Annotated in this window: 78 protein-coding genes, 2 tRNA genes, 1 other RNA gene and 1 pseudogene (1 of these 82 running past the window's edge); 31 read left to right on the top strand and 51 right to left on the bottom strand. The window is 68.2% G+C overall.

All coding sequences use genetic code 11. From position 1 onward, the window contains the following. The 3 genes from ACJH6I_RS09570 to ACJH6I_RS09560 form a co-directional block, all read left to right on the top strand. Window positions 1–144, top strand: the end of a protein-coding gene (locus tag ACJH6I_RS09570; protein ID WP_226519958.1) for a Mur ligase family protein. It extends 1083 nt beyond the left edge of the window; only the last 144 of its 1227 coding nucleotides appear in the window; its start codon lies off the left edge, out of view; it ends in the stop codon at window positions 142–144. Beyond that, complete coding sequence (locus tag ACJH6I_RS09565; protein WP_138250978.1) at window positions 141–848, top strand: type 1 glutamine amidotransferase; 708 nt, start codon at window positions 141–143, stop codon at window positions 846–848. Before ACJH6I_RS09570 ends, ACJH6I_RS09565 begins: the two co-directional genes overlap by 4 nt. A gap of 131 nt (window positions 849–979) precedes the next feature. Continuing rightward, window positions 980–1867: a hypothetical protein gene (locus ACJH6I_RS09560; RefSeq protein WP_318985346.1), complete on the top strand. Its 888-nt coding sequence runs from the start codon at window positions 980–982 to the stop codon at window positions 1865–1867. 29 nt (window positions 1868–1896) lie between these two features. Here ACJH6I_RS09560 and ACJH6I_RS09555 read toward each other — a convergent pair whose 3' ends face one another. The 4 genes from ACJH6I_RS09555 to ACJH6I_RS09540 all read right to left on the bottom strand — a co-directional run bounded on the left by ACJH6I_RS09555 (window position 1897) and on the right by ACJH6I_RS09540 (window position 7528). After that, complete coding sequence (locus tag ACJH6I_RS09555) at window positions 1897–2634, bottom strand: GAP family protein (protein WP_406784016.1); 738 nt, start codon at window positions 2632–2634, stop codon at window positions 1897–1899. Between the two features lie 30 nt (window positions 2635–2664). Continuing rightward, on the bottom strand, window positions 2665–4548 hold the full coding sequence (locus ACJH6I_RS09550; RefSeq protein ID WP_406784015.1) for a propionyl-CoA synthetase: 1884 nt from the start codon (window positions 4546–4548) through the stop codon (window positions 2665–2667). Next, window positions 4545–5870, bottom strand: a complete 1326-nt coding sequence (locus ACJH6I_RS09545; RefSeq protein ID WP_406784014.1) for an aspartate aminotransferase family protein — start codon at window positions 5868–5870, stop codon at window positions 4545–4547. Before ACJH6I_RS09545 ends, ACJH6I_RS09550 begins: the two co-directional genes overlap by 4 nt. A 77-nt stretch (window positions 5871–5947) precedes the next feature. Then, complete coding sequence (locus ACJH6I_RS09540) at window positions 5948–7528, bottom strand: APC family permease (RefSeq protein WP_406784013.1); 1581 nt, start codon at window positions 7526–7528, stop codon at window positions 5948–5950. A gap of 343 nt (window positions 7529–7871) precedes the next feature. Between ACJH6I_RS09540 and ACJH6I_RS09535 the strand changes: the two genes are divergently transcribed. From ACJH6I_RS09535 to ACJH6I_RS09525, 3 genes are read left to right on the top strand one after another with little or no spacing between them, the layout of a single operon-like run. Continuing rightward, complete coding sequence (locus tag ACJH6I_RS09535; RefSeq protein ID WP_406784012.1) at window positions 7872–8888, top strand: phosphotransferase enzyme family protein; 1017 nt, start codon at window positions 7872–7874, stop codon at window positions 8886–8888. A gap of 16 nt (window positions 8889–8904) precedes the next feature. Beyond that, the gene (gene fabG, locus ACJH6I_RS09530) at window positions 8905–9681 is read left to right on the top strand and encodes a 3-oxoacyl-ACP reductase FabG (protein ID WP_406774034.1); all 777 of its coding nucleotides are present in this window, start codon (window positions 8905–8907) and stop codon (window positions 9679–9681) included. Between the two features lie 24 nt (window positions 9682–9705). Then, on the top strand, window positions 9706–10491 hold the full coding sequence (locus ACJH6I_RS09525; RefSeq protein ID WP_212807384.1) for a GntR family transcriptional regulator: 786 nt from the start codon (window positions 9706–9708) through the stop codon (window positions 10489–10491). A gap of 1 nt (window position 10492) precedes the next feature. Here the strand turns inward: ACJH6I_RS09525 and ACJH6I_RS09520 are convergent, their stop codons facing one another. From ACJH6I_RS09520 to ACJH6I_RS09490, 7 genes are all read right to left on the bottom strand, one after another. After that, a complete protein-coding gene (locus ACJH6I_RS09520; RefSeq protein WP_406784011.1) occupies window positions 10493–11203 on the bottom strand; it encodes an MBL fold metallo-hydrolase in 711 nt (236 codons plus the stop codon). Window positions 11204–11212: 9 nt separating this feature from the next. After that, window positions 11213–14182, bottom strand: coding sequence for an RND family transporter (locus ACJH6I_RS09515; RefSeq protein ID WP_234789564.1), 2970 nt, complete (start codon window positions 14180–14182; stop codon window positions 11213–11215). Continuing rightward, on the bottom strand, window positions 14179–45123 hold the full coding sequence (locus tag ACJH6I_RS09510) for a non-ribosomal peptide synthase/polyketide synthase (protein ID WP_406784010.1): 30945 nt from the start codon (window positions 45121–45123) through the stop codon (window positions 14179–14181). The genes ACJH6I_RS09515 and ACJH6I_RS09510 overlap by 4 nt, the downstream gene beginning before the upstream one ends. 43 nt (window positions 45124–45166) lie before the next feature. Then, on the bottom strand, window positions 45167–45391 hold the full coding sequence (locus tag ACJH6I_RS09505) for an MbtH family protein (RefSeq protein ID WP_318983915.1): 225 nt from the start codon (window positions 45389–45391) through the stop codon (window positions 45167–45169). A gap of 426 nt (window positions 45392–45817) precedes the next feature. Further along, window positions 45818–46429: a recombination mediator RecR gene (gene recR / locus ACJH6I_RS09500; protein ID WP_029105128.1), complete on the bottom strand. Its 612-nt coding sequence runs from the start codon at window positions 46427–46429 to the stop codon at window positions 45818–45820. Between the two features lies 1 nt (window position 46430). Further along, window positions 46431–46763 carry a YbaB/EbfC family nucleoid-associated protein gene (locus tag ACJH6I_RS09495; RefSeq protein WP_029105129.1) on the bottom strand — a complete coding sequence of 111 codons (333 nt, stop codon included), beginning with the start codon at window positions 46761–46763 and terminating at the stop codon, window positions 46431–46433. A gap of 107 nt (window positions 46764–46870) precedes the next feature. Continuing rightward, window positions 46871–47308 (bottom strand): SRPBCC family protein, encoded by a 438-nt coding sequence (locus ACJH6I_RS09490; protein ID WP_020101051.1) that lies wholly within the window; start codon window positions 47306–47308, stop codon window positions 46871–46873. A 71-nt stretch (window positions 47309–47379) separates the two neighbouring features. Here ACJH6I_RS09490 and ACJH6I_RS09485 point away from each other — a divergent pair, with 71 nt between their 5' ends. Both ACJH6I_RS09485 and ACJH6I_RS09480 read left to right on the top strand, forming a co-directional pair. Next, entirely contained in the window at window positions 47380–48771 is a 1392-nt protein-coding gene (locus ACJH6I_RS09485; RefSeq protein WP_346415853.1) for an FAD-binding oxidoreductase, read from the top strand. Continuing rightward, on the top strand, window positions 48768–50072 hold the full coding sequence (locus ACJH6I_RS09480) for a class I SAM-dependent methyltransferase (RefSeq protein ID WP_406784009.1): 1305 nt from the start codon (window positions 48768–48770) through the stop codon (window positions 50070–50072). The genes ACJH6I_RS09485 and ACJH6I_RS09480 overlap by 4 nt, the downstream gene beginning before the upstream one ends. Here the strand turns inward: ACJH6I_RS09480 and ACJH6I_RS09475 are convergent, their stop codons facing one another. The 3 genes from ACJH6I_RS09475 to ffs all read right to left on the bottom strand — a co-directional run bounded on the left by ACJH6I_RS09475 (window position 50073) and on the right by ffs (window position 53774). Further along, entirely contained in the window at window positions 50073–52067 is a 1995-nt protein-coding gene (locus ACJH6I_RS09475) for a DNA polymerase III subunits gamma/tau (RefSeq protein ID WP_406784008.1), read from the bottom strand. A gap of 298 nt (window positions 52068–52365) precedes the next feature. Further along, entirely contained in the window at window positions 52366–53649 is a 1284-nt protein-coding gene (locus ACJH6I_RS09470) for an aminotransferase class I/II-fold pyridoxal phosphate-dependent enzyme (RefSeq protein ID WP_406784007.1), read from the bottom strand. Between the two features lie 28 nt (window positions 53650–53677). Continuing rightward, window positions 53678–53774: signal recognition particle sRNA small type (gene ffs / locus ACJH6I_RS09465), an RNA gene on the bottom strand. Between the two features lie 68 nt (window positions 53775–53842). Here ffs and ACJH6I_RS09460 point away from each other — a divergent pair. The 4 genes from ACJH6I_RS09460 (at window position 53843) to ACJH6I_RS09445 (ending at window position 56381) form a co-directional block, all read left to right on the top strand. Further along, window positions 53843–53928 (top strand) — tRNA-Ser (locus ACJH6I_RS09460). 81 nt (window positions 53929–54009) lie between these two features. Further along, window positions 54010–54813, top strand: coding sequence for a hypothetical protein (locus ACJH6I_RS09455; RefSeq protein ID WP_406784006.1), 804 nt, complete (start codon window positions 54010–54012; stop codon window positions 54811–54813). Window positions 54814–54858: 45 nt separating this feature from the next. Further along, window positions 54859–55872, top strand: coding sequence for a S1C family serine protease (locus ACJH6I_RS09450; RefSeq protein WP_212807395.1), 1014 nt, complete (start codon window positions 54859–54861; stop codon window positions 55870–55872). Between the two features lie 245 nt (window positions 55873–56117). After that, window positions 56118–56381, top strand: coding sequence for a hypothetical protein (locus ACJH6I_RS09445; protein ID WP_212807396.1), 264 nt, complete (start codon window positions 56118–56120; stop codon window positions 56379–56381). A 17-nt stretch (window positions 56382–56398) separates the two neighbouring features. Here the strand turns inward: ACJH6I_RS09445 and ACJH6I_RS09440 are convergent, their stop codons facing one another. Further along, window positions 56399–57619, bottom strand: coding sequence for an oxygenase MpaB family protein (locus tag ACJH6I_RS09440; protein WP_406784005.1), 1221 nt, complete (start codon window positions 57617–57619; stop codon window positions 56399–56401). Window positions 57620–57723: 104 nt separating this feature from the next. Between ACJH6I_RS09440 and ACJH6I_RS09435 the strand changes: the two genes are divergently transcribed. Further along, a complete protein-coding gene (locus ACJH6I_RS09435; protein WP_406784004.1) occupies window positions 57724–58155 on the top strand; it encodes a DUF3887 domain-containing protein in 432 nt (143 codons plus the stop codon). Window positions 58156–58158: 3 nt separating this feature from the next. Here ACJH6I_RS09435 and ACJH6I_RS09430 read toward each other — a convergent pair whose 3' ends face one another. The 5 genes from ACJH6I_RS09430 to ACJH6I_RS09410 are packed head-to-tail and all read right to left on the bottom strand — an operon-like array spanning window position 58159 to window position 64085. After that, window positions 58159–59202, bottom strand: a complete 1044-nt coding sequence (locus ACJH6I_RS09430; protein WP_406784003.1) for a zinc-binding dehydrogenase — start codon at window positions 59200–59202, stop codon at window positions 58159–58161. Then, entirely contained in the window at window positions 59202–60788 is a 1587-nt protein-coding gene (locus ACJH6I_RS09425; RefSeq protein WP_406784002.1) for a dipeptide ABC transporter ATP-binding protein, read from the bottom strand. Before ACJH6I_RS09425 ends, ACJH6I_RS09430 begins: the two co-directional genes overlap by 1 nt. Continuing rightward, window positions 60785–61624 carry an ABC transporter permease gene (locus ACJH6I_RS09420; protein ID WP_212807401.1) on the bottom strand — a complete coding sequence of 280 codons (840 nt, stop codon included), beginning with the start codon at window positions 61622–61624 and terminating at the stop codon, window positions 60785–60787. The genes ACJH6I_RS09425 and ACJH6I_RS09420 overlap by 4 nt, the downstream gene beginning before the upstream one ends. Continuing rightward, the gene (locus ACJH6I_RS09415) at window positions 61621–62571 is read right to left on the bottom strand and encodes an ABC transporter permease (RefSeq protein WP_212807402.1); all 951 of its coding nucleotides are present in this window, start codon (window positions 62569–62571) and stop codon (window positions 61621–61623) included. The genes ACJH6I_RS09420 and ACJH6I_RS09415 overlap by 4 nt, the downstream gene beginning before the upstream one ends. After that, window positions 62568–64085 (bottom strand): ABC transporter substrate-binding protein, encoded by a 1518-nt coding sequence (locus tag ACJH6I_RS09410; RefSeq protein WP_212807403.1) that lies wholly within the window; start codon window positions 64083–64085, stop codon window positions 62568–62570. Before ACJH6I_RS09410 ends, ACJH6I_RS09415 begins: the two co-directional genes overlap by 4 nt. Before the next feature lie 197 nt (window positions 64086–64282). On the opposite strand from ACJH6I_RS09410, the gene ACJH6I_RS09405 reads away from it, so the two are divergent. Further along, on the top strand, window positions 64283–64486 hold the full coding sequence (locus ACJH6I_RS09405) for a cold-shock protein (RefSeq protein ID WP_020101067.1): 204 nt from the start codon (window positions 64283–64285) through the stop codon (window positions 64484–64486). A 159-nt stretch (window positions 64487–64645) separates the two neighbouring features. Here ACJH6I_RS09405 and ACJH6I_RS09400 read toward each other — a convergent pair whose 3' ends face one another. After that, window positions 64646–65335, bottom strand: coding sequence for a GAP family protein (locus ACJH6I_RS09400; protein WP_212807404.1), 690 nt, complete (start codon window positions 65333–65335; stop codon window positions 64646–64648). A gap of 216 nt (window positions 65336–65551) precedes the next feature. Here ACJH6I_RS09400 and ACJH6I_RS09395 point away from each other — a divergent pair, with 216 nt between their 5' ends. Further along, the gene (locus ACJH6I_RS09395) at window positions 65552–65698 is read left to right on the top strand and encodes a hypothetical protein (protein WP_212807405.1); all 147 of its coding nucleotides are present in this window, start codon (window positions 65552–65554) and stop codon (window positions 65696–65698) included. A gap of 10 nt (window positions 65699–65708) precedes the next feature. Here ACJH6I_RS09395 and ligD read toward each other — a convergent pair whose 3' ends face one another. Together ligD and ACJH6I_RS09385 are read right to left on the bottom strand one after the other, a co-directional pair. After that, a complete protein-coding gene (ligD, locus tag ACJH6I_RS09390) occupies window positions 65709–66734 on the bottom strand; it encodes a non-homologous end-joining DNA ligase (RefSeq protein ID WP_406784001.1) in 1026 nt (341 codons plus the stop codon). Beyond that, window positions 66734–67786 carry an ATP-dependent DNA ligase gene (locus tag ACJH6I_RS09385; protein ID WP_212814531.1) on the bottom strand — a complete coding sequence of 351 codons (1053 nt, stop codon included), beginning with the start codon at window positions 67784–67786 and terminating at the stop codon, window positions 66734–66736. Before ACJH6I_RS09385 ends, ligD begins: the two co-directional genes overlap by 1 nt. 58 nt (window positions 67787–67844) lie before the next feature. On the opposite strand from ACJH6I_RS09385, the gene gluQRS reads away from it, so the two are divergent. Beyond that, a complete protein-coding gene (gene gluQRS, locus ACJH6I_RS09380) occupies window positions 67845–68732 on the top strand; it encodes a tRNA glutamyl-Q(34) synthetase GluQRS (protein WP_212807407.1) in 888 nt (295 codons plus the stop codon). Between the two features lie 56 nt (window positions 68733–68788). Here the strand turns inward: gluQRS and ACJH6I_RS09375 are convergent, their stop codons facing one another. The 3 genes from ACJH6I_RS09375 to tgt are packed head-to-tail and all read right to left on the bottom strand — an operon-like array spanning window position 68789 to window position 72150. Continuing rightward, on the bottom strand, window positions 68789–69628 hold the full coding sequence (locus ACJH6I_RS09375; RefSeq protein ID WP_212807408.1) for an SDR family NAD(P)-dependent oxidoreductase: 840 nt from the start codon (window positions 69626–69628) through the stop codon (window positions 68789–68791). Between the two features lie 23 nt (window positions 69629–69651). Then, on the bottom strand, window positions 69652–70881 hold the full coding sequence (locus tag ACJH6I_RS09370; RefSeq protein ID WP_212807409.1) for a cytochrome P450: 1230 nt from the start codon (window positions 70879–70881) through the stop codon (window positions 69652–69654). Window positions 70882–70923: 42 nt separating this feature from the next. Continuing rightward, the gene (gene tgt / locus ACJH6I_RS09365) at window positions 70924–72150 is read right to left on the bottom strand and encodes a tRNA guanosine(34) transglycosylase Tgt (RefSeq protein WP_212807410.1); all 1227 of its coding nucleotides are present in this window, start codon (window positions 72148–72150) and stop codon (window positions 70924–70926) included. Window positions 72151–72330: 180 nt separating this feature from the next. On the opposite strand from tgt, the gene ACJH6I_RS09360 reads away from it, so the two are divergent. Together ACJH6I_RS09360 and ACJH6I_RS09355 are read left to right on the top strand one after the other, a co-directional pair. After that, complete coding sequence (locus tag ACJH6I_RS09360) at window positions 72331–72822, top strand: lipoprotein LpqH (RefSeq protein ID WP_212807411.1); 492 nt, start codon at window positions 72331–72333, stop codon at window positions 72820–72822. Window positions 72823–72964: 142 nt separating this feature from the next. After that, a pseudogene (locus tag ACJH6I_RS09355) lies at window positions 72965–73834 on the top strand (PE-PPE domain-containing protein); the annotation flags it as partial. A 419-nt stretch (window positions 73835–74253) separates the two neighbouring features. Here the strand turns inward: ACJH6I_RS09355 and ACJH6I_RS09350 are convergent. Both ACJH6I_RS09350 and ACJH6I_RS09345 read right to left on the bottom strand, forming a co-directional pair. Next, the gene (locus ACJH6I_RS09350; RefSeq protein WP_406784000.1) at window positions 74254–77283 is read right to left on the bottom strand and encodes an ATP-binding protein; all 3030 of its coding nucleotides are present in this window, start codon (window positions 77281–77283) and stop codon (window positions 74254–74256) included. A gap of 54 nt (window positions 77284–77337) precedes the next feature. After that, entirely contained in the window at window positions 77338–77619 is a 282-nt protein-coding gene (locus tag ACJH6I_RS09345; protein WP_212807413.1) for a hypothetical protein, read from the bottom strand. A gap of 367 nt (window positions 77620–77986) precedes the next feature. On the opposite strand from ACJH6I_RS09345, the gene ACJH6I_RS09340 reads away from it, so the two are divergent. Together ACJH6I_RS09340 and ACJH6I_RS09335 are read left to right on the top strand one after the other, a co-directional pair. Then, window positions 77987–79009 (top strand): helix-turn-helix transcriptional regulator, encoded by a 1023-nt coding sequence (locus ACJH6I_RS09340; RefSeq protein WP_212807414.1) that lies wholly within the window; start codon window positions 77987–77989, stop codon window positions 79007–79009. Between the two features lie 82 nt (window positions 79010–79091). Next, window positions 79092–80579: an FAD-dependent oxidoreductase gene (locus tag ACJH6I_RS09335; RefSeq protein ID WP_212807415.1), complete on the top strand. Its 1488-nt coding sequence runs from the start codon at window positions 79092–79094 to the stop codon at window positions 80577–80579. On the opposite strand, the gene ACJH6I_RS09330 is transcribed toward ACJH6I_RS09335, so the two are convergent. The 3 genes from ACJH6I_RS09330 to ACJH6I_RS09320 form a co-directional block, all read right to left on the bottom strand. Continuing rightward, window positions 80565–81911 (bottom strand): APC family permease, encoded by a 1347-nt coding sequence (locus tag ACJH6I_RS09330; RefSeq protein WP_212807416.1) that lies wholly within the window; start codon window positions 81909–81911, stop codon window positions 80565–80567. The two genes, ACJH6I_RS09335 and ACJH6I_RS09330, sit on opposite strands and share 15 nt — an antisense overlap. After that, window positions 81908–82798, bottom strand: coding sequence for a carbon-nitrogen hydrolase family protein (locus ACJH6I_RS09325; RefSeq protein WP_212807417.1), 891 nt, complete (start codon window positions 82796–82798; stop codon window positions 81908–81910). Before ACJH6I_RS09325 ends, ACJH6I_RS09330 begins: the two co-directional genes overlap by 4 nt. A 114-nt stretch (window positions 82799–82912) precedes the next feature. Next, window positions 82913–83836, bottom strand: a complete 924-nt coding sequence (locus ACJH6I_RS09320) for a PHB depolymerase family esterase (protein ID WP_212807418.1) — start codon at window positions 83834–83836, stop codon at window positions 82913–82915. Between the two features lie 49 nt (window positions 83837–83885). Here ACJH6I_RS09320 and ACJH6I_RS09315 point away from each other — a divergent pair, with 49 nt between their 5' ends. Next, window positions 83886–84632 (top strand): pirin family protein, encoded by a 747-nt coding sequence (locus ACJH6I_RS09315; protein WP_212807419.1) that lies wholly within the window; start codon window positions 83886–83888, stop codon window positions 84630–84632. Here ACJH6I_RS09315 and ACJH6I_RS09310 read toward each other — a convergent pair whose 3' ends face one another. Genes ACJH6I_RS09310 through ACJH6I_RS09300 form a run of 3 tightly spaced genes read right to left on the bottom strand, consistent with a single transcriptional unit; the run spans window position 84633 to window position 89337 of the window. Next, window positions 84633–86048: an NAD(P)/FAD-dependent oxidoreductase gene (locus ACJH6I_RS09310; protein ID WP_318983929.1), complete on the bottom strand. Its 1416-nt coding sequence runs from the start codon at window positions 86046–86048 to the stop codon at window positions 84633–84635. Between the two features lie 34 nt (window positions 86049–86082). Continuing rightward, a complete protein-coding gene (locus ACJH6I_RS09305; protein ID WP_212807421.1) occupies window positions 86083–87849 on the bottom strand; it encodes a DUF3556 domain-containing protein in 1767 nt (588 codons plus the stop codon). Window positions 87850–87876: 27 nt separating this feature from the next. Beyond that, window positions 87877–89337, bottom strand: a complete 1461-nt coding sequence (locus tag ACJH6I_RS09300; RefSeq protein WP_212807422.1) for a class I adenylate-forming enzyme family protein — start codon at window positions 89335–89337, stop codon at window positions 87877–87879. Window positions 89338–89442: 105 nt separating this feature from the next. Between ACJH6I_RS09300 and ACJH6I_RS09295 the strand changes: the two genes are divergently transcribed. Then, entirely contained in the window at window positions 89443–90708 is a 1266-nt protein-coding gene (locus tag ACJH6I_RS09295) for a helix-turn-helix domain-containing protein (RefSeq protein WP_318983930.1), read from the top strand. A gap of 227 nt (window positions 90709–90935) precedes the next feature. Next, the gene (locus tag ACJH6I_RS09290; protein WP_346415886.1) at window positions 90936–91661 is read left to right on the top strand and encodes a hypothetical protein; all 726 of its coding nucleotides are present in this window, start codon (window positions 90936–90938) and stop codon (window positions 91659–91661) included. 126 nt (window positions 91662–91787) lie between these two features. Here ACJH6I_RS09290 and ACJH6I_RS09285 read toward each other — a convergent pair. From ACJH6I_RS09285 to ACJH6I_RS09275, 3 genes are all read right to left on the bottom strand, one after another. After that, window positions 91788–91878 (bottom strand) — tRNA-Ser (locus ACJH6I_RS09285). Window positions 91879–92174: 296 nt separating this feature from the next. Next, entirely contained in the window at window positions 92175–92633 is a 459-nt protein-coding gene (locus ACJH6I_RS09280; RefSeq protein ID WP_293012475.1) for a nucleoside deaminase, read from the bottom strand. Window positions 92634–92653: 20 nt separating this feature from the next. Beyond that, on the bottom strand, window positions 92654–93172 hold the full coding sequence (locus ACJH6I_RS09275; protein ID WP_318983932.1) for a tRNA adenosine deaminase-associated protein: 519 nt from the start codon (window positions 93170–93172) through the stop codon (window positions 92654–92656). Window positions 93173–93266: 94 nt separating this feature from the next. Between ACJH6I_RS09275 and ACJH6I_RS09270 the strand changes: the two genes are divergently transcribed. Beyond that, complete coding sequence (locus ACJH6I_RS09270; protein WP_318984278.1) at window positions 93267–94211, top strand: prephenate dehydrogenase; 945 nt, start codon at window positions 93267–93269, stop codon at window positions 94209–94211. Here ACJH6I_RS09270 and ACJH6I_RS09265 read toward each other — a convergent pair. From ACJH6I_RS09265 to ACJH6I_RS09245, 5 genes are read right to left on the bottom strand one after another with little or no spacing between them, the layout of a single operon-like run. Then, window positions 94174–94776 (bottom strand): putative glycolipid-binding domain-containing protein, encoded by a 603-nt coding sequence (locus ACJH6I_RS09265; protein ID WP_212807425.1) that lies wholly within the window; start codon window positions 94774–94776, stop codon window positions 94174–94176. The genes ACJH6I_RS09270 and ACJH6I_RS09265 overlap by 38 nt on opposite strands. 4 nt (window positions 94777–94780) lie before the next feature. Continuing rightward, window positions 94781–95482, bottom strand: coding sequence for an ABC transporter permease (locus ACJH6I_RS09260; protein WP_406783999.1), 702 nt, complete (start codon window positions 95480–95482; stop codon window positions 94781–94783). After that, window positions 95479–96123, bottom strand: a complete 645-nt coding sequence (locus ACJH6I_RS09255) for an ABC transporter permease (RefSeq protein WP_318983934.1) — start codon at window positions 96121–96123, stop codon at window positions 95479–95481. Before ACJH6I_RS09255 ends, ACJH6I_RS09260 begins: the two co-directional genes overlap by 4 nt. Next, on the bottom strand, window positions 96120–97217 hold the full coding sequence (locus ACJH6I_RS09250) for an ABC transporter ATP-binding protein (protein ID WP_318983935.1): 1098 nt from the start codon (window positions 97215–97217) through the stop codon (window positions 96120–96122). The genes ACJH6I_RS09255 and ACJH6I_RS09250 overlap by 4 nt, the downstream gene beginning before the upstream one ends. Continuing rightward, window positions 97214–98143 (bottom strand): ABC transporter substrate-binding protein, encoded by a 930-nt coding sequence (locus ACJH6I_RS09245; RefSeq protein ID WP_318983936.1) that lies wholly within the window; start codon window positions 98141–98143, stop codon window positions 97214–97216. Before ACJH6I_RS09245 ends, ACJH6I_RS09250 begins: the two co-directional genes overlap by 4 nt. 106 nt (window positions 98144–98249) lie before the next feature. On the opposite strand from ACJH6I_RS09245, the gene ACJH6I_RS09240 reads away from it, so the two are divergent. After that, entirely contained in the window at window positions 98250–98645 is a 396-nt protein-coding gene (locus tag ACJH6I_RS09240; protein ID WP_318983937.1) for a lipopolysaccharide assembly protein LapA domain-containing protein, read from the top strand. Between the two features lie 163 nt (window positions 98646–98808). On the opposite strand, the gene ACJH6I_RS09235 is transcribed toward ACJH6I_RS09240, so the two are convergent. Together ACJH6I_RS09235 and ACJH6I_RS09230 are read right to left on the bottom strand one after the other, a co-directional pair. Next, a complete protein-coding gene (locus ACJH6I_RS09235; protein ID WP_406783998.1) occupies window positions 98809–99831 on the bottom strand; it encodes a phosphotransferase family protein in 1023 nt (340 codons plus the stop codon). A gap of 9 nt (window positions 99832–99840) precedes the next feature. Next, entirely contained in the window at window positions 99841–100449 is a 609-nt protein-coding gene (locus ACJH6I_RS09230; RefSeq protein ID WP_064857768.1) for a histidine phosphatase family protein, read from the bottom strand. Window positions 100450–100536: 87 nt separating this feature from the next. Between ACJH6I_RS09230 and ACJH6I_RS09225 the strand changes: the two genes are divergently transcribed. After that, the gene (locus ACJH6I_RS09225) at window positions 100537–101268 is read left to right on the top strand and encodes a GntR family transcriptional regulator (protein ID WP_318983939.1); all 732 of its coding nucleotides are present in this window, start codon (window positions 100537–100539) and stop codon (window positions 101266–101268) included. A 6-nt stretch (window positions 101269–101274) separates the two neighbouring features. On the opposite strand, the gene ACJH6I_RS09220 is transcribed toward ACJH6I_RS09225, so the two are convergent. The 3 genes from ACJH6I_RS09220 to ACJH6I_RS09210 form a co-directional block, all read right to left on the bottom strand. Then, window positions 101275–102609, bottom strand: coding sequence for an MFS transporter (locus ACJH6I_RS09220; RefSeq protein ID WP_318983940.1), 1335 nt, complete (start codon window positions 102607–102609; stop codon window positions 101275–101277). Window positions 102610–102804: 195 nt separating this feature from the next. Then, window positions 102805–103458 carry a phosphonatase-like hydrolase gene (locus ACJH6I_RS09215; protein ID WP_406784043.1) on the bottom strand — a complete coding sequence of 218 codons (654 nt, stop codon included), beginning with the start codon at window positions 103456–103458 and terminating at the stop codon, window positions 102805–102807. An 88-nt stretch (window positions 103459–103546) separates the two neighbouring features. Next, entirely contained in the window at window positions 103547–104692 is a 1146-nt protein-coding gene (locus tag ACJH6I_RS09210; protein WP_406783997.1) for a TIGR03364 family FAD-dependent oxidoreductase, read from the bottom strand. A gap of 189 nt (window positions 104693–104881) precedes the next feature. Here ACJH6I_RS09210 and ACJH6I_RS09205 point away from each other — a divergent pair, with 189 nt between their 5' ends. After that, window positions 104882–105640, top strand: coding sequence for an SDR family NAD(P)-dependent oxidoreductase (locus ACJH6I_RS09205; RefSeq protein WP_267325923.1), 759 nt, complete (start codon window positions 104882–104884; stop codon window positions 105638–105640). A gap of 1 nt (window position 105641) precedes the next feature. On the opposite strand, the gene ACJH6I_RS09200 is transcribed toward ACJH6I_RS09205, so the two are convergent. After that, on the bottom strand, window positions 105642–106304 hold the full coding sequence (locus ACJH6I_RS09200) for a TetR/AcrR family transcriptional regulator (RefSeq protein WP_267325924.1): 663 nt from the start codon (window positions 106302–106304) through the stop codon (window positions 105642–105644). A gap of 70 nt (window positions 106305–106374) precedes the next feature. Between ACJH6I_RS09200 and ACJH6I_RS09195 the strand changes: the two genes are divergently transcribed. Next, a complete protein-coding gene (locus tag ACJH6I_RS09195) occupies window positions 106375–107814 on the top strand; it encodes a carotenoid oxygenase family protein (protein ID WP_406783996.1) in 1440 nt (479 codons plus the stop codon). Window positions 107815–107830: 16 nt separating this feature from the next. Here ACJH6I_RS09195 and ACJH6I_RS09190 read toward each other — a convergent pair whose 3' ends face one another. From ACJH6I_RS09190 to ACJH6I_RS09180, 3 genes are read right to left on the bottom strand one after another with little or no spacing between them, the layout of a single operon-like run. Beyond that, on the bottom strand, window positions 107831–109708 hold the full coding sequence (locus ACJH6I_RS09190; RefSeq protein ID WP_406783995.1) for an alkyl/aryl-sulfatase: 1878 nt from the start codon (window positions 109706–109708) through the stop codon (window positions 107831–107833). Window positions 109709–109739: 31 nt separating this feature from the next. Next, a complete protein-coding gene (locus ACJH6I_RS09185) occupies window positions 109740–110231 on the bottom strand; it encodes a metallophosphoesterase family protein (protein WP_406784042.1) in 492 nt (163 codons plus the stop codon). 11 nt (window positions 110232–110242) lie between these two features. Beyond that, window positions 110243–111223: a phosphotriesterase gene (locus ACJH6I_RS09180; RefSeq protein WP_406783994.1), complete on the bottom strand. Its 981-nt coding sequence runs from the start codon at window positions 111221–111223 to the stop codon at window positions 110243–110245. 126 nt (window positions 111224–111349) lie between these two features. On the opposite strand from ACJH6I_RS09180, the gene ACJH6I_RS09175 reads away from it, so the two are divergent. The 3 genes from ACJH6I_RS09175 to ACJH6I_RS09165 all read left to right on the top strand — a co-directional run bounded on the left by ACJH6I_RS09175 (window position 111350) and on the right by ACJH6I_RS09165 (window position 115268). Next, window positions 111350–111814 carry a hypothetical protein gene (locus ACJH6I_RS09175; RefSeq protein ID WP_406783993.1) on the top strand — a complete coding sequence of 155 codons (465 nt, stop codon included), beginning with the start codon at window positions 111350–111352 and terminating at the stop codon, window positions 111812–111814. A 179-nt stretch (window positions 111815–111993) separates the two neighbouring features. Then, window positions 111994–112392 (top strand): MmpS family transport accessory protein, encoded by a 399-nt coding sequence (locus ACJH6I_RS09170; protein ID WP_061005004.1) that lies wholly within the window; start codon window positions 111994–111996, stop codon window positions 112390–112392. Between the two features lie 68 nt (window positions 112393–112460). Next, on the top strand, window positions 112461–115268 hold the full coding sequence (locus ACJH6I_RS09165) for an RND family transporter (RefSeq protein ID WP_406784041.1): 2808 nt from the start codon (window positions 112461–112463) through the stop codon (window positions 115266–115268). Window positions 115269–115343 lie beyond the last annotated feature (75 nt).

Below are 115343 nucleotides of genomic sequence, written 5' to 3'. Positions count from 1 at the left end.
CTCGCGGTGCGCCTCGGTTATGCGGGCGTCGAGCACACGCTGGTGCACGACACGTTGGCCGCCATCAAGTCCTGTCCGCCCGGGCACGTCGAGGTCATCGCGAACTACACGGCGTTCCTGCAGTTGAGCCGGGAGCTGGCATGACCGTCCAGATTGGCCTCGTCCTGCCCGACGTCATGGGCACCTACGGCGACGGCGGTAATGCCGTCGTTCTGCGACAGCGCTTGCGGCTGAGGGGAATTGACGCCGAGATCGTCGAGATCACCCTGGACGACCCGGTGCCGGATTCGATGGACCTCTACACCCTCGGCGGTGCCGAGGACTACGCGCAGCGGCTCGCGACGCGCCACCTGCTGCAGTACCCCGGTCTGCAGCGCGCCGCCGAACGTGGCGCCCCGGTGCTGGCCATCTGTGCCGCCATCCAGGTACTGGGGCACTGGTACGAAACGTCGTCGGGCGAGCGCGTCGACGGCGTCGGCCTGCTGGACGTCACGACCTCGCCGCAGCCTGAGCGCACCATCGGGGAAGTGACGTCGACGCCGGTGATCGAGGGCCTCACACAGAAGCTCACGGGCTTCGAAAACCACCGTGGTGGAACCGATCTCGGCCCACTTGCCAAGCCATTGGCGCGCGTCGAGAAGGGCGCCGGCAACCGCGCGGGCTCCGGCTACGACGGTGTCGTGCAGGGCAGCGTGGTCGCGACCTACCTGCACGGCCCGTGCCTGGCCCGGAACCCGGAGCTGGCCGACCATCTGCTGTCACAGGTCGTCGGCGACCTGCCGCCGCTGGAACTGCCCGAGGTCGACCTGCTCCGCACCGAGCGCCTCGCCGCACCACGCCGGGCCTAGAGCACCCCGCCGCCCCACAACCCCCGCCGAAACGGCATTCCAGCAGGCCGTTACTCGCACTTTCTCTGCGTAGACGCAGTTTCGACACGCGGCTAGCCGGTTTTGTCGGACCCTGGCGCCAGTATCTGGCCATGGGGGAAGTAATTATCGGGACAGAGGCGATCGCCAACGGCGTCGTCACCAGGCACACGCTGCAGCGGTGGTACCGGCGGCTCTATCCAGACGTCTACGTGCCGAAGGATCGCACGCTGTCACTGCAGGACAACGCAATTGCCGCATGGCTGTGGACGCGCCGAGCCGGTATCGTGACCGGGCTGGCGGCATCGGCGTTACACGGCGCGGAGTGGGTCGACGATGACGTCTGCGTCGAGTTGATCGCGCCGCACAACCGGGTGCCGCGCGGGTTCATCGTCCGCGATGAACGGCTCGGTGCTGACGAAATCACCTGCGTCGCCGGACTACCCGTCACGACGCCGGCGCGCACAGCCCTCGACCTCGGCCGGTTTCTGCCGCGCGGCCAGGCGCTGGAGCGGTTGGACGCGTTGATGCGGGCACGCCCGTTTCGGCTCGGCGAGGTGATGCACCTTGCCGAGCGGTACCGGGGCGCCCGCGGGGTGGCGAAGCTGAAGGAGATCTTGCCGCTGGTGGACGGTGGTGCAGCGTCACTGCCCGAAAGTCGGCTGCGGTTGCTCTACATCGATGCAGGTCTGCCGCGGCCGACGACGCAGATCCCGATCCTCGACGAGTGGGGGCGCGTGGTTCGCACCGTCGATATGGGTTGGGAGGCTTTCCAGGTGGTGGCGGAGTACGACGGCGGTCAGCACCAAACCGATCGCGCCCAGTACGTGAAAGACCTGCGCGTGCTGCCCAAGCTGGCTCGGCTGGGCTGGGACGTCATGCGAGTGATCAAGGAAGACCGCAAAGCCGATGTCGTTGCGCGTGCCATCCGAGCGATGCACGCCCGAGGTTGGGACGGGACGACCGCCGAAATTGCTGTTACGCAGCGAAAGTGCGGGTAGCGGCCTGCTGGAATGCCGTTTCGGCGGGACTAGAGCAGACCGACACCCTGCGCGACGAACGCCAGGCCGACCAGCGTCACGATCGCCACCACGATCTGCTGCCGGTAGCCGCCGACCCAGTCGTGCACTTTCCGCAGTGCCGCTTGGGTTTTCGCCGGTGCGACGACATTGCAGAGCAACACCACCTCGACGACGGCGAGGCTGACGACGATGAACACCAGCGCGACGGCGATCTGTGTGCCGATGGCGGCGCCCGACGCCAGGATCGTCGTCAGCGCGAACAGCACCAGCGACGGGTTCGGGCCGGCCCAGAAGCCGATCACCGCCGCGACCCACAGCGCCCCGCTCTCCCAGGCGCGTTGCGCGCGTCCCAGCAGGCCGCCCCGCGGCGGCGCGTCCGGGTCCCTGTGCAACAACTTCGAGACGGGTGAGACGTCGTCGTCCGGTGTGCGCCGGCGCGTCACCATCCGCACCGCCGTCACTGCCGCGATGACGAGCAGCAGCACGCCGACGGCCACCTGGAGGTGCCGCATCGTCGCGCTCGCGGTGGTGCGCGGGTTGGCCAGGTCGTGCACCCACGCCAGGTCGGTGAAGTGCAGCGCCAGCAGCGGAAGCAACAGCAGCATGACGCTCGCGGCCACGCAGCCGACCCAGTACACCAGCAGGTTCTGCGCCGGGCGCGGCCGGGAGATCAGCAACAGGTTGACGCCGAGGCGCACCGGATCGAACGCGATCGGCAGTGCCAGCACCGCCACAGAACCCCACATTGCCGCCAACTTACCGGGCGCGGCGGAGTGCTAGCTGGGGCGCAGCACCGGGATCAGCGCGTCGATCACCGAGCTGTCCTCGATGGTGGACGGGACGACGTAGTCGGTGCCTTCGGCGATCTGCCGCATGGTCTTTCGCAGGATCTTGCCCGAGCGGGTCTTGGGCAGCGCGCCCACGACGGTGACGTCACGGAAGGTGGCGACGGCACCGATCTGGTCCCGCACCATCGCCGCGAGTTCCTGTTGCAGCACCCCGCCGTCGATGTCCGCCCCGGCCTTGAGCACGACGTAGCCGCTGGGCCGCTGCCCCTTGAGGTCGTCGTGGACACCGATGACGGCGCACTCGGCGACGGCCCGGTGGCCGGCGATGACGGCTTCGATGCTCCCTGTCGAAAGCCGGTGCCCCGCAACGTTGATCACGTCGTCGGTGCGGCCCAGCACGGTGAGGTAGCCGTCGTCGTCGACGTAGCCGAAGTCACCGGTGAGGTAGTAGCCGGGGAACGCCGACAGGTACGACTGCACGTAGCCCTTGTCGTTCTGCCACAGTCCGGCCAGGGTTCCGGGCGGCAGCGGCAGCTTGATGACGATGTTGCCCTCGACGCCGGACCCGACCGGATTGCCCGACGCGTCGACGATGCTGACGCGGTAGCCGGGTACCGGCACGGTCGGGGATCCGGCTTTGATGGGCATGGGTTCGAGCCCGCGCAGGTTCGCGCAGATGGCCCAGCCGGTTTCGGTCTGCCACCAGTGGTCGACGACGGGGCAGTGCAACTTCTCCGAGGCCCATTCATAGGTGTCGGGGTCCAGCCGCTCCCCGGCGACGAAAAGCGTGTGCAGTGTCGAAATGTCATGGCCCGCAAGCAATGACGCGTCGGGGTCGGCTTTACGGATGGCACGCAGCGCGGTCGGCGCGGTGAACAGCGCCGCCACGCGATGTTGCTCGATGACCCGCCAGAACGCGCCGGCATCGGGGGTGCCGACGGGCTTGCCTTCGTAGAGCACGGTGGTGGCGCCGGCGATCAGCGGCCCGTACACGATGTACGAGCTGCCGACGACCCACCCGATGTCCGAGGCCGTCCACATCACCTGGCCGGCACCGATGTCGTAGACGTTCTTCATCGACCAGGCCAGCGCGACGGCGTGCCCACCGTTGTCGCGGACGACGCCCTTGGGCCGCCCGGTCGTGCCGGAGGTGTACAGGATGTAGAGCGGGTCGGTGGCGGCCACCGGCACCGGAGCGGCGGGCTCGGCACCTGCGGCCAACGTGTCCCAATCGAGGTAGCCCGGATAGTCGGCGGCCGCCCCCGCGATCTCGCCGCGGTTCTTGACGATCACCGTGGCCGGCGCGGCGCTGGTCAGCGTCAGCGCCTTGGCGACGACGGGCAGGTATTCGACGGTGCGACCCGGTTCCAGACCGCCGGAGGCGGTCAGCAGCGCCACCGGCTGTGCGTCGTCGATGCGGGCCGCGAGTTCGTTCGCCGCGAACCCACCGAACACCACCGAGTGGACGGCGCCGATGCGGGCGCAGGCCAGCATGGCGACAACCGCTTCGGGGATCATCGGCATGTAGATCACGACGCGGTCGCCCTTGGTGACGCCTTGTGCGGCAAGCACTCCGGCGAAGCGCGCCACCCGGTCGAGCAGTTCGGCGTACGTGAAGGACTGCTGCACGCCGACCATCGCGGAGTCGTAGATCAGCGCGGTGCGGTCGCCGTCACCGGCCTCGACGTGCCGGTCGAGGGCGTTGTAGCAGGTGTTGAGCCGACCGTCGGGAAACCAGCGGTAATGCGGCGCCGCGGAATCGTCGAGTGCGCGGGTCGGCGCGACGGTCCAGTCGATGGCCTGCGCGGCCGTCAGCCAGAATTCGTCGGGCCGCTCCGCTGCGGCCTCGAACGCCTCGCGATAGGCGCTCACGCGAGTTCCTTGGCGACAGCCGAGAACACCGTCATGAACCAGTCCAGGTCCGACATCGAGAAGACAAGAGGTGGGCGCACTTTGAGGATGTTGCCATGTCCGCCGCACACAGAGATCAGAACGCGGTTATCGCGCATCATGTCGACGATGCGCTGCGCCTGTCCGCGGTCGTGTTCCTTGCTGTCGGGGTCGGTGACGATCTCGACGCCGGTGTACAGGCCGGCGCCGCGGACGTCGCCGACGAAGGGGTAGTCCTTGGCCAGCGCGCGCAGTTCGGCGCGCAGTTGGTCACCGACCTCGGCGGCGTGCGCGGCCAGACCGTCGCCCTGGATGACGTCGAGGACGGCCTGCGCCGCGGCCATCGAGACGGGGTTGCCGCCAAAGGTGTTGAAGTAGGGCGTCTCCTGCGCGAAGGCGTCGAGAATCTCCGGGCGGGCGGCCATCGCCGCGACGGGAATGCCGTTGCCCATGGGCTTGCCCATCGTCACCAGGTCGGGCACCACGCCGTGCCGCTGGAAACCCCACATCGCCTCGCCGGTCCGCGAGAAGCCCGGCTGCACCTCGTCGGCGATGAACACGCCGCCGGCGCGGTGGACGACCTCGACAGCCGGCGCCAGCACCGATGGATCGACGTAGATACCGTCGGAGGAGAAGATCGAATCCAGCAGCAGCGCGCTGAACTTGTGGCCGTGCCGCTCCAGATCGGAGATCGCGGCGCTGACCTGGTCGGCGAACCACTGGCCCAGCACCGCCGGGTCGATGCGGTACGAGTCCGGCGCCGGCACGGTGCGGACATTGGCGCCCAGTGGTACACCGACGCCCAGCGACGGTGACATCGCCGAGATCAGCGCACTGTTGCCGTGGTACGCCTCTTCGGTGACGATGACCCCGGTGCCGCCGCTGTACTGTTCGGCGACCCGGACGGCCAGGTCGTTGGCCTCGGATCCCGTGCAGGTGTACATGATCGACGAGATCTCCGCCGGGAACGTGGCCAGCAGCTTCTCGGAGTACTCGAGGATGCCGCCGTGCAGGTATCGGGTGTGGGTGTTGAGCTCGGACATCTGCCGGGTGACGGCCTCGATGACCCGCGGGTTGCAGTGCCCGACGCTGGCCACGTTGTTGTAGGCGTCGAGGTACTTGTTGCCGTCGGCGTCATAGAGATGGGCGCCCGAGCCTTTGACCAGGTGGACGGGCCGGTTGTAGAAGAGCCGATAGGACGGACCCAGCGTCGATCGCCGCTTCTCGACCATGGCATCGGTGGTGGGGTCGAGATCTTCCCCTCCGGTGTAGCTGTTGGAGTCCATGATTGTGGAGAAAGCCATGTTCGTTGTCCTTGCGGTAGAAAGCGATCGGCGCGGTGTGACGAGGTGACGGCGGATGCTGGATGACGCCTACGGCGTCAACGTTCTTCGTCGAGCACGACGCGCCCCAATCGGTCGTAGCGCTGCGGGGACCGGGCCCGAAGTACCAGGGCGACAACGATTCCGGCGATGGCGGTGCCACCGACGACCCAGGGAATCGAATCGAAGACGATGTCGTCCTTGGCCGTACCCGCCGCGAACGAGGCGTTCTTGATCAGCAGGTAGATGACGTACAGCATGCCGATGCCGCCGAGCCCGGGGGCGACCAAGGTGCGGAACCAGTGCGTGGTCTCCGGATGTTGCTTGCGCACATGGAAGTACGAGACCACCGAGAACGCAGCCATCGCCTGCACGATGAGAATGGCGGATGTGCCCAGCAGCGCGGCAAGGCCGTAGAGCCCGCTGTAGGGATCGCGACCGGAGACCGCGAACCACAGCACGATCACCAGGGTGATGGCCGTCTGCACAAAGCCCGCGAAGTGCGGGGATCCGTGGATGTGGTGGGTACGGCCAATGGTTTTCGCGGTTCCGGGGAGGATGTCTTCCCGGCCGAGCGCGTAGATGTAGCGGGCAGCGCAGTTGTGGAAGGCCATGCCGCACGCGTACGAGCCGGTGGTGAGCAGGATCTGGAACATGGTCACGGCCCAGCCACCGAGGTGCTCGCGCACCGGGGTGAAGAAGATTTCCCCGGCGGTGTTCGTATCCTGCGCCAGCGCAATGGATTTGCTGGGGCCGGTGCCCACGATCGCCAGCCACGACACCACGATGTAGAACGCCCCGATGCCGAGCACCGACGACATGATCGCGACGGGGATGATCTTCTTGGGGTTCTTGGACTCTTCGCCGTACATGGCACTGGACTCGAATCCCACCCAGGACCAGAAGGCGAAGAACAAGCCGATCCCGGCGGAGCCGGCCACGGCCATGGTGCCCGCGCCGCTGACGTTCGGGACGACGGCGTCGAGCCCCTTCAGCCCGTTGATCGGGTTGAGAGATGACAGCGACCAGCCTTCCGGGCCACCGCCGCTGACGACCACCGAACCCGCCATCAGCGTCAACATCACGATCTCGGTGATCAGCAGTCCGCCAAGCACTTTCGCGGCCAAGTTGACATCGAAGTAGGTGAGTACCGCATTGGCGACGATCATCACCACGGCGAACAGCAGCCACGGCAGATGCACGTTGAACAGTGAGGCGAACAGATCCCGTGAGAAGAACGAGAAAATGCCGACCAGGGACGCCTCGAAAACCACGTACGCCAGGACCGTCAGGAAGCCGGCCGACAGACCGAGCACCCGCCCGAGTCCGTGCGAGATGTAGCCGTAGAACGCACCCGTGGCGGTGATGTGCTTCGACATCGCCGCATATCCGACAGCGAAGAGACCCAGCACGATGGTGGCGATGAGGTACCCGGCAGGAGCGGCGGCGCCGTTACCGGACCCGACGGCGATCGGGACGTTGCCGACCATCGCGGTGATCGGGGCGGCGGTGGCCACCGCCATGAACAGCACGCCGATCAAGCCGACGGCATTGGGTTTGAGGCGCTGCACGCCGGAGCCGCTGTCGGGCGGTGCCGGTGTCAGCGGGGCGGTTCGTGGGTGGTCGTCGATTTCACTCATGGGTGCTGACCGATCCGATCTGATGGGAGATGGGTCCGGGCCACGCTGGCCGGTTTTGGGTTTATTTGGTCTGCTCTATCGAGCGGCACTTCAGCTAATCCGATGGACCAATGGACCCCCACGCCATCGGCACAGGGCTATTGGTACCAGACCGCCCCGACGTGGTCAATACCCGAACTACCTGCACACTTCCTGTGCGTCATGCCGAAATCGCGCCATATTTCCGGCCCGTAAAGCCGTCGTTACCAATTTTCGGTTTTGGTTCACTTTCGAGCCAAAGTGCGCTACAACTGACCAGACCAAATAGTGACCGTGCCCACACCGCCAGTTCAGGAGAGCCACAATGAGCGACATGGCCGCCACCGACTACGAACGCTTCGCGCGCGCTGCGCTCCCGCACTATGGGCTCGATTCGGCAACCGTGACGCTGCTGAGCTACTCGGAGAACGGCACCTTCCTGGTGGAATCGGGGACCGAACGCCAGGTCCTGCGCGTGCACCGGCCCGGCTACCACTCGCTGGCCGCCATCGAATCCGAACTCGACTGGATGGAGAGCCTGCGCCGCGACTCCGCGATCACGACACCGCAGGTGATTCCCGCCCCCGACGGGCGCCGCGTGGTGGAGGCCCGCATCGGCGACCAGAGCTGTCTCGTCGACCTGTTCACGTTCGTGGAAGGCACCATCGCCGAGGACGACGCCTCGGACATCAGCTTCAGCGAGTTGGGCGCGATCACGGCGACGCTGCACGACCACGTCCAGCGCTGGCAGCGACCGGAGGCTTTCACACGCTTCCGGTGGGACCTCGACACCATGCTCGGCGCCGCCGGCCGGTGGGGTGACTGGCGGGACGCGCCGGCCCTGTCGGCCGGCGATGCCGCCGTCATCGAGGAGGCCGAGCGCAAGGTCATCGAACGCCTCACCGACTACGGCATGGGCCCCGACCGCTTCGGGCTGGTCCACGCCGACCTGCGGATGTCGAACCTGATGGTGCACAAGGGCAAGATCACCGTCATCGACTTCGACGACTGCGGCTGGTCGTGGTACCTCGCCGACCTGGGCGCGGTGGTGTCGTTCGTCGAGGACACCCCGGACGCCGCCCGCATCATCGACGAATGGCTCGCCGGCTACCGCACCGTCCGCGACATCCCCGCTGCCGACCTCGCGGAGATCCCCACCTTCGTCATGCTGCGCCGCCTGATGCTCACAGCCTGGATCGGCAGCCATCCCGAATCCGGACCGGCACAGACCCTCGGGCACCGATACGCCTCCGGCACAGCACAATTGGCGCAGGCCTACCTCACCGACCCATCGTGGTTCCGGGTTGATGTGCCCGCGACCGCTCCCACTCTCTCCCACTGACAGGACACCGCGCACCATGTTCGATCTCACCAACAAGAACGTCATCGTCACCGGCGCCACCAAGGGCATCGGTTACGGCATCGCCGCGGTCTTCGCCACCGCGGGCGCCAATGTCGCCGTGGCGGCCCGCTCACTGCACGACCTCGACACCGCCGTCTCCGGCCTGGACGGGCTCGGGTCCGGCAAGATCATCGGGGTCGCGGTCGACGTGGCCGATCCCCGGTCCTGCCAGGCGATGGCCGAGGCTGCCGTCGACGCCTTCGGCGGCATCGACGTTCTGTGCGCCAATGCCGGCATCTTCCCCGAGGCACCGCTGGCCACCATGACACCCGACGATCTCGCCACCGTGCTCGACGTCAACGTCAAGGGCACCGTCTACAGCGTGCAGGCCTGTCTCGAGGCGCTCACCCGCAGCGGCGCCGGCCGTGTCATCCTCACCTCGTCGATCACCGGTCCGGTGACGGGCTTCCCCGGCTGGTCGCACTACGGCGCATCCAAGGCCGCACAGCTGGGCTTCATGCGCACCGCGGCAATCGAACTCGCGCCCAAGCGCATCACCGTCAACGCCATCCTGCCCGGCAACATCCTCACCGAGGGGCTGCAGGAGATGGGCGAGGACTACATCGCCGGCATGGCCCGCTCCATCCCCGCCGGAACGCTGGGCACTCCCGAAGACATCGGCCACGTCGCCGCGTTCCTCGCCAGCGACGAGGCCCGCTACCTCACCGGCCAGTCCATCGTCGTCGACGGCGGGCAAATCCTGCCGGAATCCCTGGACGCCGTCGCCGGGTGACACCAGGTCGGTACGGTGAACGACATGGACGAGTCCGAGGGTGGCCCGGTAGCCGAGGATGTGCGGCGCCGCATCGTCAGCATGCTCGACGCCGGAACGCTCCGTCCCGGTGACCGTCTCGGTTCCGAACGCGAGATGGCCGAGCAGTTCTCCGTCTCGCGGGCGACGCTGCGCAGCGCCCTGGTTCCGCTGAGCCGCGCCGGCATCCTGGAGCGGCGCAGCGGCCGTGCGGGCGGCACGTTCATCAAGACCGTGCTCGTGGAACGCAACGTCGCCGAGCTGTCGGGCCTGCCGAATCGGCTGAAGCAGGGCGGTCATTCCACGACCCGCAGCCGGGTGCTGTCGACGGCCCTGCGCGGCGCCACGGCCATCGAGGCGCAACGCCTGGGCATCGAGCCCGACACCGAACTCGTCGTCATCCAGCGCCTGCGCTACGCCGACGGCTTCCCGCTGTCGGTCGACTGCGCGCACTTCCCCGCCGACCTCGTGCCGGACCTGCTCGAGCAACCTCTCGGCGGGTCGCTCTACGACATCCTGGCCGTCCGCTACGACCTGCGGCCGGTCACCTCGGTCGAGAGCATCGAGGTCGTCAGCGCCAATCCCCGTGAAGCGTCCTGGCTCGAAATCCCGACGCGCACTCCCCTGCTGGCGATGACGCGTGTCGCCTCGGATGCGGGCGGGCGGCCGTTCGAATACTCCGAGGATCTGTTCCGCGCCGACCGGGTCCGGCTCGTCGCCAAGACCTCCGCACTGGCCGAACGCGAGACCCTCGGCACCGACGGCCGCGTCGAGCTCACCGTCACGGCCTGACTCAGGCGAACAGGTCGACGGCGGCGGCGATGCGGGCCGCGGCGTCGCCGACGATCGCCTCACCGTGGCCGAACCCGGCGATGCGGGCGCCGGTCGCCGCGATGATGCCGGCGGCCCGGACCGCGGCGGGCCGGTCGGTGTTGAAGACACCCACGGCCACTTGACCGTTCACCTCCGCGACGGCGTCGCCGGTGAGCACGGCATCGTCGTCCGGCAGGTACAGCGCGATACTGCCCGGCGTGTGACCCGGGACGGCGATGACGCGGGCGCCGCCACCGAAGTCGAGGACGTCGCCGTCGGTCACGGTGCGGTCGACGCGACAGGCCGGACCGTGCGGTGCGGCGTCGAAATCCGGCCGCAGCGTTCGCTCGGCGTCGGTCAGCACCGGTATCGGACCGGCGTCGTCACCCGTGATGTACGACGAATCAGGCTCTCCGGCAATGACTTCAGCGCCTGACCAGCCGGCGATCTCGGCGGCGGCTCCGCAGTGGTCCTCGTGAAAGTGCGTCAGCACAATACGTTTCACGTCGGCGGGCCGGCGCTGCAGCGCGGCGAGGGCGTCGGCGATCAGCGCGGCACTGTCGGGCCAGCCGGTGTCGATGAGCGTCACGCCGTCGGCGTCGAGGCGCAGGTAGCAGTTGAGCAGATGTGCCCGCTCGCCTGGGATCCGCAGTCGGTACAACGTGGGCGTCAGCGCGAGCAGATCGGCCATGCCCCCACGCTAGCTCAGGGCGGGCGCCGGGTTCCGCTTGGCTCGCGACGGCCACCAGTTGTACTTGCCGACCAGTACGGCCAGCGCCGGCACGGTGACGGTGCGGACGATCAGGGTGTCGATCAGCAGGCCTACGCCGATGATGAAGCCGCCCTGCACCATCGAGCCGATGCTGCTGAACAGCATGGCGAACATCGGTGCGGCGAAGATCATTCCGGCCGAGGTGATCACACTGCCGGTGCTCCGCACGGTGCGGATGACGCCCGAGCGGATGCCGTTCGGGGATTCGTCGCGGATCCGGGAGATCAGCAGCATGTTGTAGTCGGCGCCGACTGCCACCAGCACGATGAAGGCCATGCCCGGGGTGCTCGCCGCCATCGGCTGACCGCCGAGGATCTGCAGCACGATGACGCCGATGCCGAGCGACGACAGGCACGAGAGGATCACGGTGCCAACGAGATACAGCGGCGCGACGACGGCCCGCAGCAACAGCACCAGGATCAGGAAGACCACGATGACGGTCATCAGCACGATGTACCGCAGGTCCTTGTTGAAGTAGTCGCGCAGTTCCGCGTAGTACGGCGTCATGCCCGACATCGCGATCTTGGCGTCGGCCAGCGACGTATTGGCTTGTGCGCCTTGCGCGGCGGCGAGGATCGCCTTGACTTGGTCCATGGCCTTGGTGTCGTACGGGTTGAGCTTGGACTCGACGAGGTACCGCGCCGAATGCCCGTCGGGCGACATGAAAACCCGCGCCAGGTCCTTGAATTTGTCGTTGCCCAGGATTTCCGGCGAGATGTAGAAGCCCGCGGCGCCCGGCTCGGACGCGTGCAGCTTCATCGCCAGCAGGAATGCCGACGCGTGCGAGAGGCCTTCGCCGAGTTGCTTGGTCTGGTCGTCGAGGACACGCAGTCCCTCCGCGATCTTGCGGCTGCCCTCGGCCAGGGCGTTGGCGCCCTCCTGCAGGGCGGCCATGTTCTGCTTCATGCCGCCCGAACCACCGGCCGCACCACTGCCGCCGGCCCCGCCAAGGGAGCGAAGGGCTTTGGCCGCCGAGTCCAGCGAGGGCTGCATCTTGTGCAGCCCGTCCGAGAGCCGCTGCAGCTGGTCACGCTGTCCTGTGCAATCCGGGTCCGCATCACAGCCGGGGTTGTCCTTGCGCTGCTGCAGCAGCGCATCGGCCATGGCGACCATGTCCTGGAAGTTCTGGGTGCCCGACCGCGGCGGGATGTTCGGCACGTCGCCGGAATTGCGTACGGCATCCATCTGCCGCTGTGCGTCCTGGAACTCCTGCGAGCTTTCCAGCTGGTCCTTGATGCTGGCCATGCTCTTGTTCAGGTTGTCGAGCACGCCCATGGTCTTGGTCAGCTGGGTACGTACGGTCGCCAGGCTGTCGGCGAGCTTGCCGGCCCCGCCGACCAGCGCCTGCCGCTGGTCGACGCTGCCATTGATCTTGTTGGTGGCCTCGGCGAGTTTGTTGCCGATCTCGCCGGCCTGGAAACTCAGCGTCGCCTGCTCCAGCGGGGCACCGGTGGGCCGGGTGACGCCGCGGACGGCGGCGATGTCGGGCAGCTGCGCGACCCGTTGCGCCATCTGCTCGAGGTCGGCGAGCCCCTTGGTCGTCCGCAGGTCGTGCGGCGACTGGACGAAAAGGTATTGCGGCGCCGTCACACTCGCCGGGAAATGCCGCTCGATGGCGGCCATGCCGATGTTGCTCTCGGCGGACGCCGGCAGTGCGGTGCGGGCGTCGTAGCTGGTGTGCAGCCAGGCCACCCCCGCGGCCAGCGCGATCAGCACCACCAGGCTGCCGACCAGATGAACCACCGGCCGCCGCACGATGTTGATGCCCGACCGGTGCCAGAAGCGGCTCGTCAGTTCCTTGCGGGGCCGGGCCCAACCACGCCGTCCGACGAGCGTCAGGATCGCCGGCAACAGCGTGATCGACGACAGGAACGCCACCGCGATGGTGACCGCCAGCGCCGGACCGGTGGTCGAGAAGACTTTCAGGCTGGTGAAACTCATGCCCAGGAACGTCACCGCGACGGTGGCCGCCGACGCCGCGATCACCTTGCCGATGGCCGTCAGCGCCCGGGCGACGGCCTCGTCGGAATCGAGTCCCTGCCTGAGGTATTCGTGGTAGCGGCTGATCAGGAAGACGGCGTAGTCCACGCCGGCGCCGATCATCATGGCGCTCATGAAGACTACGGTCTGCTGCGAGATGGGCAGGCCCCACGTCGCCAGTGCCGCGACGCCCTGCGTCGCGGCGGCCTGCGACACCGTGATGGTCGCCAGCGGCACCAGGATGGTGACGATATTGCGGTACACCACAAAGAGAATCAGCAGCACCATGGCGACCGTGGCGGTCTCGATGACCCGCAGGTCACGCAACCCGAGCTGTTCGCGTTCGGCGACGGTGGCCGTCAGGCCCGTCATGTGATAGTTGAGCGACGAGCCGGCAGTGCCTTGATTCAAGGTGTGGTCGACGATGCCGACAACACGTTTATAGGCCTCGCTGGATTCCGGTGAGCCGAGCTCGCCCCGGATACCGACCGGGATGAACCACGCCTTGTTGTCCTTGCTGGCCAACACCTCTCGCATCGGCGGCTGCGAGATGAAGTCCTGCACCATCACCACGTCGGCGGTGTCGCGGTGCAAGCTGTCGACGAGAGTGCGGTAGACGTCCTCGTCGGCCTTGGTCAGGCCCTTCTCGTCGGTGAGGACCACCAGCGCGATGTTCTGGATCCCGGGTTCGTGGAACGCCGTCGTCATGTCCCGCGTCGCCGCCATCACCGCGGAGTTGGCGGGCAGCAGCTCCTGGTTCCGGTCGCTCGCCAGCTTCATCAGCGGCGGCACGGCCACCGACAGCGCCACGACGAGCAGCAGCCAGGCGCCGATCACCGCCCATGGCCGGCGTAGCACCAATCGCGCCAGCAGCTCGAAAGCCCCGGCGAACACACCCTTGCCCGACCGAGCCTTCACGTTGCCTCACCGCCCAGATACCTGCCGTACTCGGCAAGCGCTTCGACGGCCAGCATCTCATGGTGCCCGCGCCGCACCTCGTGCACCGTGACAGTGCCGGCGACGTGCGGGCGCCAGCTCTGCGCGAGGAACGCGCCGCGACCGTCGTCATCCGCGGCCGCCGCGACCACTACGACGTCACCGTCGAACCGGCCGGCTTCGTGTTCCCGGTACAGCGCGACGTTGGTGTCGAAGTTGCGGACCAGCAGGTCCAGCAGGCCGTCGTCGACGATGCCGGCCAGCTGGTCCCGGTCGACCGCCTGGTTCGTGACGCGCAGGCTCGGCTCGGCGTCGAGCAGCACCAGCCGGGCGACGGCAGCGCCGCGCCGCTGCAGCTCGACCGCGACGGCATGCGCGACGACACCGCCGAACGACCAGCCCAGCAGGTGGTACGGGCCCGACGGCTGCTCGGCCTGAATCCGGCCGGCGTACGTCGCCGCCATCTCGCGCAGCGATCCCGGTGCGTCCGTGGCCGGTTGCTGGATGCCGATGATCGGACCGTCGACGTAGCCGCCGAGCACCTGGTACGGCCAGCTGATACCGCTGACGGCGGGCAGGCAGAACAGTGGGACGCCCGTACCGGTCTTGAGCACCTGGACCGGCGCGATGTCCGGTGTGGCCGCGCCCTCCGCCGTCAGCCGCTCGCCGAGCGCCTGCACCGTCGGCGCCTCGAACACGGTGGCCACCGACAGCTCGATGCCGAGGTCGGCACGAACAGCCGCGACGAGGCGCATCGCCGAGATGCTGTCGCCGCCGAGATCGAAGAACGACTCGTCCACGCCGACGCGTTCGACGCCGAGGACGCGGCCGTAGACGGCGGCCAGCGCCGCCTCGGTGGCGTTACGCGGAGCCAGGTAGGCGCCCGCGCGGTATTCGGGTGCCGGCAGCGCGCGGACGTCGAGCTTGCCGTTGACCGTGACCGGCAGTGCCGGCAGCACGATGATGGCGGCCGGGACCGCGTGGGCCGGCAGCAGGTCGGCGAGCTGTGTACGCACTGTCGCGGGATCGGCGGTGCCGGTGAGGTAGCCGACCAGACGCTTGTCGCCGGTGCGGTCCTCGCGGGCGACCACGGCCGCCTGGTCCACACCGTCGAGGCGCGCCAAAACCGTTTGCACTTCGCCCAGTTCGATGCGGAAGCCACGAATCTTGACCTGCTCGTCGGCCCGGCCGACGTAGTGCAGCCGCCCATCGGCATCCCAGCGCACCAGGTCCCCGGTGCGGTACATACGTTGTCCGGGTGCGCCGAAGGGGCAGGCCACGAACCGGCCGGCGGTCAGCCCCGGGCGACCGGCGTAGCCGACGCTCACGCCGTCACCTGCGACGTACAGCTCACCGACGACACCCGCGGGAACGGGACGCAACCAGCCGTCCAGCACGAACAACGCCGTGCCGGGCACCGGTGTGCCGATCGGCACCGGACCCGTTGCCGCCGTGAGCGGTTCGGTCATGGCGGCGTACACCGTGGTCTCGGTGGGGCCGTAGGCGTTGATCATGGTGTGCCCGCACGACGTCCAGCGGTCGACCAGCTCGGCGGGGCACGCCTCGCCGCCGACCAGCAGGGCCAGCGGCGCCAGCGCGCCTGGCACCAAAGCGCCTGCCGCGGAAGGGGTCTGGGTGAGGACGTTGACGTGCTCGGCGGCGAGCAGTCGCTGGAACTCGTCGGGGCTCGCGGTCACCGACTCGGGCACGATCACCAGACGGCCGCCGTGCAGCAGCGCGGCCCACAGCTCCCACACCGAGAAGTCGAACGCGTACGAATGGCACTGCGTCCACACCGGATCGGCGGGCAGACCCGCGAGCGGTGTCGCGAATTGCCGCGCCACGTTGCGGTGCGTCACCGCCACACCCTTGGGCAAGCCGGTGGTACCGGAGGTGTAGATCAGGTAGGCGACGCTGTCGGGGTCGGGGTCCGGAAGCCTTGTGGCAGGAGAGTTTTCGGTGGCAGCGTCGACGATGACCGGGCCGTCGAACGCGCCGAGCCGGCCGGCCAGGTCTGCGGTCGTGACCGCGACGCTCGGCGTCGCATCGGACAGCAGGAACGCGAGCCGCTCCGCCGGCAGAGCCGGATCGATCGGCAGGTACGCCGCCCCGGCCTTGAGGACCGCGAGGATCCCCACCACGGCGTCGACCGACCGGGGGAACAGCAGTGCCACGGTCCGCCCTGGGCCGGCGCCTGCGTCGATCAGTTGGTGCGCCAACCGATTCGCAGCCTCGTCGAGATCGCGGTAGGTCAGCGCGCGGTCCGGTCCGGTGAGCGCGACAGCCTCCGGGGTGCGGTCGGCCTGCGCGGCGAAGAGTTCCGGAATCGATGCCGGCGCCCCGGCTGTGGCGGCACGGTTGCCGATGCGGTCCAGCTGCGAACGCTCTTCGGCAGCAAGCAGATTCACCGACGCGAGCCGCCCGGTGGGCGCGGTGGTCATCGCGAGCAGCACGCGTTCGAACCGCTCCACGAGCCGGTCGATGCCGGCCGCCTCGAACACCGCGGTGTCGTACTCGAGGCGCAGGCCGAGTTCGTCACCCGGCATGGCCTGCACCGTCAACGGATAGTGGTTCTGCTCATGACTGCTGAACTCGGTGATGGTCAGGTCCCCGACGCCGCCTGACGCGGCGGCGCCCAGCGGGTAGTTCTCATACGCGAACAGCGTGTCGAAAAGCCGGTCCTGGCCGGCGATCCGGTGCATCTCGGCGAGTGACAGGTGCTGGTGATCGAGCGTCCGGTTGTGCGCATCCTGCATCTGGTCGAGCAGTTCGGCCGCGGTGGTGGACGCGGTCGCGGTGGCCCGCACCGGGACGGTGTTGATCATCAGGCCGACCATCTCGTCCGCGCCGGCCACGTCGGTCGGGCGGCCCGACACCGCGGTTCCGAACACCACGTCGTGCCGGCCCGTCAGCTGCATGAGCAGCTGCGCGTAGGCAGCCTGCAGGACGACGTTCACGGTGGTGTGACGGGCCCGCGCCAGCTCTGCGACGGCACGTGTGGTTTCTGCTGACAGCGCAGCGGATCTCATGCCACGGCCACCCGACGCGGTCTGTGCGGCAACCAGTGTCGGGGTGTCGACACCGACCAGCACCTCCGCCCAGGCGGTGCGCGCGGCATCGAGGTCCCGGTCGGCGAGCCAGGTGACGAAGCGGCGGTAGGGCACCGCGGCGGGCAGCCGGTAGCCGTGATAGCCCGCGAAGATCTCGCGCAGCAGGACCGGCAGTGACCAGCCGTCCATCACGACGTGGTGGTTGGTGAGCACCAGCCGGTGCCGGTGTTCGCCGGTGCGGATCAACGCAACCCGGAAGGGCGGCTGGTCGCCGAGGTCGCATACCGCGGCGCGTTCGGCGGCGCAGATGTGCGTGACCTCGTCGTCGGTTGCGTCCAGCACCCGCCACGCGACGTCGGGTGCCGCCGGGATGACCTGTACCTCGAGGCCGGCGTAGAAGCGGGCCGCGATGTTCGGGTGCCGCTGCACCACCGTCTGCACGGCGTCGCGGAGCCGCTGCGCGTCGAGCGGTCCGGCCAGCGTCAGATCCAGTTGCACCGCATACAGATCGGCGTCGGCGCCGGTCTGTGCGGCGTGGAAGAGCAGGCCCTGCTGTAGCGGCGTCACCGGCAGGATGTCGGCGATCGCGTGTTCACGCTCCAGCTCGTCGATCTGCTGCTGGCTCAGTGCGGCCGGTGCGATGTCCGACGGGGTCAGCCCACCGCCGCCGGCACGCACGAGGGCGCAGATGCCGGTCAGCGCGTCGAACCACAACCGGCTGAGCCGCTCGACCTGGTCGCCGTCGAGCGCCGACGGTGCCCACGTCCAGTTGGCGTGCAGCTGCGGGCCGGCCTCGGTGTCCACGGTGCCGGCGTTGAGCTCGAGGGTGTGCATCAGCGGCATCGGTACCGCGGTCGCCAGACCGGTGACCTCGGCCGCCGCCGCGCCGTCCCTGCCGACCTGCCACAGTTCGTCGGACAGCTCGGACCCACCACCGAGTCGGCCCAGATAGTTGAATCCGATTGCCGGGTCGGCGGTTTCGAGGTCGATGTCGTCGTTGAGGTAGCGCAGCAGGCCATAGGTCAGGCCGTCCGGCAGTGCGCGCAGCTGCTCCTTGGCGTCCTTGAGCACCGCGCCCAGGGCGGCCTCGCCGGACGTCACCTGGCTCCAGGACAGCTCCCCGACCGTGACGGCCACCGGGTACTTGGTGGTGAACCAGCCGACGGTGCGCGACAGATCGACGTTCTCGGTGATCTCGTCGTGCCGGCCGTGGCCTTCCACGTCGATGCCGATGGTGCGGCTGCTACCGGCGAATTCGGCTATCGCCAGGGCGAACCCGATCAGCAGGACGTCGTTGATGCCGGCATGGAACGCCGCCGGCGCCTCCCGCAGCAGCGTCTGCACGGTGTCGACGTCATCCAGCGTCACCGAGAGCTGCCCGGCCGTGGCGAAGGTGTCCCGCTCCGGCTGCACGGCGGGCAACAGTGCCGGCGTCGCCGCCGCCTCCCGCCACGCCCCGGCCTGCGCAACAACCTCGGGCGCCGCCGCGTGTTCGACGAGGACCTGCGCCCAGCGCTGGAACGACGTGCCGCTCGCCGGCAGTTCGACGGGCTGCCCCGCGCGGGACTGCAGCCACGCGACGTTCAAGTCCTCCAACAGGATTCGCCATGACACGCCGTCCACCGCGAGGTGGTGGATGATCAGCACGAGCTGACGCGCCGGTGCCACCCACAGCGCGCTGAGCATCACGCCGGCCGCCGGATTCAGCCGCGACCGTGCCGCGATGACCGCGTCTTCGGTCAGCTCGTCAACCGTGTGCAGGCACTCCCTGGCATCGACGGCGCCCGCGTCGGGCACCTGCAGCGACCAGTCGGCGTCGGCCCGCAGCCGTAGCATGGCGTGCCGGTCGACCAAGGCCTGCAACAGGATTGCGATGTCGGCCTCGGTGACGCCCGCCGGGGCCTGCACCACCATGGTCTGGTTGAACTGATCCGTCGGCCCGTCCACGCCTGCCAGCCATCGCATGATCGGTGTGGCGGTCACCGGGCCGACTCCCGCGTCGGCGACATCGGCGGTGTCGCCGACGGTTTCGACCACCAGGGCCAGGCGCGCCACTGTCTGCTCGACGAAGACGTCGCGCGGCCGGCAGCTCAGACCGGCCGCGCGGGCCCGGGCCACCACCTGCATCGACATGATGCTGTCGCCGCCCAGTTCGAAGAACGAATCGTCCACGCCGACCCGCTCGATGCCGAGGACGTCGGCGTAGACCGCGGCCAGCGTCTCCTCGACCGGGGTTCGCGGCGCCCGGTACTGGTCGGCGTTGCCGTACGTCGGGGCCGGGAGCGCGCGGCGGTCCAGCTTGCCGTTCGGGGTCAGCGGCAGCGTCGCCATCGCGACCACGGCCGCTGGAACCATGTACGCCGGAAGATGTTTGGCCACCGCGGTCCGCGCCTCGGCCGGGTCGGCGGTGCCGGTGATGTAGCCGACGAGGCGCTTGTCGCCGGGGCGGTCCTCGCGCACGATCACCGCGGCCTGGCGGACGCCGTCGAGACCGGCCAAGGCCGTTTGCACGTCACCCAGTTCGATGCGGTAGCCACGAATCTTGACCTGTTCGTCGGCCCGCCCCAGGTATTGCAGCTGACCATCGGCGCCCCACCGCACGAGGTCACCGGTGCGGTACATGCGTTGTCCCGGCGCGCCGAACGGGCACGCCACGAAGCGCGACGCGGTCAGCCCGCCGCGCCGCACGTATCCGGCCGCGACGCCCGAGCCGGCGACGTACAACTCGCCGACCACGCCGACCGGCACGGGGCGCAACCGCTCGTCCAGGACGAAGGCCGCCGCGCCCGACACCGGCGTGCCGATCGGCGCGACAGGCGAACCCGCGGTGAGCGGTGCGCTCACCGCGGCGTAGATGGTGGCCTCGGTCGGGCCGTAGGCGTTGAGCATGACGCGGCCCGCTCGGGCACTGTCGGTGGCCCAGCGATCGACGAGCTCGGGCGGGCAGGCCTCGCCCGCGACCACCAGCGACGTCGACTCGAGCCCCGCCGGCGACAACATCATTGCGGCGGAGGGGGTTTGCGTCAGCATCGTGACGCCCTCGGCGACCAGCAGCTCGTGCAGTTCCTCCGGTGAGCGGGCCACCGTCTCGGACACCACGACGAGGCGACCGCCGTGCAGCAGGGCCCCGAAGATCTCCCACACCGAGACGTCGAAGGCCAGTGAATGCCACTGGCTCCACACGCGTGCCGTCGGCAGTTGGTCTTTCAGCTCACCGAGCAGACCCACGACGTTGCGGTGTGTGATGGCAACGCCCTTGGGCACGCCGGTGGTGCCTGAGGTGTAGATCAGGTACGCGATGTCACCCAGGCTGGGTGCCGGAGGCATTGTGGCGGGCTGGTTTTCGATGTCGGCGGCGGCGACGTCGAGGACCGGCCGGTCGAATCCGGCCAATCGCTCGGCCAGATCGCCGGTGGTGACGGCGGCGACCGGTGCGGCGTCGCCCAGCATGAACTCGATGCGCGCCGACGGCAGGGCGGGATCGATCGGCAGGTACGCCGCCCCCGTCTTGAGCACCGCGAGGATCGCGACGATCGCGTCGGCAGACCGGTGGAACAGCAGTGCCACCGTCTGCCCCGGACCGGCACCGAGGCCGATCAGCCGGTGTGCCAACCGATTCGCCGCCGCGTCCAGTTCCGCGTAGGTCAGGGTCCGGTTCTGCCAGGTGAGCGCCCCCGCGTCCGGGGTGCGGGCCACCTGCGCGGCGAACAACTCCGGGATGGAGCCCGCTGCCCCGGCCGGCGCGGTCAGCACCGCACGGTGCCCGAGCTCGTCGAGTCGGACCTGTTCGGCGGCGTCGACCAGACTCACCGACGACAGCGCCCGCTGCGGCTCAGCGGTCATCGCCGCCAGCAGCAATTCCATCCGGTTGACCAGCGCGGCAACGGTTTCGGCGTCGAACACGTCGGTGCGGAACTCCACCTCGCCGCCGATGCCGGCGGGCGCGCCGGTGGCCGTCCAGCGTTCGGACAGCGAGAAGGTCAGGTCCATGCGGGCGGACTGGGTGCCCAGCGGGATCGACGTGACGTCCACGCCCTTCAACCCGGAACCGGCGGCGGGGTCGGTCAGGCCGGTGAAGTTCTGCCACGACAACATGACCTGTACCAGCGGATGGTGGGTGAGGCTGCGCGCCGGATTCAGCCGCTCCACCAACAGCTCGAACGGCACGTCCTGGTGCTCGAAGGCCTCCAGGCTGCGGCTGCGGACCTGGTTCAGCAGGTCGGCGAATGTCGGGTCGCCGGTCAGGTCAGCGCGCAGCACGAGGGTGTTGACGAAGAAACCGACCAGGTCATCGAGTGCGGGATCGCGTCGTCCGGCGATCGGGAAGCCCACGGCGACATCGGCATTCGCGCTGACCTTGGCGAGCAGCGCCAGCAAGGCGGCCTGCACGACCATGAAGGTCGTGGCATTGTGCTCCCGGGCCAGCCGGGCCACCTGTTCCTGCAACTCGGCGGGCCACTGCACGGCGACCGTCGCGCCGGCCATGTCGGCGACCAACGGGTAGGGCCGGTCGGTCGGCAGCTGCACGCGCTCGGGCAGGCCGGCGAGCGCGTCCTCCCAGTACGCCAGCTGCGCCGCCACCCGGCTGCCACGGTCGTCGAGACGGCCGAACTGTGCGCGCTGCCAGAGGGTGTAGTCGATGTACTGCACCGGCAGCGGTGCCCAGTCGGGCGCCTGCCCGGCGCACCGGCTGGCGTAGGCCAGTCCCAGATCCGCGACCAGCGGGCGCAGCGACCAACCGTCGGCGGCGATGTGATGCACCACGGCCACCAGGACGTGTTCGTCGTCCGCGATGCGGAAGAGTTTCGCCCGCAACGGGATATCGACGGCCAGGTCGAAGGTGCTCCGCGCGGTGGCCTCGAGAGCGTCGTGCAGCCGGCTCGCCGACCACTGCGTGGCGTCGACGACGTTCCAGCCGAAGTCGGCGCGCGCCGCGGGAATCACGACCTGCTGGGGTGTGCCGTCGGGTGCGGTGAGCAGCGTGCGCAGGCTCTCGTGCCGGCCGACGACATCGGCCAGCGCGGCGCCGAGGGCCTCGACGTTCAGTGCGCCTTCGATCCGCAGGGCCGTCGCCATGTTGTAGACCGGAGAAGGCCCCTGCACCTGGTCGACGAGCCACAACCGGTTCTGCGCGAACGACAGCGGCACCACGTCGGGCCGCGCCGCCACGGTCAGCGGCTGCAGGCCACGCTCGCCGGCGACGATCCGCGGCGCCAGCTGGGCGACGGTGGGTGCCTCGAAGACCGTGCGGACCGGGAGGTCGACGTCCAGTGCGGAGTTGATGGCCGCGACCAGCCGCATCGTCGACAGCGAATCGCCACCGAGGTCGAAGAACGAATCGTCGACGCCCACCCGTTCGATGCCGAGCACCTGCGCGTAGACGCCGGCCAGGATCTCCTCGGTGAGGCTGCCCGGCGCGCGGTACACGCCCGCAACGTATTCCGGTTCCGGCAGCGCGCGGGTGTCGAGCTTGCCGTTGACCGTGACGGGAAGTTCGGCCAGGCCGAGAACGGCCGCCGGCACCATATAGCCGGGCAGGCGCTGCGCCAGCGCGGCACGCACCTCGGCCGGATTCACCGACCCGACGACGTAGCCGACCAGACGCTTGCCACCGGCTGCATCCTCGCGGGTGACCACCACCGCCTGCTCGACGCCGGCCACCGCCGCCAGAGCAGACCGCACTTCACCCAGTTCGATGCGATGGCCGCGGATCTTGACCTGTTCGTCGGCGCGGCCGAGGTAGCGCAGCTGCCCGTCGGGACCCCAGCTCGCCAGGTCGCCCGTCCGGTACATGCGTGTTCCGGGCGCGCCGAACGGGCACGCCATGAAACGTGTTGCGGTCAAGGCGGATCGGCCCCAGTAGCCGACCCCGACGCCGCGGCCCGCCACGTAGAGTTCGCCGATCGCGCCCGGCCGCACCGGCCGCAGCCACTCGTCGAGCACGAACAGCGCGGCGCCCGGGACCGGCGAACCGATCGGCGGCGCACCGGATCCCGGGGTCAGCGGCGTGCTCTTGGAGACCCACATGGTGGTCTCGGTCGGGCCGTAGACGTTGAGCATCACGCGCCCCGGCGCCCACCGGTCCACCAGTTCCGGCGGGCAGGCCTCGGCACCGATCAGCAGGGCCATCGACTCCAGACCCTGCGGCGACAGCAGACTGACCGCCGACGGTGTCTGCGCCAGCACGGTGACGCCCTCGCGAACGAGCAAGGCGTGGAACTCATCCGGCGACCGGACCACCGCGTCGGAGACCACCACGAGGCGCCCGCCGTGCAGCAGGGCCGCCCAGATCTCCCACACCGAGAAGTCGAACGAGTACGAATGGAACTGCGCCCACACCTGTTCCGGACCCAGGTCGAAGCCGAGGTCCAGCCCGGCGTAGAGCTGCGTCACGTTGCGGTGCGTGACGGCGACGCCCTTGGGCTGCCCGGTGGTTCCGGAGGTGTAGATGATGTGCGCGATGTCGTCGGGGCGCGGTCCCGAAACCACTGTGGCAGAGCCGTTCTGCTGTTCCGCGACGGTGGCGACGTCCAGCACGGGTACACCCAGTCCCGACATCTCGGCGATCAGTTCCGGGGTGGTGAACAGCAGCACCGGCGCCGCGTCGGCGACCATGAACTCGACGCGTTCCGTGGGCAGTGCGGGGTCGATCGGCAGGTAGCCCGCGCCGGTCTTGAGCACCGCCAGGATCGCGATGACCGCGTCGGCCGAGCGGGGGAACATCAGGGCCACGGTCTGTCCCGGGCCCGCGCCGCGGGCCGCCAACGCGTGAGCCAACCGGTCCGCGGTGTCGTTCAGCTCCCGGTACGTCCAGGCCGAGTCCTGGTAGGTCAGGGCCACCGCATCGGGGGTGCGAGCCACCTGCGCGGCGAACAGTTCCGGAACCGTCTGCCCGGCAACGGGTTCGGTCAGGACGGCGCGCCCGCTCCACCGATCCACCGTGGCCCGCTCGTCCGGCCCGAGGGCGTCGATCGTCGACAGCGGCCGGTCCGGATCGGCGGCCATGGCCGCCAGCACCGTCTGCAGCCGCTCGACCGTCGCCGCGATGTCGGCCGTGCCGAAGACCGTCGTGTCGTACTCGACGCGAATGGTCAGCTCGCGGCCCGGTTGCGCCTGCACGGTCAGCGGGTAGTGCGTGGATTCGTGGGTCGCCACATCGGTGACGGCCAGCTCGGCATCGCTGGACAGGGCCGCGGTGTCGACGGGGTAGTTCTCGAACGCGAACAGCGTGTCGAACAGCTGGTCCTGACCGGTGATGCGGTGAATGTCACCCAGCGCCAGGTACTGATGCTCCAACGTGTCGTTGTACCCACCCTGCAGCTGGTCGAGCAGCGCGGCGGCCGTGGTGGTCGCGGTGAGGTTGGCGCGCACCGGCACGGTGTTGATGAACAGGCCCACCATCGATTCGACGCCGGCGACCTCCGCGGGCCGGCCGGAGACCGTGGTGCCGAACACCACGTCATGGCTGCCGGTGAGCCAGCACAGGAGCTGGGCGTACGCGGCCTGCAGCACGGTGTTGACGGTGGTGTGCCGGGCGCGTGCCAATTCGGCGGCCGCCGTGGCGATTTCCGCCGGGAGCGTGACGGTCTCGACGCCGCGAGGCCCCGATTCCGTGCGACCAGCGGGTCCGACCAAGGTGGGCGTATCGAGGCCGCGGAGCAGTTCGCCCCATGCGGCGGTGGCCGCGTCGTGGTCCCGATCGGTCAGCCAGCTGACGTAGTTGCGGTACGGCGTGGCCGGCGGGAGCCGGTGACCGTGGTAGCTCGCGAAGATCTCCGCCAGCAGGATCGGCATCGACCAGCCGTCGAGCACGATGTGGTGGTTTGTCAGCACGAACCGGTACCGGTCGGGTGCGACCCGGATCAGCGCGGCGCGGAAGACCGGCCCGGCACCGAGGTCGCACACCGCGGCACGCTCGGCTGCGCGGAGCTGTGGCACCTGCGCGTCGCTGTCGAGTTCCAGGTACTGCCAGCCGATTTCGGGCTCGGCCGGGATGACCTGGACCGGCTGGCCGAACCTCGAGTGGAAGCTCGCCACCAGATGCGGATGCCGGGCGGCCGCGGCGCGCACGGCGGTGTGCAGCCGGTCGGCGTCGAGCCGGCCGGTGACGCCGATGTCGAGCTGTCCGGCATAGAGGTCACCGTCGCTCTGGGCGGTGGTGGCGTGGAAGAGCAGGCCCTCCTGCACCGGGGTCAGTGGTAGTACGTCGGCGATGGCGCGCTGCCGTTCCAGCTCATCGAGCTGCTGCTGGCTGAGGCGGGCCGGCGCGATGTCGGACGGTGTCAGGCCGCCACCGCCGTCCGACACGTGGGCGCAGATGCCGGACAGCGCTTCGAACCACAGCCGGCTCAGGTGCGTCACCTGTTCCGCGTCGAGTGCCGACGGCGCCCAGGTCCAATTGGCATGCAGCCGTGGACCGTCGGGAGTCTCGACGGCGCCGGCTCCCAGCTCCAGGGTGTGCATGAGCGGCATGGGGATCGCCAGGGCCGCGGTGGGGGTACGGTCCCCGATGCGCCAGAGGTCCTCGGACAGGTCGGCGGTACCGCCCTGGCGCCCGAGGTAGTTGAAGCCGACGGTCGGATCGTCGCCGTCCACAACGGGATTCAGGTACCGCAGCAAGCCGTAGCTCAGCGGGTCCGGCAGTGCCCGGAGTTGCTCCTTGGCGTCCTTGATGACGGCGCCCAGCGCCGCGTCACCGGCGATCACCTGCGCCCAGGTGAGGTCCCCGAGGGTGATCGACACCGGGGACTTGGTGGTGAACCAGCCGACGGTCCGGGTCAGGTCGATGTCGGCGCCGAGGTCTTCATGACGCCCGTGCCCCTCGACATCGATGCCGATCGTCCCGCCATGCTCACCCGCGAATTCGGCCAGGGCCAAGGCGAATCCGATGACCAGGATGTCGTTGATGCCCGCGTGGAACGCCGACGGCACAGCGCTCAGCAGCGTCGCGGTGGTCTCGGCATCCAGTTCGGCGGCGAGGTGCCCCGCACTGGCGAAGGTGTCGATCGCGGGCTGCACGGCAGGCAATACGGCCGGCGCCTGCGTGACGCGCTGCCAGGCCGCGGCGTGTGCGGCGACGTCGGCCGTCTGGGCATGGTCGGCGAGCACCTGCGCCCACCGCCGGAACGAGGTACCGCCCGCCGGCAATGCCACGGGCTGTCCGGCCCGGTGCTGCACCCACGCGATGTTCAGGTCTTCCAACAGGATTCGCCACGACACGGCGTCGACCGCCAGGTGGTGGACGATGATCGCGAGTTGCCGGCTGTCAGCTACCCACAGCGCGCTCAGCATGGCCCCGGCTGCGGGGTTCAGCTGCGCGCGCGCCGCGGCGAGCGCGCCGTCGGACCAGGTGTCGGCGGTGTGCAGGCAACCGCGGGCGTCCACGGCGCCGGGCTCGGCGGTGCTCAACTCACCGTCCTCGACGCGCAGGCGCAGCGTGGCGTGGCGATCGAGCAAGGCCTGCAAGAGGATTGCCGCGTCCGCGTCGGTGGCGTGCGCCGGGGCCTGCAGCACGACGGTCTGGTTGAACTGGTCGGTGGGGCCGTCGACGGTGCGCAGCCATTCGATGATCGGGGTGGCCGGCAGCGGGCCGACACCCGAATCGGCGTCCCCGTCGGGGTTTTCGCTAACCTCGACCACCCGGGCCAACCGGGCGACGGTCTGCTCGACGAACAGGTCCTTGGTCCGGCAGATCAGGCCTGCCGCCCGCGCGCGGGTCACGACCTGCATCGACGAAATGCTGTCGCCACCGAGGTCGAAGAAGGAGTCGTCCACGCCGACGCGCTCGACACCGAGTACCGCGGCGTAGATGCCGGCGAGGACTTCCTCGATGGCGTTGGCGGGCGCACGGTAATCACCCGCGGCGTATTCGGGCGCCGGCAGCGCCCGGACATCGAGTTTGCCGTTGGCGGTCAGCGGCAGCTCCGGAACCACAACCACCGCGGCCGGAATCATGTACGCCGGCAACCGGTCTGCCAGCGCGGCGCGCACCGTCTCCGGGTCGGCCGAGCCGGTGAGATAGCCGACAAGTCGCTTGTCCCCCGGCCGATCTTCGCGGGCGATCACCGCGGCCTGGTCCACACCGTCGAGGTCCGCCAGCGCGGCCTGGATATCGCCCAGTTCGATGCGGTAGCCACGGATCTTGACCTGATCGTCGGCCCGGCCCAGGTAGTCCAATTGGCCGTCGGCACGCCACCGCACCAGGTCACCGGTGCGGTACATGCGGGCGCCGGGCGCGCCGAACGGACACGCCACGAAGCGTGCGGCGGTCAGTCCGCCGCGGCGCAGATACCCTGCCGCCACTCCCCCGCCGGCGAGGTACAGCTCACCGACGACACCGACCGGAACCGGCCGTAAGTGACTGTCCAGCACGAACGTTGCGCCATTGGGCACCGGCGAGCCGATCGGCACCGTCGGCTCCCCGGGCGTGAGCGGTGCGCTGATGGCGGCATAGATGGTCGCCTCGGTGGGTCCGTAGGCGTTGATCATGACGCGGCCGGCCCAGCGGTCGACCAGATCGGTGGGGCACGCCTCGCCCGCGACCACGAGGGTGACGCCGTCCAGACCGTCGGTCGAAAGTGCGCCTGCCGCAGAGGGAGTCAGGCTCAGTACGGTGACCCGCTCGGCCACCACGAGCGCGTGGAGGTCCTCCGGTGCCCGCGCCACCGACTCGGGCACGACGACCAGGCGGCCGCCGTTCAGCAGCGCACCGAAGATCTCCCACACCGAGACGTCGAACGCCAGCGAGTGCCACTGGCTCCACACACCGGCGGTCGGCAGCCCGGAGTCCGGGGCGCCGATCAGCTGGGTCACGTTACGGTGCGCGACGGCAACACCTTTCGGGACACCGGTGGTGCCGGAGGTGTAGATCAGGTAGGCGATGTCGTCTGCTGCGGGCCCGGCCAGGGCGGTGTCGGGCCGGCCGGCCACGGACGGATCGTCCACATCGAGCACCGCGATGTCGATGCCGGAGACACGGTCTGCCAGGTCGCCGGTGGTGATCACCGCGACCGGTGCCGCGTCCGCGAGCACGAACTCGACGCGGGACGCCGGCAGCGCCGGATCCAGTGGCAGGTAGGCCGCCCCGGTCTTGAGTACCGCCAGGATCGCCACGATGGCTTCCGCGGACCGGGGCAGCAGCAGCGCCACAGTCTGTCCCGGACCGGCGCCGTGCGTCGCGAGCAGGTGCGCGAACTGGTTGGCCCGCCGATCGAGTTCGCGGTAGGTCAGGGTGTGGCCCGCGCAACTGACTGCGTGCGCGTGCGGTGTGCGCGCGGCGACGCCGGCGAACAGTTCCGGGATCGATACGTCAGGGTCGGGCCGCTGGAGCGCAGCACGGTTGGCGAGCTCGTCGAGGCGCGTGTGCTCGGCGTCGTCGAGCAACGCGACCCTGGACACCGGCGCGGTGGGATCGGCACTGACGGAGGCCAATACGCGCTGTAGCCGCTCGACCAGTGTCCCGATGCTCGCCGCGTCGAACACGTCGGTGCGATATTCGACGGTTCCCGCGATGCCGGCGGGCGCGCCGTCGTCGGCCCAGCGCTCGCCGAGCGAGAACGTCAGATCCATGCGCGCGGTCTGGGTGTCGACCGGGACCGGCGTCACCTCCAGGTCACCGAGCGTCAGCCCGGCGCGGTGCGCCTGCTGGCCTGGGAGGTTCTGCCACGCCAGGAGCACCTGCACCAGCGGATGATGCGTCAGGCTCCGCGTCGGGTTGAGCCGCTCGACGAGTACCTCGAACGGCACGTCCTGGTTCTCGTAGGCCGCGAGGCTGCGCTGCTGTACCTGCGCCAGCAGGTCGGCGAACTTCGGGTCGCCCGACAGGTCGACACGCAGCACCAGGGTGTTGACGAAGAAGCCGACGAGGTCGTCGAGTGCCGGGTCGGTGCGGCCGGCGATCGGGAAGCCCACGGCGACATCGGGACTCGCGCTGACGGCCGACAGCAGCAGGGCCAGGGCCGCCTGCACCACCATGAATCCGGTGGCGTTGTGGTCACGCGCCACCTGCGCGATCTGCTGCTGCAGCGCGGCCGGCCAGTCGATGGCGACGGTCGCGCCGTGCTGATCCGCCACGAGTGGGTACGGCCGGTCGGTCGGCAGTTGCAGGCGCTCGGGCAGACCCGCCAACGCGTCCTGCCAGTAGTCGAGCTGCGCCGCGATCGGGCTGTCACTGTCGTGCAGATCCCCGAATTGCGCACGCTGCCACAGCGTGTAGTCGACGTACTGCACCGGCAGCTCGGACCACTGTGGAGCCAGTCCGGCGCACCGGCTCGCGTAGGCGACGCCCAGATCGCGTGCCAGCGGCGTGATCGACCAGCCGTCGGCCGCGATGTGATGCACGGCGGCGACCAGGATGTGCTCGTCGTCGGCAACCCGGAACAGGCTGGCCCGCAACGGAATCTCCGTGGCGATGTCGAAGGCGTACCGGGCCGCGTCGGCTACGGCAGCGTCCAGCCGGCCCCTGGTCCAGCCGGTCGCATCGGTGCTGTCCCAACCGATGTCGGCCCGGGAGGCGGGCAGCACCACCTGCTGCGGCACGCCGTCCGGGGCGACGAACACGGTTCGCAGCGCCTCGTGCCGGGCCACGACATCGACGAGCGCGGTGTGCAGCGCGCCGGCGTCGAGCTCTCCGGTGAGACGCAGCACCGTGGCGAGGTTGTAGGTCGCGGACGGGCCCTGCAGTTGTTCCAGGAACCACAGGCGATTCTGGGCGAAAGACAGCGGGATGACGTCCGGCCGTTCCCCCGGTACCAGCGGCTCGCGCCGCGGCGCGGCCGTCCCGATCCGCGGCGCCAGCTCGGCGATCGTCGGCGCCTCGAATACGGTGCGCACCGCCAGATCCGTGTCCAGTGCGGCGTTGATCGCGGCGGTCAGGCGCATGGCGGCGATGCTGTCGCCACCGAGATCGAAGAACGAATCGTCCACACCGACACGGCTGTGTCCCAACAGATTCGCGAAGATGCCGGCCAGGATTTCCTCGACCGCGGTGGCCGGTGCCCGGTAGTCGCCGGCCACATAGTCGGGCGCGGGCAGGGCCCGCGTATCCAGCTTGCCGTTGGCGGTCAGCGGCAAGCGGTCCAGCGTCATGATCGCGGCCGGCACCATGTAGCCCGGAAGCCGGTGCGCCAGTTCGGCCCGCGCCGCGGCCGGGTCGACCGCGCCGGTCACGTATCCGACGAGGCGCCTGTCACCCGGCCGGTCCTCACGGGCGATCACAACGGCCTGCTGTACCCCGTCCACGGCGGCCAAAGCGCTTTGCACGTCACCGAGTTCGATGCGGTAGCCGCGAATCTTGACCTGCTCGTCGGCACGGCCCAGGTAGGTCAACTGTCCGTCGGCACCCCAGCGCACCAGGTCGCCGGTGCGGTACATCCGCTGTCCGGGTGCCCCGAACGGGCATGCCACGAAACGCGATGCGCTCAGCCCGGCGCGTCCCAGATAGCCGACACCCACACCGGCACCGGCGACATACAGCTCGCCGACGACCCCGGGCGGCACCGGCTGCAACGAGTCGTCGAGCACGAACAGCGCCGCGCCGCCCACCGGTGAACCGATCGGCACCACAGCGGATTCCGATACCGACTCAGCCGTCAGCGGCGCGCTGATCGCGACGCACATCGTCGTCTCGGTCGGCCCGTAGGCGTTGACCATCAGGCGACCGCCGGTCGCCCAGCGCTGCACCACCTCGGGCGGGCAGGCCTCACCCACCGCGACAAGGGCCGCATCTTCCAGTCCGGCCGGCGACAAAACCGCTGCCGCCGTCGGGGTCTGGGTCAGGACCGTGACGCCTTCGCGCACCAGGGTCTGATGCAACTCCGCCGACGACCGGGCCACGTCGTCACCGATCACCACGACGCGGCCGCCACGGAGCAGCGGCCCGAAGATCTCCCACACCGAGACGTCGAACGCCAGCGAATGCGCGTGGCTCCAGACCCCGGCAGCCGGGAGGCCCGCATCGACCGTGCCCAGCAGCTGCGTCACATTGGCGTGCGTGAGCCCGACACCCTTGGGTACTCCGGTGGTGCCGGAGGTGTAGATCAGGTAGGCCGGCGCATCGGCATTCGGCATCGGCAGCGCTGAATCAGCCTGTCCGGCAGCGTCGGCGACCGAGACCACCGCTCCACTGAAGCCCGACAACAGGTCCGGCTCGGTACTGATCGCCGCCACCGGTGCCGCGTCATCGAGGACGAACGCGATGCGCGCCGACGGCCACGTGACGTCGATCGGCAGATAGGCCGCGCCGGCCTTGAGCACACCGAGCATCGCGATGATGGCGTCGGCCGAGCGGGAAAGCAGCAGCGCGACAACCGAACCCGGACCGACGCCGCAACCGGCCAACAGGTGGGCAACGCGGTTCGACGCCGCGTCCAGCTCCGCGTAGGTCAGTTCGGCACCCGCGTCGGTGATCGCGACCGCATCGGGCACGGCACGGACGTGGGTGGCGAACAGCTCGGGGATCGACGGCGGACTCGAAGGCCGCGTCAACACGTCCCGGTGGCCGATGGCCGCGATCCGGTCGCGCTCCTGGGGCGTCAGCAGATCCACCGTGGACAACGTTCGGCCGGGATCGGCTGTCATGGCCGCCAACACACCCTGCATCCGGTGCACCAGTGCTTCGACGCTCGCCGCGTCGAACACGTCGGTGCGGAACTCGACGATGCCGCCGATGCCCGCGGGTTCTCCTGTGGCAGTCCAGCGTTCGGACAACGAGAACGCCAGGTCCATGCGCGCGGCCTGGGTTTCCACCGGCAGCGGCGTGACCGTGAGGTCGCCCAGCGCCAGGCCACCCGCGGTATCGATGTGCTGCCAGGGCAGGTTCTGCCAGCCGAGCAGCACCTGCACCAGCGGGTGGTGCGACAGGGAACGTGCCGGGTTCAGGCGCTCGACCAGTACCTCGAAGGGCACGTCCTGATGTTCGTAGGCCGCCAGGCTGCGTGCGCGCACCTGCGCCAAGAGCTCTTCGACGGTCGGATTTCCGGCGAGGTCGACGCGCAGCACCAGGGTGTTGACGAAGAAGCCCACGAGGTCGTCGAGGGCGGGATCGCGCCGCCCGGCAATCGGAAAGCCGATGGCGACATCGGAACTCGCGCTGAGCTTGGCCAGCATGACGGCGAGCGCGGCCTGCACCACCATGAAGCTGGTCGCGTTGTGCTCACGTGCCACGCGCGCGATCTGCTGCTGCAACTCGGCGGGCCAGTCCACGTCGATGGTCGCGCCCTGGAGATCGGCGACCGCGGGGTACGGCCGGTCGGTTGGCAGGCTGATCCGGTCGGGGATGCCGGCCAGGGCCTCGGTCCAGTAGGTCAGCTGGGCCGCGACCTCGCTGTCGGGTGCGTCGAGTTCGCCGAGTTGCGCACGTTGCCACAAGGTGTAGTCGACGTACTGCACGGCCAGCGGCGCCCAGCCCGGCGCTTGCCCGGCACAGCGGCTGGCGTACGCCGTGCCGAGATCGGTGACGAGCGGCTGCAGCGACCAGCCGTCCGCGGCGATGTGATGCACGACTGCCACCAGCAGGTGCTCATCGTCGGCGATGCGGAACAGGCTGGCGCGCACCGGGATTTCGGTGGACAGGTCGAACACGTACTGTGCGGCCGCACGCACCGCATCGGTGCGCTGCTCGTCGGTCCAGGCGCCGGCATCGACGACGTCCCAGCCGAGTTCCATCTGGTCGGCGGGCACGACCACCTGCCGGGGCGTGCCACCGGTCGCCGTGAACACCGTGCGCAGGCTCTCGTGCCGGCCGACCACGTCGGCCAGCGCTGCCCGCAACGCGTCGGCATCGAGCCGGCCCTGCAACCGCAGCATCACCGGCATGTTGTAAAGCGCTGACGCACCCTGCAATTGGTCGACGAACCACAACCGGTTCTGGGCGAAGGACAGCGGGATGGTGTCGGGTCGCTCGACAGGCACCAGCGGCGCGCGCCGCGTCGCCCCGTCGCCGATCCGCGCGGCGAGCTGAGCCACCGTGGGTGCCTCGAAGACCGTGCGCACCGGCAGCTCGACATCGAGCGCCGCGTTGATGCCGGCGATCAACCGCATGGTGGACAACGAATCTCCGCCGAGGTCGAAGAACGAATCGTCGACGCCGACCCGCTCGACACCGAGAAGTTCGGCGTAGATGGCCGTCAGGGTTTCCTCGACCGGTCCCGAGGGCGCCCGGTACCGCCCGGCGTCCTGGTAGTCCGGCGCCGGCAGTGCCCGCGCGTCCAGCTTGCCGTTGACGGTGACCGGAAGTGCCGGCACCGCAATGACGGCGGCCGGGACCATGTAGCCCGGCAGCCGGTGCGCCAGTGCGGTGCGCGCCTCGGCCGGGTCCGCCGGGCCGACGATGTAGCCGACCAGGCGCTTGTCGCCGGGACGGTCCTCGCGCGCGATCACGGCCGCGTGTTCCACGCCTGGCAGCTCGGCCAACGCCGAACGGACATCACCCAATTCGATGCGGTAGCCGCGCACCTTGACCTGCTCGTCGGCGCGCCCGAAGTAGTCGAGCTGCCCGTCGGGGCGCCACGACACCAGGTCGCCGGTGCGGTACATGCGCGTGCCCGGTTCGCCGAACGGGCAGGCCATGAAACGCGTTGCCGTCAGGCCGGACCGGCGCCAGTAGCCGATACCGACGCCGCGGCCCGCGAGGTACAGCTCACCGACGACGCCCGGCGGCACGGGGCGCAGCGACTCGTCGAGGACGAAGAATGCCGCGCCCGCCGTGGGCGAACCGATCGGCGGCGCCCCGGAGCCCGCGGTCAGCGGCAGGCTCTTGCACAGCCACATGGTCGTCTCGGTCGGACCGTAGACGTTGACCATGGTCCGGCCGGGTGCCCAGCGGTCGACCATCTCGGGCGGGCAGGCCTCGGCGCCGATGACCAGGTCGGCCGCATCCAGCCCGTCGGTGGACAACACCGCTGCCGCCGAAGGGGTTTGGGTGAGGACGGTGACGCGCTCGCGCACCAGCAGGTCGTGGAAGTCATCGGCGGACCGGGCCACCGCGTCGGGGACCACCACCAGCCGCCCGCCGTGCAGCAGCGCGCCCCAGATCTCCCACACCGAGAAGTCGAACGCGTAGGAATGGAACTGCGTCCACACCTGTGCATTTCCCGTCGCTTCGCTCGCCCCGGCTGCCGGCGACAACTCGATGCCGATCTCCAGGCCCTGGAACAACTGGACGACGTTGTATTGCGTGACCGCAACGCCTTTGGGCGTCCCGGTGGTGCCCGAGGTGTAGATCAGGTGAGCCACATCGTCGGGCGCGGGGCCCGGCGGCGGGGTGCTGCGCTGCGTCGCCACCCGCGGATCGGCCACGTCGATCACCGTGACGCCGGATCCGTCGAATCGGTCGGCGAGCTCGGCGGTGGTGACAACCGCGATCGGTGCGGCGTCACCGAGCATGAACTCGATGCGCGATGCCGGCAGCGCCGGGTCGAACGGCAGGTATGCCGCGCCGGACTTCTGCACCGCGAGGATCGCCACGATCGCTTCGGCCGAGCGCGGGAACAGCAGGGCGACAATCTGTCCCGGCCCAGCGCCCTGCGCGGTCAGCAGGTTCGCCAGCCGGTTCGACGCCGCGTCGAGTTCCCGGTAGGTCAGGGACCGGTCGCCACACACCACCGCGACCGCATCGGGAGTGCGGGCGGCCTGGGCGGCGAACACCTCCGGCACCGTCGTCACCACTGCCGGCTGTCCCAGCACGGCGCGGTTGCCCCAGCGGTCCAGCCGGGCCTGCTCGACGTCGTCGAGCAGGTTCACCGACGACAGCCGCTGCTCCGGATCGGCGCTGAACGCCGACACCATTCGCTCGAATCGGCCGACCAGCGCCTGGATGCTCTCCGCATCGAAGATGTCCGTGCGGAACTCCACCATCACGTCGAGTCCGTCGGGTTCGCCGTCACCGTCCCAGCGCTCGCCCAGGGAGAACGCCAGATCCATCCGGGCGGTCTGGGTATCGACCGTCAGCGGCGTCACCTGCAGGTCGCCGAGGGCCAGCCCGGCCGCATCGCCGGCCTGCCAGGAGAAGTTCTGCCAGCCCAGCAGCACCTGGACCACCGGGTGGTGGGTGAGGCTGCGGGTGGGATTCAGCCGCTCGACGAGCATCTCGAACGGCACGTCCTGGTGCTCGTATGCCGCCAGGCTCCGTCGGCGGACCTGCGCGAGGAGGTCGACGAACGTGGGGTCGCCGCCCGGGAACTCGCCCAGGTCGACGCGCAGCACCAGGGTGTTGACGAAGAAGCCCACCAGATCGTCGAGCGCGGCATCGCGCCGGCCCGCGATCGGAAAGCCCACCGCCACATCGGAAGTCGAGCTGATTCGTGCCAGCAGTGCCGCGAACGCCGCCTGGATCACCATGAAGCTGGTCGCGTTGTGCTCCCGGGCGACGCGGCGGATCTGCTGCTGCAGCGCTACCGGCCACTGCACGGTGACCCGGGCGCCGTGGTGGTCGGCCGTCGGCGGATAGGGGCGGTCGGTGGGCAGGTCGAGACGCTCCGGCAGGCCGGCCAGGGTGTCCTGCCAGAAGTCGAGCTGGGCGGCGATGGGACCGTCGGCATCGTCGAGTTCGCCGAATTGTGCACGCTGCCACAGCGTGTAGTCGACGTACTGCACCGGCAGCGGCGACCAGTCGGGAGCCCGTCCCGCGCACCGGCTGGCATAGGCCAGTCCGAGATCGCGCACCAGCGGCGTGACCGACGAGCCGTCGGCCGCGATGTGGTGCACCACGACGACCAGGATGTGATTGTCGTCGGTGATGCGGAAGAGCTTGGCGTGGAACGGGATCTGCGCCGACAGGTCGAAGGTGTGCCGGGCTGCCGCGCCCACCGCGTCGTCGACCCGATGTGCCGGCCAGCCGCCGGCGTCGATGGTCTCCCACCCGATGTCGGCCTGGTCCGCGGGGATGATCACCTGCTGGGGTGCGCCCTCCGGCGCCACGAACAACGTCCGCAGGCTTTCATGGCGGGCCACCACGTCGGCCAACGCGCGGCCGAGTGCGTCGGTGTCGAGGCGGCCGCGCAGCCGCAGCGCCACGGCCAGGTTGTAGATGGCCGACGGTCCCTGCAACTGGTCGAAGAACCACAAGCGGTTCTGCGCGAACGACAGCGGAAGTACCTCGGGCCGGTCGCCGGCTTCCAGCGGAGCCAGGCGCGTGGCGTCGCCACCGATGCGCGGGGCCAGCTGCGCCACGGTGGGTGCCTCGAACAGGGCGCGCACCGAAAGGTCCACGGCCAGGCTCGAATTGACCGCGCCGATCAGCCGCATCGCGGACAGCGAGTCGCCGCCCAGGTCGAAGAACGAATCGTCCACCCCGACGCGCTGCACACCCAGCACCTGGGCGTAGATGTCCGCGAGGATCTCTTCCACCACACCGGCCGGGGCCCGGTAGCCGTCGGTGTCGGTGTACTCGGGCGCCGGCAGCGCCTTGCGGTCGAGCTTGCCCGATGTGGTCAACGGCATCTCGTCGAGCACCACGATGTGCTGCGGCACCATGTAATCGGGCAGCCACGCGCTCAGGCGGTTCCGGACGGCGCCGATCTTCGTGCTGCTGTGCGGTTCGTTGGCGTGCACGCCGGTGTGCGCGAGCGGCCGGTACAGGTCGGTCAGTGGGCTGTCACCCGGACTGACGAAGACGGCGTCGACGCTGCCCGGTGCGGCACCCCACGTGACGGCGACCTGATATCCCGCCTGTTCGCCGACGCGGTGCAGTTCTTCCGTTGTGGTCTCGGGGATTTCGGTGTCCGCGGGGATTCCGGCGAGCTCCTGTTCCAGCCGGACGTCGATGCGCACGCCCGCGCGGGGGATGTCGGTGATGCGGATGGCCTCGGGCCGCACGTCGGCCAACCGGTGCTGCAGTCCGGCCAGGTCGGCGCAGTCGTCCCACGTCCAGGTCGGGATGTCGGCCACCGACCGGCCGGCCGCGGGCGCCTTGTGGATGGTGACGTCGTACCGGTAGCGGTTGAGTTCGTTGTCCGCGGTACCGCGCTTGATCCGAATAGCCAGTCCGACAGCGGATTCCCGCCGCGCGGCCCAGGTCGTGAAGTACTCGGGCGCCAGGAGCAGCTCGGCCTCACCGAGCACGGCATGCTCGACACGCTGCCGGAGCACCGCCGCATCGGTGCCGGCGTTCTCGCTGCGGGCCAGCACGATGGCCGTCTGGAAAGTGTGCTGCAGACTGTGATTACGGATGTCGCCGAGGAACAGGGTGCCCCCGGGCGCCAGCAGCTCGACGGCCTTGTCGATGACCTCGGTCAGGTATGCCGCATTGGGGAAGTACTGGACCACCGAGTTCACGATGATGGTGTCGAAATGGCCGCGGGGCAGCCCATCGGTGACGTGCGCCGGTCGTGCCATGAACTCGACGCGGTCACGCCACGGAATCTCCAACTCGCGCAACGACCGCGCCAGCTTGTCCACCGCCGCCGACGACACGTCGGTCGCGACGTACTGCTCGCAGTGCGGTGCGATCTGGGACAGGATCAGGCCGGAGCCGGCACCGATCTCCAGCACGCGCCGCGGCCGCAGCTCCATGATCCGGTCGATCGTGGCGGCCCGCCACTGCTCCATCTCGGCCAGCGGAATCGGCTCGCCGGTGTAGCTGCTGTTCCAGCCCCGGAAGTCCGAACCGAACTCGGGCGCTTCACCTTCCGCATCGTCCGCGGCGTACAGCTCGTCGTAGATGTCCTGCCACTCCCCGACGATCTCCGCGTCGTGTTCGGTGTCGCGGGTGCCGTCGGTGGCATGTTCGAACGTGATGTAGCCGACGAGTTGGGCGCCACCGGTGCCGTGGTGCACGGTGGCGGCCGCCTGGCTGACCTGCGGGCAGGCCAGCAGCGCACTCTCGATCTCACCGAGTTCGATGCGCTGGCCGCGCAGCTTGATCTGGGTGTCGGCCCGGCCCAGGTAGTCCAGCGTGCCGTCGGCGTTCCAGCGCGCCAGGTCACCGGTCCGGTACATCCGGCTGCCGGAATCATCTTGTCCACCATGCGGATTGGCGACGAACCGCTCGGCGGTCAGCGTCGGACGGCCCACATAGCCGAGCGCGACGGCGGGGCCGGCCAGGTACAGCTCACCCGTCACGCCCGGCGGTACGGGGTTGAGCTGCGCGTCGAGCACCAGGGTCCGGGTACCCGCGATGGGCGTCCCGATGTTCACCGGCCGCCCCGGCATCAGCGGCGTACCGGTGGCCCAGATGGTGGATTCGCTGGGTCCGTACGCGTTGAACATGCGGCGCCCGGGTGCCCACGCCTGCACCAGTTCTTCGGGGCAGGCCTCACCACCGGTGATCAGTGTGGTCAGTCCGTCGAGCCGCGCCCGATCCAGCGATGCCACCACCGTCGGGGTCAGCAGCGTCGCGCTGACCCGGTGCTGTTGCATCAGGTCGACGAGCGCCTCACCGGCGTACACGTCCCGCGGCGCCACCACCAACGCGGCGGCCGCGCCGGTCGCCATCAGCATCTCGAACAGCGACGCGTCGAAGGTCGGGGCGGCGACCATCAGCACGCGCGCGTCGGCCATCAAGCGGTACGAGTCGTGTTGTGCCGCAGCGGCACCCAGCAGACCGGCATGGCTGACCGCGACACCCTTGGGCTCGCCCGTCGAGCCCGACGTGAAGATGACGTAGGCGGTGTTGTCGACCGTCAGCGGCGCCGCGCGCTCGGCGTCGGTGATCGGTCCGGCGCTGTGGCCCGACAAGTCGGTATCCGCCCGGAGTACCGGACGTGATCCCGCGCCACCGATCTGGTCGGCGTCCCTGGTGAGTACGCACGTGGCGGCAACCGAATCCAGCACCGTGGCAATGCGTTCGACGGGATGGGTGCGGTCCACCGGCACGTACACGCCGCCGGCCTTGAGCACCGCCCACCATGCCACCACCAGTTCGGCGCACCGGTCCATCGCGACACCCACGGCGCGTTCGGGACCGACGCCGCCCGCGATCAGCAGGCGCGCCAATCGATTCGACGCTTCGTCGAGCTCGCGATACGTCAGACTGCGGGCTCCGTCGATGACGGCGACGGCATCCGGATCGGCCGCGACGGCCGCGGCCAACAGCTCGGGCCCGAGGCCGATCGGTGCCCGTACGCCGGCACCCGACCAGCGCCGCAACTCGTCCTGCTCGGCCGCGTCGAGGAGGTTGATGGACAACAGCTTTCGCGCCGGGTCCGCGGTCATCGCCACCAGCAGCCGGCTGAGCCTGCCGATCAGCGCATCGATACCGGCGGCGGTGAACACCTCGGTGTCGTATTCGATGTGCAGCCCGAGTTCATCGCCCGGGAACGCCTCGACGGTCAGCGGGTAGTGGTTGAACTCGCGGTTCGCGAAGGACGAGATCGTGAGCTCGGCACCATCTTCACCGCCGACAGACATGCCGGCCTCGACCGGGTAGTTCTCGTACACGAACAGCGTGTCGAACAGCTGGTCGTGGCCGGCGACGCGGTGAATCTCGCCCAGCGCCAGGTGCTGGTGGTCGAGGGTGTCGTTGTGCGCGGTCTGCAGCTGGTCGAGCAGGCCGGTGACGGTGGTGCCCGCGGTTAGGTTGGCGCGCACCGGCACAGTGTTGATCAGCAGGCCCACCATCGATTCGGTGTCGCCCACATCGAGCTGGCCGAGCCGCGACCGCGCGGTTCCGAACGCCACGTCGTGCTTGCCGGTCAAGGACGTCAGCAGCACGGCCCACGCACCTTGCAGCACGGTGCTGACGGTGGTCTGGCAGGAGCGCGCCAGCTCGCCGAGGGCGCGCGTGGTCTCCGCCGGAACCTGGAACGACGCAAAGCCGCGCTGGCCGCGACCCAGGCGGTCCTGAAGCCGGTCCTGCGGGCCCACCAGCGTCGGTGTCTCGAAGCCCGCGAGCACCGCACCCCACGCCGCGCGCGCCGCATCGAGATCGCGGTCGGCGAGCCAGGTGATGAACTTCCGGTACGACGCCGCGGGCGGCAACCGGTGCCCGGCGTAACCGGCGAAGATTTCCCGCAACAGGATCGGCAGCGACCAGCCGTCGAGCACGATGTGGTGATTGGTCAGCACGAACCGGTGCCGGTCCGGAGCGATGCGGATCAGCAGCGCCCGGAACGGCGGCTCACCGGCGAGGTCGCCGACCGCGATACGTTCGGCGGCGCACAGCCGCTGAATCTCGTCTTCGTCGAGCACGCCCGTCGCGCCGAAATCGACGAATCGCCAGGCGATTTCGGGCTCGGCCAGGATCACCTGCACCGGATCGTCGAACTGCTGGCAGAAGGTGGCCGCCAGGTGGGGATGCCGGTTGACGGTGCGTTGCACGGCGTCGCGGAGCCGCTGCGGGTCCAGCGCGCCGGTCAGTGTGAAGTCCAGCTGCACCGAGTACATCTCGGCCGCGACGTCGGCCCGCTCGTGCGCGGTGCTGCTGTGGAACAGCAGACCCTGCTGCAACGGCGTCAGCGGCAGGATGTCGGCGACCCGGTATTGCTGCTGCAGCTGGTCGATCTGCTGCTGCCCCAGGTGCGCCGGCGCGATGTCCGACGGCGTCAGGCCGCCGCCACCCGCCCGGACGTGTGCGCAGATGCCGGCCAGCGCCTCGAACCACAACCGGCTCAACCGGTTCAGCTGAGCGTCGTCGAGAACCGAGGTCGCCCAGGTCCAGTCGGCCTGCAGTTGCGGTCCGGCGTCGGTGTCGACGGTGCCGGCGTTGAGTTCCACGGTGTGGAACAGCGGTAGCGGGGCTGCGGCGCCGGCCGGGGACAGCTCTTCGCGGCCCAGCCGCCACAGCTCCTCGACGCCGGCGATCTGCGGAAAGCCCAGGCGGCCAAGATAGTTGAACCCGAGGCTCGGCTCCGCGCCGTCGAGATCGACATCGTCGTTCAGGTACCGCAGCAGGCCGTAGGTCAGGCCCGCGGGCTGCGCGCGCAACTGTTCCTTGGCCGCCTTGACGGCGGCGCCGAGCGCCTCATCGCCCGAGGCGATCTGCGACCAGGTCAGCTCCCCCAGCGCCAGTGACACCGGGTATTTGGCGGTGAACCAGCCGACGGTGCGCGAGAGATCGACGCCGTCGGCGATGTCTTCGTCGCGCCCGTGGCTTTCGACGTCGATGCCGACGGGAACGCCGCCGGTGCCCAGGAATTCCGCGACCGCAAGGGCGAACCCGATCAGCAGGATGTCCTGCACGCCGGCGTGAAATGCCGCCGGTACCTCGCCGAGGAGTGCCCGGGTGTGCTCGGCGTCGAGCGTCGCGGACAGCCGGCCCGCGGTGACGTAGGTGTCCACGGCGGGGTCCGCGGCCGGCAGCGCCGCCGGTACCGCGGCCACCTGTCGCCAGGCCGCCGCCTGCGCCCGCACCTCCGGATCGTGCGCGTACTCGGTGAGCAGCGTGGCCCACCGCTGGAACGAGGTGCCCGTCGTCGTCAGCTCCACCGGCTGGCCGCCGCGATGCTGCGCCCACGCAATGTTCAGGTCTTCCAACAGAATTCGCCATGACACGCCGTCGACCGCGAGGTGATGGACGATCAGGACCAGCTGCCGGCTGGGGGCGACCCACACGGTGCTGACCACCGCCGCGGCGCTCGGGTCGAGCCGCCGCCGCGCCGCGGCCACCGCGGCCTCTGACAGCTCGTCGACCTCCACGATGCAGTCGCGGGCGTCGACGGATGCGGCCTCGGGTACCGACAGGGCCCCGTCGGTGCCGACCCGCAGCCGCAGCATGGCGTGCCGGTTCATCAAGGCCTGCAACAACATCACCGCGTCGGCGCCGGTGGCGCCGGGCGGCGCCTGCAACACGAGGGTCTGGTTGAACTCGCCAGCACCGGCCGGCGCGTCCAGACTCGAGAACCACCGGATGATCGGCGTGGCCGGCACCGCTCCGATGCCCTCGTCGACGACGTCGTCCACATCGTCGGTCACGGTCACCGTCTGTGCCAGGCGCGCCACCGTCTGTTCGACGAACACGTCACGCGGGCGGCACGCCAGGCCGGCGGCGCGGGCGCGCGCCGCCACCTGCATCGCGAGGATGCTGTCGCCGCCCAGTTCGAAGAACGAGTCGTCGACGCTGACGGCCGCCGGCTCCAGTCCCAGGATTTCGGCATAGATGGCGGCCAGGATCTCTTCGACCGGGCTGTCCGGCGCGCGGTAGTCGTCGCCCGTGTACTCCGGGGCGGGCAGGGCGCGGGTATCGAGCTTGCCGCTCGTGGTGAGCGGTAGTTCGGCCAGCGCCACCACCGCGGCGGGAACCAGGTATGCCGGCAGGCGCTCGGCGAGGGCGGCCCGCACCTCGACCGGGTCGACGGCGCCGGTGACGTAGCCGACGAGGCGCTTGTCGCCGGGGCGGTCTTCCCGGACGATCACGGCTGCCTGCACGACGCCGTCGAGTGCGGCCAAAGCTGTTTGGACTTCGCCCAATTCGATGCGGTAGCCGCGGATCTTGACCTGAGCGTCGGCGCGTCCCACGTACCGCAGCTGGCCGTCGTCGCCCCAGTACACCAGGTCTCCGGTGCGGTACATCCGCTCGCCCGGCTTGCCGAACGGGCATGGCACGAAACGTGATCCGGTCAATGCGGTCCGGTGCAGATAGCCGACGCCCACACCGGCACCGGCGACATACAGTTCGCCGACGACGCCGGGCTGCACCGGCCGCATCCAGCCGTCCAGCACGAACAGTGCCGTGCCACTCGGCGGCGCACCGATGGGTGCCGCGCCGCCACCTGCCGCCAGCGGTGCACTGATCGCCGCATAGATCGTCGTCTCGGTCGGGCCGTAGCCGTTGACCATCGTGCGGCCCGGTGCCCATTGCTCGACCACCTCGGCCGGGCACGCCTCGCCGCCCATCACCAGCGCGCACGACTCCAGGCCCGCCATGTCCAACATGCCGATGGCAGAAGGGGTTTGCGTGAGAACGGTGACTTCTTCGGCGATCAGGAAGTCATGGAACTCGGCGGGATCAGCGGACACCGACTCGGGTACCACCACCAGGCGGCCACCGCGCAGCAGCGCGGAGAAGATCTCCCACACCGAGAAATCGAAGGCGTACGAATGCCAGTGCGACCACGCCTGCTCGGACGGCAGGCCGGCATCCTGCGCGGCGATCAGCTGCGTCAGGTTCTGATGGGCAATCGCAACACCTTTCGGTGTCCCGGTCGTGCCCGAGGTGTAGATGACGTAGGCGATGTCGTCGGGCTCGGGTCCGGCCGCGGCGGGCCAGTCGTCGGGCCCGTCGAACGGCTCCCGCACATCGATGACGACGCCGTCGAAACCGTCGAAGCGGTCGGCCAGGGCCGCCGTGGTGACGGCCGCGAACGGTGCGGAGTCGCCCAGCATGAAGGCGATTCGCGAGTCCGGCAGTGCCGGGTCGATCGGCAGGTAGGCCGCGCCGGACTTGAGCACGCCCAGGATCGTCACGATGGCCTCGGACGAACGCGGCAGCATCACCGCGACGCGGCGCCCCGGGCCCGCACCGCGGTCGGCGAGCAGTTGCGCCACCCGGTTCGACGCGCGGTCCAGCTCGCGGTAGGTGAGCGGCCGACCGTCACCACTGAGCGCCACCGCCTCCGGCACGCGGGCCACCTGTTCGGCGAACAACGCCGGGATGGACAGCGGCGAGGCCGTTTCGGCGGCCAGCGTCGCCCAGTTGCCGAGTTCCGCCAGCCGGTTCTCAGCCGGCGCGCCGAGCACCGGCAACGCCGACAGGCGTTGTGCCGGATCGGCCGTCATCGCGGTCAGCACACGGTCCAGCTGGTCCGCCAGTTCCGCGACGTCGAGCTGACGGGTACCGAACGTCGTGACGGACAGCTCCTCGCCGGTACCCGAGAACGCCAGCCCGGAGCCCCGACCGAGACCGGAGATCAGTTGCGCGGCCGCGGTGGCCTCGCCCAGCGGCACGGTGAACCCCGACGGCAGAAAGTCCACCACGATCCGGTCGGCGCCCGACCCGTACCTCTTGCGTTCCAGTGCCTGGACCGGGAATCGCTGATGGTGCACCGCTTCTCGGGTACGGCTGTGCACATGCGCGCAGAATTCGGCGACCGTGGCGTCAGGGGAAACCTGCAGCACCAGTGGCACCACCCCGGCGACCATGCCGGGCAGCGTCTTCGAGACCTGCAGCACGCGCCGGGTCACCGGCAGGTCGAGTACCACCTCGTGCCCCTCGGCGGCCCGGCCCCGCAGCACCAGGGCACACGCGGCGATGAGCACCGTGGACCGGCGCACATCCCAGGCCTCACACAGTCGTTCGACCTGCGCCAGCAGCGCGGGGGCGAGCTGGATCGGGTCCGACGAGCCGTCCTCGGCGGCCGCGGCGTCATCGGGCGACAGCTCGCGCGTCGGCTCTGCCGGCAGGTTCGCCAGCCAGTACGCCTCGTCCTCGGCGTAGTCCGCGGAGGCTTCGTACGCCTCTTCGGATTCCAGCAGATCCCGCAGCGAACTGAAGTAGGACGGCTGAATCGCTTTGCCCGCAACGGATTCCGAGTAGACCGCGGCGATGCGCTGCAGGACCAGGGCCAGGCCGATGCCGTCGGCGACGATGTGGTGGCAGCACGCGAAGAAGTAGGACTCGTCGGCGCCGGCCCGGAAGTAGGCGAAGCGCAGCAGTGGGCCGTCGAGCGGCATGGGGGTGCGCTGCAGCGCCGAGGCGGTCGCGCGCGCCGCGGCCATCGGCTGGTCGGCATTCGTCAGATCGTGAAGGGCGACCTCGATATCGGCGACGTCGAGCAACCGCTGCCGCACCTGGCCGTCGGACTCGGCGAACGTCGCCCGCACCGGCTCGGCCTCGCCGACGACGTGGCGGATCGAGCGCTCGAAGACATCGAAGTCGACCGGCCCGTCAATCTTCACGAAGATGCCGAGCTGCCACTCCGCAGCCGATTGACCCGTTTCCTGCGCGAGCCAGATGTCCAACTGCCCACGCGTGACAGGCAACGACGAATCGCCGAGATCCATCCCGAACACTGAAATGACGAACTACCCCTGAACTAACGAAGGCTCAGCGCGGCTGCCCAACCGACAGTCGGTCACGCAAGCTCTTGGGCCGGATGTCGGTCCATTCCCGCTCGATGTACTCCAGGCACGAGGCACGGTCGGCTTCGCCGTGCACCACTCGCCAGCCCTCGGGAACGTCCGCGAACGTGGGCCACAGGCTGTGCTGCTCCTCGTCGTTGACCAACACAAAAAAGGTGCCATTGTCGTCATCGAACGGGTTGGTGCTCATGGTGCTCCCCAAAAGAATTGACGCTCAAGATAATTGGGGCTTCCGATCCTCCGGTTGGCCCGTGCGCGAATGCTACATGCCCACACTGTGTTCCCACACACGTGTTTGCCAACGGGCCGCCGCGGCGCGATCGACGCGAAATCCCCAAGGAAACAACAACTTTGGCGCAATTCTTTGCCGGATGCCGATACCGGTACGGACTTCCCAGTACACGCCCCGCACGCGCCGCGTCAGCTCGTTAGCCAAATCTGCGGAAACGGTAATTTGGCAGGGAAAATGGGTGACGGGGCCAGACCGAATGCGGTTTCGGCGGGGAGTGAGTTGAACCGGGGCGGGTGAGCTTGCCGGGCCGCGCGTCAGACCACCGCGAGCCGGGCGTCAGACCACCGCGGCCGAGCCGGGCGTCAGACCACCGCGAGCCGGGCGTCAGACCATCGCGCGGCGGCCGGCCAGGGCCCGGCCCAGCGTCAGCTCGTCGGCGAACTCGAGGTCGCCACCCATCGGCAGACCCGACGCGATGCGCGTCACCGTCAGCCCCGGAATGTCGCGCAGCATGCGGACCAGGTACGTCGCCGTGGCCTCGCCCTCGGTGTTGGGGTCGGTCGCGATGATCACCTCGACGATGTCCACGCCGTCGACCCGCTGCCCAATCCTGTTGAGCAGCTCGCGAATTCGCAGCTGTTCCGGCCCGACGCCGGACAGCGGATCCAGTGCGCCGCCCAGGACGTGGTAGCGCCCGCGGAATTCGCGGGTGCGCTCCACCGCCTGGACGTCCTTGGGCTCCTCGACGACACACACCAGGGAGCCATCGCGGCGCGGATCGCTGCAGATGCGGCACCGGTCGTCGTCGGACACGTTGCCGCACACCGCACAGAACTTGACGCCGTCACGCACCCGGTTCAGCACCGCGGTCAGCCGGTCGATGTCCGGCGGCTCCACCGACAGCAGGTGGAACGCGATGCGCTGGGCACTCTTCGGCCCGATCCCCGGCAGCTTGCCGAGTTCGTCGATCAAATCCTGTACGGGTCCTTCAAACACATCAGAACCCGGGCAGGCCCATGCCCTGCATGCCGCCGGCCAGCGGGCCGAGGCGCTGCTGCGCCATCAGCGTCACCTGCTCGGAGGCGTCGCCCAGGGCACCCACGATGAGGTCCTGCAGCGTCTCGATGTCGTCGGGATCGACGACCTTCGGGTCGATGGTGAGCGCGGTGATCTCACCGCTGCCCATCATGGTGACCTTGACCAGACCGCCACCGGCCTGACCGGTCACCGACGAGGTGGCCAGGGACTCCTGCGCCGCCATGAGCTGCTGCTGCATCTGCTGCGCCTGAGCGAGCAGCGCGGACATATCGGGCTGGCCACCGGGTTGCATGACGGTCCCCTCGAGTTTCGATGATCGGGTGTGCGCGCCAGCCTAGTCGCCCGACGGATCACCGGGCGACCGACTGGCCGCGAAAAGAATCTCCGTGCGCCGAAGAGCTAGCCTTCGACAACCTTCTTCAGGTTGCCGAGCACCTCGTCCTGGATCTTGCGCAGGCCCAGCGGGGCGAAGGTCTTCTCGAAGAAGCCGCCGATACCGCCGGCACCCTGCCACGCCGTCTTGACGGTGACGGTCGAGCCGGTGCCCGCCGGGGCGACGGTCCACGTGGTCACCATCGACGAGTTGGCGTCCTTCTCGATGACGCTCTTGCCTGCGACGTCGACGGTGGCCTTGACCTCACGCGAGCGCTTCTTGGTGGCCTGCAGCTTCCAGGTGGCGACGGTGCCGGCGCCCTGTCCGCCTTCGAGCACCTGGTAGCCGCTGTAGTTCGACGAGAGGATCTTCGGGCGCACCGTCTGGTAGTCGGCGACTGCTGCCAGCACCTTCTCCGGTTCGGCGAGAATCAACACGGTGCTGGACGCACTGACCTGTCCCATCAGGTAAAACTCCTGTTCATACGGCTTCCCTTGCGGTCGCGAGGACCGCGATCTCGGTCTAGCGTATATGTGTGACTGCTGTCACGAGCGATGCGACGGCCGCCCACGAGGCGGCCGTTCAGCGACTGCTGGACAGCTATCGCGCCATCCCGCGGGGGGCGACGGTGCGGCTGGCGAAACCGACGTCGAACCTGTTCCGGGCGCGTGCGCGCACCAAGACCAAGGGGCTCGACGTCTCGGGGCTGAACGGCGTGCTGGCCGTCGACACCGAGAATCGCACCGCGGACGTGCAGGGCATGTGCACCTACGAGACGCTGGTCGCCGCGACGCTGCCGTTCGGCCTGGCGCCGCTCGTCGTGCCGCAGCTCAAGACCATCACCCTCGGGGGCGCGGTCACCGGGCTGGGCATCGAGTCGACGTCGTTCCGCAACGGCCTGCCGCACGAGTCCGTGCAGGAACTCGACATTCTCACCGGGGCCGGGGAACTGATCCGGGCATCACCGCACACCCACTCCGACCTGTTCTACGCCTTCCCGAATTCCTATGGGACGCTGGGCTATTCGGTACGGTTGCGCATCGAGCTCGAGCCCGTGCGCCCGTTCGTGAAGCTGCGGCACCTGCGTTTCCACCGGGTGGCCGATCTGGTGGACGAGCTGCAGCGCATCCTCGACACCGGCGGCCACGACGGTGTGCCGGTGGACTACCTCGACGGCGTCGTGTTCGGGCCCGACGAGAGCTACCTGTGCCTCGGCATGAAAACTGGGACCGACGGCCCGGTCAGCGACTACACCGGTCAGCGCATCTTCTACCGCTCCATCCAGCACGACTCCGGCGAGCGGCACGACCGGCTCACCACGCAGGACTATCTCTGGCGCTGGGACACCGACTGGTTCTGGTGTTCGGCGGCCTTCGGCGCGCAACGCCCACTCATCCGGCGGTTGTGGCCCCGCCGGTACCGGCGCAGCAGCGTCTACTGGAAGCTCGTCGGCCTCGACCAGCGCTTCCGGATCGCCGACCGGATCGAGCGCCGCAGCCTCCTGGCCCCGGAAAAGCCGTTGCGCGAGCGGGTGGTGCAGGACGTCGAGGTGCCGGTCGAGCGCGTCGTCGACTTTCTCGAGTGGTTCCTGGCACGTGTGCCCATCACCCCGATCTGGTTGTGTCCCTTGCGGTTACGCGATGACACCCGCTGGCCGCTGTATCCCATCCAGCCCCACCGCAACTACGTCAACGTCGGGTTCTGGTCATCGGTCCCGGCCGGACAGGTGGCCGGTGAGACGAACCGCCTGATCGAGGACAAGGTCGACGAATGCGGCGGCCACAAGTCCCTGTACTCCGAGTCGTTCTATTCGCGTGAGGAATTCGACCGGCGCTACGGCGGCGCGGAGTACCAGAAGGTCAAAGACGTTTACGACCCCGAATCGCGGCTACTAGGTCTCTATGCGAAGGCGGTTCAACGGCAATGACGACAACTGACGATCGAGGGACGACCGACGGCAAGCTCACGCTGGCCGAGGTCCTGGAGAGCTTCTCGAGTGGTCGGCTGCCTCTCAAATTCGAGGCGTACGACGGCAGTTCGGCCGGCCCCGAGGACGCCGAACTGGGGCTGAGTCTGCTCACCCCACGCGGCACCACCTATCTGGCGACCGCACCCGGCGATCTGGGCCTGGCCCGGGCCTACGTCGCAGGCGATCTCGCTGCGCTCGGCGTGCATCCGGGCGACCCCTACGAACTGCTCAAGGCGCTGGCCGACAAGGTGGAATTCAAGCGTCCGCCGATCCGGGTGCTGGCGAACATCGTGCGGTCCATCGGATTCGAACACCTGCTGCCGATCGCCCCGCCCCCGCAGGAGGCGCTGCCGAGATGGCGCCGGATGGCAGAAGGACTGCGGCACAGCCGAATCCGGGATGCCGAGGCCATCCATCACCACTACGACGTCTCCAACGCGTTCTACGAACGGGTGCTCGGGCCGTCGATGACGTACACCTGCGCCTGCTACCCGCGGCCCGACGCCACGCTCGAGGAAGCCCAGGAGAACAAGTACCGGCTGGTGTTCGACAAGCTGCGCCTGCAGCCCGGCGACCGGCTGCTCGACGTCGGCTGCGGCTGGGGTGGCATGGTCCGGTACGCCGCCCGGCACGGTGTGCAGGCCACCGGTGTCACGCTGTCGGCGGAGCAGGCCGGCTGGGCGCAGCGCGCCATCGCCGACGAAGGCCTGGCCGACCTCGCCCGCGTCGTGCACGGCGACTACCGCGATGTGCGGGAAGGAAATTTCGACGCGGTGTCCTCGATCGGTCTGACCGAGCACATCGGTGTCGCCAACTACCCGGCCTACTTCCGGTTCCTACACGACCGGCTGCGCCCCGGCGGACTGCTGCTCAACCACTGCATCACCCGGCCGCACAACCGCGCCGGGAACATCGGCGGGTTCATCGACCGCTACGTCTTTCCCGACGGAGAGCTGACCGGCTCGGGGCGCATCATCGCCACCGCGCAGGATGTCGGGCTGGAGGTGCTGCACGAGGAGAACCTGCGCCCGCACTACGCCCTGACGCTGCGCGACTGGTGCGCCAACCTGGTGCGGAACTGGGACGAAGCGGTCGCCGAGGTCGGCCTGGCCACGGCCAAGGTCTGGGGCATGTACATGGCCGGTTCCCGCGTGGGATTCGAGACCAATGTCGTTCAGCTGCACCAGGTTCTGGCCGTCAAACTCGACGAGCACGGGGCCAACGGCGGGCTGCCGCTGCGGCCCTGGTGGACGCCCTGATCACTCCCCGATGGGGCGGGCGCCCAGCTCGCTCTTGAGCAGTTCCAGCGCCACCTCTTCGGGGTCGCGGCGGGGCACGTCCGTGCCGCGGTCGTTGGCGGCGTCGGCCAGCATGTCCTCTTCTTCGGCCCGCTCCACGGCGGCCTGCTGCTCGGGCGTCGGGGCCGCCGGACGCGGGGCTGCCGCCGCGGGCGCGGAACCGGCCGACGGGCCCCCGGCCGCACCCGCAGGTGCCGCACCGGCGTCGCACCGCACCCGCCAGTTCACCCCGAGGGCATCCTTGAGCGCCTCGCGGATGACGTCGGCGTTGTGCTGCTCGCTGAGGCGCCTCGCCAGCGGCGGGGCCGGGTGCGCCAACACCAGGGTGTCGGCCTCGATACCGCGGACCGTCGCCTCCATGAGCATGGCTTCCAGCGAGCGGCTGCGCATGCGGACCTTCTCACGCACCGTCGTCCACATGGCGCGCACCGCAGCGGCATCCGGCTCACCTGGTGTCGCGGCGGCCGGCTGCACGGGCGCCGCTGCTGCCGGTGCGGCAGCCGGCGGGGCGACGGGTTCAGGTGATGTTTCACGTTGAACCGGCGCCGGTTCGGGCGCCGGACGCGGCTCGGGCCGCGGCGCCGGAGGTGCGGGCGGCGGCGCCGGCTCCGGTTCGGGTGCCGAAACCGATTGCGGGGCTTGGCTTCTCCGCGTGAACTGCCGATTTCCTGCCGAACCCGACGGAGCCGGCGGAGTGCTCGGGGCCTCCGCGAACGACTCGGCGGCCGGTGCCGGGACCGGGGCCGCCACCGGAGCGGGACGCGGGGCAGCAACGGCCCCGCCCTCCGAAGCCGGGATCGACACGTTCATCCGGGTCTCGATGCGCTCGATGCGTTGCAGCAGAGCGGCTTCGGTGTCACTGGCCGACGGCAGCAGCAGCCGGGCGCACACCACTTCGAGCAGCAGCCGCGGTGCCGTCGCGCCGCGCATCTCCCCGAGCCCGGCGTGCATCACCTCGGCGTACCGGGTCAGCGTCGCGGTGCCGATCTGCGCGGCCTGGTCCCGCATGCGCTCCATGACGTCGTCCGGCGCGTCGACCACACCGCGGGCCGCGGCGTCCGGAACCACCTGCAGGACAATCAGATCCCGGAAGCGCTCCAGCAGGTCGGTGCCGAACCGGCGTGGGTCGTGCCCGGCGTCGATCACCGACTCCACGGCTCCGAAGAGCGCGGCGCCGTCGCCGGCGGCCAGCGCGTCGACGGCGCGGTCGATCAGCGCGAGGTCGGTGGCGCCGAGCAGCGACAGCGCCCGCTGGTACACGACGCGGTTCTGCTCGGCCCCGGCCAGCAGCTGGTCGAGCACCGACAACGTGTCACGCGGCGAGCCGCCACCGGCCCGGATGACCAGCGGGTACACCGCATCGTCGACCTGCACGTCTTCTTGCGCGCAGATCTTCTCGAGCAGGCCGCGCATGGTCTTCGGCGGCAGCAGCCGGAACGGGTAGTGATGGGTGCGCGACCGGATGGTCGGCAGCACCTTCTCCGGCTCCGTGGTGGCGAACACGAAGATCAGGTGCTCCGGCGGCTCCTCGACGATCTTCAGCAGCGCGTTGAAACCGGCATTGGTCACCATGTGGGCTTCGTCGATGATGAAGATGCGGTACCGCGACTGCGCCGGCGCGTAGAACGCCCGGTCGCGGAGTTCACGGGTGTCGTCGACACCACCGTGGCTGGCGGCGTCGAGTTCGACGACGTCGATGTTGCCCGGCCCGTTGGGCGCCAGCGCCACGCACGAATGGCATTCGCCGCACGGATTGGCCGTCGGCCCCTGCTCGCAGTTCAGCGAGCGGGCCAGGATGCGTGCCGACGACGTCTTGCCGCAGCCGCGTGGCCCGGAGAACAGGTAGGCGTGGTTGATGCGGCCCGATTCCAGCGCGTTGCACAGCGGCTCGGTGACATGCTCCTGCCCGACTACCTCAGCGAAACTTGCCGGTCGGTACTTGCGGTAAAGAGCCACGGGAGAAGGCTACCGAGCGGGTCCGACTCGTGCTCTGGTGGATTCGCCATTCCACGAAGCTGACGTGGTGGCGGAAAATCAGGCCGCAAATCGCCGTGCAGTCAGGCTCGGCGAACGCGACCACCACGACTCGATTGACCCTGCATCTACGCACCCCGCTACTCGCACAACTGCGCCCTCAGTACAGAGTCAGCGTGGGGACGGCAGTGACACCCGTTGATCCTGACGCCACGGCGCACCGCTCTCGCACGAATGCGCCCTGGGTACAGGGTCAACGCATACAGCGCGCGGCAGGACCTCAGCCCTTCAGCAGCGCCTCGGTCGCGGCCAGCAGCGCGCACGTCGCCAAGCCGTCGATGGCGAGGCGCAGGTCCGGCAGCGGCGGGAACGAAGGCGCGATCCGGATGTTTTTGTCCTCCGGGTCCTTCTTGTACGGGAACGACGCGCCTGCCGCCGTCACCGCGATGCCGGCGTCCTTGGCCAGCGCCACGGTCCGCTTCGCGGTGCCCGGCCACACGTCGAGGCTGACGAAGTAGCCGCCCTTGGGGTCGGTCCACGATGCGATCTTCGACGCGCTGAGCCGGTCGTCGAGAATCTCCGCGACCGCCGCGAACTTGGGCGCCATCAGCGCCTGGTGCCGCTGCATGTGCAGCCGCACGCCGTCGGCGTCACCGAAGAACCGGAGGTGCCGCAGCTGGTTGACCTTGTCCGGGCCGATGGTCTTCTTCTCGGCGTGCTGCAGGTACCAGGCGATGTTGCCCAGCGAGCCACCGAAGAAGCTGACGCCGGCGCCGGCGAAGGTGATCTTGGACGTCGAGGCGAAGACGTACGGCCGGTTCGGGTTGCCCGCGGTGGCGGCCAGGCCGACGACGTCGACGTTCTGGACCGACTCGTGCGTCAGCGTGTGCACGGCGTAGGCGTTGTCCCAGAACAGCCGGAAGTCCGGTGCCGCCGTCTGCATCTGCACCAGCCGGCGGGTGGCCTCCCACGAGTAGGTGACGCCGGTCGGGTTACCGAAGACCGGCACGCACCACATGCCCTTGATCGCCGGGTCGGCGGCGACCAGCTCCTCGATGAGGTCGACGTCGGGGCCGTCCTCGAGCATCGGGACCGGGATCATCTCGATGCCGAAGCTCTCGGTGATCGCGAAGTGCCGGTCGTAGCCGGGCGACGGACAGAGGAACTTCAGGGCGGGTTCTTGCACCCAGGGGCGCGGCGAATCGACACCGCCGTGCAGCAGCGAGAACACGATGACGTCGTGCATCAACTCGAGGCTGGCGTTGTTGCCGGCGATCAGGTTCTGCACGGGCAGCCCGAGCAGTTCACCGAAGATGGCCCGCAGCTCGGGCAGGCCGTGCAGACCGCCGTAGTTGCGGGTATCGGTGCCGTTGCCGTCCAGGTACGAGCCGGGGGTGTCTCCCGGCAGGCTCAGCATGGCGTTCGACAGGTCGAGCTGTTCTGCCGACGGCTTGCCGCGAGTCAGGTCGAGGGCCAGGTTGCGGGCCTGCAGTTCGGCGTAATTGCGCTGTTGCAGATCGTGCTGGGCCTGCAATTCGTCACGGCCGAGGGACAGAAACGACACGGCGCGCCTCTCGCATCAGATCGCGAAAACATAGGGGACCCCGCGCACCCGCCAGAGCCCGTTGACCCTTGCTGCCTTCCGGCCCTGGGGGAGTTCACAGGATGGACGCCGCGCGGGGTCCGGCCACGAGTGTAGTACCCACCCAGTGGCACACGAGTAGGGCGTCGGATCCGGGTCGGGTACCCTTGTCGACGGAGGATTCGCCTAGTGGCCTATGGCGCTCGCCTGGAACGCGGGTTGGGTTAACAGCCCTCAGGGGTTCAAATCCCCTATCCTCCGCACTCGGTCCGGGGTGCGACCAGCTGATCAGCCGGTCGCACCCCGGCCCACTATCAGAGCGAAAAACCCTCGAGGAGCAGTATGCGGCGGCCGGTAGCGATCATTTGGCACGCGTCGTTCCTCATCCTCGCCGGGCTGCTGTACTTCTTCTTCGCGCTGCCCCGGTGGAACGAGCTGACCGGCGACTGGTCGCACACCCTCGGCACCGCGATGCGCATCGTCTGCGGTCTGATCGTCGCGTTGTCGGCGCTGCCGGTCCTGTTCACCCGCCAGCGCACCGCCCTGCCGGAGTACGGCACCCCGCAGCTGGCGCTGACCTTGCGGACCTGGTCGATCGTCCTGCACATCGTCGCGGGCGTCCTGATCATCGGCGCCGCGATCAGTGAGATCTGGTTGACCCTGGATCAGGCCGGCACCTGGTTGTTCGGCATCTACGGCGGCGCGGCCGGCCTGGCTCTGCTCGCCGCCCTGGCGTTCTACCTGGCCTTCGTCGCCGAGTTGCCGCCTCCGCCGCCGGCGCCGCTGAAGGTCAACGACGGCAAGCGCCGCGGCCGCCGCAAGGCCGACAAGGGCGCCGATGAGGCCCCGGCCGTCGCCGCTGAAGTCGCGGAAGCCGGCGATGAGAGCGAGACTGACACCGAAGCCGAGGCCGAAGAAGAGGCCACGGACAAGGCCGACGACGACGCGGCCGAGACCACCGAAACCGGCGATGCCGGTAACACCGAGGCCGCCGAAACCGATGAAGCGGCCAAGACGTCAGGCGAAGAGACCGCCGACACCAACGAGGACGAGGCTGAAGAAACGGCCACTGATGACGCCCCCGCCGGTAAGCTGCGCAACCGCCGCTCCGGCAAAGGTTCCGGGTTGTTCGGGCGCGGAGCCTAAGGGCCCAGTCACAGGGCCATCACCTCGCAGTCCGGAGGACAGCACATGGGCGGGTTCCGCTTCTGCCGTCGGCTCGGCACCGCGGCCGCCGCGGCAGCCGTTGCCGTGGCCACCATCAGCCTCGCACCCGTCACCCACGCTGACCCGTCCCCGGCCGCAGCCGCCGTCGAACCCGCGACCGCGCGCGTCGACACCGTCATCAACTACCAGCACGCCATCGGTGCCGGTACCGGCTTCGTCCTGGACTCGGGCGGCGCGCTGCTGACCAACTTCCACGTCGTACAGGGCGCCGACAAGGTGACCGCAACCATCGGTGGGCGGCCATACCGCGCCGACCTGGTCGGCTACGACCGGCACCGCGACATCGCGGTGCTGCAGCTGCGCGGCGCGGCCGACCTGCCGGTCGCCCCGCTGGGCGACTCGTCGGCGGTGGCCGTCGGCGACGAGGTCGTCGCACTGGGCAACGCCGACGGCAGCGGCAACTCACTGACCCACGAGGCCGGTCACGTCATCGGGCTGAACCGCACCATCACCGCCAAGGACGAGTTGACGGGCAGTTCCGAGCAGGTGACGGGCCTGATCCAGTTCGCGGCCCCGGTCCGCGCCGGCGATTCAGGTGGCCCGCTGGTCTCGGCCGACGGCCGGGTGGTCGGGATGACGGTCGCGGCGACGCTGAACTTCCACATGGGCCCGGGCGGCGAGGGCTTCGCGATCCCGATCAACGAGGCGCTGGCGACGGCCGCGCAGATCCGGGCCGGCGCGGCGTCGAACAACATCCACATCGGGCAGCCCACGCTGCTCGGCGTCGGCGTCGGCGGCACCGACGAGCACTCGCAGCTGCCCGGTGTGCTCATCCGCGACGTGATCAGCGGCGGCCCCGCGCAAATCGCCGGGATGGTCCCGGGTGACGTGCTGGTGAGCATCGACGCCGTCACGGTGAGCTCGGCGAGTGCGCTCACCAGCGTGCTGGACCGGCACTACCCCGGCGACGTCGTCGAGCTGTTCTGGATCGACCGCGCGGGCCAGCAGCACACCGCCAAGGCCGTGCTGACGTCCTGACACGTAACTTTCTGGCAAAAAAATCTACTAGTCCGTCAAAGTAGCTGGATACCGGCACTAAGCGGGTACCGCGCGTGAAGGCTATTTGCCACGGCCCCCTGACGTGCCGAAATGCGGTTTTGCCGACTGACGAGGCCCTTGGCGGGGACACCATCGCGAGTTAGATTGGCGACACATTCACCTGCAAATGAGCCTTCGGTCACAGCTGTTCACGCGGCGGTTACCCGGTCAAAGGGAGTAGCCCAGTGGTCCACCTCTACGTGGAGGCGTACACAGCGATATGGGCTGTGGTGACCCTGGCGACGTATCTCCTCGGCCGCCGATTCAGCAACGACGAGCGACCCGACCACCAGCTCCTCACGAGCGTGCTGGCCGGAGCCATGTGGCCCGTCGTCGTGGTCGGACTCCTGGAGGCGTTCACCGTCGCATTGATGTCCGGCAGCCACGCGTGGCGCGACCCGGCGCCCGTGGAGCCGGCCTGCGTCGCTCCCGTCGCGCCACTGCCGTAGTACTCAGGCCGCCGTACTCACGCCACCCCGCGCAGGTGGGACGCCGACGCCCCGATGGTCGCCTCATCCCCGCCGATCATGGTGCGCAGCAGGGCTTTCTGCTCGCGTAGCCCGCGGTCTGCCGCGCGGTCCGAACCGCCCGGCAGCACCAGCGCCGCGATGCTGCGCACGCCGTTGACGGGGATACGGAGCACCGGGTACCACGGCGGCATGTAGGACGGCAGCCCCAGCGTGCGCATCACCCGCGGGCCCAGGAAGGCCGTCGTCACCGACAGGTGCTGCGCCCACGCCAGCCGCCGGCGGAGGCCCGTCGCACCGCGGTAATGCCAGCTCAGCGGGTCACGCGCCATCGGTACCGACAGCTGTTTGGTGGTCTCGTCGGAGACCGCCAGTGCGGTGGACGTGTGATAGAGGATGCGGACGCTGTCCCGGAAGGACCGTGGCAGCCACTCGTCCTGCACGCCCATCAACCAGCCGACGTAGCGCGTGAGGTGCGCGATGGCGCTCAACTCGGCGGGTGTGGCCACGATGCCCATGGCCAGGCCACCGAGAACCGGCGCGATCAGGGCGCCCACCAGCGTGGCCGCCATGTCGGTCTGATTGACCGGCAGGCCCCACTGCTCGGCACGCCAGTCCGGCATCGCCTGCACATGCCGTCGCACCATGGCGTGTACGAAGCGGACGCGGACGGTGGACCGGTATCCGGAACCGAACTTCTCCAGCCCGCCGGCGTCGATCACGTCGAGCGCCCACTGCATGGTTTCGGCGAACCGCTGGTTGGAGCCCTTTTCCAGGGCGCCGGTGCGCAGCAGGGTCTGGTTGAAACCGGAGAACTGGTAGCCGCCCAGCAGCGCGACGTCCCGGGCGATGTACATGCCGTCGGCACCGCCCCGGCGCAACGTGCGCTGTCCGATCCGCAGCGCTTCAGGGTCGACCCAGTCCGGGGTCGCCTCGACCTCTTCGAAGAACCGGCGCAGCGGCTCCGGCGCCTCCGGAACGGTGGCGATGCCGTCGGTGAGCGCGCGGTCGAACAGCGGCCGCAGCTGCTTCGTGCCCTGCTCCGACATCCAGGCGACCAGGGCATCCATGGGTTCGTCGCCGACATTGAGGCGCTCGCCCAGCCGCTGCCACTGCGTGGCGTCGGGCTTCCCGATGGCCAGCATGGTGGCGAACGAACCGATCGCCGCAGGTACCGGTTGCGGCCGGTCGGGATGACGTGCCGGGATCGGCAGGGACATCGCGCGTACTCCTTGTCACCGTTGACAACGTATGTAGTCAAAACTAGGCGGTACCCGGGGTCTCGTCAATGGCAAATGGGGCACGAGCGCATAGGCTGGCCCTCATGTGGCGGGGAGAACAGTCCAAGCATCAGCGTCGGAACACAGTGGCAGCCGCGATCGCGGCGCTCGGGATCGGCGTCGCCCTCGGCGGGGCACCGGTCGCGGCAGCGGCCGACGCGCCCGACCAGGTGGCGATGACGGCCATCGACGACATCGCCGCGGGCAACTACGCCGCCGTCACCGCGCGGTTCGATCCGGAGCTGCAGAAACGGTTGTCCCCCAAGGCATTACAGCAGGTGTGGGACGGCTACCAGCGCACGTTCGGCGCGTACCAGTCACATGGCGGCCCCGAGGACACAGCACGCGGCGACCTCACCGTGGTGAACGTCCCGCTGCAGATGGACCGCATGCCCGGCCAGTTCCGGGTGAAGATCCACCCCGATGGCACCATCGCGGGCGTGTACTTCCTGCGCGAAGGTGTGCCGGTCCCCTGACCGTCACGCCAGCCGGGGGTCGATCAGCGTGACTCCCACGGGGCTGGCGGCGCCGAACTCCGGCAGCAGGCGCGCGCCTTCGGCGAGCCCCACCACCCGCTCGACCAACGCCTGCGGGCGCAGCTTGCCCGCCGCGACCTGGTCGAGCATCTCGGGGTAGTCCGCGCTTGCCATGCCGTGCGAGCCCAAAACATCCAATTCCCAGGCGATTACACGATCCATGGGCACCTGCGGATGCCCATCGACGTTGGGTAGCAGGCCCACCTGCACGTGGCGTCCCTGCCGGCGCAGGCTGTGGATCGCATCGGCGCACGTCCCCGCGGTGCCCACCGCGTCGACCGCGACATGGCTACCGCCGCCGGTGATCTCGTGCACCGCTGGCGCCACCTCGGCGCTGTTGGCGAGGACGGTCTCGGCGGCACCGAGGCTGCGCGCGAGTTCCAGTGCCGCCGGGGTGCGGTCGACGGCGATGACGTTGGCACCTGCCGCGGCCGCCACCTGGACGGCGCTGAGGCCCACACCCCCGACACCGATCACCGTGACCCACTCGCCGGGCTTGACGTCGGCACGGGCCCGCAGCGCGCGGTAGGCGGTGGCGAAGCGGCAACCCAGCGCGGCCGCCGCGGCATCGTCGATATCTTCCGCCACCGCAACGAGATTCGTGTCCGCCGCATGCAGCGCCACGTACTCACCGAACGAGCCCCAGTGGGTGAAACCCGGCTGGGTCTGGTCCGGGCACACCTGCGCCTGGCCGCCGGCACACCATTCGCAGGTGCCGCACCCGCACACGAACGGTGTGGTGACGCGGTCACCGACCCGCCAGCGCCGGACGTCGGTGCCGACCGCGACCACTTCTCCGACCAGTTCATGTCCGGGCACATGCGGGAGGGCGACGCCGTCGTCGTGCCCGGCCCAGGCGTGCCAGTCGCTGCGGCACAACCCGGTTGCGTGCACCTGCACCACGACGCCGCCGGGCGACGGCGTCGGGTCGGCCACCGACCTGACGTCCACCGGCCCACCGAACTGCTCGAAGATCACCGCGCGCATCAGGTCATCGTTGCACGCCCAGGACGCGCCGGAGGCACCGCTGCGAGCAACGCGCGCGTGTACTCGTGTTCCGGATGCGCGAACAACTCGGCGGCAGAGCGGTATTCCACCGATTCGCCGCCGCGCAGTACCAGGACGTCGTGGCTCATCCGCTCGATCACGGCCAGGTCGTGGCCGATGAACAGGTAGGTCAGGCCACGGTCCTGCTGCAGCCGGGTCAGCAGGTCGAGCACCTTGGCCTGCACCGAGACATCGAGTGACGCGGTCGCTTCGTCGAGGATCAACAGCTCGGGCGACACGGCCAGCGCCCGGGCGATGTTGACGCGCTGCCGCTCGCCGCCCGACAGTTCGTGCGGATACCGTGCCGCGTAGTCCGCCGGGAGCTCGACGGAGTCCAACAGCTCACGCACCTGCGCCCGCCGGTCCCTGGCCGCACCCGCCAAGGGCTCGGCGATCGAAAGACCCACCGGGATACGCGGATTGAGCGACGAGAACGAATCCTGGAAGACCAGAGCGATCCGGCGGCGTACCGCCTTGCGGTCACGGCGCTTGACCGTCAGCACGTCGGTGCCGTCGAGGAGTGCGCGACCGCCGTCGGGCGCGACGAGACCGGTCAGCGCGGCCGCCACGGTCGACTTTCCCGAACCCGACTCGCCCACCAGCCCGAGCGTCGTCCCCCGGCGGATGCGGAACGACACGTCCTTGACCGCGTGGACCACCATCCGGCCCGTCGGCGTGCTCACGGGAAACCTGACGTCCAGATGGGAGACGTCCAGCAGTGTCGGGGTGTCCGGAACTTCGCGGGCGGGGTGTCCCAAAACCGGCCTGGCATCGAGCAATTCGCGGGTGTAGGCCTGCTGCGGCGCATCGAATATCGCGTCGACCGGTGCCTGTTCGACGGCCGCACCGCCGCGCAGCACGGTGATGGTGTCGGCGACCTCGCCGATCACCCCGAGGTCGTGACTGATCCACACCACGGCGGTACCGAACCCGCGCTGCAGCTCCCTCACCAGCTCGATGATCTGGGCCTGTGTCGTGACGTCGAGGGCCGTCGTCGGCTCGTCGGCGATCAGCAGTTCAGGGTCGCAGGCCAGGGCGATCGCGATCATCACCCGCTGACGCTGGCCGCCCGAGAGCTGATGCGGATAGCTGCGCAGCCGCCGTTGCGGGTCGGGCAGGCCCACGGCCTCCAGCAGTTCCAGGGCGCGCACCGCGGCGTGCCGGCGGGTCACCTGCTTGTGTGTTTCAAGAGATTCGGTGATCTGCCGTTCGATGGTCAGCAGCGGGTTCAGCGAGGTTCCGGGATCCTGGAAGACGAACCCGATCCGGCCGCCGTGCACGCGCCGCAACGTCCGCGCCGGGGCGCCGACGAGTTCCTGTTGTCCGGCAAGGACACTCGAGCCGGTCACGAGCGCGCCGGGCGCGTCGAGCAGCCCGGTCGCGGCCAGCACCGTCGTCGACTTGCCCGAACCGGACTCGCCGACGATGCCGAGCGTCTGCTCGGGCTCGACCGCCAGTGAGACGCCGCGCACGATCTCGCGACGCCCGATCCGGACGGCCAGATTGTCGACCGACAGCACGCTCATGAACGCCGCCGCGCCTCGATCATGGTGCGCTGCTTGGGATCCAGGACGTCACGCAGGCCGTCACCGAGCAGGTTGCACGCCAGCACGATGACGACGATCGCCGCGCCGGGGAACACCGCCATCCACCAGGCCAGGGTGACGAAGCCCTGCGAATCGAAGATCATCCGGCCCAGTGACGGCTGCGGCGGCTGGATGCCCAGGCCGAGGAAGGACAGCGCGGCCTCGGACAGGATGGCGAACGCCAGCGACAGCGAGGTCTGGACGATGAGCGGACCGGTGATGTTGGGCAGGACGTGCCGGCGCAGGATGTAGGCCGTCCCGGTCCCCATCGTGCGCGACACCGCCACGTACGGCTCCTCCCGCACCGCCAGGGTGCTGGCCCGTGCCACCCGCGCGAAGATCGGCACATAGACGATGCCGATCGCGGCGATCGTCGTGCCCAAGCCCGGCCCCAGCACCGCGACGATCGCCATGGCCAACAACAGCACCGGGAACGCGAACATCACGTCGACGACCCGCATCACCACGGTGTCCAGCCAGCCGCCGCGGTACCCGGCCATGACGCCCAGCGCTGTGCCGACCACCGCCGCACACGCCACGCTGACCACCGCCACCGTCATCGACGCCTGCAGGCCCGTCAGCACGCGGGACACCACATCGCGGCCCAGTTCGTCGGTGCCGAACCAGTGCGCGCCGCTCGGCGGCCGCAGCGCCTGCGGCACGTCGACATCGTTGATGCCGTACGGCGCCAGCCGGCCGGCACCCACGGCGACGACCACGGCCGCGGCCACGACGGCGGCGCTGACCACCGTGACGGGATTCGTGGGCAGCCTCATGACAGCCGAATCCGCGGATCGACAACTGCGTACAGCACATCGACCACCAGGTTGACGGCCAGGAACAGGACCGCGATGAGCAACACCGCGCCCTGGATCACGGGATAGTCGCGCGCGGCCACCGACAGGTAGACCAGCCGGCCCAGGCCCGGCCACGCGAACACCACCTCGACCACGATGACACCACCGAGGATCGTCGCCAGCTGGATACCGGTGATGGTGAGGATGGGAACCAGGGCGTTGCGCACGACGTGCCGCAACGTGACCACCCGCGGCGGCAGGCCTTTCGAGCGCGCGGTGCGGACGTAGCCCATCGCGGACACCTCCAGCACCGCGGAGCGGACGTAACGCGTCATGATCGCCGCGGCCACCAGACCCACGGTCAGGCCCGGCAGGATCACGTGGCGCAACCAGCCCGTCGGATCGTCGAACAGCGGCCGGTAGCCCGATGTCGGCAACCAGCCCAGTGTCGTGGAGAACAGCGAGATGAGCAGGATGCCCAGCCAGAAATCCGGCACGGACACCCCGAATTGGCTTGTGACCCGGACGATCACGTCGCTGAGCCGGCCCTCGTGCGAGGCCGCGTAGATGCCGGCGGGCAGCGCGATCGCCAGAGCCAGGACGATGCCGACCACGGCCAGCGAGACGGTGGCGGGCAACCGCTCGGCCAGTACCTGGGCCACCGGGTCGCCGCTGCGGAAGCTGACGCCGAGATTGCCCGTCGCGGCATGGCCGAGGTAGCTGAGGAACTGGGCGGGCAGTGGCCGATCCAGACCGCTCGCGTGACGGAGGGCGTCGTACGCCTCGGGTGTGTACCGCGTCCCCAGGGCGATGCGCACCGGGTCACCGGGAACCAGATGAGCCAGGGCGAACACCACGATGAGGACGCCCACCAGGACCACCAGTGAGTAGGCGAGCCGACGGGCCAGGAACCGCAGGATGGTCATGGCCGGTCACCGCCGAGTACCGCGTCCCGGAACCGAATTGCCTTGTCGCGCCTGGCCTCATAGCCGGTGAGCCGCGGTGACCAGGCCTGGACCACCGCGGGGTTGTACAGGTAGAGGTAGCTCACCTGGTCCGCGATGAGCGTCGCCGCCTGCGCGTAATCCTGGTGCCGCGCTTGCGGATTGGTCTCGGTACGGCCGGCGTCCAGCAGCGCGTCGACGCGCGGGTCCGAGAATTTCTGGGCATTGCTCGCACCGCCGGTGTGATGCTGCGCGTAGTAGAAATCGTCGGGGTCGATATTGCCGAGCCAGCCCATCATCAGCATGTCGAAATGACCGCTGTGCTGCTCGTCGAGCCACGTCCCGAAGTCGACGGTGCGGATGGTGACCCGGATGCCCAGCGGCGCGAGGTTGTCGGCGATCACCTGGGCGGCGGTCACCGTCTGCGAGTACTCGCTGGTGACCAACAGGTCCATGGCGGACGGCGCCGAGCCGGCCTGCCGCAGCAGCGATTTGGCGTGGTCGATGTCGTAGCGGTACTTGCCGTAGGGCGTGTACCACGGATTGCCCTGCGGGATCGCGAGCTGATTGGCCTGCGCCGCACCGTAACTGGTGGCCTGCACGATCGACGCCCGGTCGATCGCGTAGGCGATGGCCTGCCGCACCCGGACGTCCTGCCACGCCGGCCGGGCTTCGTTGAGGGCCAGGTACCAGTAATCGTTGCTCGGCGTCACCGCGAGGTGGATCGAATCATCGCCGCGCAACTGGGCGACCCGCTGCGGTGGCACCGCGTCGGTCCAGTCGATCTCACCGGCCTGCAGCGCCGACAGTGCCGTCGACGGCTCGCTGATGAAGCGGAACGTCACGCCCGGAATGCGCGGGGCGCCGGCCCAGTAATGCGGATTTGCGCGCAGCGTGATTGCATCACCGCCGCGCTGACTGACGAAGGCGAACGGCCCGGTGCCGATCGGGTGGCCGGCGATCTGCCCGTCCTCGACGTTGCGGCGCTGGACGATCGCCACACCCTTGAACCCGCCGAGGTTGGTCAGCAGATTGGGGGTCGGGTGCGACACCGTGATCCGGACCGTGTGGTCGTCGGCCGCGGTGACGTCGGTGACGGCGCTGAGCTTGTCGGCGTTGGCGAGCTTGCCGTCGATGATCCGGCGGTAGGAGTAGACGACGTCGGCGGCGGTGAGCGGGCTGCCGTCGTGGAACGTCACCCCGGGCCGCAGGTGGAACGTCCAGGCGCGTTGATCAGGCGAGACGTCCCACGACTGCGCGAGGGCGGGCCGCATGGTCAGGTTGGCGTCCGGCTCCACGAGGGTGTCGAAGACGTTCTCGAGGACCTCGAACGAGAAGTACGCGCTGGTCTTCTGCGGGTCGAGTTGGTCGGGCTCGCCGGAGATCGCCGCGATCAGGTATCCCGCGTCCTGGCCCAGGTCAACGCGTTGTGCGGGCGCGCAGGCCCCCGCCATGACGACGGAAACGACGACGAGCACGGCTGCAACCAGTCGCATGTCCGTCACTTCCGTACCGGGGCCGGCATGAAGCGGAGGCCGGCGCACTCCTGCGGCCCCTATACCCGGCGGCGCACCGGTTCACACCTGGAACAGCGATATGTGCAGTTCAGGGTGCGGAGGGATATCGAACTGAGCTACGATGCCCGCGGACGTTTTCTTCCTAACGTCCTGCTCTACATGAGAGAAGTTGGTATATGCCACAGGGAACTGTGAAATGGTTCAACAGTGAGAAGGGCTTCGGCTTCATCACTCCCGACGACGGCTCCAAGGATCTGTTCGTCCACTACTCGGAGATCCGTAGCAACGGTTTCCGTACCCTCGACGAGGGCCAGCGGGTCGAGTTCGAGGTCGGTCAGGGCAGCAAGGGCCCGGCCGCAACCGGAGTCACCGCGGTCTAACTAAGCCCGTAAAGCTCAGTGGGCTGGTGTGGAGCATTTCGCACCAGCCCACAACTCTTTCTTGACACTGTCGACGGATGCTCCGCGTCCTGACCTGAGCATCCGCTCGACAGCACGCACGGGTTTCTTCGGCCCATTGCCGGTCGACCCGCGCGCTTCCTAGAGCCACCCGAGCGCACGCGCGCCGTTGTGGAGCACCATGGCCCCGATGACGAGCATGATCGCCGCCATCAGCGCGGCGTTGTTCTTCTCCATCCAGTCTTTGAGCCGCCGCATCGTGTCATCGAGTCGGGCACCGGCGATGGCGTAGGCCAGTGTCGGGATCGCCACCGTCGACGCGGCGACGATCACGAAGAAGGCCGCGGCCAGCCAGTCACCCTCGATACCGAGCCCGGCGGTGCCGATCGCCAATCCGGCTGGGACACAGATCAATACGACGTCGGGGCGCACCACGACCAGCGCCACACCCATCGCCGCCGCGCGGGCCGGGGTGACGGTCGCGATCTTCTTCATCCAGCCCGGTGAATCCGTGCTGTTGTGCCGGGTGAACCAGCGATAAACGCCGAAGATGATGAGCGCGGCACCCAGCACCACCCGCAGCCACGAAGCCCACTCGGGCGGCGACTTGTGGCCGTGGTGCGCGCCGCTGAGCAGATGCGAGGCCTGCACGCACACGGCCGTCACCACCGCCAGGCCGACGGCCCAGCCGGCGAGGAACGCCAGCCCTGTCGGCCGGGGACGCGGCGCCTGCAGGACCAACACCGCCGGGATGACGGTGATGGGCGACAGTGCCACCACCAGTCCGAGCGGAACCAGCCCGGTCAACACGGTGCCCCAGCTTCCAGTCATGGGCAGCAATCTACCCAGTGGAATCGCCCGGGGCCGCCACGATCGTCAATATGCGTCGACGTACGATTTCAGCGAACTTGTTCGGCGATTTCTGGCAACTAAACGGCACGCACCGGTAGGTTGCCAGTTACTAGGCGATATTCACACTGAGGAGGTGGCATCGTGCGACGACAGCAAAATATTTTAGTTGGCGTCAGCGACTCATCGGGACACCAGGTGAATACCGGTTTGTGGCGCGGAAAGCCGGTGCGGTACCTCGCTCTGCTGGCGCTGCTGATCTCGGGGACGGCGCTCGGCTGCGGCACCGACGATCTCCAGGCGCTGCCGAGCCCGCAAGGCGCGGCCCACACGTGTTCCCCGTGACCACCGCGCCCTAGGACCCCTTGAGGTCCCGGTCCTTGCTCGGCTGCACCCGCTTCGGCTCACCCGGCATCTTGGGATAGTTCGGCGGATACGGCAGATCCCCCAGCCCGCGGTCCTCGTCGGCCTGCACCATCTCGAGCAACGGTTCCAGGGAATGCGCCACGTCATCGATGCCGGCCCACGGATCGTCGCGCTCCGCAAGCAGTTTCGGCACGGTGGCCATGGTGTAGTCGTCGGGATCGGCGTCGGCGAGCTCGGCCCAGGACAGCGGCGTCGACACCGTGGCGATGGGCGTCTTACGCACCGAGTACGCCGAGGCGAAGGTCCGGTCCCGCGCGTTCTGGTTGTAGTCGATGAACAGCCGATCGCCGCGCTCTTCCTTCCACCACGACGTCGTCACCGCATCGGGCGCGCGCCGCTCCACCTCACGGGCCAAGGCGATACCGGCCCGGCGCACGGCGATGAAGTCCCACTCCGGCTTGATCCGGACGAAGACGTGGACGCCGCGGCCGCCCGACGTCTTCGGATACCCGGTCAGGCCGAGTTCATCGAGGATCGGTTTGAGCACACCGGTCGCGATCTCCCGGGCCTCTTTGAACCCGGTGCCCGGCTGCGGATCGAGGTCGATGCGCAGTTCGTCGGGGTGCTCGACGTCCGGACAGCGCACCTGCCACGGGTGCAGCGTGATGGTGCCCATCTGCGCGGCCCAGATGATGGCCGACGGGTGGGTCACCTTGAGCGCATCAGCGGTGCGGCCCGACGGGAAGGTCACGGTGCAGGTCTTCAGATAATCCGGATGCTTTACCGGAACGCGCTTTTGGTAAATCTCCTCACCCTCGATGCCGTCGGGGAACCGTTGCAGGTGCGTCGGCCGGTCCCGCAGCAGCGTCACCATCCGCTCGGCGACGGCCAGGTAGTAGTCGACCATCGTGCGCTTGGTGCCCTTGCTCCCGAGCTGCGGGAAGTACACCTTGTCGGGGTTGGTGAGCCGGACGGCGACCCCGTCGACGTCGAGTTCTTCTGCGGCACTTGCCATCACGAGTTCTCCAGGACGTCGTACAGGTCGTAGTTCAGCGGCACGTCGAGCTGATCGAAGGTACAGCTCTGCGGGTCCCGGTCCGGACGCCAGCGCCGGAACTTCACGGTGTGCCGGAAGCGTCGACCCTGCACGCTGTTGCCCTCCATCTGGTCGTATGCCACCTCGCATACCCGCTCAGGACGGATCGGAATCCAGGTCTTGTCGGCGGCCGAGTTCCAGCGGCTTGGTTCACCGTCCTGCGCGTCGCCGGTGCGCAGCGGTTCCAGTTCCGCCAGCAGCGCGATGCGGTCCTTGACGGTGAAAGACGCTGCGCCACCGACCATGTGGAGATTGCCTTCGTCGGTGTAGAGCCCCAGGAGGATGGACCCGATGCCCTCACCACTCTTGTGGATGCGGTAACCGATCGCCACACAGTCCGCGTCCCGGGCGTGCTTGACCTTCACCATCTCCCGCTTGCCCGGCAGGTAGGCGCCGTCGAGGCGTTTGGCGACCACGCCGTCGAGTCCCGCGCCCTCGAATGTGGTCAGCCAGTGTGCGCCGAGTTCGGGGTCCTCGGTGGTCCGCGTGACGTGGCACCACTGCTTCTCGCTCACCAGGTCCTGCAAGGCGGCGCGGCGCACGCGGAACGGTTCGGCCAGCAGGATGCGGTCGCCGTCGGCCAGCGCGTCGAAGCCGATGAAGTGCGCCGGCGTCTGTTCCGCGAGCATCTGCACCCGGCTGGCCGCGGGATGGATGCGCTGGCTGAGTGATTCCCAGTCGAGCCGGATGCGGCCGTTGATCTCCCGCGGCACCACCACCTCGCCGTCGAGCACACAGCGCGGCGCGATCTCGTCCCGCAGCGCCGCAAGCAACTCCGGGAAGTACCTGCCCAGCTCTTTTCCGTTGCGCGACTGGAGCACCACTTCGTCGCCGTCGCGGAACACCAGGGCGCGGAACCCGTCCCATTTCGGCTCGTAGGACCACAGCCCGGCTTCGTCCGGCACCTTCACGGCGGCCTTGGCCAGCATCGGGTCTATCGGTGGCTGCACGGGTAAGTCCACACTCTCCATACTCACGTAGACCGGCGCGGGTGGGCAATCTCATCGCGCGGCGCGTTAGATTGCGGTCGTGTCCCAATCCCCCGCCGGCCGGTTCGCGCCGAGCCCGTCTGCCGATCTGCACATCGGCAACGTGCGGACCGCGGTGCTGGCGTGGTTGTTCGCGCGGTCGACGGGCCGGCGGTTCCTCGTCCGAGTCGAGGATCTGGACGACCGCACCTTCCCCGATGTGGCGCAGCGGCAATTGGACGACCTGGCGGCCGTCGGACTGACGTGGGACGAGCCGCCCGAATACCAGGCCACCCATGAGGGCCGGTATGTCGCCGTCGTCGATGACCTCACCGCGCGCGGCCTGACGTTCGAATGTTTCTGCAGCAGAAAGGACATCCTGCAGGCGCCGCGCGCTCCGCATGCGCCCGAAGGCGCGTACCCGGGCAACTGCCGCAACCTCAGCGACGACGAGCGTGCCCAGCGCCGCGCGGCCGGACGACCGCCGGCCATCCGATTACGTTCGGACACACACGAATACACCGTCACCGACCTGCTGCACGGCACCTACACCGGCGTCGTCGACGACTTCGTGCTGCGCCGCGGCGACAACGTCCCGGCCTACAACCTGGCCGTCGTGGTGGACGACGCCGCCCAGGGCATCGACCAGGTGGTCCGCGGCGACGACCTGCTGCCGTCATCGCCGCGACAGGCGTATCTGGCTGCACTGCTGGGCTATTCGCAGCCCGTCTACGCGCACGTTCCGTTGGTTCTCAACGCCGAGGGCAAGCGGCTGGCCAAACGCGATGGCGCGGTGACGGTTTCGGAGATCGGCACGGAGGCGGCGTTGGCACAGATCGCGACGTCGCTGGGCTACACCGCAACGACGCTCGACGGCATGCTGGCGCAGTTCGACCCGGCCAGGCTGCCACGCGAGCCGTGGATCTTCACGGCTACCCGCCGAGAATGAGCTTGTGTGCCAATATCGAAGCGGATGTGACACATGAGCTCAGTTTCGGCCCGGGCCTACACCCGCCGCGGCACTCCGAAGACCTGGGCCAGCAAGAACCCGCGTACCGATGCCGGGATGTTCGTCATGAGCGCGGCCTGCAACTTGGGTCCCAGCCCGACGATGTACCGCGGCCTGGGCCGCCGGGCGGTGAGCGCTTCCTCCACCACCGCAACGACTTTCGCCGGGTCGACGGCCATCTTCTGCGACAGCGGCACCGTCTTCTTGAAGCCGGCGATATGCCGGCTGTACAGCGCGTGATGCGCGGGCGAGACTCCCGACTCCAGTTCGGCGACCATGTCGTCGGCCTTGCGCCACATGTCCGTATCGGTCTGAGCGGGCTCCACGACCACGACCGGAACACCCCACGGCCGCATCTCGATGCGCAGCGCTTCGGCACCGGCCTCCAGTGCGAACTTGGACGCCGCGTAGGCACCCACCATCGGTGTCGACAGCTGGCCGTTGACGCTGGAGATGAACACCACGCGGCCTCGGGACTCCCGCAACTTGGGCAGCACCGCCGCCGTCACGGCGAACTGACCGACCACGTTGACGTCCAACTGCTTCCGCCAGTCCGCGGGGGTCAGCGTCTCGACGGGACCGGCGACCACGATGCCGGCGTTGTTCACCACGGCGTCCAGCCGGTCCGGCAACGCCGCCGACAGCGCCGCGACATCCTCGTCGGAGGTGACATCGAGGATCACCGCCGAAATCCGTTGCGGTGCCAGCGCCACGACCGCGGCGGCGTCGGCCTTGGTGCGGACTCCGGCGATGACATCCCACCCGGTGGCGGCGAGGTGCTGGGTGATGGCCAGCCCGATACCGCGGCCGGCACCGGTGACGAGAACTGAAGGCATGTTCGCGAGGGTAATGGCCGGGATCAGACGGTGACCGGCAGGGTCGCCAGGCCCCGCAGCGTCAGGTTGGGCTTGTAAACCGATTCACCCGCCAACTGCGCGTCGGGGAATCGTGCCGCCAGCGCCGACAGCGCCACAGACGCCTCCAACCGGGCCAGCGGCGCGCCGAGACAGAAGTGCGGGCCCTTGCCGAAGGCCAGGTGCTTGATCACGCCGCGGTCCGGGTCGAATTCGCCGGGCCGGTCGTACATGCGCGGATCCCGTTGTGCGGCAGCCAGAAGCAGCATCATGATGTCGCCCTTGGGCACCGCCACGCCACCGATCTCGATGTCCTCGACGGCGACGCGGCTGGTCAGTTGCACCGGCGGATCGAACCTCAACGTCTCCTCGACGATCGTGGACGCTCGCGACGGATCGGCTGCCAGCGCCGCCCAGTGCCGCGGGTTGCGCAGCATCGCCAGCGCGGCGTTGGCGATCAGGTTCACTGTCGTCTCGTGCCCCGCGATCAGCAGCAGATTGCAGGTCGCCACGATCTCTTCGGAAGTGAGTTGGTCGCCGTCCTCCTCAGCGGCGATCAGCGCGGAGATCAGGTCCTCCCCCGGCGAGCTGCGCCGCTCCTCGATGAGCTCCCGCAGATACCCGCGCAGCCACAGACCGGCCTCCATGAGGTCCGTGTTGTCCTCCGCCGGCTCGTCACCCGCTGCCACGAAGGGGTCCAGCCCACCTGCCAGCAGCGCCGACGCCCGGCTGAACAGCGGCTCGTCCGCCATCGGCACACCGAGCAGCCGGCAGATCACCGCCACCGGCAGCGGATAGGCCAGGTCGGCCACCACATCCATCGTGCCCGTCACGCCGTCGAGCAGCCCGTCGACCATGGTCACGATGTCGGCCTCGAGGGCCTTGATCACCTTGGGCGCGAACGCCTTCTGCGCCAACCCGCGCAGCCGGGTGTGATCCGGCGGATCGAGGAACAGGAAGCCCGGCTCACCGAACGGGCGGGCCGGCCGCTGCCCTGCGGCGATCTGCTTCTGCGTCACCGTCGACTTCAACCGGTCGTTGGCCGATGCCGGGTGCCGCAGCACCTCGTCACACTCGGCGAAACCGGGAAACACGACCAGGTTCGCGTCGGGCAGCGCCAGCGGCCCGGCCTCGAGGAATCGTTCGTACAGCGGGTACGGGTCAGCCCGGTTGCCCGGATCCATCAACCCGAGAAGCAGCGTTTGCGGGTCGATCACTCCAGGTGCACCAGTCATACCGCCAATTGTGCACAGCCCGGGATCGTCGCAGGTGGCCAGCTATCGGGACCCGTAATAGCGCCCCAGCACGTGGTCCCGCAGCTCGTCGAACTCACCGGCGATGATCGCAGCGCGGATCTGGTCGACGAGCCGGATGATGAAGCGCTCGTTGTGGATGGTGCCCAGCGTGGACGCCAGAATCTCCTTGGCCTTGAACAGATGATGCAGATACGCCCGGGTGTAGTTGGCGCACGTGTAGCAATCGCATTCGGCGTCAATGGGATTGAAGTCGCGCTTGAACCGGGCGTTGGTGATGTTGAAGCGACCGGTCGCCGAGTACATCGCGGCGTTGCGGGCGACCCGCGACGGCGACACACAGTCGAAGGTGTCGGCGCCGGCTTCGATGGCGGCGAACAGATCATCGGGCTCACTGATGCCGAGCAGATGCCGTGGTTTGTCGGCGGGCAGTTCGTCGGTGACCCAGCCGACGATGGTCGCCAGGTTCTGTTTCTCGAGGGCGCCACCGATGCCGTAGCCGTCGAAGCCGTGCCCGTCCTCGTCGACGATGCCGACGAGCCCCTTGGTGGCCTGCCGGCGCAGGTCCTCGTACTGCGCGCCCTGCACCACCCCGAACAGCGCCTGCGCCGGCTTGCCCGCGCGTTCGATGCTGAGGCGGCGGTGTTCGGCCAGGCACCGCACCGCCCACCGGTGGGTCCGTTCCACCGAACGTTCTTGATAGGCACGGGTGTTCACCAGGGTCGTCAACTCGTCGAAGGCGAAGATGATGTCGGCGCCCAGCTGATGCTGAATGCCGATCGACACCTCGGGCGTGAACCGATGCTTGTCACCGTTGAGGTGCGAGCGGAACGTCACCCCGTCCTCGTCGACGTGGGCCAGCCGCTCTTTTCCCTCGGCGATGATGTCGTCGGCCTGCAACCGGGCCGTGTCCATGGCCAGTACCTTCTTGAAGCCCACCCCGAGCGACATCACCTGAAAGCCGCCGCTGTCGGTGAACGTCGGCCCGGGCCAGTTCATGAAAGCACCGAGCCCGCCCGCCTCGTCCACCACATCAGGCCCCGGCTGCAGGTACAGGTGGTAGGCATTGGACAGAAGCGCCTGCGCCCCAAGTGATTTCATGGTCTCCGGCAGAACGCCCTTGACCGTCGCCGCGGTACCGACGGCGATGAACGCCGGGGTCTGGATGTCACCGTGCGGCGTGTGGATCACCCCGGCCCGGCCACGCCGTTCCGGCAGCTGCGCGGTGACTTCGAAGAACTGCTGACTCACCGGTGTATTCAATCAATTCCCCGACCCGACACCCGAATGCCGGCTAACTACGCGGAAACAAACAGGTCAGGACGGTTACAGGGATTTTCTGTGAATTTGGTGAAAGGCCCGTTGGCGAACCCCATAATGCACTGGATGACCCGCCGTCCGGACGGTTCGCACTAATTAGGAGCACAAGTTATGAAGCGTGGTTTGGTTGTCGCGGTCGCTGGTGCCGCGGTTCTGGCCGCCGGCCTGACCGGCTGTTCCAAGGACGACAAGAAGTCGTCCGGCTCGTCGGCCACCGCGTCGGCCTCGGCGTCGTCGGCTGCGGGTAACTCCACCGCAGGCTCCGGCACCGCAAAGGTCAGCATCGACGGCAAGGCCCAGGACGTTCAGGGCCAGATCGGCTGCACCACGGCGGCCGGCAACGTGGTCATCGCCATCGGCAACGCCTCGGGCGGCCTGGGCGTCACCCTGACCGACGCCGACCCGCCCGTCGTCAAGACCGTCGGCCTGGGCGCGGTCAACGGCGTGACGCTGGGCTACACCGACGGTGTCCCCGGCGGCGAGGCCAAGGCCACCAAGGACGGCAAGACCTACAAGGTCAGCGGCACCGCCACCGGCGTCGACATGGCCAACCCGATGGAGCCCACCAAGAAGCCCTTCGAGATCGAGGTGACCTGCCCCTAGCAGGTACTCACGACAGACACGGGTGGTGTTCCGGATTGCCGGAACACCACCCGTTCTGCGTTGCAGGAGAAGTTGCAAATTCCCGCCTAAAGGCCTGGTCGCGGGAGTACCGTCCGGTTCACGCCTAGCCGGGGGAACGCCGATGTCAGTGCAGAAGTGGCCAACCAGAAGTCCCGCCGTCCGCGGTGTGCCGCGCGTATTCCTGTTGCTGGCGCTGTGCTGTGCACTGCTCGTGAGTCCGGCCACCAACATCACGTCGAGCTTCGTCGTCGGCCTGATGAACACCGTGATCGGCATCGGTGGCCGGGGCGATCCGACGTCGGCCAACATCCCGGCCAAGCTCAACCACACCGTCGTGCCGCCCGGCTACGCCTACCTGCCCATCAACTACCCGGCGTCGATCCAGCTGTCGGCGAGCACGACGGTCTCCGGGCCGAAGGTGTACGACGCCATCACGTCCCGGCCTGGCGAGCAGCTGATCGTCGCCGGCTATTCGGAAGGCAGTCTGGGCGCCGAGTGGGCCAAACGTCGGCTGCTGGCCAATGGCACCGGCCCCGCGCCATCGCAATTGTCGTTCGTGATGATCGGCTCGCCGTTCGCCGGCAACGGCGGCATCTTCGAGCGGTTCCCCGGCATGAATGTGCCCTTCATCGTCAACAATCAGGGCCCGTCCGCACCGTCGCCCTACGACACCACGTTCTATACGCGTGAGTACGACCCGTACGCCGACTTCCCGGCCTATTTCAATCCACTCTCGTTGGCCAACAGCCTGCTCGGCGTGATGTACGCACACCCCGATGCGTACTACGACTCGTACATCCCCGGCACCACGCCCGCCATCATCACCGTCGTGCCCGACAACGGCGCCGGCGGCACGGACACCTACGTGTTCATCAGGACTCCCGATCTGCCGCTGCTGGTGCCGCTGCGCATCGGCGCCGGAGCCATCGGATTGACACCGTTGGTCAAACCGCTGCTGGACGCTGTCGAGCCGCTGCTGCGGGTGCTGGTCGACATGGGCTACACCGACCGCGACAACCTGAATCCGGCCAAGAAGACACCGTTCTCGTTGTTCACGCCGCTGTCGAAGATCGTCGAGACGCTGAACGCGATACCCGGTGCCCTGCAGGAAGGCGCCAACAACTTCGTCGACGACATCCGGGCCGAACTGCACCTGCCGCCCCTGGCGGCGACACCAGCGGTCACTCCCCCGGTGACCACTCTGGATGTCTCCGCCAAGAAGACCGCGACTCTGGCGCCCGTGGCGGCGACGGTCGAGGACAAGCCCGCGGCGGGCACGAAGGTCGACGACACCGACACCAAGACCGACGTGAAGACCGACCCGAAGACCGACGTCAAGACGGACCCGAAGGCCGACGTCAAGAGCGAGCCGGCGCAATCGCCCGCCGCGACGCCGGCCACCGACACCGATCAGAAGCCGGCCGACGCCACCGACCCTGAACCGAAATCGACCAAGCCGCAGTCAGATCCGGACACGCCACCGGTCAAGTCGACCAAGCCGAAGACCGATCCCGACGCGCCGCCGGTGAAGGTCACCAAGCCGAAGAAAAAGAAGAACGCGCCCACCACGGACGCCGACACCCCCAAAGATGCCTCGAAGACCGGGCCGAAGACGGGTGCCACGGCCGGAGCGAAGGACAACCCCAAGACCGAGCCCAGCCCAGCCGCGGCCTGAGTCGCCGTCAGGACGTCGGTTCGGGCCGCGTGATGCGCCAACCGAGTTCGGCCCCGCGACCGGATCCCCAACTTCCGATAAATCCGGGACAAGTGCACCTCCACCGTCTTGGCACTGACGAACAACTTCGCCGCCACCTCACGATTACTCATCCCCGACGCCACCAACTCGGCAATCCGACGCTCCGACGCCGTCAGCACCGCACCCCGATCAGACCGCTCATCGATCCGACCCAACGCACGCCGCGCCTGCTCCGCCCACAACGGCGTACCCAGCCCCTCGAACGCCCCCAACGCCTCCTGCAACGTCACCACCGCCACCGCCCGCCGACGCTGACGACGCTGCAACTGCCCCAACACCAACACCGTGCGCGCCCGCTCAAAAGGCATCCACAACCCGTCATGCTCGACCAACGCACACTCAGCGACCGCCACCGCCTCATCCACACGGCCCAGCGCACCCAACACCAGAGCCCGGCACCGCCCACCGACCGCCAACATCCACCCACGACCCAACCGCCGACCATTGGCCTCCAAAGCCACCACCAACGACTCGGCCTCAGCCAATCGACCCAACCCCACCAACGCCTCCACCGCATCAGGCACCCACTCGGCGACGTAAATCTCCGTCGCCTCGGGCCGCTGCGCGAAGGTCGACAACAACGGCTCGAGCGCGGCCAGCGCGGCGTCGTAGTTGCCCAGCGAGAGGTCCAGGAAGCCGAGGGCCATGATCGCCCATCCGGTCAAGATGAAGCACTCGGACAGGGGCACGGTGGCAAGGACGTCGCGGACCGCGTCACGCGCGGTGTCCTCCCTCCCCGCATACGCGGCGCACCGCGCGCGCATGACCAGGGCCGCGGTGTGGTGGAAGCCGCCGAGATGCACGGCGCGTTCCATGGCGTCGTCTGCCAGCAGCGTGGCGGCGGCAAGGTCCCCGCGCCAGATCTCGTTGTGGACGGCGTTGATCGCGACAAAGTTCTGGTCGGTCTCCACTCCGCCGTCGATGCACTGCTGCCTGATGGCGCGGAACTCGGCGCGTGCCGCATCGAGTTTCCCGGTGCACGACCACAAGGTGGCCCTGTGCATGCGGGGCAGGAAGAATGCCGACGTGGCCGCGTCTCCGTCGTCCAAATCGATTGCCCGCTGCAGACTTTCCTCGTCGACGCCCTCGCCCAGCCAGAATCGCACCAAGGTCCGCATGCTCAGCGCCTGACTCAGCAACCCGGGCTGCCCGAGCCGGGTTGCACAATCGGTGGCTTCGTCGATTCGGCGTGCCGCGAGCGCGTGCTGGTCGATGTTGTAGAGCGCAAACGACATCGGCACCAAGATCTGCACCCGCGCCGCCAGATCGGCTGCGGCCTCATCGAGAGCACGCTCGAGCAGTCGAGCTGCCCCGCTGTGACTTCGATCGACGATCTCGATGGCGCCGAGCAAGCTGAACGCTTGCGCCCGAACCGGTCCCGGGACAGCTTCTCCCACCGTCCGATTGAGCAGCGATCGGGCGCGGTCGGCGTCGCCGGCGTTGTAGTGGTGGCTCGCCTGGCGGATCCGGCGCTCGGGGGTGTCGCCGCCGAGTCCGGCTGCCAGATCGAGCAATTCGGCCGCGGCGGCCGGGGCACCCCGGATGAGCGCTCTCTCCGCGGCGATGTCCAGGGCTTCCAGCGTGTGCGGATCGCCCCGCGTGACCGAGAGCGCGAGATGACGGGCGTGCAGCTCCGGATCGTCGATGGCCGCAGCCAGCCGGCGATGCGTCGCACGCCGTTGCGCCGGGGTCGCGGCAGCATAGACCCCGGCCGCCAACAGCGGGTGCGTGAAGCGAATTCGCTGCCCCTCGATCCCGACGATCCCATTGGCCTCGGCGTCCTCCAACAGCGCCACGACGCCGTCCGCCGGCAAATCCCTCACGCGGGCAACAAGTTCCACCGACGGGGTGGCAGCACACGCCACCACCAACAACGCCTCGCGCGCGTCAGCGCCGACGCTGCCGATCCTGTCCTGGACCAACTCGGCGAGCGAGCCCGGCCATGACATCTCGCCTGTCGACGCCGGAGTACCGATCGTGCGGGCCAGTTCGAGCGCATAGAACGGGTTGCCACCGGAAATCTCGTGAATCCGGACCATGGTGGGCCGGGGCAGACTCAGCCCCAGCCGCTCGGCGAGCAGACCGTGCAATTTCCCAAGGCTCAGGGGCGACAACTGGATCCGGGTGATCGCGTCCGCTCTCGGCAGCTGCAGCCACGACACCGCGGCACCGTGTAGAGATTCGGTGCGGACCGTACCGACCACGGCGACCCGGCCCACCAGTCGCCGCGCGGCGAAAGCCACCACCTGCCGGCTCGAGGTGTCCAGCCATTGCAGATCGTCGATCGCGATGATCACCGGCGACTCATCAGCCAGCCGCTCGATCACCGACAGGAAGCCGGCCGCCACCGCCCGCGGATCCGTCGCCTCGTCATCGTCACCCGCCCCGCGCAACAACACCCGGTCCATCGCGATCCGCTGCGGGGCAGGCAAATCCGTCAACACGGCGGCATCGACGGCGCCCAACAGATCGGCAAGTGCGGCGTAGGCCAACACCGACTCCGCCGCAGCCGTACGCGCCGACAACACCCGGACACCCGAGGTGCGTGCCTGATCGATCACCGACAACCACAGCGTCGTCTTCCCGATGCCGGCCTCACCCTCCAGGAGCAAGGCGGCGGGCCACCGTGACGGGGCCAGGAACTCGCCGATCACTCGCGGCTCGTCCAGGCGATTTCCCAGCACACCGCGATTATGCGCTGTGAAATTCCTTGGGGATACCCCTACGGAAACTATGCGTCAGCCCGGAAACTCGATGTCTTTCGCCACACTGAGACGCTGCGCGGGAAACCCGGCCCGGTCACATGTCCGGGTGACGATGTCCGCGGAGTCGGCCACGAAAATCCCGAAAGCCACCTCGTCGTTGGGCACCGAAATCACGGTTGCGACGCGTACCGATGCCTCGGTGGTGGACAGTGACAGGGCTGCCGCAGCAAGCGTCGCGGCCGCTTCAGCAAGCATCGGCCCGATGAAACTCGGGTGGTACCACTCGACGAGATAGCACGGCTCCACCGGAAGCATGAACGCAACGTATGACATGGACCGCGCGAGCGAAATAAGGGTTCTCCCTAACCCTGCCGCTAGCACTTCATCGGGGTTCGAGAGTGCGCACAGATCGCGATCCCCCGCTAATCGCGATCTGTCCGCACGCTCGGCGCCGCCGAGCCACTCTCAGCGATCACCCAGCCAACACTTTACATACCATTGGTCTTGAATTACGATTTCCGCAGCACCTGTCCATTCATGGGGGGATCACGTCGCGAAAGGCGCCAGACGTGACCGCAACACATCTCAGGGAGCGTCGGCCGTGGTCACGGTCGAGGACTTCTCACGCGTAGTCTCCTCGATCTACGATTCCGCGGTCCAGCCAGAGCGATGGACCGCGACAATGGCCCAACTCCACACCATGTTCGAGGCAACCGGTGGGGCTGCCCTGGTATTGGCCGATGGCGTGAGCCGCGCACCCCAGAGCGTCACCATCCCGACCGACGCCCTGGCCGAGTACGCCGAGTACTACCGTCACATCGACTACCTCCTCGAGGCCGTCGAGAACGGGCCCGTCGGGTATGTGCACAGCTGCCAGGAACTCGCCGAGCTGCAGCCGCAGGCAGAGTTCCTCATGGACTGGATGCGGCCGCACCGACTCGACGACGGGCTGTTCGTCCGCCTGACCGATGGACCGCAGCCTGCCACCTGGCTCGTCGCCACCGAGAAACGTTCCGACCCGTTCGACACCCCGGACCGCGTCCACCTCACAGAGGCACTGGTCCCCCACTTCCAGCGCGCATTGCGCATCCAGCACGACCTCAGCGCGGCCACCCATCAAATCCGGAACATCTCGTCGGCGATGGACAACGTCACGCGCATCGGGATGGCCGTCGTGGACTGCACGTTGTCGGTGCGATACCTGAACACCGCGGCCGAGAACATCGTCCGCCGGCACGACGGATTGACCATCCGGGAAGGCTCGTTCGAGTTCGCGCACCCGCCCGCCGACGCAGCGCTGCGCCACGGCATCAACGCCGCACTCGGGCAGACCGGATCGGTGGTGCGGGGCGGCACCTCGCTGTTGTGCCCGCGCCCATCGGGCCTGCGCCCGTACGTGATTCACGTGCTGCCGTTCCAGCACGTGACGGCTCCGCTCGCCGAATCGCGGGCGCTGGTGCTCATCCTCGATCCCGAGCGACACCCGGAACCGGACACCGAGATGCTGCGCCGCCTGTACGGGTTGACGACGGCCGAAGCGGCAGTGGCCATCAGGCTGATACAGGGCGACGGCATCAAGCCCATCGCCGAGAGCATGTGCCTGTCTGCCGGCACTGTCCGAACCCACGTGCAACACATCTTCGACAAGACGGGCACCCACCGCCAGGCCGAGCTCGTGCGCACGCTGCTCGCCATATCCCTGTAGTGCGCCAAGGAAATACGCCAATCGACTGATTGCACCGGCGGGCCCGATGCCGGAGCCTTTTTCCAAGGAACAAGGAGGCCTCATGGGCAACGACACCACCGGACCTGGAATCCAGCGCTGCGACGTCTGCATCGTCGGGGCCGGAATCGCCGGTCTGAACGCCCTTTTCACCACCTCCCAGTACCTGTCGCCGGGTCAGCGGGTGATCCTGCTGGACCGTCGGCACCGACCGGGCGGCATGTGGGTCGACACCTACGACTACGTGCGCCTGCACCAGCCACACCCGTTCTTCACCGTCGGGAACATCGGGTGGACACTGGGCGCCGAACCGTCGCACCTGGCCACCAAACACGAAGTGCTGGCGCACTTCGACCATTGCCTCGACGTGCTGCGCCGGCGCATCGCGGTGGACGAATATTACGGCTGGACAATGCAATCCGATGCCGAGGCCGACGGCGTGGTCCGCATCCAATGTGCTTCCGACGACGGCCGGAGCATGGTCATCGAAGCCAAGCATCTGATCAAGGCCACCGCAGCCGACGTCGAACCGAACGACCCGCTGCCGGTGTCCAGCACCAGCGTCCACTCGGTGTCACCGAACTACTGCGACATGCGCGGCGGTGACATCGACGCCAGCGGCGCGCCGGTGTGGGTGATCGGCAGCGGCAAGACCGCGATGGACACCGCGTACGCACTGATCACCCGTCACCCCGGACGCGAGGTGAATCTGCTGGCCGGTTCGGGAACCTACTTCGCGCACCGCGACCGCCTGTTCCCGACCGGCGGCAAGCGATGGTGGGGTGGACTGACGTTCAATGCCTTGGTCGACGACCTGACGCGGCTGTTCGACGGCACCAACGAAGAAGAAGTGGCCCGCCGCTGGCGGGAACGCTGCGGGGTGTGGGTGACGCCCGAGACCGGCAATTTCCTGCTCGGGTTGTTGTCGACGGCGGAGCGCGACGCCATCGCCGCCGGTCTGGCCGACATTGTCATGGACCATTTCGTGGATGCCGTCGATCGCGACGGGCGGACCGAACTGCAGTTGCGCAGCGGCGCCGTCCGGGAGATCGATCCGGACAGCTGGATCGTCAACTGCACCGGGTACCTGCTGAAGCGTTCGGGGCCGTACGAGCCCTACGCGTCGCCCAGCGGCCGGGTGCTGTCATTGAACAGCAGGGCGGCGACACTGCATCTGACGACGTTCATGGGCTACTTCCTGCCCCATCTGATGTTCACCGGCCAACTCACCGAGGTGCCGCTCTACGAGCTCGACATGATCGACCTGCGGCGCAAGTGCAACGCGGTGTTCCCCCACACCTTGATGACGCTGGCGCTGCACAATCTCAGCCTCTTGACGGATGCTTTGCCCGCCAAGGTTTTTCAGGACTGCGGGCTGGACTTCGCGAAGTGGTATCCGATGCCACGTCAGCTCGTCGGGACGGCCCAGTTCCTGGCAACCCACCGCCGTCGGCGTCCGCACCTGCAGCGCACCCTGGATACCGTCGCGCGGCGGTTCGACGTCCACTGCGCCCCGCTCGAGAGGAACAGCGCACGCCTACTCAGCCAGTGACAGCTCCGGCGGCGGGACCCGCAGACCGCGGGTGAGGACCAGTAGGTACACCACGCCGATCGCCATCCAGATCACCCCGAGAGTCAGTGCCGCACTGCCGAGTTGGGTGAGCAGGTAGACGTCGACGATCGCGCCGATCAACGGAATCGCCACGTACGTCAAGGGATTCAGTCGCTTCTCGTGGCGATGCCGGACAAAGTAGCCGATCACCGACAGGTTCACGAGCGTGAAGGCGGTGAAGGCGCCGAAGTTGATGAACGACGTCGACGTCGCGACGCTGAGGAACACCGCCCCCAGGCCGATCAGCCCGCACAGCACGATGTTGAAGACGGGCGTGAAGAACCGGGGCGACAGCTTGCCGAAGAACTTCTTGGGCAACACCGAGTCTCGGCCCATCGCGTACAGCAGCCGGGACACGCTGGCCTGCGCGGCCAGGCCCGAGGTGAACTGGCCGATGATCAGACCGGTCACGAAGAACGCGGCGAACAGCGCCCCGCCGATGGTCCGGGCGGTGTCGGCGGCGAGCGAATCGGCATTCGTGAACGTGCCGCCAGGCTGGACGAGCGTCAGGACGTAGGCGACCGCGACGAAGACCACGCCGCCGATGAGCGCGACGAGCATGATGGCGCGCGGGATGTTGCGCTGCGGATTCTTGGTGTCCTCGGTGAGCGTGCTGACGGCGTCGAACCCGAGGAACGAGTACGCCGCGATGGCCGCGCCCGCGGCGATCGCGGAGAAACCGCCGGTGCCGCTGAACGGTGTGCCGGACAGCAGCGAGCCGGCGCCGTGGTGAGAGACCATGTGGGCCACCGCGAAACCGACGAACAGGGCGATCACCAGGAACTGCAGGGCCATCAGGACCAGATTGGCCTTGTCGGCCACCTTGAGTCCGAGGATGTTCAGCGCGGTCGTCAGAACGATGAAGAGCACGATCCACACCCACGCCGGTACCGACGGGAATTCACCGGTCAGGTACGCGGCGCCGATCAACCAGATGACCAGCGGCAGGAACAGGTAGTCGAGCAGGATCGTCCAGCCGACCAGGAACCCGAGCCGCGAATCCAGCGCCTTGCGGACGTAGGTGTACGACGAGCCCGCGACCGGATAGTGCACCGACATCTTCGCGTAGCTCGCGGCGGTGAACAGCATGGCCACGGTGGCCAGCAGATAGGAACCCGCGCTGGCGCCCGCGGACGCCTCGGCGATCACGCCGAAGATGCCCAGGACGATGATCGGCGCCATGTAGGCGAGGCCGAACAGCGTCACGCCACCCAGGCCGAGGGTGGCGTTGAGGTGGCCGGCCTCGTCGGTCTGCTGCGCGGTTTCGGTCATGAGCGTCCTTCGGGGTTGACGGTCTGCGGCTGCCACCGCTGTTGCACGAGCTGGCCGCCGTAGACGGGCAGTTCGATGGGGTCGTCATCGGCGTGCAGCTGTTCCCACACCCGGTTGACCCCGGCGGTGCCATGGGTCCGCACCGCCGTCACCCGGTCGAGGTCGATCGTCAGATACGTGACCTCCGGCTCGGCGTGGGCTGCCTCAGCAAGTACCTCACCCTCGGGTCCGACGTAGATGCTCTGCCCGCGCCCGAGTGGCCCGGCGGCGTTGACGCTGAGGTAGTAGATCTGGTTCGTGATCGCGTTGGCGCGGGCCAGGACGAGTTCCTGCGCGCGGTCGTCGGACGTCGTCTTGACGATGTTGAACACGACCTCCGCGCCGAGCCACGCGATCTGCCGGGTCGCCTCGGGGAACCAGCTGTCGTAACAGATGTTGACGCCCATTCGGCCGACACCGGGTACATCGAAGGTCGTGAAACCGGCGCCGGACGCCCACGGTTCGTGCGGGCGCCACGGGAACACCTTGCGGTACGACGAGACCAGACGACCGTCGGGGTCGAAGACGAGAGCGGTGTTGTAGACCCGGCCGTCGTCGCCGCGCTCGGCGATCGAACCGGGCACCAGCCAGACGCCGGCGTCGGCGGCCACGGCGCCGAGCCGCTGCGCGAGCGGTCCGGTGAGCGGCTCGGCAACCGCGTCGAAATAGGCCGCAGGGTCGTCGGCGCCGTCGCTCGCGCCGAGCAGGTGAATCTCGGGGAAGACCACCATCTGGGTGTCCGGGTGCTCAGCGCGGATCGCCGCGAGCTCCGCAGTCAGTTCGGCCACCGGGTCGTCGCCCTGCAGTGGGCTGGCCTGGACGAGGGCAACCCGCCAATGTCTGCTCATCTCACCTCACCGTCGGCGGTCACGGCCCTAGTGTGCGCCGGGACACAGTTCAACGCTCGGACAATCTGGGGATTTTGCGTGTGCCCATTCGACATTCCGTACACCGGCGTGGTTTCAGCGATGATGCGCGTCGAAGAACCGCCAGATGACGTCGGTCGCGTTCAGCGCCGTCGACGGCGGCGGCAGGTCGCCAAGTCGTTGCGCCAACGGGCTCGGGACGCCGCCGGGCCACTGATGGCCGGCGCCGGCGATGCTGATGAGTTCGACGGTGCGGCCGCCGGGACAGTCGGCGGCCTGTGTCGTCACGGCGCCGGCAGTCGATGTCACCGGAGCACCGCACGCGTCGATGCCCCGCCACGTCGCGTTTACCGCGGGCACCGACGGCCCGTCGACGTTGGGCGCACCGGTGAGCGTCCGGGCCTTGCCCGGCCCGCCGTCGAACGGGACGCGGTCGTCGGCGGTCCCGTGGATCTGCAGCACCGAGGTCGGTGCGGCGTGCGAACAGTCGGTCAACAGCGTCCCGGCGACGGGGGCGACCGCGGCGAACAGGTCCGTCTGGCACGCGAGGCGCAGCGCCATCATCGCGCCGTTGGACATCCCGGCGACGTAGACCCGGGCCGGATCGATGGGCAGCTGCGCTTCGATCGCACCGACCATGGCGGTGATGAACCCGACGTCGTCGATGTCGCGGTTCTTCGGTATCCCGCAACAGGTCCCGGCGTTCCAGGCGCGATCCATGCCGTCGGGATAGGCGACGACGAACCGGCCGGCGTCGGCCTCGGCGTCCCAGTTGTAGGCGCGCTCGGCCTGCGCCCCGTCGCCGTACCCGCCGTGCAGCATGACGACCAGCGGCGCCGGGCCGCTGAGCCCGTCGGGCCGGTAGAGGTGGAAGGTGCGGGTCAGGCCACCGGACTGCACCGACTGACTCGACGCGTTTGTCGGGGCACCGGAGGCCGGGTGCGTGCCGCAGCCGGCGAGCGCCGGCAGCGCGAAGACGAGCATGACGGCACTCAGTGCCCACAGCAGCCGGCGGCTCATGCGTCCATGGTGCACCCCGCATCCGACCCACGCCTGCCAGAATTGAGCGGTGACTTCAGCAATTCGCGTCATCCGCGCTGACGAACGCTGGCACTGGCGCAACGAGTGGCTGGAATCGTGGCAGTCGTTCCCGGCGACCGGTAACTTCGATCTGGCGGCCAACGCGCACGGCCTGCTGATGATCAACAACGACGACACTGTCGACCCCGGTGAGGGCTTCGACGCGCACGACCACCGGGATATGGAGATCATCACCTGGGTGCTCGAAGGCTCACTGGTACACAAGGATTCGTTGGGCAACGAGAGCACCATCTATCCGGGCCTGGCCCAGCGGATGAGCGCGGGCACCGGCCTGCGGCATTCGGAGCGCAACGGCGCCGGGCGGCAGGAACGCCGGCCGCTGCGGGTCGTCCAGATGTGGATTCCGCCCGAGGAACTCGGCGGTGCACCCAGCTATCAGGAAGCCGACATCTCCACAGCACTCGCCGGAAATGCGTTGATTCCCATGGCTTCTGGCATGCGCAAGTACCGGGACGACGCCGCGATCACCTTCGGCAACAGCTATGCCGCGCTGCACGTCGCACGGTTGGATGCCGGTCACGCGGTGCAGGTGCCGGACGCACCGTACGGCCACGTCTTCGTCACCCGCGGGCAGGCCGAATTCGAAGGCTCCGGTCCGCTGTATCGCGGTGACGCCGTGCGACTCACCGCGAGCGGCGGACAACGCATCACCGCGGCCGACGAGGGCGCCGAAATTCTGGTCTGGGAGATGCACACCGTCGCGGTGAACGTATAGCTAGCGTCCCCACCGCGCCAAGGCGACGGTCGCGGCATTGGCCCCGCACATGCCGTGCCCACCCGGTCCCGGTGGCGTGGCCGCCGAGCAGATGTACATGCCCGGGACACCGATGGTGTACGGCGAGAGCGTGGTTCGCGGCCCGAAGGCCAGCTGCCGGATGTCCTTGGCGCCGGTGTTGATGTCGCCACCCACGTAATTGGTGTTGTAGACCGACATCTCGGTGGTGGACCGCACGGCCTGTCCGACGATGCGATCGCGGAATCCGGGGGCGAACCGCTCGATCTGCGCGATGATCGCCTCGGTGGCGTCGCCGCTGTAGCCATTGGGCACATGCGCATACGCCGACACCGGATTGACAGTGCCGACCGAGCGCTCCGGGTCGGCCAGGTACTGCTGGAACGCCAAGACGAAGGGACGCTGCGGCATCCGGCCCGCGTGGATGTCCCGTTCGGTCGTGGCGATCTCGGCGAAGTCACCGCCCAAATGCACGGTACCGGCCCGGCGGGCCGCCACGTTGGTCCACGGCACATCGCCCTCCACCGCGAAGTCGACCTTGAAAGCGCCTGGGCCGTAACGGAACCGATCGAAGGCGCGCCGCACGCGCGCCGGCAGCCGGTCTCCGAGGATCCCGGCAATGGCAGTCGGCGACAGGTCGAAGACGGTGATGTCGGCGGGCGGCAACTGGGATGCAGCGGTGATCCGCACGCCCGTCTCGATCTTGCCGCCCAACTCGGTCAGCACCGCCTCGAGGGCGTTGGTGATCGCCTGTGATCCCCCGGCGGCCACCGGCCAGCCGTTGGCGTGCCCGGCAGTGATGATGCCCAGCCCGATCGCCGAGGTCAACGGGTGGTGCAGCGGCTGAAAGGTATGTGCGGCAACACCTCCGAACAGCGCACGCGCCTGCGGTGTCCGGAAGACGCGGGCCAGCGCTGCCGCGGGCAGCACCGTCGGCGCCCCGAACCTGGCGAGCCCCAACGGATGTCGCGGCACCCGCAGCAGCGGGCCCATGATGTCCTCGGACAGGGCGTCGAACCGGCGCGACGGTCCACCGAACAGCATTTTCCACCGTGGTCCGTCGGTCCCGAGCCCGGCGGCTGTGGTCTCGACCGAGCGGTAGAGGGCGCCGGCGGAGCCGTCGTCGAGCGGGTGGACGCAGTCGATGTCGGTCCACTTCCACTGCAGGCCATGGCGATCCAGGCCGAGGTCCTTGATGAACCTGGAGCCCGCCGGCATCACATGGATGGCGGCGCAGTCGTCGAACACCAGGCCCGGTAGGACGTACTCGCTGGAGCGGATGCCGCCGCCGATGCGGTCGGTGGCCTCCAGCACCGTGACGTTGATTCCGTTGGCGGCCAAGGTGATGGCGGCGGCGAGTCCGTTGGGCCCGGCGCCGACCACAACCGCATTACTCATGCGCGATCCGCCTTCGCTACCCGCTGGCCCCTCATCACTGCAGGACTCCCGCCCGCTGCCACGTGACGTTGAGCGGGATCGGGCCGTTGGGCAGCCACGGCTGCTCGTCGACCAGGTCCTTCACATTCCACGTGCCGCGCTCGATGACGCCCAGTGCCGCGTCGATCACCTTGTACTCCTGCGTCATCTTGTGGATAGGCTGCGACTCCACCCAGGCAATGACGAACTCGCCCGGCTCGAACTGCGCCTCTGACTGGATAGCCCGGATCAGGTCTTCATTGTGCAGGTGCCCGTCACCGAAGTTGAAGCCGATGATGGTGTTGCAGGACATCTCGCCTTCGCGCACGGTGCGGGTGTCGATGTCGGGCAGGCATTTCAGCAGCACAGAGTACAAACCGCGGCCCTGGCTGTGCATGGCCCGCCACGCCGTCACCTGCTGGGTGAACACTTCGGCGGTCAGCGGGTCCCATCCGAAGGCGACGTACTGGTCGGCCGAGTTGGGCGACGACCGGGTGACGCGGTTGAGCTTCTGCTCGGCACCGGGTGTGAAGGTCCACACCGCCGACGCCCAGTTGCCGGCGTACTGGCGCATGGCCGGCAGGAACGACACGAGGTCGGGGCGCAGGTTACCCAGGATCGGGAAGAACGACAGCGCCGCGGCGAGCACGATGGCCAGCCAGCCCGGGTTCATGTCCCACACCGCGTAGCCGTCCCCGTTGGGGAAGCCCAGGAACAGGAAGATGGTGGCGTACGCGAACAGCACGTTCCATTCCACCGGTACCGCCAGCGGGAACGTCGAGATGATGAACAGGTGGAAGCTGACCATGATGGCGGCGGCCGCGATGGACAGCCACGGCCACGGCGAGAACAGAAGTGCCAGCGGCGCAGCGATTTCCACGATGCTGCCCGGCCCGTGCGCCATGAAGGTGGCCAGGTGCGACGGCCGCAGGTCCTCGGGGAAGTTGCGGTAGTGGGCCCGCTTGAGCCACTTGAACGGGATGGCGGGGCTGTTGCTCACCATCGGCGGAATGACGTTGGTGAAGTGCAGGCCGAATTTCGAGACCCCGGCCCAGATCCAGACGGTGCCGATCAGCAGCTTGCCGGCGATGATCATGTTGACGAACGGCAGCGTGGCGAAGAAGATCAGCGCCGGCAGGTACTGCTCGCCACGGCCGGCGAGGAAGATCGTCTTGTCCCGCAGGCCGATCAGCACGAACAGGATGATCGGTGCAATGAACAGCGCTGGGTTGACCAGTCCGGAGGTGTTGTCGGGCAACGCTTTCGACAGCGATTCACTGGGCACGCCGGGCAGCACCAAGGCGATGAGCACGGTGGCCATCAGGGCGACGTACACGACGATGTCGAACCAGGTTCGCCGGTCGCCGTTCGTGAACGGCACCGCCTTCCACGGCCGCAGCCGAATGGTGTTGGGCTTGGCCCAGAATCGGAACCCGCCCGTCATCGGCTTGGTCTTGCCGGCCAGCGGTCCCCAGGAGCCGGCGAATCCGACGAGTTCCAGCAGGACCGTCCACAGGATCACCTTCTGGTACACGATCGGCTGGTCCCACCACTGCGAGACGTGCCAGAACGCCGGCAGGTGTGATGTCGCGGTCGCGATCGTGACACCACCGATGGCGTAGAAGACCGTGAGTTTGAGGATGTAGAGGACGTGGATCATGCGCGGTGCGCCGTACCCTTCGTCCACCCACTTGAGGCACATGATGCGGAGCCGCTCCTGCAGCGGCATGCGGAGAAACTCTTCCAGGTCGACCTTGGGCAAGGTCGGTTCGATGAATCCCATGAGGTGAGCTCCTTTGCTGGTATCAGGCTAGATTCGCGGATCGGCGGCGGTGAGGGTTTTGCGCAGGGACGGCTTGTCGATCTTGCCGACGGGGTTCTTCGGCAGCGTCTCCAGGACCGTGATATCCACGGGCAGTTTGTATTTCGACAGTGACGCCTGCAGGTGCGCGGTGATGTTGTCGACGTCGAGTTCGGCCCCCGGATGCGCGGAGACGAACAGTACGGGCTCTTCGCCGTAGAGCCCGCTTGCGCGTCCGACCACCGCGGCCTCGGCGACGCCGGCGACCTGGTGTACGACGGTCTCGATCTCTTTGGGGTAGATGTTCTCGCCGCCGCGGATGATCATGTCCTTGGCCCTGTCGACCAGGACCAAGTACCCGTCCTCGTCGAACCGGCCGACGTCGCCGGTGTGCAGCCAGCCATCCTTGAGGGTCTTCTCGGTCTCCTCGGGACGGTTCAGGTAGCCGCGCATCACGTTGGGTCCCTTGATCACCACCTCGCCGAGTTCCCCCTGGGGCACTTCGGCGCCGGCGAGGTCGACGATGCGAATCTCCTGACCCGGCAACGGAATTCCGACGGTGCCGACCTTGCGGGGCCCGTTCAGCGGGTTGCCGGTGCTGGCGCACGATCCCTCGGACAGTCCGTAGCCCTCGATCAGTGGGATGCCGTAACGCTTTTCGAAACCCTCCAGCAGTTCGATGCTGGCCGGCGCGGCGCCACACACGGCGAACCGCACCGCGGAGGTGTCGGGCTGCACCTCGGGCGGCAGGCCCAGCAGCATGGTGTAAATGGTTGGCACCGCGGAGAAGTAGGTGGCGCGGCTGGATTCCAGTCGGGCGAAGAAGGTCGCCGGGTTGAACCGGCCGGCGATGGTGGTGCGACCACCCGCGAGCAGCGGCGACAGCACGCTGACGACGATGCCGTTCACGTGGAACAGCGGCAGGATGAGCAGGCTGTGGTCGGCGTCGGTCAGCTCGAAGCCCTCGATCACCATGGCGCACATGGCATTCAGGTTGGCGTTGTCGAGCATGACGCCCTTGGGCCGTCCGGTCGTGCCGCTGGTGTAGATCAGCAGGGCCAGGTCATCGTCGTTGCCGGCCACGGGATCGGCGGTGCGGGGCTCGCCATCCATGTCGTCGACGTGCAGCACGGTGACGTCGGAGTCGACGTCACGGTCGACGACGAGCACGGCCGCGCCGGCGTCGGTCACCTGGTAGGCGACTTCGGCGGGTACCAGGGTCGGGCTGATGGGCGTCGCGACGGCGCCGAGCCGCCAGGTGGCGAACAGCGCGACGACGAAGGCCGCGCGGTTCGGGAGCATGATGCCGACGACGTCGCCGGTGCGCACACCGCGCTGATGCAGCGCCCCGGCGGCGCGCTGAACGGCATCGAGAAATGCGGCGTTGTCGAGGTCGGTCTGGTCGTCCGCGACGGCCGGCGCGTGGGGCGCCGCGGCAGCGCGACGGTCGGGCAGGGTGGCGAGGTTCATGTCATAAAAGTAGGAGTTTGTGGTGTGCACCACTCCGTCGTGCGCCGATCAACTTTGTCGGCCGATTTGTACGCTCGACACAAACTCTGGCTCTACAGTCGGCACATGGATCCGGCGGTCAGCGAGGCCAACACCACGATCATGACCCGCCTCATCGCGCGCCAGGCCGAGGTCGCGCGCTCCGTCGGGCACCGTCTGGCCAGCGATATCACCGAACTGCGCGGCGACCCCGAGATCATCGAACTGCTCCGCGCCAGTGTCGGCGGCAATGTCGAGACCATCTTCCACGCGCTGCGCTACGACATATCTCTGGAAAACATCGAAGCGCCCACCGCTGCCCTCGAGTACGCGCGCCGGCTCGCGCAGCGCGGGGTACCGATGAACGCCCTCACGCGTGCCTACCGCATCGGCCACGCGCTCGTGCTCGACGTCGCGGCCGAGGAGATCAACCGCGCCGGGTTCGCGCCCCAGACCTGCCTGGCCATCTACGAGCGCATGACGTCGGTGACGTTCCGCTACATCGACTGGATTTCACAGCAGGTCGTCACGGTCTACGAGGACGAGCGCGACCGCTGGCTCGCCAACCGCAACAGCACACAGGCGCTGCGGGTGCGGGAAGTGTTGTCCGGCAACGACTCCGACCCCGAAGCCGTCACGGCCGCGATCCGCTATCCGATGCGCCGCCATCATCTGGCCGTGGTGCTGTGGTGGCCCGCGGGTAGTGGCCAGGTCACCGGGCACGACGACGCGCTGGCCAGACTCGAACAGTTCCTGCGCGCGGCCGCCGATCATGTCGGCACCCAGGGAAGTCCGCTGTTCCTGGCCGCCGATCAGCGGACCGGCTGGGGCTGGCTGCCGTTGTCGGGCGCCACCGCGGACGGCGCGTCCGCACAGCTGCGACAGTTCACGGACTCCCAGCCGAGCGCCCCTGCCGTCGCCGTCGGCACCCCGCTGCCGGGCGTCGACGGCTTCCGCCGGTCGCACCGGCAGGCCCTGCGCGCGCACAGTGTCGCGGTGACGGCGGACCTGACGGGTGTCACCGCGGCCGATGACCCGGGCTTTGCCGCGGCCGCGCTGCTGGGCGAGAACCAGGATGACGCACGGGAGTTCGTCCACACGGTCCTCGGGCCACTGGCCGGGACCGGTGCCAATGACGCCCGGCTGCGGGAGACCTTGCAGGTGTTCCTGCGACACGGCGGTAGCTACACAGCCGCGGCCGACGAGTTGGTGGTGCATTTCAACACCGTCAAGTACCGCGTCGGGCGGGCGCTGGAACGGCGGGGACGGCCGCTCGGCGACGACCGGCTGGACGTCGAGATGGCGTTGCTGCTGTGCCACTGGTACGAGGCCGCGGTTTTGCTCGACGACTAGCGGGCCGCCCGCCAGCAAGACCGGCGCCAGCGTCAACTGCCAGCATATTCACAGCACGAGTGATCAAATCGAGACTGACAGCAAATCATGGCGTGTTAACCAGCTGGTTCACTGCTGTAACGGATGCGCCGTGGCCGGCGATACCAGGGTAGTGGTCGGAGGAACCGAGTACGACCCAGTAGGTTCACCTGGCCACACGCGAGAGAACCATGATTGGAGTATCACTAATGCGCAACTCAGGACGTTTGATCGGATTTGCTGCGGCATCGGCCCTGGCGCTGGTCCCGCTCGCCGTCGCGGCCCCGGCTTGGGCCGACGACGAGGTTTCCGGTGAAACCGGCGCCGCGGTCGCTACCCCGATCGGCAACGGCAACGCCGGTGGCGGCGCCGGCTTCGGCGTGGAGAACCCCTTCTGGCACCCCTTCGATGCCTCCAGCAACGCGGGCGGCGGCGCCGGTGTGAACACGCCGCTCGGCGGCGGTGAGTTCAACACCGCCACGGGCACCGACGCCGGCTTCGGTGGTGCGGGCTTCGACACCAACACCGGCGCGGCGATCAACACCCCGCTCGGCGGCAGCAACTTCAACACCGGTGCGTCCACCGACTTCAACGTGCCCAACCCGGCTGACTTCATCCCGAACTTCGGCGGCGGCGCCAACGCCGGCGGCGGCGCGGGTGTGAACACGCCGTTCGGTGGCAGCGGCTTCAACGCCGGCGCCGCCAACGAGTTCGCCGCGCCTGCCCCGGCCGACTTCATCCCGACGTTCGGTGGCGGTACCGGCGGCGGCGCGGCCGTCAACACCCCGGTCGGCGGCAGCGGCTTCAACACCGGCACCTCCGGTGAGATCGGCCCCGACGGCGTCCAGGCCGGCACCAACTCCGGCGCGGGCGTCGCGACCCCGGTCGGCGGCTCCAACGTCAACGGCGGCTCGGCCTTCACCTTCGGCCGCTAGTTCCTGATCACATAGGCCAGGCACCCGAGATGGGTGCCTGGCCTTTGTGTTTCCGGGATCTCAGCGGGCGGGCTCCTGCTGGTCGCAAAAAAGCCCCTCACCTGCGGTGACAGGTGAGGGGCTCTATGGCGGTGGCGGAGGGATTTGAACCCTCGGTGGGGGGTTACCCCACACACGCTTTCGAGGCGTGCTCCTTAGGCCGCTCGGACACGCCACCGTGTGGCAGCTTACCGAACCCGGGCCCCAGTCCCTAATCGCTGGTCGCGTGACGCCGAAACGAGGCTTGCGTCCGTGACCTGAGCTCTAGTTGGGGTGCCTTTGGGACTACCCGCACGGGCCTCGGGCCAGAAAGTCCGTAGCTTCATTCACTGGACGCTCGAAGCCGCTTTGACTGAAACCAGGTACCGTTTCCCGCCGCGAGAGGTCCCTCAGTTCAATCACAACAGGTCGATCGCCCCTTCGACTGAACTCACGCACTTTCAGCCGGAACTCGCTAATGCGACAGCAAGGAAATCAGCGCTGCCGGGCGAAGAACCCCTCCATGAGCGCCGCGCACTCGGCCTCCAGGACCCCGCCGCGTACCTCGGGCCGGTGCGTCAGCCGGCGGTCGCGGACCACGTCCCACAGCGAGCCGACGGCGCCGGTCTTGGGTTCCCACGCCCCGAACACCACGCGGGCCACCCGGGACATCACCAGCGCGCCGGCGCACATGGTGCACGGCTCGACGGTGACGGCCAGCGTCGCACCTTCCAGCCGCCAGCCGTCGCCGTGCACCGCGGCAGCCGCGCGCAGCGCCAGGATTTCCGCGTGCGCGGTCGGGTCACCCAGGGATTCGCGGGCATTGGCGGCCCGAGCCAGCTCCACCCCGTCGGCCGAAAAGACCACCGCTCCGATCGGCACGTCGTCGGCACCGGCGAGTTCGGCGGCCTCCAGCGCCAGCCGGATCAGCCGTTCGTCGGCGGAGCCGACAATCGGGCCACAGTTAGTGGAGCTCACCGCCCCAGCTTGTCCAATACCGCCACGAGTTCATCGTTGAAGCCCATTTCCTGGGCGATGCGGCTGAGTTGTTCGTCGGCGTACTCGTCGTCGGCGAGGATCACGCCGAGCACCGCCTCGGGCAGGCCCAGGTCGGACAGCAGCCCGAGATCACCTTCCTCGAAGGGGTCGTCTTCCTCGAGTTCTTCCAGGCTCAGGTCGGCGTCGAGCTTCTCCAGCACGTCGGCCGCGATGTCATAGTCCAGCGCCGCGGTGGCATCCGACAGCAACAGCCGGGCCCCAGAGGGCGCAGGACGGACGATGACGAAGAACTCGTCGTCGACGTTCAGGAGGCCGAAAACCGCCCCGGCGGAACGCAGTTCACGAAGTTCGGTCTCGGCGGCGGCCAGGTCCACCAGCGCCGCACGCTTCAGCGGGACGCAACGCCATGCGCCGTCCTCCCGGACGACCGCGACCCCGAAACCGTCGGGGAGATCGGCAACCTGCTGCTGTGCCTGCGCGCGCTGTACTCCCATGCGGATAACGCTAGTCCGCACTCTGCCACTTGACCAGCGGTCCCGTATGTACCCCACCGTGGCCGTGTGCAAACCTTGGAAGGTGACAACTCCGGTGTGTGTGCTCGGTATGGGACTCATCGGCGGTTCGCTGATGAGGGCCGGGCAGGCCGCGGGCCGCGAGGTGTTCGGATACAACCGCTCGATCGACGCGGTCCGGGCGGCGACGGCCGACGGCTTCGACGCGACCGAGGACCTCGGCGCGGCGCTGAAGCGCGCTGCGGCGAGCGATGCGCTCATCGTCCTGGCGGTGCCGGTCCCCGCGCTGCCGATCATGCTCGAGCGCATTCGCGACACTGCCCCGGATTGCCCGCTCACCGACGTGGTGAGCGTCAAAGGCAATGTGCTGCAACAGGTTCAGGAGTACGGCCTGCTCGACCGCTTCGTCGGCGGACACCCGATGGCCGGCACCGCGCATTCCGGCTGGGCGGCGGGCACCCGCGATCTGTTCGCCGGGGCACCATGGGTGGTGAGCGTGGACGACCACGTCGACCCGCAGGTGTGGGCCCAGGTGATGCATCTGGCGCTGGACTGCCGCGCGGTGATCGTGCCCGCGCGCTCCGACGAACACGACGCCGCGGCCGCCGCGATCTCGCATCTGCCGCACCTGCTGGCCGAGGCCCTCGCCGCGACTGCGGGTGAGGTTCCGCTGGCATTCGCCCTCGCCGCGGGTTCGTTCCGGGACGGCACCCGGGTTGCCGCCACCGCACCCGACCTGGTCCGGGCCATGTGCGAGGCCAACGCCACGGAGCTGACGACAATGCTCGACCGGGCGATGGAGCTGCTCAGCCAGGCCCGTTCGTCACTGGTCGAGGCACAGTCGGTGGCCGAGCTCGTGGAGAGCGGCCACGCCGCGCGGGTCCGTTACGACAGCTTCCGGCGCCCGCAGATCCTCGCGACGACCATCGGAGAAGAGGGCTGGCGCGAAGAACTGGCCGCGTTGGGCCGCGCCGGCGGCGTGATCAGATCCGCTCTGCCAGTCCGGGGTAGCCGAGGATGAAGCCGTCGTCGTCGACGGTGATCGAGGTGTCCGCGACGGGCGAGTCCAGCTTGATCGGCTTGCCCGGGCCGGCACTGGTGTAGCCGATGGTGACGGCTTCCACCGTCAGATCCGGCACCCGGACGTAGACGACGGGCAGCGACACCGACGCGGTGCGGTTGTGCAGGCCGGTACGCCGGATGGGCAGCGCGTTGAAGAACGGGCTGAAGACGACGTCGACGTCCAGGGCACCGTTGTAGGCGGCGCGCCGGGCCTGGTTCTGGTGGTCCTGCACCAGCCACATGTTCTCTTCGTCACGCGCGATGGACAGCTGCCGTTCACGCTGCGCGAGGGTGACGGTGAGAGACAGCCGTTTGGTTGCGCCGCTCTCGTCGGTGACCAGGTCATACGACGCGCTGAATGCGGGATGAATCTCGGTGGCAGCGGCCACGATCCGGCCGTAGGCCTTGATCCTGTTGCCGGACAACTGGACCCGGACCGACTCCATGCGCGACACATCCTGCGCGCGCCAGGTCAGAATCGCGGGCCAGGCGGGTTCGGTGACATCGGACTGGTCTGCGCTCACCCGTCTACCGTAGGCGACGGAAGCCCGCCTTCGTAGTCACGATCGAAACTCCGGACGGACCGGGCCGCGACGCCCGCACAGCCAGCGCCAAGGCGGCGTCCAGAGCCAGCGCGAGCGCCGCCACGAGCAGGGCGCCGACGAGCGCGAGGTAGAACTGGCGCACTTTGATGCCGTCGATCAGGAACCGGCCCAGCCCGCCCAGGCTGGCGTACGCGGCGACGGTCGCGGTGGCGACCACCTGAAGGGTCGCGGTCCGCAGGCCGCCGACGATCAGCGGCATGGCGTTGGGTACCTCGGCGCGCAGCAGCACCTGGCGCTCGGTCATGCCCATGGCACGGGCTGCGTCGACGACCACCGGATCGACGTTGGCGATGCCGGCATATGTCCCGGCCAGCAGCGGCGGAATGCCCAGCAGCATCAGCGCGACGGTCGGCGGCACCAGTCCCAGTCCCCACAGCAGGACGCCGAGCAGCAGGACGCCGAGGGTGGGCAGGGCGCGCAGGGCGTTGACGCCGCCGACCACCAGGGCCGTGCCGCGACCGGTGTGGCCGACGTACATGCCCACGGGGACGGCGACGAGCGCACTGCACAGCACCGCGATGCCGGTGTACTCCAGGTGCTCCAGCAGCCGCATGCCGAGGCCCGCCGGGCCGGTCCAGTTGGCGGCGGTGAAGATGTAGGCGAGGGCCTGGTGCAGGAAGTTCATGCCGGCGCCTTCGCCCGGGTCCACGGGGTGGCCAGGCGGCCCGCGCTCAGGATGACGAGGTCGACGACCACCGCCAGCACGAAGATGGCGATGATGCCGGCGATGATCTGGTCGCTCTTGTCGGCCTGATACCCCTCGGTGAACCAGGTGCCCAGCCCGCCGATGCCGATCACCGAACCGACCGACACCATCGAGATGTTCGTGACGGCGACCACGCGCATCCCAGCGGTGAGGACCGGAATCGCCAGCGGGAGTTCGACTCTCAAGAACCGGGTACGCGGCCGGTAGCCCATGGCGGTGGCCGCTTCCCGGGTGTCGGCGGGCACGGCATCGAGTGCCTCGGGCACCGTCCGCATCAGCAGTGCGACGGTGTAGAGCGTCAGCGCGACCAGGACATTGGCCTCGTCGAGAATCCGGGTCGGGATGATCAGCGGCAGTACCACGAACAGCGCCAGCGACGGGATGGTGAAGACGATGCTCGCGGTGATGGTGCTGAATCGGCGCAGCCGCGGCCGCGGGCGCACATAGGCGCCCAGCGGCACGGCGATCAGCACGCCGATGAGCAACGGCAACAGAGCCAGCCGCAGGTGGATCTGCGTGAGCAGCCACGCCCCTTCCAGGTGGGTCAGCAGGTATTTCACTGCTCGCCCTTGCGGCTCTTGATGATTGCCAGCACATCGTCGAGGCCCACACCGCCGATCACGTGACCCCGCTCATCGACCGCCACGCCCAGCCCGGACGGGGACGACAACGCCGAATCCAGGGCCAGCCGTAGGGTGCCGTCGGGCCGGAACAGTGAACCGCCGGCGATGGTGCTGTCGTACAAGGACTTTCCGTGCCGGTGCAGACCGACGCCGTCGGCATTGATCCAGGCGTAGGGGGTGCCGTCGGCGTTGACGACCAGGGCCCATTGGCCGTCGGTCAGATCCAGCGCGTCGACCGCCGGTTCGGCGACGGTGCGGATGTCGCGGAGCCGCAGTCCGTCGGTGTCACGGAATTGGAGGCCGCGGTAGCCGCGGTCGGCGCCGACGAAGCCCGCGACGAACTCGTTGGCGGGGTTGGACAGCAGGCGTTGCGGTGCGTCGTACTGCTGCAGGGTGCCGCCGGGTCCGAACACCGCGACGCGGTCGCCCAGTTTGACGGCCTCATCGATGTCGTGCGTGACGAAGACGATGGTCTTGCGCAGATCGCTTTGCAGCCGCAGGATTTCGGTCTGCAGATCTTCGCGGACGACGGGGTCCACGGCGCTGAACGGTTCGTCCATCAGCAGGATCGGCGGGTCGGCAGCCAGCGCCCTTGCCACTCCGACCCGCTGCTGCTGCCCGCCCGACAACTGAGCCGGGTAGCGGTCGGCGAGCTTGACGTCGAGCCCGACGCGCTCCAGCACGCCCAGCGCCTTTTTCCTTGCACTGCGGCGTGATTCGCCTTTGAGGACCGGCACGGTGGCGACGTTGTCCACCACTTTGAGGTGCGGCATGAGGCCGGCGCTCTGCAGCACGTAGCCGATACCGAGGCGCAGCCGCACCGGGTCGACGGTGGCGACGTTGGCACCGTCGACGGTCAGGGTTCCGGAGGTGGGGTCGATCATCCGGTTGATCATTCGCATGGAGGTGGTCTTGCCGCACCCGGACGGCCCGACGAACACCGACAGTGTCCCCTCGGCGATCTCGAGGCTCAGTTCGTCGACGGCGACCGCGCTGCCGTAGCTCTTGGTGACCTTGTCGAAGGTGATCATCGGCTCACCGGCTTGTCGAATCCATTGTCCTGGACCCATTTTCTGGCGGCCTGGTCGGCGTCGACGCCGCTGTTTCCGGAGACCGCGGTGTTCATGTCAATCAGTGCCTTCGTGGTGAGTTTCGCACTGACGCCGTCGAGCACCGTCTTGAGCAGATCGGACTTCTTCTGCGACGCCACCAGCGGCACCACGTTGGCGGCCAGGAAGTTGTGCTTCGGATCCTCGAGCACCACCAGGTTGTTCTGCACGATGGCCGGCGAGGTGCTGAAAATATCTGCCGCGGTGACGGTCCCGTCGACGAGCGCCCGCACGGTGGCCGGTCCCCCGCCGTCGCTGATGGCGATGAAGTTGGACGGTGCGATGTCGAGGCCGTACTTGGCTTTCAATCCCGGCAGGCCCTCGGTCCGCTGCAGAAACTCCGATGGGGCACCGAATTTCACCTGGGCCGAGTGCTGAGCCAGGTCACCGATGGTCTTGAGATTCCATTTCTTCGCGGTCTCCGCGGACACCGCGACCGTGTCGGTGTCCTCGGCCGGCGAGGGAGTCAGGATCGACAGGTCGCCCGGAAGCGCTCGCGCGAGCGCCAATTCGACGTCACCGGCGGCGGTGGCCTTGGTCTTCGGGTCGAAGTACTGCAGGAGATTGCCGGTGTATTCGGGGATCAGGTCGATCGAATGGTCCTTCACCGCAGGGACGTACGTCTCTCGGCTGCCGATGCCGAACTGACGGCCGACGGTAAAGCCGTTGGCCGCCAATGCCTGCGCATAGATCTCGGCGATGATCTTCGACTCGGGGAAGTCGGCGGACCCCACCACGATCGACTTGAGATCACCCGAGATGCTGCCCCCACCGAGGGGATTCGCACTGCCGCAGCCCGCCAACAGGACAGCGAGCAGCAGTCCCAGAGCGGTCAGAATTCGCGCCACCCGAACATCCTTCCGGCGTCGTGCACTCAGGCCGACCCTAGCGTTATTCGAAAATTGGTGTCGGAGTTCCCGGCATCCGGCCCGCAGAACCGTCAAGATGGACGGTATGAGTAGCGATCACGCGTCTACCCCCGAGCCGACCGGGTCGGAGTCCGAGCCCGCGGCTGTGCCCGCCGAACCGCCCGCGCCCAAGTCCCCCAAGCCGGGCACTCCGGACAAGAAGTCCAAGACGCCCGAATCGGCGGTGAAGTTCACCCGCACCGCGGCACTCTGGACGGCGCTGGTCCTCGGTTTCCTCATCCTGATCCTGCTGCTGGTGTTCATCCTGCAGAACGGCGACGACGTCACGCTGCGGCTTTTCGGCTGGCAGCTGACCATGCAAAAGGGTGTCGCGATCCTGCTCTCGGCCGTCGCGGGTGGTCTGCTGACCTTCGCGGTCGCGAGCATCCGGATTCTGCAGCTGCGGCTCGCCGCACGGAAGAACTTGAAGGCCGGGCTCTAGTTTCGTTCCCCCGCGAGCGTGCGTGTCTGCACCCGACACGCCGCCCGCCATGTGCAAGGACGTCGCGCTCGTCAGCCGCGAGCGCGACGTTTTTGCACGAATATCCCGGCGTGTTGCGTGCAGACACGGACGCTCGCGGGAAAGAAAGGCAGGCGCGCTCGCGCTAGGTGAGGGCTGCCAATCCGGCGGCGATGAGCGGCGCGACGGCCTCGCCGACGGGGTCGTCGTGGCCGGCTTCGCCGGCGGCCATGCGGGCGCGGAAATCGATGCCGGCGGCGATGATCGCCAGCTTGAAGTACGCCAGCGCCAGATAAAAATCCCAATGATCGAGTGGCTGCCCGGCCGCCACGGAGTACTTCTGGGCCAGCTGGTCCATCGGCGGAATCTTGTCCGAGGACCAGGCCGCGTCGGAGTGCACCATCGAGAACATCGGGTGCCGGTAGACGCACATCAGCGCGGCGTCCGACAGCGGATCACCCAGGGTCGACATCTCCCAGTCCAGCACCGCCCGCACCTTGGTCGGGTCGACGGCGTCGAGCATGGTGTTGTCGATGCGGTAGTCGCCGTGGACGATGGCGCTGCGACTCTGCGGCGGCAGCTTCTCGGCCAGCAGGCCGTGCAGCCGGCGCACGTCCGCGTCGCGCGGATCATCCGGCAGCCGCACCAGGTCCCACTGCGAACCCCACCGCCGCACCTGCCGTTCCAGGTACCCGTTGGCCTTCCCGAAGTCCCCGAGTCCGACGGCTTCCGGGTCCAGGGCGTGCAGGTCGGCCAGCACCTTGATCAAGGCGTCGACACAAGCGTCGATGGTCTGCTGATCGCCCAGCGCGTCGAGCTCCGCCGAGTAGCGCACGACCCGGCCGGGCACGAATTCGACCATCTGGAACGGCGCACCGAGTACCGAGTCGTCATTGCGCATGGTCACCGGATGCGCCACCGGCACCGTCGTACCCTCAAGTGCCGCAACGACTTTGTACTCGCGGGCCATGTCGTGCGCCGACGGCGTCAGGCCGTGCAGCGGCGGCCGGCGCAGCACCCATTTGGCGGCGTCGTCGAAGACCAGGAACGTCAGATTCGACCGGCCCCCGGCGATCAGTTCGGCGCGCAGCTCACCGCTGCGGGGCACCCCGATCTCGCGCAGATGCGCGTCGAGGGCAGTCAGATCAAGGCCGTCGAGAGATCCCACCCGATCTGTCTACCACCGCTGATTTCGCGGCAGCAGATCCCACACGTGTTCGACACTGTTGACGCCGGCGACCGCCAGCCGGCCGCTGCGTGAGGCCAGCAGGCGGGTGATGCCGGTGTAGTCGACCTGGAACGACAGGATGCGCTCGGTCGGCACGATGTCGTGCAGCAGTCCGTTGATCACGCCGCCGTGGCTGAAGATCACGACGGTGTCCTCGGCCTCGGCCTCGCTCGCGATGTCGGTGACGGCCTCGGTGATACGGGCGAGAAACGCCTCTTCGTCGACGCTGCTGGGCAGGTGGCCGGTCATGAGCCGGGCCATCTCCTCGGGGTGCTCGGCGGCAATCTGCTCGATCGGGATGTACTGCGCCATGTCGCGGTCGTATTCGGCGAGCCGGTCGTCGATCTCGATGTTCAGCCCGAGCGCGGCCGCCACCGGCTGGCCGGTCTGGATGGCGCGCTTCTGCGGGCTGCTGATGAGCCGCGTGATCGGGAACCGCTTGAGCGCGTCGGGCAGCCGGTTGGCCTGCGCGATGCCCTCCTCGGAGAGGTCGGGGTCGGCGCCCTCACCAGGCTCGTTGCGCAGCGGCAGGGCATGACGGATCAGAAGCAGTTGCATAGCGGTTTCCTCCACAGCGGTAGTGCGCTGACGGGCAATACTATGCAGCTAAGTTGTCATGACAAGACACCGAGAGGCGGTACACCGATGGTCGGCTCCCAGTCGCGCCATGAGCATGTCGCGGCGGTGTTGCGGCAGCGGATCACGCGGCACGAGTACCAGATCGGTGAGTCACTGCCCGCCGAGAGCGCGCTGTGCGCGGAGTTCGACGTGTCGCGAGGGCCCGTCCGCCAGGCCCTCGCGACCTTGAAAAACGAAGGCCTGATCCGTATTTCGCGGGGCAAGCCCGCCACCGTCCGGAGCCACGACGTCCGCCAGACGCTGGACACGTTCACGCCGTTCACCCAGTGGGCCGAGCGCAACGGCCGCACCGCAGGGAGCCGGACCCTGGAGATCTCGCGTAGACGCGCCAGCGAGACCGCGGCCGCCGCGCTGAGCCTGACCACCGACGACTTCGTCGTCGAGGTGCTGCGTGTGCGTCTGCTCGACGGCGAGCCGGCGATGATCGAACGGAGCAGTTTCACCGACGCGGTGGGTTCGCTGCTGTTCGAATTCGACACCGACTCCGGCTCCATCACCGACTACCTGACCGACCGCGGAGTCCAGTGGGACGCCATGGAGCACGTGCTCGACGCCGTCGCCGCGGACGAGGTCGACGCCGAGAACATGCACATCGAGCGGGGCAGCCCCCTGCTGCGTGAGCGTCGTACCTCACGCGACCAGTTCGGGGTGGCCTTCGAGTATTCCGACGACCGATACCGGCCCGACGTGGTGGCCTTCAGCATCGTCAACGCCCGCACCATCGAGGTCCGCGCCTGACGGTGGCTAGTCGGCCACCGGCATCCGATTCCAGTAGGGAATCAACAGCAGCATGGCGATGAACGCGGCCCCGGCGAAGCCGTAGAACAGTGCCGAGGTGCCCAGGTAACCCGGCAGCAGGCCACCGAGGATGGCGCCTACCGAGCCGCAGCCGTTGATGATTCCCGTGGCCGTGCCGGCGTGCTTGGACGTACCGAAGTCGACGGCCGCGATACACGAGATCATGGCATCGGCGCCGTAGACGGTCAGGCCGATCAGGCCCAGGACGCCGACCATGATCCACACATTGCCCGTCGCGGTCAGCGGCCCGAACAGCATGAGCACCACAACCAGCACGGCCAGGCTGATAACGCTCGCCGGCACCCGGCGCGCCTTGAACACCTTGTCCGAGACGCGGCCCAGCAGGATCGGGGCGATGACGCCGGCGATGCCGAACGCCACCGGGACGGTCACCGCGGTGAACTTGTCACCGTCGTGCAGCTGTTCGGCAACGATCACCGGGCCCCACAGCAGGATGGCGTAGCGCGCGGGCTTGAGCAGAAAGTACGACGCCCCAAGGGTTCTCACCATCTGATCCTTCAGTACCACGGCAAGGGACTCGCGCCACGACGAGCTGGGCTCGGCGATGGCCTCGTCCTCCGCGGCAGCGTCGAGCTCGACCCCTTCCACGGTGTCCTCCGCGGCCCGGTACTCCTCGATCGGCGGTAGGCCGACATCCGCAGGGCTGTTGCGCTGGAAGATGAAGAACAGCACGAATACCACGGCGACGATGGCCGCACCGCTGAAGAACGCGGCGCGCCAGCTGCCGAACAGGTCGTAGGCGAACCACCCGACGACCGGCGCGGCGACGAGTCCACCGAAGGCGTAGTTGGTGCTCCACAGCCCCAGGACGTGGCCACGTTCCCCGACGGAGAAGAACTGGGACATGTTGCTCAACGTGCCCGACCAGCCTGTCGATTGAGCCAGGCCTTGCACGATCATCAAGGGCAGCAGGAAGACCACGGCCGGCAGCAGACCCATGAACAGAGTCGCGACCGCGGAGATGGCCAGGCCGCCGAGCACGACGACGCGTGGGCCGAACCGGTCGGAGACCTGGCCCCAGACGAATTGGCCGACGGCGTAGGCGGTGAGATACGCGGCGTCGAGATTGGCCATGACGCTCTTGGTCAGATGGAGGTCCAGGACGGGGTCTTCGAGAATGCCAAGCTTGGCGACGGAGAACGTCTGACGGGTGAAATAGAAACCGGCATAAGCGATCCAGGTGATGGCAAAGATGCGGATACGCCAGCGTTGGTACTTCGGATTGGTGGTGCGCGACTTGGACAGCAGGGTCTGCGACATGGCTGTTCACTTCCACTGGGTGCGGGGTAAGGGAGCGCGGAGCGAAGATGGGCCGACCAGATGCGTAGCAACGCCATCGAGATCGTCGGCAAGGCAAGGTTTTTGGCGCGAGAGCGCGAGAGGTTAGAGTGAGAGGCGCGGGGTTGGTCGGGGCCGAGGGTGCGGCACCCGACCACCGCGGAGTGCGTCGTCGAATCAGCCCAGGGTTGCCACCAAACCGGGCAGGTCGGCCACGCTGTCCAGGATGTGGGTGGCGCCGGCAGCGGACAGCTGCGCGGCGTTGTGCGCGCCGGTCAGCACGCCGACCGAAGCACGCGCTCCGGCGCGCAGGCCGGTGATGACGTCCGACGAGGTGTCGCCGACGACCACCATCGATTGCACCGAGTCGGTCTCGGTCTGCATGAGGGCGGCGAGCGCCATGTCGGGATAGGGCCGCCCGCGGACGCCGGGAGCGGGGCAGAGCACCGCGTCGGCGAGGTCCTGCCAACCCAGCGCATCGATGATGGCCTGCTGGGTATCCCTGGCGAAGCCCGTGGTCAGCGCGACCTTGATGCCGCGGGACCGCAAAGATGTAATGACATGTTCGGCCGGCGGGATGGGGCTGCAGTTGCCGTCTGCGACCAATTGGGCGTAGCAGCGCTCGAACTCCTTGTTGGCCGCTTGTGCCTGCTCTTCGTTGCCGCGGCTGAGGTGGCGGAACACGACGATCTTCGACTGCCCCATGGTGTCCGACACGTAGCGCAGCATCGCTTCGCGGTCGGCTTCGGTCTTCGACAAGCCGGCATGGCTGTCTGCGGCCAGGAACGATTGCTGCACGAGGCCGGTGTCCTCGACTGTTGTCCCGGCCATGTCGAACACCACCAGGCTGATTCCGGTTGTTGATTCGCTGCCCACTTCTGGGTCCTTTCCCTTGGGATGGTTGGGTTTTCGGATAGCTCTAGACGGTGGCCGGGACACCCGCGGCCGACAGTGCGCGCTCGACGCTGTCGGCTGCCAGGCCCATACTCGTGGTCATGCCGATGCCGGTGGTGACCGTCACGACGTGGGTGCGTTCCACCGGCTCCTCGATGAGGAACTCCTGTCCCGGGGCCGAGCAGTAGACGCCCTGCCAGCGTTCGGAGACTTCGATGTCGTTGACGCCGAATAGTTTTCGGGTTTGTTCCAGCAGAATTTCGAAGCCCTGCTCGGACTGGAACGGTGCGGCCGCGACTTCGCGGATGTGGGTGTCGCCGATCAACAGCGAGCCGTCGGGCTGCGGCGTGAACATCAGGTGCAGGTCGATGTCCACCGCGTCGGGATGCTCGTCCCGCAGTCGCCGCGCGACGGCCCTGACGCTGGGCAGGTCCTCGAAACCCGAGTACCGCAGCAACGACCACCCGGTGAACAGCGGCGCCGGAAGCGTGAACGCCAGCGGCAGCCTGGCCCGGATCATGTGCAGCCGGCAGCGCAGCAATCCGTCGCGCTCGGCCAGCTGAGGGAAGAGCCGGTCGATGTCGTAGTTGACCGCGACGAAGGTGGTCTCGGTGCGTATCTGCCCGCGCGAGGTGTGCACGACGCCCGGCCCGAAGCCGGAAGCCGCGGTACGCCAATGGAAGTCGACGCCCTGCGATTCCAGCCACCGCGCGATGGACGGCACCGCGGTGCGCGGGTCGACCTGAAGGTCGCCCGGCAGGTACATGCCTCCGACGACGCGTGGATCGTGCACCGGTACGCGGTCGACCATCTGCTGACGGTTGAGCACGTGCACGTCACCACTGGGCCGGACGTCGGCGAATTCACGCATGACGGCCAGTTCGTCCTCGTGGCGGGCCACACAGTAGGTGCCCGCCTGCTTCGACCAGAACCCAGCTTGCCGGGACAGGTCCAGCCAGTGCTGTCGGCCGGCCCGGGCGTAGTCCAGCGCGACACCGTTCTGCGCGGTGATGCACGCGTGGCCGAAGTTCTGCACCGACGCGCCGACCACACCGGCGGCGTGATCGATCACCGCGACCGCCAGTCCGCGACGGTGGGCGTGATAGGCGTGCGCGAGGCCGACGATTCCAGCTCCTACGACAACGACGTCGTAGCTCCGTTGATTTGGCATGGCAATAACAGTGCGGCACATCGCCATAGTTGTCAATACAAGTTATGGACTAATTCGCTACTCCTATATATAAGTGTAACGGTGCGTGAACGTGCGGGAAACGATGCCGACGGCGCACCGCCCCCTTGCGCGACGGTCGCCGTGACAACATGGGCACCAGCACGCCACCCCAGCACCGAAGGAGCCGCCATGGGGTACGCCGACGACCTGTTCGACCTCACCGACCGGGTGGTTCTGATCACCGGAGGCAGCCGCGGCCTCGGCCGGGAGATGGCTTTCGCGGCAGCACGCTGCGGCGCCGACGTCATCATCGCGAGCCGCAACCTGGAGTCATGCCAGGCCACAGCGTCCGAGATCATCGCCGAGACCGGCCGCGCCGCATTGGCCTACCAGGTGCACGTCGGACGCTGGGACGAGTTGGACGGTCTGGTCGACGCCGCCTACGACGAATTCGGCAAGGTCGACGTGCTGGTGAACAACGCCGGGATGTCACCGCTGTACGAATCGCTGGGCTCGGTGCCGGAGAAGCTGTTCGACGCGGTGGTGAACCTGAACTTCAAGGGGCCGTTCAGGTTATCGGCGCTTGTCGGCGAGCGGATGGTGGCCGACGGCGGCGGTTCCATCATCAACATCAGCTCGTCGGGCTCACTGCGGCCGGACGCCTACATGCTGCCGTACGCTGCCGCCAAGGCCGGATTGAACACGCTCACAGAGGGTTTCGCGAAAGCCTTCGGCCCGACGGTCCGGGTCAACACCCTGATGGCCGGTCCGTTCCTCACCGACATCAGCAAGGCCTGGGGTGCGGATACGTCGAATGCCTTCCGCTCACTGCCGCTGCAGCGCGCGGGTGCGCCACGCGAAATCGTCGGCGCCGCACTGTTTTTGATGTCCGACGCATCCAGCTTCACCACCGGTTCGATCCTGCGCGCCGACGGCGGTTTCGCCTAGCTCACAGGTGACCGCCGGCCACCAGGACGGCGGCCGCGGCGGCGAGTGACGCCTTCGTGCGCTCGCGCTCGTCACCCATGCCGACGAGGAAGTCGACGGCGAGCGGGCTGAGGATATCCCGCAGGCCGTGACCTTCGGCGCCGAAGAACCCCGCCATCTCGAGCATCACCGCGCCATGGCACATGCTCCAGATGCGGCCTGCGACAGCGGCTTCGCCGTCGTCCCGGATGCGGCCGGCCTCGGCCATCCGGCGCACCGACGCACAGAGCGTCTGGAACGACGCGTCGCGCGACGTCGCATGTCCGGTCACCGTCAAGTCTCGACGGACACTCGACAACGATGCCGGGACGGACGTGCCGAACATCAGTTGGTAGTGCTGCGGATTCTTCAACGCGAACCGGCGATAGGCGGCACCCATCGAGAAGAAGTCCGCCACCGGATCCTCGGTGTGCGGGATGGCAGCCAGCGCTGCGCCGAACCGCGCGAAGATCTCATCCGACAGCGCATCGACAACACCCGTCATCGAGCCGAAGTGCGTGTACACAACCATGGTCGACGTGCCCACCTCGGCGGCGAGCTTGCGCACCGTCAGCGCCTGGAGACCATCGCGCTCGAGGATCACGATGCCGGCTTCGATCAATTGCCGGCGAATTTCTTCGCTCACCCTTGCAGACCTCTCATAACAGTGTTATACCAGTAACCGCAGCCAATAACACTGTTATGGAGGTTCTGGGATGACCAACCGCTACCTGGAAGGCGCGTTCGCGCCACTGCACGACGAGTACACCCTGACCGACCTGTCCGTCACCGGCACGATCCCGGACTACCTGGACGGCCGCTATCTACGCAACGGCCCCAACCCGATCGGCGAAATCGATCCTGAGCTCTACAACTGGTTCCTCGGTGACGGCATGGTGCACGGCATCCGCCTCCGCGACGGCAAGGCGGAGTGGTACCGCAATCGCTGGGTGCGTGGGCCGTCCACGGTGGCCGCGCTCGGTGAGGGCGCGGGCCACGGCGGTCCATTCGGCATCGGCGCCAACACCAACGTGCTCGGGCACGCCGGCAAGACGCTGGCGCTCGTCGAGGGCGGCGGGGCGAGCTACGAGCTGACCGACGAGTTGGACACCGTCGGCGTCTGCGATTTCGACGGCACGCTCAGCGGCGGCTACACCGCGCACCCCAAGCGCGATCCGGAAACCGGTGAACTGCATGCGGTTTCGTACAGCTTCACGCGCGGCAACACCGTGCAGTACTCGGTGATCGGCGCCGATGGCCGGGCCAAACGCACCGTCGACATCGAAGTGCACGGCAGCCCGATGATGCACGATTTCTCGCTCACCGAGCGGCATGTCATCTTCTACGACCTGCCCGTGAGCTTCGATACGAAAACCATCGCGGAAATGGCAGTACCGAAGGCACTGCGGCTGCCGGCGCGACTCTTGTTGTCCTCGGTGATCGGCCGGGTCAAGATTCCCGATCCGGTCACCGCGCGGCAGCCGAACCTCAACCCACGTGATCGGCGCTTCCCGTATTCGTGGAACCCCAAGTACCCGGCGCGCATCGGCGTGATGCCCCGCGACGGCGGGAACGCCGACGTGCGGTGGTTCGACGTCGAGCCGTGCTACGTCTTCCACCCGATGAACGCCTACGACTCCCCCGACGACAACACGATCGTCCTGGACGTGGTGCGGCACCCGAAGATGTTCGCCACGGACCGCATCGGCCCCAACGAGGGGCCGCCCACGCTGGACCGGTGGACCATCGACCTGAGTGCCGGCAAGGTACTGGAGGACCGCGTGGACGACCACCCGCAGGAATTCCCGCGCGTCGACGAGCGTCTGGTCGGCAAGCGCCACCGTTACGGATACGCACCGATGATCGCCGAGGGCGTCAGCGGCAGTGACACGCTGCTCAAGCACGACTTCGTCGGCGGCAACACCGCAACCCGCCACTTCGGGGCCGGGAAAGAGCTGGGCGAGTTCGTCTTTCACCCGTCTTCGGCGGCGGCCGCCGAAGACGACGGCGTGCTGATGGGCTTCGTCTACGACGCCCCGACAGACCGCAGCGAGCTGGCGATCCTCGACGCCCAGACCCTGCAGGACGTCGCGAGCATCAAGCTGCCGCACCGCGTGCCGGCCGGGTTCCACGGCAACTGGGTGCCGACCGCCTAGCAGGCGACCGGTCCGGCTACGGCGTGATGATGTTGAACGCCGGGTCGGGCCGGTCGACCACGCTCAGCAGTGTCGGGAGCGCGGTGGCGTCACCGGTCACCTCGACGCCCGGCGAGCTGGTGTCGCCCGCGGCAAAAGCCAAGAGCCGCAACTTGTTCGCCAGTGTGACGGTGGCCTGCGCGCTGCCCGGGTCAGCGGCGACCTTGCGATACACCAGCACGCCGTTGCGCAGGCTCAACCGGTAGTTGGTCGCGACATCCTGGAACGTCACGTCGATGGCCAGGTTCAGGTCCCACGCCCGCGGGCCGTTGATGTTGATCGCGAAGGTGTCGAACATCTGCTCCGGGCTGAGCTGCGCCAGCAAGGTCGGTGAGCTGGCCTGCGTCGGGGTACCGAAGTTGCCGACGCGCAGCTCGGTGGCGCCCGACAGGAAGAAGTTGCGCCACACGGCGTTCTCGGCGCCGTAGGCCAGCTGCTCCAGGGTGTCCGCATACAGCGTCCGGGCCGCGGCATGGTGCTCGTCGGTGAAGATCGCGTGGTCCAACAGGGTTACCGCCCAACGGAAGTCACCCTCGTCGAACGCGGCCTGCGCCAACTCGACGACGCGGTCGATGCCGCCCATGGCCGCCACATAGCGGGGCGCCAACGCGGCCGGCGGGTGCTGCCAGAGCCGACCCGGATTGCCGTCGAACCAGCCCATGTAGCGCTGGTAGACCGCCTTGACGTTGTGGCTGACCGAGCCGTAGTAACCATGCGTGTGCCAGGCCTTCTCCAACGCCGGTGGCATCTGGAAGGTCTCGGCGATCTCGATGCCGGTGTAGCCCTGGTTGAGCTGGCGCAACGTCTGGTCGTGCAGATAGGCGTAGAGATCGCGTTGCAGCGACAGGTATTCGACGATGTTGTCCTGCCCCCACGTCGGCCAGTGGTGCGACGCGAAGACCACGTCGGCGCGCCCGGAGAAGGTGTCGATCGCCTCGGTCAGATAGCCGGCCCAGCCGTGCGGGTCGCGGACCAGCGCGCCGCGCAGCGTCAGCAGGTTGTGCAGGTTGTGGGTGGCGTTCTCGGCCATGCACAGCGCGCGGAATTGCGGGAAATAGAAATGCATCTCGGCGGGCGCCTCGGTGCCGGGCGCCATCTGGAACTCGATCTCGACGCCGTCGATGGTGTGCGTCTCGCCCGTCACCTTGATGTCGAGGGTCGGCACGATCAATGCCACCTCACCCGTCGACCCGACCTGGCCCAACCCGCAGCCCACCTGACCCTGCGGACCACGGTCGAGCGCCGCGCCGTACATGTAGCCCGCGCGGCGCGCCATTGCCGTTCCGGCATAGACGTTTTCCTGCACGGCGTGCTCGGTGAAGCCTTCCGGTGCGATGATCGCGACCTTTCCGGCGTCGACCTCGGCCTGCGACGTCACGCCCAGCACCCCGCCGAAGTGGTCGACGTGACTGTGCGTGTAGATGACGGCCCGCACCTCGCGGTCGCCGCGGTGCGCGCGATACAGCGCAAGTGCCGCGGCCGCGGTCTCCGTGGAGATCAGCGGGTCGATGACGATGACCCCCGTGTCGCCCTCGATGAAGCTGATGTTCGACAGGTCCAGACCGCGGACTTGATAGATGCCGGGCACCACCTCGTACAGGCCCTGCTTGGCACACAGTTGCGACTGCCGCCACAAGCTCGGGTGCGCGCTGTCGGGCGCGTCGCCGTTCAGGAAGTTGTAGGAGTCGTTGTCCCACACCACTCTTCCGTCGGCCGCGGTGACGACGCACGGTTCCATCGCGGCGATGAAGCCGCGGTCGGCGTCCTCGAAGTCCCGGGTGTCCGCGAACGGGAGCGTCGCGGTGTGTGCGCGGTTGGCGGCGGCAATGGCATCGGTGGGCGGCTTCTGCTCCATGCCGACCAACCTAGCGTCAATTTCCCGCGGGTCAGAGCTTATGCAGCACTACGTCCGACAACGTGCCATCGCCGACCGAGGCCGTCATGTAGGTGCAGTGCGGCTGGCGTCGGCGGTCGGTCGGCGAGCCGGGGTTGAGCAGGCGCAGGCCGGTGGCCGCGGTGCTGTCCCACGGAATGTGGCTGTGCCCGAACACCAATACGTCGGTGTCGGGGTACAGCCGGGCCATGCGCGCGTCGCGGCCGGCTGACGCTCCGGTCTCGTGCGTGACGGTGAACCGGACGCCGTCGAGTGTGACGTCGGCCCGCTCGGGCAGGCGGGCGCGCAGGTCCGGGCCGTCGTTGTTGCCCCAGCAGGCGACCAGGCGCCTCGCTCGCTGCTCGAGTTCGTCGAGCAGCGCGACGTCCACCCAGTCGCCGGCGTGGACCACGACGTCGGCGTGGGCGACCTCGTCCCAGACCTGCGCCGGCATGTCGCGGGCCCTCTTGGGCACGTGGGTGTCGGAGATCAGCAGTAGACGCATTCCGCTGCCGCTCAAGTGATCTCGCCGCTGAAGTACCGGCGCGGGTTGTCCACCAGCATAGTGGTGAGCTGTTCGTCGGTGACACCGCGCTCACGCAGTGCGGGCAGCACGTCGTCACTGATGTGGGTCAGCTTCCAGTTCGGCACGGCCGCCAACTTGCCCTCGTGCGAGAACCAGTCGATGAAACACGACGTGTCGTGCGCCAACACCATCTTCTCGGCGTAACCACGCCTGGCGAGCTCCGCCACGGTGTCCACGCGCTGCTCGAACGGCAGCAGGATGTCGAGCCCGAAGCGGTCCATGCCCAGGTACGAACCGGCGTCGGCGAGCGCACACAGGTAATCGAGATCAGTGCTGTCGCCGGAGTGGCCGATCACCACCTTGGTCAGGTCGACGCCCTCCTCCCCCAGCACCTTCTGCGCGACGAGCCCAGAGCGGCTGTGCGCGTCGGTGTGGACGGTGATCGACGCGCCGGTCTGCACGTGCGCCTGGCCGACGGCGCGCATCACCCGCTCAACTCCCGGCGTCAGGCCCTGATGCTCGATGGCGCACTTGAGGAACGCCGCCTTGACCCCGGTACCGGCGATACCCTCCCGGATATCCCTGACGAAGAGTTCGACCATCGGCTCCGGGGTGTCGAACAGCAGGCCCGGGCCGGTGTGCAGGAACTGGAACGGCACGTCGTTGTAGGTGTAGATGCCCGTCGCGACGACGATGTTGATGTCGACCTGCTCGTTGACCCGCTGGATGCGCGGCAGGTACCGACCCAGTCCGATCACCGTCGGGTCGACGATCGTGTCGATGCCGCGCGACTTGCATTGGCGCAGTTGGTCTATCGCGTCAGCGACGCGGGTCTCTTCATCCCACGGCGACGGGTAGTCCGGGAAGTTCTGCCGAATCTCGTCGCCCAGGATGAACACGTGCTCATGCATGAGCGTGGCCCCGAGGCGGTCGACGGGCACCGGGCCCCTGACGGTCTGCACGTGCGTCATCACCGTCAGTCTGTGTCATGAGCGGTCGGGCATCAAGACCCCATGTCAATCGAGTTGACACAGACTGCTGGTTGCCAGTTAGCTGAGGTAACGTCCCACTCATCCCGGCCGCAAAGGAGTGCCCACATGGATTGGAACTTCCTCGGCACCGACTGGCACCTGTTCGGCAAGCTGGCCGACGTCGCCCTGCTGACACTGCTGTTCGGCGCGACGGTGATGTTCTTCTACATCCAGCGCCTCCGGAAGCAGCCGCAGTTGCCGATGGCCGAAGGCGTCCGAGCCAAGCAGACGGTGCTCACCAAAGTTCGAAAGCGCCAGCCGATGACCACCGAAGAGCTGGAGTACGCCACCCAGGTGATCGACAATCAGCGGACGTTGATGACATTCGCGATCCCCCTCACGATCTTCTCGCTGGGGTGTTTCTACGTGCTCGGCAGCCTCGAGCAGCTCCACGGCGCAACCCCTTCGGAGCGCACCTTTCTCGGGGTCATCGCCATGATCTCGTCCATCAATGTGACCACTCAGATCTTCCGCGTCATCAAGCTGAAAAAGCGGCTCGAGAACGTCACGCTGGTGGATTCTGGGAATTAGCTGGACGCTCTCACCTCGCCTTTCTTTTCCGCGGAATACGCGGAAAGCCACACGCGTCCAATCGCTGATAGTGTTTACGCCGATTCATCTCAAGTTAATTGATATACAACTCGCCGATGTCGAAAGGTGATCGAGTGAACCAGCGCTCTACCGCCCGACGATTCCTCGCACGAGCCTGGATGCCGCTGGTCGCCCTCATCGCGATCGGCGTCGGCGTGCTGTGCATGGTCAAGGTCCACGAATTCTCCGAACCCGGACCGGTTCTGGCCGTCAACCCGCCGCAGGCACCGCCGGAGTTCACCCCCAAGACCCTCACGTATGAGGTGTTCGGCAGCCTCGGGTCCGGCGGGCTGCTGTCGTATGTCGACATCAGCGGGCACCCGCACAAGGTTGAGCTCACCGAACTGCCGTGGTCCCATACCGAGACCACCACTCTCACCGTCGTCTCCGGCAGCATCTCGGTCCAGGTGCACGGCGGCACCGTCGGCTGCCGGATGAAGGTGAATGACGTTGTCCGCGACGAACAGTCCGACGAGCGCGGCAACGCCGACGTCGCCTGCCGGGTGAAGTCCGCGTGACCGACACCGACACCGCCCCGATCGCCCGCCCCGCACACAGCGCGGCCAAGCGCCCCTTCGTTCCCAGAATGGTTCGCCTGCTGGCGATTCCGATCATCGTCTTCTGGGCCCTGCTGGCGGTGATCACCAATACCTTCGTGCCGAAGATCGAAGATGTCGCCGAGGAACTCGCCGGCCCGATGGTGCCGACCTACGCGCCATCGCAGGTGGCGATGCTGACGATCGGCAAGGTCTTCCACGAGTCGACCTCCACCAGCCTGACGATGCTGGTACTGGAAGCCGACCGCGGGCTGACCGAGCAGGACCGCGACTACTACGCGGGCCTGGTCCGCACGCTCAAGGCCGACAGCACGCACGTGCAGTACGTCATGGACACGTGGGGCAAGCCGATCACCGCCGCCGGCGCCCAGAGCCTCGACGGCAAGTCGGCCTACGTGCTGCTCCGACTCGCCGGCGACATCGGGCAGATGGAGGCCAACAACTCCGTCGACGCCGTCAGGAAGATCGTCGACAACTCCAATCCGCCTGCCGGACTGAAGGTTTACGTCAGCGGCGCGGCACCGCTGGCGGCCGACACCGTCGAGATCGCCAACTCCAGCCTGAACAACATCACCATCGCGACGATGTTCCTGATCATCTTCATGCTGTTACTGGTCTACCGCTCGGTCGTCACGATGCTGGTGCCGTTCTTCGGCGTGATCCTGCTGATGCTGTCGGTCAAGGGCCTCATCTCCGCATTCGGGCACTACGGTTTCATCCCGCTGTCGTCGTTCGCCACCAACATGGTGATATCGCTGACCCTCGGTGCGGGCACCGACTACGGCATCTTCCTCATCGGCCGATATCACGAAGCCCGCCTGGCCGGTGAGAGTCGCGAGGACGCGTATTACACCGCGTACCGGGGTGTTTCGCACGTCATCGTCGGCTCGGGTCTCACCATCGCGGGTGCCTGCGCGTGCCTGACGTTCGCCCGGCTGAACTACTTCCACACGATGGGCCCGGCCGTCGCGGTGAGCATGCTGATCACCATCGCCGGCGCCCTCACCATCGGGCCCGCACTGCTCAGCGTCGGCAGCCTCTTCGGGCTCTTCGACCCGAAGCAAGCGGTCAGGGCGAAGCTGTACCGGCGCATCGGCACCGCCGTGGTGCGCTGGCCCAAGCCGATCCTCGTCGCCAGCGTCGCGGTCGTGTCGGTAGGCGCAGTGTTCGTGCCGACATACCGGGTCAGCTACGACGACCGTACATACCAGCCGTCAGATGCTCCGGCCAACCAGGGATTTCAGGCCGCCGACCGGCACTTCCCCAAGAGCAAGCTGTTCAGCGAGATGCTGATGGTCGAGGCCGACCACGACATGCGCAATTCGGCCGACTTCATCTCGCTGGACCGGGTGGCCAAGGCGCTCATCCGGCTGCCCGGCGTGGCGATGGTGCAGAGCATCACGCGCCCCATGGGCCGCGCGCTCGAACACGCCTCCATCCCTTACCTTTTCACCACACAAGGCAGCGGCAACGGCCAGCAGCTGCCGTTCACCCAGCACAACAACGAGAACACCGCCAAGCAGGCCGAGATCACCCGGCACAGCATCGAGGTGCTGAAGAAGACGGCGGACCTGACGCAGACGCTCGCCGACGAACTCCACAACACCGTGCTGACCATGGAGGACATGGAGCGGGTCACCAACGACATGCGTGACGCCGTCGCCAATCTCGACGACTTCATGCGCCCGATCCGCGCCTACTTCTATTGGGAACCACACTGTTTCGACATTCCGGTGTGCTGGTCGTTCCGGTCCCTTTTCGACGTGATCGACAAGGTGGACAACCTCGCCGCCGACATCGGGAACGCGGTCGGCTCCCTGCAGGTGGTCGACAGCCTGATGCCACAGATGGTGTCGCTGCTGCGCCAGACGGTGTCCGACAACCAGGCGCTGCTGGCCCTGATCGTCAACAACTACGGCCCCACCGACATCCAGAACAGAAACACCGACCAGACCTTCGACGACATGATCAATGTCGGCAACGACTTCGACATGTCGCGCAGTGACGATTTCTTCTACATCCCGCACGAAGCCTTCGACAACGACGACATCAAAACCGGTATGGCACTGATGATGTCGCCCGACGGTCATGCCGCGCGCTTCATCGTCACCCACGAGGGCAACGCGATGGGGCCCGAGGGCATCGAGCACGTCGAACAGTTCCCCGACGCGATCAAGATCGCGCTGAAGGAGACGTCGCTGGCCGGGTCGAAGATCTACATCGGTGGATCGGGGTCCAACAACAAGGACATCCAGCTGTACGCCAAGAACGACCTCATGATCGCGGCCATCGCGGCCTTCGTGCTGATCTTCCTGATCATGATGATCATCACCCGATCCCTGGTGGCCGCGTTGGTCATTCCCGGCACCGTGGCATTCTCCTACGCCGGGGCGTTCGGGCTGTCGGTGCTGATCTGGCAGCACCTGATCGGGCTACCCCTGCACTGGCTGATCCTGCCGCTGACCTTCATCGTGCTGGTGGCCGTCGGCTCGGACTACAACCTGCTGCTGGTCGCCCGGCTCAAGGAGGAAATCCACGCCGGCCTGAACACCGGCCTCATCCGCGCCCTCGGCAGCACTGGCGGCGTCGTGACCTCCGCGGGCCTGGTGTTCGCGTTCACCATGCTGGCCATGCTGTCCAGTGATCTGCGGACCATCGGCCAGATGGGGTCGACGGTCTGCATCGGCCTGCTGCTCGACACCCTGGTGGTGCGGTCGTTCATCGTGCCGTGTCTGGTGCGACTGCTGGGCCCCTGGTTCTGGTGGCCGACATTCGTCCGGCAGCGGCCGCTACGTCCGTACACGCCGGCCACCTTGACCCCGGCTAACACTGTGTAGTTGTCAAGGTGCGCAATGCTTTAGGTGTTATGCGGCTGTGTCGAGGCGCATGGTGCGGCGGTTGTATGCGGGGAT

The organism is Mycobacterium sp. SMC-13 (assembly GCF_045311035.1).
In the GTDB taxonomy this organism is placed as follows: domain Bacteria; phylum Actinomycetota; class Actinomycetes; order Mycobacteriales; family Mycobacteriaceae; genus Mycobacterium.
This window is presented reverse-complemented; position numbering and strand designations above follow the sequence as displayed.

Coding starts and splice junctions, on each gene's coding strand:
- ACJH6I_RS09320 (WP_212807418.1), bottom strand. CDS start 83,836: ATGAGCCGCCGGCTGCTGTGGGCACTGAGTGCCGTCATGCTCGTCTTC.
- ACJH6I_RS09225 (WP_318983939.1), top strand. CDS start 100,537: ATGGTCGGCTCCCAGTCGCGCCATGAGCATGTCGCGGCGGTGTTGCGG.
- ACJH6I_RS09455 (WP_406784006.1), top strand. CDS start 54,010: ATGCGGCGGCCGGTAGCGATCATTTGGCACGCGTCGTTCCTCATCCTC.
- ACJH6I_RS09195 (WP_406783996.1), top strand. CDS start 106,375: ATGACCAACCGCTACCTGGAAGGCGCGTTCGCGCCACTGCACGACGAG.
- ACJH6I_RS09545 (WP_406784014.1), bottom strand. CDS start 5,870: ATGGCTTTCTCCACAATCATGGACTCCAACAGCTACACCGGAGGGGAA.
- ACJH6I_RS09230 (WP_064857768.1), bottom strand. CDS start 100,449: ATGCAACTGCTTCTGATCCGTCATGCCCTGCCGCTGCGCAACGAGCCT.
- ACJH6I_RS09215 (WP_406784043.1), bottom strand. CDS start 103,458: ATGGCCGGGACAACAGTCGAGGACACCGGCCTCGTGCAGCAATCGTTC.
- ACJH6I_RS09345 (WP_212807413.1), bottom strand. CDS start 77,619: ATGCTTCCGGTGGAGCCGTGCTATCTCGTCGAGTGGTACCACCCGAGT.
- ACJH6I_RS09290 (WP_346415886.1), top strand. CDS start 90,936: ATGCGCAACTCAGGACGTTTGATCGGATTTGCTGCGGCATCGGCCCTG.
- ACJH6I_RS09175 (WP_406783993.1), top strand. CDS start 111,350: ATGGATTGGAACTTCCTCGGCACCGACTGGCACCTGTTCGGCAAGCTG.
- ACJH6I_RS09335 (WP_212807415.1), top strand. CDS start 79,092: ATGGGCAACGACACCACCGGACCTGGAATCCAGCGCTGCGACGTCTGC.
- ACJH6I_RS09220 (WP_318983940.1), bottom strand. CDS start 102,609: ATGTCGCAGACCCTGCTGTCCAAGTCGCGCACCACCAATCCGAAGTAC.
- ACJH6I_RS09415 (WP_212807402.1), bottom strand. CDS start 62,571: ATGACCATCCTGCGGTTCCTGGCCCGTCGGCTCGCCTACTCACTGGTG.
- ACJH6I_RS09555 (WP_406784016.1), bottom strand. CDS start 2,634: ATGTGGGGTTCTGTGGCGGTGCTGGCACTGCCGATCGCGTTCGATCCG.
- ACJH6I_RS09420 (WP_212807401.1), bottom strand. CDS start 61,624: ATGAGGCTGCCCACGAATCCCGTCACGGTGGTCAGCGCCGCCGTCGTG.
- ACJH6I_RS09250 (WP_318983935.1), bottom strand. CDS start 97,217: ATGATCACCTTCGACAAGGTCACCAAGAGCTACGGCAGCGCGGTCGCC.
- ACJH6I_RS09190 (WP_406783995.1), bottom strand. CDS start 109,708: ATGGAGCAGAAGCCGCCCACCGATGCCATTGCCGCCGCCAACCGCGCA.
- ACJH6I_RS09535 (WP_406784012.1), top strand. CDS start 7,872: ATGAGCGACATGGCCGCCACCGACTACGAACGCTTCGCGCGCGCTGCG.
- ACJH6I_RS09480 (WP_406784009.1), top strand. CDS start 48,768: ATGACGACAACTGACGATCGAGGGACGACCGACGGCAAGCTCACGCTG.
- ACJH6I_RS09260 (WP_406783999.1), bottom strand. CDS start 95,482: ATGAACTTCCTGCACCAGGCCCTCGCCTACATCTTCACCGCCGCCAAC.
- ACJH6I_RS09400 (WP_212807404.1), bottom strand. CDS start 65,335: ATGACTGGAAGCTGGGGCACCGTGTTGACCGGGCTGGTTCCGCTCGGA.
- ACJH6I_RS09360 (WP_212807411.1), top strand. CDS start 72,331: ATGAAGCGTGGTTTGGTTGTCGCGGTCGCTGGTGCCGCGGTTCTGGCC.
- ACJH6I_RS09185 (WP_406784042.1), bottom strand. CDS start 110,231: ATGCGTCTACTGCTGATCTCCGACACCCACGTGCCCAAGAGGGCCCGC.
- ACJH6I_RS09300 (WP_212807422.1), bottom strand. CDS start 89,337: ATGAACCTCGCCACCCTGCCCGACCGTCGCGCTGCCGCGGCGCCCCAC.
- ACJH6I_RS09490 (WP_020101051.1), bottom strand. CDS start 47,308: ATGGGACAGGTCAGTGCGTCCAGCACCGTGTTGATTCTCGCCGAACCG.
- ACJH6I_RS09275 (WP_318983932.1), bottom strand. CDS start 93,172: ATGGGAGTACAGCGCGCGCAGGCACAGCAGCAGGTTGCCGATCTCCCC.
- ACJH6I_RS09170 (WP_061005004.1), top strand. CDS start 111,994: ATGCCGCTGGTCGCCCTCATCGCGATCGGCGTCGGCGTGCTGTGCATG.
- ACJH6I_RS09370 (WP_212807409.1), bottom strand. CDS start 70,881: ATGACTGGTGCACCTGGAGTGATCGACCCGCAAACGCTGCTTCTCGGG.
- ACJH6I_RS09210 (WP_406783997.1), bottom strand. CDS start 104,692: ATGCCAAATCAACGGAGCTACGACGTCGTTGTCGTAGGAGCTGGAATC.
- ACJH6I_RS09180 (WP_406783994.1), bottom strand. CDS start 111,223: ATGACGCACGTGCAGACCGTCAGGGGCCCGGTGCCCGTCGACCGCCTC.
- ACJH6I_RS09430 (WP_406784003.1), bottom strand. CDS start 59,202: ATGCGCGCGGTGATCTTCGAGCAGTTCGGTGGGCCGGTGGACGTCAGG.
- ACJH6I_RS09520 (WP_406784011.1), bottom strand. CDS start 11,203: ATGGCCGATCTGCTCGCGCTGACGCCCACGTTGTACCGACTGCGGATC.
- ligD (WP_406784001.1), bottom strand. CDS start 66,734: ATGGCAAGTGCCGCAGAAGAACTCGACGTCGACGGGGTCGCCGTCCGG.
- ACJH6I_RS09340 (WP_212807414.1), top strand. CDS start 77,987: ATGGCCCAACTCCACACCATGTTCGAGGCAACCGGTGGGGCTGCCCTG.
- ACJH6I_RS09440 (WP_406784005.1), bottom strand. CDS start 57,619: ATGTCCCTGCCGATCCCGGCACGTCATCCCGACCGGCCGCAACCGGTA.
- ACJH6I_RS09305 (WP_212807421.1), bottom strand. CDS start 87,849: ATGGGATTCATCGAACCGACCTTGCCCAAGGTCGACCTGGAAGAGTTT.
- ACJH6I_RS09325 (WP_212807417.1), bottom strand. CDS start 82,798: ATGAGCAGACATTGGCGGGTTGCCCTCGTCCAGGCCAGCCCACTGCAG.
- ACJH6I_RS09425 (WP_406784002.1), bottom strand. CDS start 60,788: ATGAGCGTGCTGTCGGTCGACAATCTGGCCGTCCGGATCGGGCGTCGC.
- ACJH6I_RS09165 (WP_406784041.1), top strand. CDS start 112,461: ATGGTTCGCCTGCTGGCGATTCCGATCATCGTCTTCTGGGCCCTGCTG.
- ACJH6I_RS09510 (WP_406784010.1), bottom strand. CDS start 45,123: ATGGATCTCGGCGATTCGTCGTTGCCTGTCACGCGTGGGCAGTTGGAC.
- ACJH6I_RS09295 (WP_318983930.1), top strand. CDS start 89,443: ATGGATCCGGCGGTCAGCGAGGCCAACACCACGATCATGACCCGCCTC.
- ACJH6I_RS09205 (WP_267325923.1), top strand. CDS start 104,882: ATGGGGTACGCCGACGACCTGTTCGACCTCACCGACCGGGTGGTTCTG.
- ACJH6I_RS09495 (WP_029105129.1), bottom strand. CDS start 46,763: ATGCAACCCGGTGGCCAGCCCGATATGTCCGCGCTGCTCGCTCAGGCG.
- fabG (WP_406774034.1), top strand. CDS start 8,905: ATGTTCGATCTCACCAACAAGAACGTCATCGTCACCGGCGCCACCAAG.
- ACJH6I_RS09375 (WP_212807408.1), bottom strand. CDS start 69,628: ATGCCTTCAGTTCTCGTCACCGGTGCCGGCCGCGGTATCGGGCTGGCC.
- ACJH6I_RS09540 (WP_406784013.1), bottom strand. CDS start 7,528: ATGAGTGAAATCGACGACCACCCACGAACCGCCCCGCTGACACCGGCA.
- ACJH6I_RS09240 (WP_318983937.1), top strand. CDS start 98,250: ATGAGTAGCGATCACGCGTCTACCCCCGAGCCGACCGGGTCGGAGTCC.
- ACJH6I_RS09565 (WP_138250978.1), top strand. CDS start 141: ATGACCGTCCAGATTGGCCTCGTCCTGCCCGACGTCATGGGCACCTAC.
- ACJH6I_RS09405 (WP_020101067.1), top strand. CDS start 64,283: ATGCCACAGGGAACTGTGAAATGGTTCAACAGTGAGAAGGGCTTCGGC.
- ACJH6I_RS09450 (WP_212807395.1), top strand. CDS start 54,859: ATGGGCGGGTTCCGCTTCTGCCGTCGGCTCGGCACCGCGGCCGCCGCG.
- ACJH6I_RS09560 (WP_318985346.1), top strand. CDS start 980: ATGGGGGAAGTAATTATCGGGACAGAGGCGATCGCCAACGGCGTCGTC.
- ACJH6I_RS09385 (WP_212814531.1), bottom strand. CDS start 67,786: ATGGAGAGTGTGGACTTACCCGTGCAGCCACCGATAGACCCGATGCTG.
- ACJH6I_RS09525 (WP_212807384.1), top strand. CDS start 9,706: ATGGACGAGTCCGAGGGTGGCCCGGTAGCCGAGGATGTGCGGCGCCGC.
- ACJH6I_RS09410 (WP_212807403.1), bottom strand. CDS start 64,085: ATGCGACTGGTTGCAGCCGTGCTCGTCGTCGTTTCCGTCGTCATGGCG.
- ACJH6I_RS09310 (WP_318983929.1), bottom strand. CDS start 86,048: ATGAGTAATGCGGTTGTGGTCGGCGCCGGGCCCAACGGACTCGCCGCC.
- ACJH6I_RS09330 (WP_212807416.1), bottom strand. CDS start 81,911: ATGACCGAAACCGCGCAGCAGACCGACGAGGCCGGCCACCTCAACGCC.
- ACJH6I_RS09435 (WP_406784004.1), top strand. CDS start 57,724: ATGTGGCGGGGAGAACAGTCCAAGCATCAGCGTCGGAACACAGTGGCA.
- ACJH6I_RS09505 (WP_318983915.1), bottom strand. CDS start 45,391: ATGAGCACCAACCCGTTCGATGACGACAATGGCACCTTTTTTGTGTTG.